Source organism: Leptospira kirschneri serovar Cynopteri str. 3522 CT (assembly GCF_000243695.2).
Lineage (GTDB): Bacteria > Spirochaetota > Leptospiria > Leptospirales > Leptospiraceae > Leptospira > Leptospira kirschneri.
Window position 1 is genome coordinate 210,001 of record NZ_AHMN02000008.1, and the last position, 115,343, is coordinate 325,343.

At 35.6% G+C, this 115,343-nt stretch carries 89 protein-coding genes and 3 pseudogenes (1 of these 92 running past the window's edge); 38 read left to right on the top strand and 54 right to left on the bottom strand.

Going from position 1 to position 115,343, the window contains the following annotated elements; all coding sequences use genetic code 11:
- The first annotated feature begins 99 nt into the window (after positions 1-99).
- The 3 genes from LEP1GSC049_RS214935 to LEP1GSC049_RS214925 all read left to right on the top strand — a co-directional run bounded on the left by LEP1GSC049_RS214935 (position 100) and on the right by LEP1GSC049_RS214925 (position 5,535).
- Entirely contained in the window at positions 100-1,860 is a 1,761-nt protein-coding gene (locus tag LEP1GSC049_RS214935; RefSeq protein ID WP_016560787.1) for an acyl-CoA dehydrogenase family protein, read from the top strand.
- A gap of 415 nt (positions 1,861-2,275) precedes the next feature.
- Entirely contained in the window at positions 2,276-2,575 is a 300-nt protein-coding gene (locus LEP1GSC049_RS214930; RefSeq protein WP_016560768.1) for a hypothetical protein, read from the top strand.
- 728 nt (positions 2,576-3,303) lie between these two features.
- Positions 3,304-5,535, top strand: a complete 2,232-nt coding sequence (locus LEP1GSC049_RS214925) for a TonB-dependent receptor (RefSeq protein ID WP_004751344.1) — start codon at positions 3,304-3,306, stop codon at positions 5,533-5,535.
- 228 nt (positions 5,536-5,763) lie between these two features.
- Here LEP1GSC049_RS214925 and LEP1GSC049_RS214920 read toward each other — a convergent pair whose 3' ends face one another.
- Positions 5,764-6,585 carry an oxidoreductase gene (locus LEP1GSC049_RS214920; RefSeq protein ID WP_004763500.1) on the bottom strand — a complete coding sequence of 274 codons (822 nt, stop codon included), beginning with the start codon at positions 6,583-6,585 and terminating at the stop codon, positions 5,764-5,766.
- A gap of 18 nt (positions 6,586-6,603) precedes the next feature.
- On the opposite strand from LEP1GSC049_RS214920, the gene LEP1GSC049_RS214915 reads away from it, so the two are divergent.
- Together LEP1GSC049_RS214915 and LEP1GSC049_RS214910 are read left to right on the top strand one after the other, a co-directional pair.
- The gene (locus LEP1GSC049_RS214915) at positions 6,604-7,887 is read left to right on the top strand and encodes an adenylate/guanylate cyclase domain-containing protein (RefSeq protein WP_004763457.1); all 1,284 of its coding nucleotides are present in this window, start codon (positions 6,604-6,606) and stop codon (positions 7,885-7,887) included.
- Between the two features lie 396 nt (positions 7,888-8,283).
- Positions 8,284-9,351, top strand: coding sequence for a hypothetical protein (locus LEP1GSC049_RS214910; protein ID WP_016560785.1), 1,068 nt, complete (start codon positions 8,284-8,286; stop codon positions 9,349-9,351).
- 16 nt (positions 9,352-9,367) lie between these two features.
- Here LEP1GSC049_RS214910 and LEP1GSC049_RS214905 read toward each other — a convergent pair whose 3' ends face one another.
- Positions 9,368-10,261 carry an IS982 family transposase gene (locus LEP1GSC049_RS214905; RefSeq protein WP_004752658.1) on the bottom strand — a complete coding sequence of 298 codons (894 nt, stop codon included), beginning with the start codon at positions 10,259-10,261 and terminating at the stop codon, positions 9,368-9,370.
- Between the two features lie 195 nt (positions 10,262-10,456).
- Here LEP1GSC049_RS214905 and LEP1GSC049_RS214900 point away from each other — a divergent pair, with 195 nt between their 5' ends.
- Genes LEP1GSC049_RS214900 through LEP1GSC049_RS214895 form a run of 3 tightly spaced genes read left to right on the top strand, consistent with a single transcriptional unit; the run spans position 10,457 to position 11,416 of the window.
- Positions 10,457-10,582 carry an ankyrin repeat domain-containing protein gene (locus LEP1GSC049_RS214900; RefSeq protein ID WP_004751340.1) on the top strand — a complete coding sequence of 42 codons (126 nt, stop codon included), beginning with the start codon at positions 10,457-10,459 and terminating at the stop codon, positions 10,580-10,582.
- A 19-nt stretch (positions 10,583-10,601) separates the two neighbouring features.
- On the top strand, positions 10,602-10,784 hold the full coding sequence (locus tag LEP1GSC049_RS2000000229270) for a hypothetical protein (protein WP_420890167.1): 183 nt from the start codon (positions 10,602-10,604) through the stop codon (positions 10,782-10,784).
- An 8-nt stretch (positions 10,785-10,792) separates the two neighbouring features.
- Positions 10,793-11,416 carry an ankyrin repeat domain-containing protein gene (locus LEP1GSC049_RS214895; RefSeq protein ID WP_025186048.1) on the top strand — a complete coding sequence of 208 codons (624 nt, stop codon included), beginning with the start codon at positions 10,793-10,795 and terminating at the stop codon, positions 11,414-11,416.
- 685 nt (positions 11,417-12,101) lie between these two features.
- On the opposite strand, the gene LEP1GSC049_RS0206015 is transcribed toward LEP1GSC049_RS214895, so the two are convergent.
- The 3 genes from LEP1GSC049_RS0206015 to LEP1GSC049_RS214885 all read right to left on the bottom strand — a co-directional run bounded on the left by LEP1GSC049_RS0206015 (position 12,102) and on the right by LEP1GSC049_RS214885 (position 15,329).
- Positions 12,102-12,452 (bottom strand): hypothetical protein, encoded by a 351-nt coding sequence (locus LEP1GSC049_RS0206015; protein WP_025186049.1) that lies wholly within the window; start codon positions 12,450-12,452, stop codon positions 12,102-12,104.
- Between the two features lie 74 nt (positions 12,453-12,526).
- Entirely contained in the window at positions 12,527-12,871 is a 345-nt protein-coding gene (locus tag LEP1GSC049_RS214890; protein WP_004751336.1) for an Mpo1-like protein, read from the bottom strand.
- Between the two features lie 907 nt (positions 12,872-13,778).
- Positions 13,779-15,329, bottom strand: a complete 1,551-nt coding sequence (locus tag LEP1GSC049_RS214885) for a cryptochrome/DNA photolyase family protein (RefSeq protein WP_016560767.1) — start codon at positions 15,327-15,329, stop codon at positions 13,779-13,781.
- Positions 15,330-15,984: 655 nt separating this feature from the next.
- On the opposite strand from LEP1GSC049_RS214885, the gene LEP1GSC049_RS214880 reads away from it, so the two are divergent.
- The 8 genes from LEP1GSC049_RS214880 (at position 15,985) to LEP1GSC049_RS214845 (ending at position 27,215) form a co-directional block, all read left to right on the top strand.
- Positions 15,985-16,611, top strand: coding sequence for a YiiX family permuted papain-like enzyme (locus LEP1GSC049_RS214880; RefSeq protein WP_004751320.1), 627 nt, complete (start codon positions 15,985-15,987; stop codon positions 16,609-16,611).
- A gap of 1,634 nt (positions 16,612-18,245) precedes the next feature.
- Positions 18,246-18,536, top strand: coding sequence for a co-chaperone GroES (groES, locus tag LEP1GSC049_RS214875; RefSeq protein ID WP_000146552.1), 291 nt, complete (start codon positions 18,246-18,248; stop codon positions 18,534-18,536).
- 14 nt (positions 18,537-18,550) lie between these two features.
- Entirely contained in the window at positions 18,551-20,191 is a 1,641-nt protein-coding gene (gene groL / locus LEP1GSC049_RS214870; protein ID WP_004751305.1) for a chaperonin GroEL, read from the top strand.
- 102 nt (positions 20,192-20,293) lie between these two features.
- Positions 20,294-20,971: an SIMPL domain-containing protein gene (locus tag LEP1GSC049_RS214865; protein WP_016560806.1), complete on the top strand. Its 678-nt coding sequence runs from the start codon at positions 20,294-20,296 to the stop codon at positions 20,969-20,971.
- A gap of 1,270 nt (positions 20,972-22,241) precedes the next feature.
- The gene (locus LEP1GSC049_RS214860; RefSeq protein WP_004767973.1) at positions 22,242-23,474 is read left to right on the top strand and encodes an ATP-grasp domain-containing protein; all 1,233 of its coding nucleotides are present in this window, start codon (positions 22,242-22,244) and stop codon (positions 23,472-23,474) included.
- Positions 23,461-24,099, top strand: coding sequence for a class I SAM-dependent methyltransferase (locus LEP1GSC049_RS214855; RefSeq protein WP_004751308.1), 639 nt, complete (start codon positions 23,461-23,463; stop codon positions 24,097-24,099). Before LEP1GSC049_RS214860 ends, LEP1GSC049_RS214855 begins: the two co-directional genes overlap by 14 nt.
- Complete coding sequence (locus tag LEP1GSC049_RS214850; RefSeq protein WP_004751353.1) at positions 24,075-24,962, top strand: class I SAM-dependent methyltransferase; 888 nt, start codon at positions 24,075-24,077, stop codon at positions 24,960-24,962. The genes LEP1GSC049_RS214855 and LEP1GSC049_RS214850 overlap by 25 nt, the downstream gene beginning before the upstream one ends.
- Positions 24,963-24,965: 3 nt before the next feature.
- Positions 24,966-27,215, top strand: coding sequence for a YhjD/YihY/BrkB family envelope integrity protein (locus LEP1GSC049_RS214845; RefSeq protein WP_004751312.1), 2,250 nt, complete (start codon positions 24,966-24,968; stop codon positions 27,213-27,215).
- Between the two features lie 252 nt (positions 27,216-27,467).
- Here LEP1GSC049_RS214845 and LEP1GSC049_RS214840 read toward each other — a convergent pair whose 3' ends face one another.
- The 7 genes from LEP1GSC049_RS214840 to LEP1GSC049_RS214810 form a co-directional block, all read right to left on the bottom strand.
- Positions 27,468-27,941, bottom strand: a complete 474-nt coding sequence (locus LEP1GSC049_RS214840) for a rod-binding protein (protein ID WP_004767625.1) — start codon at positions 27,939-27,941, stop codon at positions 27,468-27,470.
- Positions 27,938-29,038: a flagellar basal body P-ring protein FlgI gene (locus LEP1GSC049_RS214835; protein ID WP_004751333.1), complete on the bottom strand. Its 1,101-nt coding sequence runs from the start codon at positions 29,036-29,038 to the stop codon at positions 27,938-27,940. Before LEP1GSC049_RS214835 ends, LEP1GSC049_RS214840 begins: the two co-directional genes overlap by 4 nt.
- A complete protein-coding gene (locus tag LEP1GSC049_RS214830) occupies positions 29,035-30,000 on the bottom strand; it encodes a flagellar basal body L-ring protein FlgH (protein ID WP_004759061.1) in 966 nt (321 codons plus the stop codon). The genes LEP1GSC049_RS214835 and LEP1GSC049_RS214830 overlap by 4 nt, the downstream gene beginning before the upstream one ends.
- Entirely contained in the window at positions 29,997-30,887 is an 891-nt protein-coding gene (flgA, locus tag LEP1GSC049_RS214825) for a flagellar basal body P-ring formation chaperone FlgA (RefSeq protein ID WP_016560794.1), read from the bottom strand. Before flgA ends, LEP1GSC049_RS214830 begins: the two co-directional genes overlap by 4 nt.
- An 18-nt stretch (positions 30,888-30,905) precedes the next feature.
- Positions 30,906-31,700 (bottom strand): flagellar basal-body rod protein FlgG, encoded by a 795-nt coding sequence (gene flgG / locus LEP1GSC049_RS214820; RefSeq protein WP_001257272.1) that lies wholly within the window; start codon positions 31,698-31,700, stop codon positions 30,906-30,908.
- A 1,182-nt stretch (positions 31,701-32,882) separates the two neighbouring features.
- Positions 32,883-34,034, bottom strand: a complete 1,152-nt coding sequence (locus tag LEP1GSC049_RS214815) for a DNA methyltransferase (RefSeq protein WP_004759089.1) — start codon at positions 34,032-34,034, stop codon at positions 32,883-32,885.
- Between the two features lie 274 nt (positions 34,035-34,308).
- A complete protein-coding gene (locus LEP1GSC049_RS214810) occupies positions 34,309-34,581 on the bottom strand; it encodes an LIC_11321 family protein (protein ID WP_004750763.1) in 273 nt (90 codons plus the stop codon).
- 936 nt (positions 34,582-35,517) lie between these two features.
- On the opposite strand from LEP1GSC049_RS214810, the gene LEP1GSC049_RS214805 reads away from it, so the two are divergent.
- Positions 35,518-36,534, top strand: a complete 1,017-nt coding sequence (locus LEP1GSC049_RS214805; RefSeq protein WP_004750348.1) for an LA_0442/LA_0875 N-terminal domain-containing protein — start codon at positions 35,518-35,520, stop codon at positions 36,532-36,534.
- 311 nt (positions 36,535-36,845) lie between these two features.
- Positions 36,846-38,027: a M20 family metallopeptidase gene (locus tag LEP1GSC049_RS214800; RefSeq protein ID WP_016560776.1), complete on the top strand. Its 1,182-nt coding sequence runs from the start codon at positions 36,846-36,848 to the stop codon at positions 38,025-38,027.
- Between the two features lie 632 nt (positions 38,028-38,659).
- Here the strand turns inward: LEP1GSC049_RS214800 and LEP1GSC049_RS214795 are convergent.
- The 6 genes and pseudogenes from LEP1GSC049_RS214795 to LEP1GSC049_RS214775 all read right to left on the bottom strand — a co-directional run bounded on the left by LEP1GSC049_RS214795 (position 38,660) and on the right by LEP1GSC049_RS214775 (position 47,293).
- On the bottom strand, positions 38,660-40,867 hold the full coding sequence (locus LEP1GSC049_RS214795; RefSeq protein WP_016560783.1) for a SpoIIE family protein phosphatase: 2,208 nt from the start codon (positions 40,865-40,867) through the stop codon (positions 38,660-38,662).
- Between the two features lie 614 nt (positions 40,868-41,481).
- Positions 41,482-41,994 carry a DUF1564 family protein gene (locus LEP1GSC049_RS214790; protein WP_016560781.1) on the bottom strand — a complete coding sequence of 171 codons (513 nt, stop codon included), beginning with the start codon at positions 41,992-41,994 and terminating at the stop codon, positions 41,482-41,484.
- A 223-nt stretch (positions 41,995-42,217) separates the two neighbouring features.
- A pseudogene (locus LEP1GSC049_RS02000000224675) lies at positions 42,218-42,786 on the bottom strand (DUF1564 family protein).
- Between the two features lie 1,056 nt (positions 42,787-43,842).
- A complete protein-coding gene (locus tag LEP1GSC049_RS214785) occupies positions 43,843-45,132 on the bottom strand; it encodes an aminopeptidase P family protein (protein WP_004750492.1) in 1,290 nt (429 codons plus the stop codon).
- The gene (locus LEP1GSC049_RS214780) at positions 45,129-46,160 is read right to left on the bottom strand and encodes a glycosyltransferase family 9 protein (RefSeq protein ID WP_025175836.1); all 1,032 of its coding nucleotides are present in this window, start codon (positions 46,158-46,160) and stop codon (positions 45,129-45,131) included. Before LEP1GSC049_RS214780 ends, LEP1GSC049_RS214785 begins: the two co-directional genes overlap by 4 nt.
- A gap of 14 nt (positions 46,161-46,174) precedes the next feature.
- Positions 46,175-47,293, bottom strand: a complete 1,119-nt coding sequence (locus LEP1GSC049_RS214775) for a thiolase family protein (RefSeq protein WP_004760776.1) — start codon at positions 47,291-47,293, stop codon at positions 46,175-46,177.
- Positions 47,294-47,438: 145 nt separating this feature from the next.
- Here LEP1GSC049_RS214775 and bfr point away from each other — a divergent pair, with 145 nt between their 5' ends.
- The 4 genes from bfr (at position 47,439) to LEP1GSC049_RS0206060 (ending at position 51,372) form a co-directional block, all read left to right on the top strand.
- Positions 47,439-47,906: a bacterioferritin gene (bfr, locus tag LEP1GSC049_RS214770; RefSeq protein WP_004750685.1), complete on the top strand. Its 468-nt coding sequence runs from the start codon at positions 47,439-47,441 to the stop codon at positions 47,904-47,906.
- Positions 47,903-49,153, top strand: a complete 1,251-nt coding sequence (locus tag LEP1GSC049_RS214765; RefSeq protein WP_016560790.1) for a THUMP domain-containing class I SAM-dependent RNA methyltransferase — start codon at positions 47,903-47,905, stop codon at positions 49,151-49,153. The genes bfr and LEP1GSC049_RS214765 overlap by 4 nt, the downstream gene beginning before the upstream one ends.
- Before the next feature lie 15 nt (positions 49,154-49,168).
- Positions 49,169-50,284, top strand: coding sequence for an acetylglutamate kinase (locus LEP1GSC049_RS214760; protein WP_004750385.1), 1,116 nt, complete (start codon positions 49,169-49,171; stop codon positions 50,282-50,284).
- 743 nt (positions 50,285-51,027) lie between these two features.
- Positions 51,028-51,372, top strand: coding sequence for a DCC1-like thiol-disulfide oxidoreductase family protein (locus LEP1GSC049_RS0206060; protein WP_025175835.1), 345 nt, complete (start codon positions 51,028-51,030; stop codon positions 51,370-51,372).
- Here the strand turns inward: LEP1GSC049_RS0206060 and LEP1GSC049_RS214755 are convergent.
- The 3 genes from LEP1GSC049_RS214755 to LEP1GSC049_RS214745 are packed head-to-tail and all read right to left on the bottom strand — an operon-like array spanning position 51,349 to position 54,416.
- Entirely contained in the window at positions 51,349-52,044 is a 696-nt protein-coding gene (locus LEP1GSC049_RS214755) for an iron-containing redox enzyme family protein (RefSeq protein WP_004750721.1), read from the bottom strand. The genes LEP1GSC049_RS0206060 and LEP1GSC049_RS214755 overlap by 24 nt on opposite strands.
- 12 nt (positions 52,045-52,056) lie before the next feature.
- On the bottom strand, positions 52,057-53,172 hold the full coding sequence (locus LEP1GSC049_RS214750; RefSeq protein WP_016560804.1) for a D-alanine--D-alanine ligase family protein: 1,116 nt from the start codon (positions 53,170-53,172) through the stop codon (positions 52,057-52,059).
- A 5-nt stretch (positions 53,173-53,177) separates the two neighbouring features.
- On the bottom strand, positions 53,178-54,416 hold the full coding sequence (locus LEP1GSC049_RS214745; RefSeq protein WP_004750573.1) for a KamA family radical SAM protein: 1,239 nt from the start codon (positions 54,414-54,416) through the stop codon (positions 53,178-53,180).
- A gap of 81 nt (positions 54,417-54,497) precedes the next feature.
- Here LEP1GSC049_RS214745 and LEP1GSC049_RS214740 point away from each other — a divergent pair, with 81 nt between their 5' ends.
- The 3 genes from LEP1GSC049_RS214740 (at position 54,498) to LEP1GSC049_RS214730 (ending at position 57,372) form a co-directional block, all read left to right on the top strand.
- Entirely contained in the window at positions 54,498-55,172 is a 675-nt protein-coding gene (locus LEP1GSC049_RS214740; RefSeq protein WP_016748822.1) for an HAD family hydrolase, read from the top strand.
- A gap of 44 nt (positions 55,173-55,216) precedes the next feature.
- On the top strand, positions 55,217-56,026 hold the full coding sequence (locus tag LEP1GSC049_RS214735; RefSeq protein ID WP_004750467.1) for a GerMN domain-containing protein: 810 nt from the start codon (positions 55,217-55,219) through the stop codon (positions 56,024-56,026).
- Positions 56,027-56,142: 116 nt separating this feature from the next.
- Entirely contained in the window at positions 56,143-57,372 is a 1,230-nt protein-coding gene (locus tag LEP1GSC049_RS214730) for a GGDEF domain-containing protein (RefSeq protein ID WP_004759070.1), read from the top strand.
- On the opposite strand, the gene LEP1GSC049_RS214725 is transcribed toward LEP1GSC049_RS214730, so the two are convergent.
- The 5 genes from LEP1GSC049_RS214725 to LEP1GSC049_RS214710 form a co-directional block, all read right to left on the bottom strand.
- Positions 57,356-57,724 carry an LIC11299 family lipoprotein gene (locus LEP1GSC049_RS214725; protein ID WP_004778412.1) on the bottom strand — a complete coding sequence of 123 codons (369 nt, stop codon included), beginning with the start codon at positions 57,722-57,724 and terminating at the stop codon, positions 57,356-57,358. The two genes, LEP1GSC049_RS214730 and LEP1GSC049_RS214725, sit on opposite strands and share 17 nt — an antisense overlap.
- Positions 57,725-57,870: 146 nt before the next feature.
- Positions 57,871-58,974, bottom strand: a complete 1,104-nt coding sequence (gene mqnC, locus LEP1GSC049_RS214720) for a cyclic dehypoxanthinyl futalosine synthase (protein WP_016560779.1) — start codon at positions 58,972-58,974, stop codon at positions 57,871-57,873.
- Positions 58,975-59,653: 679 nt separating this feature from the next.
- On the bottom strand, positions 59,654-60,193 hold the full coding sequence (locus tag LEP1GSC049_RS2000000228505; RefSeq protein ID WP_330219388.1) for a class I SAM-dependent methyltransferase: 540 nt from the start codon (positions 60,191-60,193) through the stop codon (positions 59,654-59,656).
- A 154-nt stretch (positions 60,194-60,347) separates the two neighbouring features.
- Positions 60,348-61,403 (bottom strand): bifunctional glycosyltransferase family 2/GtrA family protein, encoded by a 1,056-nt coding sequence (locus LEP1GSC049_RS214715; protein WP_004759086.1) that lies wholly within the window; start codon positions 61,401-61,403, stop codon positions 60,348-60,350.
- Between the two features lie 228 nt (positions 61,404-61,631).
- Positions 61,632-63,575, bottom strand: coding sequence for a hypothetical protein (locus LEP1GSC049_RS214710; RefSeq protein WP_016560764.1), 1,944 nt, complete (start codon positions 63,573-63,575; stop codon positions 61,632-61,634).
- A gap of 505 nt (positions 63,576-64,080) precedes the next feature.
- On the opposite strand from LEP1GSC049_RS214710, the gene LEP1GSC049_RS214705 reads away from it, so the two are divergent.
- Complete coding sequence (locus LEP1GSC049_RS214705) at positions 64,081-66,171, top strand: heterodisulfide reductase-related iron-sulfur binding cluster (protein ID WP_004759049.1); 2,091 nt, start codon at positions 64,081-64,083, stop codon at positions 66,169-66,171.
- A 417-nt stretch (positions 66,172-66,588) separates the two neighbouring features.
- Here the strand turns inward: LEP1GSC049_RS214705 and LEP1GSC049_RS07215 are convergent.
- From LEP1GSC049_RS07215 to LEP1GSC049_RS2000000229070, 8 genes and pseudogenes are all read right to left on the bottom strand, one after another.
- Positions 66,589-66,910: pseudogene (locus LEP1GSC049_RS07215) on the bottom strand (hypothetical protein).
- Between the two features lie 380 nt (positions 66,911-67,290).
- Positions 67,291-68,412: a sensor histidine kinase gene (locus tag LEP1GSC049_RS214700; RefSeq protein ID WP_004759037.1), complete on the bottom strand. Its 1,122-nt coding sequence runs from the start codon at positions 68,410-68,412 to the stop codon at positions 67,291-67,293.
- A 406-nt stretch (positions 68,413-68,818) separates the two neighbouring features.
- Positions 68,819-69,928: a sensor histidine kinase gene (locus LEP1GSC049_RS214695; protein ID WP_004750595.1), complete on the bottom strand. Its 1,110-nt coding sequence runs from the start codon at positions 69,926-69,928 to the stop codon at positions 68,819-68,821.
- A gap of 518 nt (positions 69,929-70,446) precedes the next feature.
- The gene (locus LEP1GSC049_RS214690) at positions 70,447-71,592 is read right to left on the bottom strand and encodes a DUF445 family protein (RefSeq protein ID WP_004759108.1); all 1,146 of its coding nucleotides are present in this window, start codon (positions 71,590-71,592) and stop codon (positions 70,447-70,449) included.
- Positions 71,589-73,880 carry a hypothetical protein gene (locus LEP1GSC049_RS214685; RefSeq protein ID WP_016560820.1) on the bottom strand — a complete coding sequence of 764 codons (2,292 nt, stop codon included), beginning with the start codon at positions 73,878-73,880 and terminating at the stop codon, positions 71,589-71,591. Before LEP1GSC049_RS214685 ends, LEP1GSC049_RS214690 begins: the two co-directional genes overlap by 4 nt.
- 80 nt (positions 73,881-73,960) lie before the next feature.
- A complete protein-coding gene (locus tag LEP1GSC049_RS2000000228955; protein WP_004750287.1) occupies positions 73,961-74,095 on the bottom strand; it encodes a hypothetical protein in 135 nt (44 codons plus the stop codon).
- A gap of 746 nt (positions 74,096-74,841) precedes the next feature.
- A complete protein-coding gene (locus tag LEP1GSC049_RS214680; protein ID WP_004750642.1) occupies positions 74,842-75,264 on the bottom strand; it encodes an LA_2478/LA_2722/LA_4182 family protein in 423 nt (140 codons plus the stop codon).
- A gap of 261 nt (positions 75,265-75,525) precedes the next feature.
- Entirely contained in the window at positions 75,526-75,696 is a 171-nt protein-coding gene (locus tag LEP1GSC049_RS2000000229070; RefSeq protein ID WP_016560799.1) for a hypothetical protein, read from the bottom strand.
- A 557-nt stretch (positions 75,697-76,253) separates the two neighbouring features.
- Here LEP1GSC049_RS2000000229070 and LEP1GSC049_RS214675 point away from each other — a divergent pair.
- Complete coding sequence (locus LEP1GSC049_RS214675) at positions 76,254-76,523, top strand: hypothetical protein (protein WP_016560797.1); 270 nt, start codon at positions 76,254-76,256, stop codon at positions 76,521-76,523.
- A gap of 434 nt (positions 76,524-76,957) precedes the next feature.
- Here LEP1GSC049_RS214675 and LEP1GSC049_RS214670 read toward each other — a convergent pair whose 3' ends face one another.
- On the bottom strand, positions 76,958-77,869 hold the full coding sequence (locus LEP1GSC049_RS214670) for an NAD(P)H-dependent flavin oxidoreductase (protein WP_004759009.1): 912 nt from the start codon (positions 77,867-77,869) through the stop codon (positions 76,958-76,960).
- Between the two features lie 83 nt (positions 77,870-77,952).
- On the opposite strand from LEP1GSC049_RS214670, the gene LEP1GSC049_RS214665 reads away from it, so the two are divergent.
- Positions 77,953-78,255 (top strand): putative quinol monooxygenase, encoded by a 303-nt coding sequence (locus tag LEP1GSC049_RS214665; protein ID WP_004750382.1) that lies wholly within the window; start codon positions 77,953-77,955, stop codon positions 78,253-78,255.
- Positions 78,256-78,906: 651 nt separating this feature from the next.
- The gene (locus LEP1GSC049_RS214660) at positions 78,907-79,326 is read left to right on the top strand and encodes an Rrf2 family transcriptional regulator (RefSeq protein ID WP_004759063.1); all 420 of its coding nucleotides are present in this window, start codon (positions 78,907-78,909) and stop codon (positions 79,324-79,326) included.
- 742 nt (positions 79,327-80,068) lie between these two features.
- Here the strand turns inward: LEP1GSC049_RS214660 and LEP1GSC049_RS2000000226335 are convergent.
- From LEP1GSC049_RS2000000226335 to LEP1GSC049_RS214625, 8 genes and pseudogenes are all read right to left on the bottom strand, one after another.
- Positions 80,069-80,228, bottom strand: a pseudogene (locus LEP1GSC049_RS2000000226335) (IS5/IS1182 family transposase); the annotation flags it as partial.
- Positions 80,229-80,460: 232 nt separating this feature from the next.
- Complete coding sequence (locus tag LEP1GSC049_RS214655; RefSeq protein ID WP_004750411.1) at positions 80,461-80,958, bottom strand: DUF1493 family protein; 498 nt, start codon at positions 80,956-80,958, stop codon at positions 80,461-80,463.
- 155 nt (positions 80,959-81,113) lie between these two features.
- Positions 81,114-81,491 carry an iron chaperone gene (locus LEP1GSC049_RS214650; protein ID WP_004759092.1) on the bottom strand — a complete coding sequence of 126 codons (378 nt, stop codon included), beginning with the start codon at positions 81,489-81,491 and terminating at the stop codon, positions 81,114-81,116.
- A gap of 1,157 nt (positions 81,492-82,648) precedes the next feature.
- Positions 82,649-84,292 (bottom strand): peptide chain release factor 3, encoded by a 1,644-nt coding sequence (locus tag LEP1GSC049_RS214645; RefSeq protein ID WP_004763509.1) that lies wholly within the window; start codon positions 84,290-84,292, stop codon positions 82,649-82,651.
- A 342-nt stretch (positions 84,293-84,634) separates the two neighbouring features.
- Entirely contained in the window at positions 84,635-85,135 is a 501-nt protein-coding gene (locus LEP1GSC049_RS214640; protein WP_004777049.1) for an acyl-CoA carboxylase biotin carboxyl carrier protein subunit, read from the bottom strand.
- The gene (locus LEP1GSC049_RS214635; RefSeq protein ID WP_004760908.1) at positions 85,132-86,595 is read right to left on the bottom strand and encodes an acetyl-CoA carboxylase biotin carboxylase subunit; all 1,464 of its coding nucleotides are present in this window, start codon (positions 86,593-86,595) and stop codon (positions 85,132-85,134) included. Before LEP1GSC049_RS214635 ends, LEP1GSC049_RS214640 begins: the two co-directional genes overlap by 4 nt.
- A complete protein-coding gene (locus tag LEP1GSC049_RS214630; protein ID WP_016748829.1) occupies positions 86,592-87,389 on the bottom strand; it encodes a lysophospholipid acyltransferase family protein in 798 nt (265 codons plus the stop codon). Before LEP1GSC049_RS214630 ends, LEP1GSC049_RS214635 begins: the two co-directional genes overlap by 4 nt.
- Before the next feature lie 596 nt (positions 87,390-87,985).
- A complete protein-coding gene (locus LEP1GSC049_RS214625; protein ID WP_004750376.1) occupies positions 87,986-89,095 on the bottom strand; it encodes an LIC11274 family protein in 1,110 nt (369 codons plus the stop codon).
- A 143-nt stretch (positions 89,096-89,238) separates the two neighbouring features.
- On the opposite strand from LEP1GSC049_RS214625, the gene LEP1GSC049_RS214620 reads away from it, so the two are divergent.
- The 6 genes from LEP1GSC049_RS214620 (at position 89,239) to LEP1GSC049_RS214595 (ending at position 96,666) form a co-directional block, all read left to right on the top strand.
- Positions 89,239-90,120, top strand: a complete 882-nt coding sequence (locus LEP1GSC049_RS214620) for a DUF2225 domain-containing protein (RefSeq protein WP_004750300.1) — start codon at positions 89,239-89,241, stop codon at positions 90,118-90,120.
- Entirely contained in the window at positions 90,117-90,914 is a 798-nt protein-coding gene (truA, locus tag LEP1GSC049_RS214615) for a tRNA pseudouridine(38-40) synthase TruA (RefSeq protein WP_078131647.1), read from the top strand. Before LEP1GSC049_RS214620 ends, truA begins: the two co-directional genes overlap by 4 nt.
- Positions 90,915-90,916: 2 nt before the next feature.
- Positions 90,917-91,735, top strand: a complete 819-nt coding sequence (locus tag LEP1GSC049_RS214610) for a hypothetical protein (RefSeq protein WP_004750377.1) — start codon at positions 90,917-90,919, stop codon at positions 91,733-91,735.
- Positions 91,732-93,021: an LIC11270 family surface protein gene (locus LEP1GSC049_RS214605; RefSeq protein ID WP_004763443.1), complete on the top strand. Its 1,290-nt coding sequence runs from the start codon at positions 91,732-91,734 to the stop codon at positions 93,019-93,021. Before LEP1GSC049_RS214610 ends, LEP1GSC049_RS214605 begins: the two co-directional genes overlap by 4 nt.
- Before the next feature lie 782 nt (positions 93,022-93,803).
- Entirely contained in the window at positions 93,804-95,633 is a 1,830-nt protein-coding gene (locus tag LEP1GSC049_RS214600) for an alginate export family protein (RefSeq protein WP_004750369.1), read from the top strand.
- A gap of 73 nt (positions 95,634-95,706) precedes the next feature.
- Positions 95,707-96,666 (top strand): sulfate ABC transporter substrate-binding protein, encoded by a 960-nt coding sequence (locus LEP1GSC049_RS214595; RefSeq protein ID WP_244266180.1) that lies wholly within the window; start codon positions 95,707-95,709, stop codon positions 96,664-96,666.
- An 880-nt stretch (positions 96,667-97,546) separates the two neighbouring features.
- Here LEP1GSC049_RS214595 and LEP1GSC049_RS214590 read toward each other — a convergent pair.
- A complete protein-coding gene (locus tag LEP1GSC049_RS214590; protein ID WP_004750638.1) occupies positions 97,547-97,954 on the bottom strand; it encodes a 6-carboxytetrahydropterin synthase in 408 nt (135 codons plus the stop codon).
- Between the two features lie 128 nt (positions 97,955-98,082).
- On the opposite strand from LEP1GSC049_RS214590, the gene LEP1GSC049_RS214585 reads away from it, so the two are divergent.
- The gene (locus tag LEP1GSC049_RS214585) at positions 98,083-98,310 is read left to right on the top strand and encodes a DUF1858 domain-containing protein (protein WP_000141324.1); all 228 of its coding nucleotides are present in this window, start codon (positions 98,083-98,085) and stop codon (positions 98,308-98,310) included.
- Positions 98,311-99,008: 698 nt separating this feature from the next.
- On the opposite strand, the gene LEP1GSC049_RS214580 is transcribed toward LEP1GSC049_RS214585, so the two are convergent.
- The 6 genes from LEP1GSC049_RS214580 to LEP1GSC049_RS214555 all read right to left on the bottom strand — a co-directional run bounded on the left by LEP1GSC049_RS214580 (position 99,009) and on the right by LEP1GSC049_RS214555 (position 106,461).
- Positions 99,009-99,782 carry a hypothetical protein gene (locus tag LEP1GSC049_RS214580; protein WP_004763430.1) on the bottom strand — a complete coding sequence of 258 codons (774 nt, stop codon included), beginning with the start codon at positions 99,780-99,782 and terminating at the stop codon, positions 99,009-99,011.
- Between the two features lie 540 nt (positions 99,783-100,322).
- The gene (rodA, locus tag LEP1GSC049_RS214575; RefSeq protein WP_000801434.1) at positions 100,323-101,828 is read right to left on the bottom strand and encodes a rod shape-determining protein RodA; all 1,506 of its coding nucleotides are present in this window, start codon (positions 101,826-101,828) and stop codon (positions 100,323-100,325) included.
- Positions 101,815-103,758, bottom strand: a complete 1,944-nt coding sequence (gene mrdA / locus LEP1GSC049_RS214570) for a penicillin-binding protein 2 (RefSeq protein ID WP_004750619.1) — start codon at positions 103,756-103,758, stop codon at positions 101,815-101,817. The genes rodA and mrdA overlap by 14 nt, the downstream gene beginning before the upstream one ends.
- 1 nt (position 103,759) lies before the next feature.
- A complete protein-coding gene (mreD, locus tag LEP1GSC049_RS214565) occupies positions 103,760-104,272 on the bottom strand; it encodes a rod shape-determining protein MreD (RefSeq protein WP_004750466.1) in 513 nt (170 codons plus the stop codon).
- The gene (mreC, locus tag LEP1GSC049_RS214560; RefSeq protein ID WP_032828102.1) at positions 104,269-105,366 is read right to left on the bottom strand and encodes a rod shape-determining protein MreC; all 1,098 of its coding nucleotides are present in this window, start codon (positions 105,364-105,366) and stop codon (positions 104,269-104,271) included. The genes mreD and mreC overlap by 4 nt, the downstream gene beginning before the upstream one ends.
- Positions 105,367-105,438: 72 nt before the next feature.
- A complete protein-coding gene (locus LEP1GSC049_RS214555) occupies positions 105,439-106,461 on the bottom strand; it encodes a rod shape-determining protein (protein ID WP_000575569.1) in 1,023 nt (340 codons plus the stop codon).
- A 190-nt stretch (positions 106,462-106,651) separates the two neighbouring features.
- On the opposite strand from LEP1GSC049_RS214555, the gene LEP1GSC049_RS214550 reads away from it, so the two are divergent.
- Positions 106,652-108,220, top strand: coding sequence for a Ppx/GppA phosphatase family protein (locus tag LEP1GSC049_RS214550; RefSeq protein ID WP_004759083.1), 1,569 nt, complete (start codon positions 106,652-106,654; stop codon positions 108,218-108,220).
- A gap of 293 nt (positions 108,221-108,513) precedes the next feature.
- Here the strand turns inward: LEP1GSC049_RS214550 and LEP1GSC049_RS07055 are convergent, their stop codons facing one another.
- Positions 108,514-109,038, bottom strand: a complete 525-nt coding sequence (locus LEP1GSC049_RS07055; protein WP_004750281.1) for a type VI secretion system tube protein Hcp — start codon at positions 109,036-109,038, stop codon at positions 108,514-108,516.
- Between the two features lie 720 nt (positions 109,039-109,758).
- Between LEP1GSC049_RS07055 and LEP1GSC049_RS214545 the strand changes: the two genes are divergently transcribed.
- Positions 109,759-110,466, top strand: a complete 708-nt coding sequence (locus LEP1GSC049_RS214545) for a DNA alkylation repair protein (RefSeq protein ID WP_004759047.1) — start codon at positions 109,759-109,761, stop codon at positions 110,464-110,466.
- Positions 110,467-110,685: 219 nt separating this feature from the next.
- On the opposite strand, the gene LEP1GSC049_RS214540 is transcribed toward LEP1GSC049_RS214545, so the two are convergent.
- The 3 genes from LEP1GSC049_RS214540 to LEP1GSC049_RS214530 all read right to left on the bottom strand — a co-directional run.
- Positions 110,686-111,819: a hypothetical protein gene (locus LEP1GSC049_RS214540; RefSeq protein WP_016560818.1), complete on the bottom strand. Its 1,134-nt coding sequence runs from the start codon at positions 111,817-111,819 to the stop codon at positions 110,686-110,688.
- Between the two features lie 185 nt (positions 111,820-112,004).
- Complete coding sequence (locus LEP1GSC049_RS214535) at positions 112,005-113,429, bottom strand: MBOAT family O-acyltransferase (RefSeq protein ID WP_016560793.1); 1,425 nt, start codon at positions 113,427-113,429, stop codon at positions 112,005-112,007.
- An 11-nt stretch (positions 113,430-113,440) separates the two neighbouring features.
- A protein-coding gene (locus LEP1GSC049_RS214530) for a GAF domain-containing protein (RefSeq protein WP_016560780.1) crosses the window boundary here: on the bottom strand, positions 113,441-115,343 show its 3' portion. Its footprint extends 245 nt past the window's final position; only the last 1,903 of its 2,148 coding nucleotides appear in the window; its start codon lies beyond the right edge, outside the window; its stop codon occupies positions 113,441-113,443.

The window sequence follows — 115,343 nt, forward strand, 5'->3', positions numbered from 1 at the left end:
AAATTAGAATTACGAATTGAACTCGTCTCAGAAGAATTTTAATCTTATAACCCATAGAAAAAATTCAGAAACGATAAAATATTCAAAAAGAGATTTAAAATGATCGAAAATAATTATTTTTTAGAAAACCAAGATTTACAGGAAAACTTTCAATTTATCATAGATTGGAAAGAGATCATAAACGGTTTTGAAGACGATTTTACAGATCATAAAATCTTTCAAAAAAACGGAGACGAATCCTTATCGATGGCTCCCGGTTCTTATGATGAAGCATTAGAATATTATAAATCTATTTTAGAGTCCGGCGGCGAAATAGCCGGTAGACAAATCGCGTCTATCGCAAAAGATATGGACGTAGAAGGTTTGAAATACTCTTCCGGAAAAGTTACTTTCCCAGAAGCCATGATCAAAGGGATAGAACAGGTAAAAAACTCAGGAATTCTTCCCTATAGTATAGGAAGGAAACACGGCGGACTCGGAGTTCCAGCAACCATTCAATGTATGATGTTGGAATTATTTTCAAGAGCCGATGGTTCTTTTGCGATCTCTCTCGGATGTCTCAACTTAGCAGAAACCATAGAACGTTTTGGTTCCAAGGAAATGATAGATGAATACGTTCCTAAAATGGCAAACGGAGAAATTTTTGGAGCCATGGCTTTGACAGAACCGAACTACGGATCGGATCTTCCGAATCTACAGACTAAAGCCATCAAAGATGAAAATGGAATCTGGAAACTCACCGGAACCAAACGTTTTATCACACATGGATGCGGATTTGCTAATATTCCTGCCGTAATTTTAACTCTCGCAAGAACCGGAACTCCTACGAGCGGAGCCCGTGGTCTTTCTTTTTTCTTAGTAAAAAGTTCTGACGTTTTTATTGCCGGAATCGAAAAAAAAATGGGACTTCACTGTTCTCCTACTTGTGAAGTGGTCTATGAAAACACTCCCGGAATCTTAATTGGTGAAGAAGGATATGGTTTAGTCCGTTATTCTATGGCAATGATGAATGGTGCTAGACTTTCGATCGCCGCACAGGCGATGGGAATTGCAACCGCCGCTTATATGGAAGCTAAAAAATATGCTTCCGAAAGAGAACAATTCGGAAAGACGATTCAAAATATTCCTGCGGTTCGTAAAATGTTATCTTTTATGGACAGAGAAATTGCTGGAATGAGAGCGATTTTACTGGAAGCTTCTCGTTCTATCGATCTCTATCACTGGAAATCAGAAAGGATGAAAGAACAAAAAATTGAAGAAAGAGTAATTAAAAAGGACGAAACAATCCGTAAATGGGAAAAACTAGCTAATCTCTTTACTCCATTATCAAAATATTATATTACAGAAATTGCAAATAAAATAGCTTACGACGCCCTTCAGATCCACGGAGGAGCTGGTTTTACTTACGACTACGACATTTCTAGAATTTACAGAGACGTTCGAATCACAAATATCTACGAAGGAACAACCCAACTTCAAGTTGTTGCGGCAATTGGAGGAATTGTATCTGGCATGTCTTCCAAAGGTCATTTACGTCAGTATTTTGAAGAAGAATTTTCTAAAATCGGCGGCGGTTCTACTTTGTTAAACGAAAACAAGGATTCTTTAGAAAAAATAGTAGAATCTTATTCTTCGATCGAAAACTCATCCTTGAGAGACGAAGTCGCTTTCGAAGTGGTTCAATCCACTGCGAGAGTTTTGATAGGTTTACTTTTGGAAAAAGGGGTTTCCAAACTCAACAACGAAACAAAGAAAAAAAGAGAAATTCTCTCCAGAGATTATAATCTCGAATCCAAAGCCATCCTACTTTCTAATCGGATTATAGTCGAGGACCGTCAAACACAACTAACGTTTGTATAACTTACTAAACTTAACTTGATAGAACTTTGATAAACTATTTCTCTATAAAAAATTCAGTTTGAATCTACTGAAAGGAAAACTTATAGTTTGAAACCTAAAGTAGTAATTCAAATCTACAAAAGTAGGCTCGTCTTATCTAAAAAAGATCGTGGTTTTCAAAATAGACCCGTTCTGAAATGGCCGGGATCATATTGAATCTTCCACAACTAAAATAGAAGACAGTTGTGTTCGCTTTATTTCCAGTCTAGATTTTAGTAGAACAGAATCGTTTGCAAATTCCGAATTTTTCGTTGCTTTAGATTATCACCCAGAGACTAAAATTCCCAAAAACCAGTTCTATGACGATCTTGACGAAGTTTCATTTAACTTTTCAAAATTAACTAGATTCAAATTTGATATCTTCGAATTTGAAAAAATGAGTTCGGATCAAGTAAATTTATTTTTTAATGGAACAAATTTGGGCATTCCGAAAAGACAATCTTTTCAAATAGCCAGCCTAAGTCCAAATTCACCGGTTAGAATCAAAATCAATTGGAAAAGCGATTTTTCCTTTTCTCGGGGAAAAAAAAGACAATTTTACGAACTAGATTATATCGTTGAATTTAAAGGTATATTTGAAACTTTTTTGAGAGAAAGTCCCAAAACAGAAACCTTTCTCAAATATATTCAAATATCGAAATGTAAAGAAATAGATCTTAGAAAAATCCTCAACTAATACGTGTTTGATGCCAAAAATTAGTTTTTTTAAGTATCAATTATTATAACTGCTTTAATGTTTTAGTTTCTAAAGACTAAAACGAAATTTTTTGAATTCATTTTTATTTCATAACCTACTTGATAACTATATAATAAAGTATTTAATATTTTACATAGAATCAGCGCGTTTTGTGATAAAATTAACGGTACTCAATTTTACAGAGATCAGTAAGATTAACTTTTACGAAATAATACTTTATTTCATATTTCTTAGGAAGCATAAAGTCTGCTTCAGACGTTTATAATACGCAATAACAAAATTAAGATCCCACTTCTAAGTGTCGCATAAATCCGTTTTTTTTATGTCGTTGTTTATTTTTACTATAATCATCATACTTTAGTAATCCAAATACTTTCTCAATTGAAGGACTGGTTAAAGATACATAAAAAAACTTGCATATATTACTACGTTTTACTAGTATGGCACACTGTATTCGGAGGAATACTGGTGCAAATCCAGTGCTGGCCCGCAACCGTAATGTTGAATTCTTTTAATCGTATTAGAATTCTCTAAGTCGGATACTCCTCTTTAAAAACACTCTCGTGGATGTGGTGTGTTTTCGTCTTCTATTCATTTCTTTTGAATCGTTTCATTAGAATATTTTGTTGAATGAATCAACTTGAGTGGTTGCGGTTTATATTGGGTCATCTTCCGGTTAACGTTCTTTTTTTAGAGGTTACCGTATTATGGAAAAAATCAAACCATTCATTGTTTTTAACTACTTAAAAAGCAATATCATTTTTTACTTATTTTTAAGCTTTTTATCTTTAATAGTTTTTCTTTCTCCAGTCCGAATTTTTTCTCAGGAACAATCCGAAAAAGAATCACCTGAAACTAAAGATTTAAAAACGGAAGAATCGACGAGAGATGATAAACGGTCCGAAGGTATATTCGTAAAGGGTTATACTGATAAAGGACTTACTGGAATGAAACAAAACGTACGTCTAAAAGACATTCCGGCGACCGTAAACATCATAGACAATAAAGAGCTAAAAGCCCGCGCTGCGGATCAATGGCTTTCTGCTATCTCTTATGTTCCCGGTATATTTGTAATTCAAAACTACGGAGGATTTAACACTCTTACGATTAGAGGATTAGATTCTCGTAATACTCTTTTACTTAAAGACGGCGCAAGAGACGACACTTTTCTCATTCAGAATAGTTCTCCTATGAGTAACCTAACAAACGTTGAAAGAATTGAAATCCTGAAAGGACCGAATTCAGTTTTATATGGACAAGGAGCTATGGCGGGTGTGATCCATATCATCACTAAAAAACCTCGAAAAAAAGCTGAGTATGAACTTTCATTTACAAAAGGAAGTTTTGATACTAAAAGAGCTTACATAGGCGCCACCGGGCCCATCGGAACCGAATCTTTAAGATACAGAATAGACGCGGCCACTTCCCAGTATCAAGGTTTTAGAAAAAATTCTTACAACTTAAATAACATATCCACTTCTTTTGAATGGGATATTTCCATGAAACACACTCTATCCATTCTTTCCGGAAAAACCTTCGATTTTACAAAACCAGACGCGGGTCTTCCAAAATCAAAAAATCCTAATATAGATTTGGTTTTGCCCGGAATACGTTTAAACAATAATTACAATACAAAGGAGGACTATCTTAAAAACGAAAGTGGTAATTTTAAAATTCAACTAGACAGTAAGTTTTCCAATAAACTTTCGATGAAATCTTTTATTTCCTATTTACCTCAGACTTATTATTATTTTTCAGCGGAAGATTTAACTATTTCTTCCACGGATGAAAATACGATCGAAAGAGATCACTTTCATTTTGAAACGAAAAGATCTCCCTTACAAGGTACGATTGAATTACAATGTATTTTTCAGACCGGGTTTAAACATAAACTTCTATCCGGTTATGAATATCACCGTATGGTGAGCAGACATAGACAGAGATATTTTCCAGTAGGCAGCACAAATGTAAACGTTCTATATCCCCAAATAGATTCGGTTCAATCCTTGCCAGTGAATTTTAGAGATAGAAAAATTTTATATCAACAAATGCATTCTTTGTATTTTCAAGACCTAATGGAACTTTCAAAAATTATAAAGTTCGTTTTAGGAGGAAGATATGATAGTTGGGTAAGAGAAAACGTAACAGAAAAACTATCCGATTGGAACGATCAATACGTTTCTAAACCAGAAGACAGAATCATCAATCGATTTGACGCCAAAGTGTTCACTTACAGATTAGGACTGGTCTATCAACCTCTTCAGTATTATACCGCTTACCTAGGTTATTCTACTGCGTTTATTCCTGTTACGTTCATCAATATAAAAGGCGATCAACTTAAACCAGAAATGGGGGAACAAATAGAACTAGGCCAAAGGATCGAATTTGTAAAAGGAAAGATTCAATTGACAAGTGCCCTTTTTGCCTCAAAAAAATATGACGTTGCAGTTAGAATCAATTCTAAACCCGCTTTGTATGATCAAGCGGGAGAACTTAGAACCAACGGTTACGAATTCGATATAGATCTTCGTTTAACCAAAAGATGGAGTCTAAAATCAGGATATGCGCATACAATTGCAGAATGGGAATCTTTTCGTTTTATAAACTCAAAAGGGAATGAAATCGATTACAAAGGAAATAGACCGATCAACGTTCCCAGAGACACCGCCAACCTTTGGACTACTTATACTTTTGCTTCCGGTCTTGGGTTTGGTTTAGGTGGACGTTATATAGATTCGATCGCCGGTGATAACGCAAATTCTTTTTCGCTTCCACCCTATGGACTATATGACGTGTCCCTATATTATAGATATAACCATTTTTATTTCCAGATCAATTGTAACAACATATCCAATAAGAAATATTTTATATCCTCCATCCCAAACCCAACTCCAGGCCCGCCTAGACAATTTCTATTTACCGCAAGTGCTAAATTTTAAAACAAAATCTAACATATTATATCCATTAATAAGTATAAAATAAGAATATTCTAATTTATATATACTTTCAATACTTCAAAATAAAATCTGGATTTTCAAAGTTCCTACATTTTAAAAAATGTGAATTCGATGTAAGAAAATCCCTATAAAAAAATCATTGGCGATCGTAGAACAACGATTTTACGAAAAAATTTTATTTTAAGATTGTTATTTTTAGATTTTATAAAACTAACCAAAGTCAGCGATTCGATCTGATTCCAAAATTCTAATCCCTTTGGGTTCTTTTTCTGCGATCTGGATCATTGCCTTTGCAACCGTTCTTCCATGAATCGATCTATATTTTCGAATTCCTCCCCAAAGAAAGGGATTTACAATCTTTGCAACAAGATGACCAACAACTTCGCCAGGACGCACCTCTTCTCTTTCTCCTTCGAGCAAGGAAGGTCTAAAAATTCCTAAAAAAGAAAAACCGATCTTTTCCAAATCCTTTTCCATTTCTCCTTTGACTCGATTGTAAAATACGAAAGATTTAGGATCAGCTCCTAAGGCGCTGACTATTAGAAAGGATCTAGCTCCTTTTTCTTTTGTAAGTTTTGCGAGTTTTAAAACGTATTCGTGATCTACTTTTCTAAAATTTTCCTGGCTTCCCGCTTTGGAAATTGTAGTTCCCAAACAGCAAAAAACGTCTGTGATTTCTTTGGGAAGAGAGGATGTAACTAATGATTCGTAGTCGGAAATAATTGCTTCGGCCCCCGTAGTATTTCCAGGTTTTCGAACAAGAGCATAAACTTTTTGGTAGTAAGAGGACTTGGATAATTCTTCCAAAAGATATTTTCCGATCAATCCGCTTGCACCCGCGACCAAAGCGATTTTTTGAGACATGTATCGATTTCTCCTAAAAAGATTGAGAAAAGAATGTTTCTCTTCTTTTTTTATGAAAGAATTTTTTTCAAAATCGATCCTTCTTTCCGGAAAGAATTGATTTCGAATCCGTAAATTTCTACCTTGAACTTTGTGAATCCTTTCCAATCGATCCAAAAAATGTTTCATACTCTAGACAGAAAATCTATGCCGGATTCCGTTTTAGATGTTCTCCAAAAAGAAGAAAGAAGCGGAATTATGATCACCAATTATTTTCGTTATCTGATTGCACTTTTCTTTTTGGTTCAAATAGCGGTCAACGTAGAAAATGGGAACAGTAAATTCAATTTCATCGCGTTTTCGATTTATCTTTTTTTAACTCTTTCGCATACGATCGTTATTCGAGTTTGCCCAATTTCCATCGTAAACGTTTTCAATTATTTTACTTTGTTTGCGGAATATATTCTGATTTTAGGAGTTTTACTTTTTTATACTTTTACGGTAAAGAACGTGGATTTAGGATTTGCTCTTAAAAATACGATCAATCTTTTCTTTCTTTTTCCGATTATCTATTCTCTTTTACAATTTAAGATTCGTTTCGTTTTTATTGGGCTCTTTCTTTTTTATGCGATTTATTTTTCGATTCTTTGGATCGCAATTTCCACCAATCAACTTACTTATACTAAGGACTGGGGATATTATATCAACGGGCCGGGGGTTTTGATCGAAGACATCGTTGCAGGTAAACCGGGTATGTATTTTTGTTTTGCTATGATGATTTCCATGGGAATCTTTCGAACCATTTCTATGGTAAGAAGGATTGGAATTGCGGAAGGTCAAAAAACGGAACTCTCTAGATATTTTTCCCCCAAGATCGTAAACGAAATGGTGGAAAATCCCGGAACCCTTCAAAATGGAAATCGCCAAATCGTGAGTATTCTTTTTTTAGATATTCGTAATTTTACCGCAATGTCAGAGAATATGGATCCTAAAGAACTGAGCGCCTTTTTATCAGAATTTCGTAAAATTATGATGGAATGTGTTTTTGAACATAACGGTACATTAGATAAATATATTGGAGACGCTGTAATGGCTACGTTCGGAACCCCTCATCCTTCTCCTTCCGCCGAAGTGGACGCAAGAAATGCGGTAGGTTGTGGAGTCATCATGCAAAAGAGGCTTTCCGAATGGAATCTACTGAGAAAATCGGAAGGTAAAACTTCTATCTCAATCGGTATCGGTATTCATACGGGGGAAGTTTTTGCTGGAAATATAGGCAACGATCTTCATAGAGAATATTCAGTAATTGGTGATGCAGTTAATACGGCTTCTAGAATCGAATCTATTTGTAAGGTTTTGAAAAAATCATTTTTGATTTCTAAAGAAACAATGGAGTTGTTAGGCGGTAAATACACGCTCAATCGAATGCCTAGAGTCAAAGTCAAAGGCAAACAAGAACCATTAGAACTTTATGAAGTTGTATGGGGATGAGTTGCGACCCATAGAGAGCAACTCATTGAGTTAATAAACAAATAAAATTAAAACTAACCAGAAATTTTAGTATAAACTAAAAATGCAGCCAAGTTGCGACCCCATAACCTTACACCCCTTAGGTGCATATGAATATTCTGGTGATTGCTTGTAATTTGGAAAATTTTCCCAATCAAAATATAATTTGGTTAGTGTACTGATCATTCATAGCGTATAATCATCTAAAAGTACAATGATCTTTAAGGAGGTTTGCATGCTCCAAATACTTATGAAATCGCGATTAATGCAGCCTACGGGTAAAGCGAGGAATGATGGTTAGAAAAGCTGTTCGTCAAGTTACTCTAAGGCTCGAATCTATCCTGGAAGGGCAATCAGGTTTCGTTGGATAATACAGGCATGAGGCATTGCTTAATTCGCAGCAGCAACTTTTTCCAGATTGAAGTCTCTGGCAAAAATCTGAAACTCATTTCAGGCGTAATTGGTACGGATGGAAATGCGGTATTCCAAACTTACTTCAGCGAAGCTAAGTGCATGGAAGTTGCCCAGAAGATAATTAAAGAAAAAGTCAACACAGGATATGTTGAGACATCGGAGCTTCTTGTAAAATCTCCGAAAGAAATAATTTTGGGATTTGCAGCCGAGCACAATGTGATTCTATCGGATGAGGATTCCTTTGGAAAAGTCGCCGCGGAGGCACTGGAGCAATTTGGGCCTCACCATTATCATTGCAACACCGACAAAATCCTGAAATTAAAAGGTTTTGTTGGAATGGAAAAATATTCTCAATTAGTATTCCGACTGATTTCACATGGGGTGGAAAGCATATTCAAGCGAAAAAGTATTCCGACTGACAACGATCGGGCCATATCTTCAGCCGCGGTTGTACTCGCTTTTCTACCACGTCCGAAAACCCATATTAGCGAATTGCTTCTCACATGGTATCTTAAAATCCGCGATCAAAGAAAGCGCCTTTGGGAAGCTAAGGGCAATATTGCTCTCGCTCTTGCGGCTCAAGACTACGCGGCAGCGGCGCCCGTTTTAGCTGAGAATTCCAATTTTAATCCAGAGAGTTCTGTGATATGGCATCGTAACTATTATGCCCTATGCATTTTGAGAAAAGATCCTTCTGATCCCATTGCGCATTTGGAAGCCGCCATCCAGTCCGGTATTAAATTCACGTGGGGGCACGCTTATCTGGCAGCCATTTTAGCTGATCTCGAGGCATTCTCAGCCCTGCCAGTTTTGCACCTATGTTGCAATGCTTGTAAAAGATCAGACATTAAAGACGCCTTGCTCGAATCCGTACGCAGACTTGAAACCCGGCACCCAAGCTCAAAAAAAGATGAAAGAATGGTGTGGTTACTTGGGACTGTGATAACTAAAGATATCCAGGCGGGTACCGGAACAGACAATGTTTTTTTCGGAAACTTCAGATCAGAGAGATATGCGGAGGATGAGTACTAATTAACGTGAGTTCGGCCTAAGGAGAAAGTAGAAGTTGTAAATTGTCTTTGGATTTCAAATTCAAAGAAGGTTTTTTTGGAAAAAATGAAAATGCGACTAACCCGCTTAATAGATTAACGGCCCAATTGAAAAAACTACGATGCCTAGTATGTTGAATCTGACAGATATTTTTAAGTTCATCATTAACGGATTCAATGATAGCTCTTTTCCTTAAAAGGATTTTATCAACTAAGGGCATTAATTTATTTTTCATATTCTTTTTAAGTTTTGTAATGAGTTGAATTCCCTTTTCATAAAGACTTTCAAACAGAGATTGACTGATGTAACCTCTATCTCCGAAAAGTTTACCGTAAATATTTTTAACAAGTGGAAAGATCACTTTCAAATTCCTGTCGTCCACATTTCCAGGAGTGACCATAAATGATAATAATTCACCTTGATCATTTATGATTAAATGCAATTTAAAGCCGTAAAACCAGCCTGTGCTTGATTTCCCTCGCTGCGCAATGTCTTTAAATACCTTATGAGAATGGATTCTTCTGTTGTCGCATACTTTGAGAATCGTGGAATCAATGAACGATATTCCGGAACACTTTTCTAAACAAGAATTTGACAGAAACGAAGCGATGACGGTTAACGCGTTAGGCATCAGCTCGACAAAACGATTGTAACTTACAGCTTTTGGAAATTCGGATTTCAGATTCTTTTTTATTTCTATCAAATAATAATTTTTAAATTCTCTATAATGAGAAAGATGGAAATAAACTACGATTGTTGCTACTTCACTCAGGCTGAGTTGAAATTTACGGTTCCTTTTTCGAACCACCGGACTCAATATTTTCCCGTTCCAGTTTATTTTTTGTTGTGTACAATAATCGTCTATTGCGCAAAATATCTCTGTCAGATCCATATTGTACCTTTTCTTGTCGGAAATTTGGTTCAATATGCGATCTGGCGCTTTTCAGTACAAGATTTTTACTCTTTTTTCCTTCTTACGCCGAACTCACGTTATTTAAGGTTTGAGGAGAATCGATGAAAGAAAATACTAAACTGTTCGAAGCAATTCGTGCACGTGATGTCGCGGCGCTAAAGACGTTGCTCGGCGATGGTTGTTGATCCACCGAGCCTCGAAGATGGAGGTAATAATAATACTGCACTTTCCTTGGCTGCCTATTTTAGGCAGCCTAAAATGATCGAATATCTGCTCAAGAAAGGAGCCAGGGTAAACTGATCGGACCAAGGATGGTAGCATAACGCTTCATGATGCGGTATGGCAGTACGAAAGAAAGTCAGTTGAAATCTTGCTGGCTGCAGGTGCAGATGTCAATGCGGCGGATGAAAGTGATTGGACACCGATCTGGCTCGCCTCAAAGTTTGAGCCTTTTATGGCATTAATTCAACACGGAGCTACTGTGAATAGCCGTATGAAGTAGGCAAGAGCTTGCTGAGAAAGACGGTCGAGATTACCGCGACGCTTAATCAAGCCGATGGCATAAAAATGTTAGATAAGTTGGTAGAGCTAGGGCTCAAAGTTGAAGATGAAAAACCCGATGAGCGCGGAAAGACGCTCCTAATGGCGGCAGTTGAGCTCTCCCTGGGAGCCTATCAAAACAAAAACCTGATCGCGCATTGGCTGCTCGGGAAGGGCGCAGATGTGTCGTCGGCCTATGAATATGGAATGACCGTCTTGCATTATGCGTGCCACCACGGCGATTTGGATATGATTCAAACCTGCTTGCTGCAGGGAGCGATCCAGATGTCAAAGTCACACGCAAAAGACAGAAAGAAAATCATCGATGCATTGAGAAAGGTCAGCAAAGAAGAAGTCAAATCCCCGATGAACCTGTGGGTTGATGGCAGCGGTGTTCGGCTCGAGGGCAGTAACAGGAAAGCTATCCTGGAGCACATGCTGGAAATCACGGTAGACCTCCATGTTAACGTGTTCTCGGATCCGGGGTATGATGATCCTGACCATAACCAACCCCACAAGTATTTGGATCTCAATATTAAATCTGTGGGAATTACGACAAATCCTCGAGTTTCCACCCCACAACGCGACCCTTAGGAAAGCGTTGTGCTTTAGTTTTCAACGCGATTCATAGAGAGCGTTGTACTTTAGTTTTCCCTATTTTTGGTGGCAACTCAATGAATTGCTTCCCATGGGTCGCAATTCATGTGGAGAAGTTCGGAAAATTTTTCTCTATCAGAAAAACATACTTTTTGCAAGTAAAAAACCTCATTCTTGTCGGAACACTTGAAAAATGTGAGTTTTGGAGCCTTCTGATTCTAAAATCCTATTTAACTTGTGGGTAAGGTTATGATAGGGAGCAACTCATTGAGTTAATAAACAAATAAAATTAAAACTAACCAGAAATTTTAGTATAAACTAAAAATGCAGCCAAGTTGCGGCTCAAGCGAAGCGGCAACTTACAAGCGTTAGATTGTAAATATGCTCTTGTTTTGTTTAATGATTTAAAGTCCAAAGTAAACATTCGCAATCCTCATCATATTGAAAAGCGTTCACAATTTCCTCTCCGTTATATACAATTTTGCCCACAGAAGACTCAATCCGGATCTCTGAATAACGATAGATAAGACTTCCGGAATAATTATCATTCCCACTCCAGCCTATGAAATAAGCATATTTAGGACTCAGTTCTAAAAAAACTTCTCCAAGACCTTCCTTAGAGTTGTTGAAAAATTAATTCTTGATCTGTTTGTATTGGATTGAATTGACAATTGAAGCAATTTTACGAATCTTCACTATGGAATTTTTCAACAACTCTATTATATTGAATGTTCTCCAATTGTATTTTTTCTTCAAACTTCGATCGATTCGAATACGCAATCGATTCCGATCTGACTCGAAACCAATTTCGGAAATCAATCGAAGGAAGATTTAGATTTTCAGAATGATGTCCTGTAATCCAAGATTGAAAATGATTTTGTGAAACTGGGATCTGTAATTTAAGAATTAGGGTTACTGTTTTATTTTTTTGATTTAAGATCCCAATAGACCAAATTCTGCTACAGGAATTGATCGTAAAAAAAAGGAATGGTAATAACACTAATAAAAACGAAAACTTTTTTCGATCTAACACGTAGAAACCCGCACAAAATCAGTTTTTTTTCAGCAAAAGGAAACCTATACTCTATATTTTATAAAATTAGAATATTATTTTTTTCTAATTTTTTCAAGTTCCTTTCCAATCTGCCCGGTAAGAATATAAAAATACATCACCCAATCTCCCATAAAAGATTTCAGCGGATAAGTAAAAGTAGCCGGACGGTTTTTCTCTACAAAAAAATGACCAATCCAAGCAAAAAAGTAACCGGAAAACAAAGCCGCAAAAATATAGAACGGATTGAGATTGATGATCGCGGTCAAAATCCATCCAATCGCAAACGAAGTTCCTATAAAATGAAGCGTGCGGTTAACTGGATGAGAATGTTCGCCTAAATAAAAAGGCCAAAATTCTTTAAAAGTAGTATATGTTTTAGGAGCGGTTTCGGTTGTCATAATCGTTCATCCTCTTTTTTATACGATTTTAACGACTCCGCTTTTAAAAATCAAGCATTTGAACGAATGATCAGAACCAAATCCTATCTTCTAAACAATCACTCGAGATCCATAAAATCGGAATCAAAAATCTTATCCATAAAAAACAACGTTTCAGAATGACTCACTTTATTTCAGAAAAAATAGATAGAAGCGAGACATTTTAGTTTGAAAGAAAGTTCTGCTTGAGTTCCCGTGTTTCAATTGCTTTTGCATTGGAACTCGCGTTAACCGATACTTTGGGATAAATATTTAGGTGATTGATTTGATAGAGATCAGCAAAAGCCATCTCAAAAATATCTTAGGATTCGGTATTTTAAACAAAGATAAAGTATTTTTGAAGTAGATTCCAACAACTATATAAAAAGTACCTAATATTTTGCACTACAACAAGGTTTTGTAATAAAAAATTACGGTGCTCAATTTTATAGAGATCAGTAAAATCAAATTTTAATCTTTTTGCAACCATCACAAAAATGAAAATACATATTATAAACCCAAAATACTCTATGTATTTTAAATTTTCAGTTTCTAAAAAAGAAATTCAATCATTTTCACTTTTATCTTTTCAATTACAAAATATATTCATAAAATGCAATCTTTAAATTGAATTCAACTGGAACAATCAATTATAATAAACTACACAATGAATTTATAAAATAAAGAGTTTAAACAAATGGAATAATTCGTAAACCTACTCAAATGGCACCAAAATTACGGGGATTTTTTCTAAAGATATAAAAGTCTTTACGAAATTGCTCCAAACCTAGAATTGTCAGATTTTTTAAAAGTATCTCATATTCTAAATTTTGAAACAAGCACAACATAGATCCTTTTCATTGGTCCGGATAGTAAAATTCAAAATATCTTATGTAGGAAAAAGTAACTGAGAATCGAGTGTATCATTTCTTTCTTCCAAAGATTGAACGTAATCTAAATACGTTTGAAGTTTGAATTTTTTCTTTGTCGAATCGGAAGACATAGTTCGAATGTTCCCAAAAACATTTCTTTCCGGAAACCAAGGACGATCAAACAAACCGAAACACCATAAAATTCCGTTATACGAATTTGGGTCTCTTCCATCGTATGCGTATTTATTATTAAATTCTTCTAAAATTTCAAAAGCAGTTTGATAGTCAGGAGACCACTCGATTACTTTTTTTCCCCAGAGCATTCTTAAATAATTTTGCATACAACCAGATAAAACCAATTCCTTTTGCGCGGAGTTCCAAATAACGTCATGCGTCTTTGAATTTTCCAATTGTTCTTTTGTATAAATATATGGACGAACGTCGTTTTTATGAAAATCTAAATTTTTCTGAATCCAATCCGGAAGAATGGAAAGGTCCTTTCTAAAAGAAGGTTTTTTCCAAAACATCAAAAAACCAACGTCCCTCCACGTTATGAGTTCATCTAAAAAAGAATTCACGTTCGGATCCGGATGAAAGTAACCTTCTTTTCTATTTTTATTTTCGGGAATGATAACTCCAGGGGTCCAAGGCCCATCTAAGTTCCAATTTAAAACCTCACTTACAATCTCTTCTTGAGAAATATGCCCGAAATGTAGATATGGAGATAAAAAAGAAGAATAAGATTCTTCCGGAGGTTTAGGATTACTTCTAAGTTCTGCATAACCGAACAAACCATGTTTTAAAAATTTTCGTAGAAGTCTTATCCCCTCTTCTCTACCTCCTTTTTTTCCAGGGGCTGGAAGAATATTCTGAAAATTAAAATTACAATTCTTGCATATTTCTGGAATTTGATCCACACCGCCTTCAAACCAAACAATTTTTTTTAAGGGAGAATTTGGATTTTTTTCGAGCCAAGAATTTTCTTTTTCTCGAAACGGTTTATGTGGCTTGTGAAAAGATCGAAACTTCCAAACCTCTGGAAATAATTTGTGGACTCTAGGCCGAAGGATTCTTGCCGCCGAAGCAAACTCTCCATAAAGAGTAAGTGGAATGATCGAATTGGAATCCACTACAAGAAATTTACATCTGATTTTTTTAGAAACTTGTTCCAATAATTCCGGAACGATATACGCAGGATAATCATCGGTGACCACCAACGCAGCCTCGGAGCTAATTTTTTCGAACACTTCTTCGATCGGATTTCCGTGAGTTTCTACAAATGCCCGATATGTAAGACCTAATCTTTGTGCCTCTTTTACGTTATACGACATTCCTTCTAAAATAAACTTGTGCAACCTAGGAGAACTCCAAGGATAATTCATCTTGAGAGGTTCATAGATCAACAGTTCTTTTTTATATTTTTGGGAAAGATGAATCGAATAATCCAGAGAATGATTCCAAGTAAGTCTTCTGGCCATAGACATCCAATAAAGGATATAAGGTTTTTTTTCTAAAATCGGATTTTGACCGAGCTCCCGCACACGAACTAGATTTTCTTTTTGAAACATGTTTTCCTTTTTAAAACGGACTTGATGGAGAGCAGATCTAAACGCCAAGTATTTAATAAAGTACGGTAGTTCCCAGAGAAATCGCCGTATTATATTTTACAGTTTTATAACATTCTTTTGTTATTCCAGTTTCTGGAATTCCCACATTTTTGTAAAACTAAAACATCTCTCTTATTGAACCTCAATAAAGATTGCTCGACAGATTTTGGAACAAATCCTGATAATGTAAAACCAGTTTATATACGTTGAGCGAAATTGAAGTTTTATAAATTTTATCTTTACAGTTTTTTCTTCTTTATAGAGTTAATGAGTTTTTCGAATATGATTCATATCCGATGAATTATTTTCGTTTATTAGGCAGAGGCAGTTTTTTAGTTTTATGGCAATAGCTGTGGCTCTCGATTTCAAAAGTATTTAGCCGGTAAAATAACTTCGGAAAATGTTATATATACTATTCGGATGCATAAAAATGGTACTAAAATTTAACGTGTAATTTTTTTAAAAATATAGATGTCCTCGCGAAATTGCGCCAGACCTTGACTTTTTGAAAGTATTTCATATTCTAAGTTTTGAAATAAGTACAGCATAGTATTCTTTTAATGTATTCAGTAATATCATTAAACGTAATTGATCAATTTTTTTTAAAGGTTAACTCATGTATAAAAAGTTAGGAATTTTTTTAATGTTTCTCGGTTCTTGGTGGACTATTCTGAAAGCAGAAGATTTAGATAATTTTAATATATCCGAAGGAGATATTATATTTCATGAATCGAATTCCGAACAAAGTAAAGCGATTCGATTAGCAACTCTATCACCTTATACCCACGCGGGCATTATTTTCAAATATGGAAACGAATATAAAGTTCTAGAAGCCGTAGAACCGGTAAAACTTACTCCCCTTTCCGCTTTTATTAAACGGGGAAAAAAGAATCATTATGTTATCAAACGCCTAAAAAATCGAGATAATATTCTCTCACAAAGTAAATTGGCTGAAATGAAAAGATACGGCGAGTCTTTTTTAGGAAAACATTACGACATATACTTTGGGTGGTCTGATGACCGCATTTATTGTACTGAGTTAATTTGGAAACTATATAATAAAGTGACTGGTAAAAGATTAGGCGAGTTAAAGACTTTAAAAGATTTTAATTTATCTTCTATGCAAGTACAATCACTAATGAAAAAGAGATATGGAAATAAGATTCCTTATTCAGAGCCCGTAATTTCTCCGGTTGACATGTTTGAATCTACAGAATTAGAAACAATTCTTAGTGCGAACTAAATTTCTTAACTAGGATTTTTCCGCAGTTTTTTACATCATAAGTTGTTCGGAGCTCGATGATATGATAGAACGTTATGCGAAATATATTCAAGAAGTGTTATAAATGCGTTTCATTATAATTTTGTTTGTCTCCGTATTTTTATTACCACAATTGTATTTCTACTTTAATGCAACTGCACTCTTAGTAGATCTACGTCGTTACGTATTTTTTTGTCGGAAAATCATTGCTTTAAATTCTCCTTATACGATTGTTCAACAACTAAGTTTGAGGCCCTCGGCCAGTCCTTTTCTTTGGAACTATTCCGACGAAAAACATTGACTCCTTCCATTCGGAGTTTTTTTTATTTTATCCATTCTTTGGAATTTACGAAATGAAATTTGCTCCAAGAGATTGTTTAGTATTTCGTGTATCCCATTTTAATTTGTTGGGGAAATTCTCCGGGCCTGTTTATCACTCCTCAAATTGTAGTGAGAAATCAGATTTCACTTCGTATTAGGGTTTAACGTCGGAGGTCTTTTTAAAACTTCTGCTTAAATAGATTTCACATTTCTAAAAATCGGGGTAATCACCAATCTCGTTTGTGTTCAATTTTTTGATCCGCTATCGAGAGAAAAAACTCTAAAAGCGTTTTTGTTTAAATAAAACGATTCTTAAAATGTGTGAGTTCCCACAAATTACGTCCCTTATAGACGGTCGTAACTACGAACATTCATTACTCAAGCACACCTCTTTAAAAAACGTAAATTGAATATAAGAAAATTAAAAAGAACTTATTTTACAGTGTAAGTTCCCACACTTTTGTATTAACCTTATTTTACCCAAAATCTGATTCAAAATGCAGTTTGTTTTCTTAATCTACTTTGGGTCGGAACTCCGCCATTTTTGGAAATTACTACTCGAGCGTATAAAAATAATACTCAAAATGAATGGGCGAATTCTACCAAAGATGCTGAAGTTCTCAAAAATCGAGTCGGCCCGGAATTGTTTAACTTTTTGCGGGAGATCCTACATTCTCAGTTTTTAAATAAATGCGAATTCAACATAACGCGAAAGGGATCGATGCGAGGAAACTTTCGCAAAACGCTCTTTCAAACTCAATGTCTTCTTCTATGGGTGCTCGAAATAACTCAAACCGTCTCACTCTCCATGGATCGTTCGACGAATCGTGTTTTGAAACTAAAACGATTGTTGTATTATGTTTCCTGTATTCAATTTGTTGACCAGAGCTAAAGAGCCGTGTCCGGCTTGCCTGTGACAAGCAAGATTCGCCCAGATCTTCTTACGTAGAACTCACGTTAAATAGAATTTATGAAATCGGAACATAAAAATTCTTCTAAAAGTATGAGTTCCTACATTTTTAAAATTATACGTAAAATCGGTGTTTGTGGTAGTTCCCACATTTAAAATTACTCTAGAAAACCCAGGTCCACGACAGGTTAGCTACTGATTCTTAAAATCGAGTAGCATAAATTTTTATTAAACTGATTTTAGACAGGCCTGATTCCTCTCCATCCATTTAGCACTCTCATAGTGAAAGTGCTTGACGCTTTCCAAGCGGTTTTTTTTAATGAAAAACTATATAAGCACTCTCATGAATATAGTGCTAATCTTATAAATTTTAAGGAGTCAGTCTATGGCATCGATTAAACCTCTGGGTGACAGAGTCCTCGTAGAACCAAGACAGGAAGCCGAGGAAAAGATCGGTAGCATTTTCGTTCCTGATACGGCAAAAGAAAAACCACAAGAAGGGAAAGTTGTCGAAATCGGTAGCGGCAAATATGAAGACGGGAAACTCATCCCTCTCGAAGTAAAAGTAGGCGATACAGTCCTTTACGGAAAGTATTCCGGAACTGAAATCAAATCAGAAGGCAAAGAATATCTAATCATCCGTGAAAGTGATATTCTGGCCGTAGTTAAAAAATAATCAGGAGTTAGATCATGGCGAAAGATATTGAATATAACGAAACGGCAAGACGTAAGCTCCTCGAAGGAGTGAACAAACTCGCAAACGCAGTCAAAGTTACTCTAGGGCCTAAGGGTCGTAATGTAGTAATCGATAAAAAATTCGGAGCACCGACCATTACTAAGGACGGCGTTACCGTTGCAAAAGAAATCGAGCTAGAAGATCCATTAGAAAATATGGGAGCTCAAATGGTAAAAGAAGTTTCCACTAAGACGAATGACGTCGCTGGAGACGGAACTACAACCGCAACCATTCTCGCCCAATCCATCATCAACGAAGGTCTGAAAAACGTAACCGCCGGTGCAAACCCTATGTCTCTCAAAAGAGGAATCGACAAAGCGGTTACTGCTGCTGTGGAAAGTATCCAAAAAAGAGCAGTTAAAATCGAAAACAAAAAAGACATTGCAAACGTAGCGAGTATTTCGGCTAACAACGATAATACGATTGGAAACCTAATTGCAGACGCAATGGACAAAGTTGGAAAAGACGGAGTGATCACCGTAGAAGAAGCAAAATCTATCGAAACCACCCTTGACGTTGTAGAAGGAATGCAGTTCGACAGAGGTTATATTTCTCCTTACATGGTAACTGACGCAGAGTCTATGGTTGCAACTCTAAATGATCCTTTCATTCTGATCTACGACAAGAAGATCTCTTCCATGAAGGATCTAATCCATATCTTAGAAAAAGTAGCTCAAGCCGGAAAACCTCTCGTGATCATCTCCGAAGAAGTAGAAGGAGAAGCACTCGCAACTATCGTTGTCAACACACTTAGAAAAACCATCTCTTGTGTTGCGGTGAAAGCCCCAGGTTTCGGAGATAGAAGAAAAGCGATGCTTGAAGACATTGCGATTCTAACCGGTGGACAAGTGATTTCCGAAGACTTAGGAATGAAACTAGAAAACACCACTCTTCAAATGTTGGGCCGTGCAAATAAAGTGACCGTTGATAAAGAAAATACTACGATCATCGAAGGCAAAGGCCAGACAAAAGAAATCCAAGGAAGAATCGGTCAGATCAAAAAACAAATCGAAGACACAACTTCCGAATATGATAGAGAAAAACTACAAGAAAGACTCGCTAAACTTGCGGGTGGTGTTGCCGTGATCCACGTAGGTGCAGCTACCGAAGTAGAAATGAAAGAGAAAAAAGCACGCGTAGAAGACGCTCTTTCTGCAACTCGCGCGGCTGTAGAAGAAGGGATCGTTCCAGGTGGTGGACTCACTCTTTTGAAAGCACAAGAAGCAGTAGGTTCTCTCAAACTGGATGGAGACGAAGCTACAGGAGCAAAAATCATTTTTAGAGCTTTGGAAGAACCGATTCGTATGATTACTTCAAACGCTGGTTTAGAAGGTTCCGTAATTGTGGAACACGCAAAGGCTAAAAAAGGAAACGAAGGATTTAACGCACTCACTATGGTTTGGGAAGATATGATCCAAGCCGGAGTTGTTGACCCTGCGAAAGTAGTTCGTTCCGCACTTCAAAATGCGGCTTCTATCGGTTCTATGATTTTAACCACAGAAGTTACGATCACAGATAAGCCAGATAAAGACGCTCCAAACCCGATGGCGGGAATGGGCGGAGGCGGTATGGGAGGAATGGGCGGAATGATGTAATTCATCCGAACTTTCTTTTCCAATCGCAAAAGGCGGCGGAGGTTTCCTCTTCCGCCTTTTTTTGTAGGCAACAAATCAAACTTAAAAAATCATTCACAAACTATGATCCGTCAAATTCTTATATTTTTATTGATTTTACTTACCACTTCGGGAATTTACTCCGAAAACAAACAACAAACGATCACCGTTTCCGGAAACGGCTCTGCGATCGTAGAAACCGACTACGTTCAAATCAATTTCTCCGTTGAAGTGGAAAATCCAGACCCTAAAGTTGCCCAAGAAAAAAATCTGGAAAGAGTGTCTAACGTTATAGAGGCTCTTTCTAAAAGATTCAAAATTTCTAATAAAGATATTTACAGCACTGATTACACTCTTCAGAGAGAATATCTACAAGAAGGAAAACAAAGACCTTATCTTGCATCTTCTGGAATTCTACTGAAACTCAGAGATCTCAAACTCTATAAGGATTTACTGTTGGAAATTCAAAAGTCAGGAGTCAATGCAGTCGGTGGAATTGAATTTAAGGCGGATTCCACTAAAAAACAAGAAAAAGAAGCCTTAACCTCCGCCTACGAAGACGCAAAAAACAAGGCTATAGTCCTGGCAAAATCAATCGGAAAAACAAACGTATCTGCAATCAAAATAGTAGAATCCGATTCTATACTTCAACCTCAAGAAGTTTACTTTATAACAGGAAAAGCAAACTCAAAACAATCTCCTATTTCAATCGGTGAAAGAACGATCCAGGCAAGAATCAGCGTTGAATTTGAAATTCAGTAAAATATTTTAATATTTTAACGTGAGTTCGACGTAATAAACCCATGATTCTGAAAAAAGTTGAAATCTAAATTTTATAGATCGATTCTTTAAATGTGGGAACTACTGCAAAACTTAGGTTTGTCTGTAAAATAATGTGGGAACTCTCACAAATCACGATTTTACGAACAAATTTTAAAGTTGTAGGAACTCATACTTTAGAAAAGTCTTTCTTACTCCCTTGCTCAGGTTAAAATGGGATTTAAATTTTGATGATGGTCGTAAAACAGCGTTTTTGTGCAAAAATCGGATGGACGATGATTCTTTTTGTATCCCAGTACGTAGTAGTTCCCACAATTCTCAAAGTTTAACTGGTATTTGTGAGAGTTCCCACAGATTCAATCGCATTACAAATTCTTAAATATTTATTTTTTTTATGGAAAAATCAGGTTTTTATAAAACGAATCTATTACGTCCTGCTTACATTAATTGAATAGAGTTGTTGAAAAATTAATTCTTGATCTGTTTGTATTGGATTGAATGGACAATTGAAGCAATTTTACGAATTTTCACTATGGAATTTTTCAACAACTCTAATGTTCTTTCCGTTTGATTTTCAAGTTCCGCGACAAATTACTTTTCTTTTATGAGTAAAAATAAAATTGAACAAAGTAAAAAATCCACAAAGAATTCGAATCCATCATTGGAAAGGTATCATATTCGAAAAAGACAAAATCTCCGATTGCTGAAATCATGAAACTTGTGTTAGGTGGAAGGTTGATTCTACACAAATGTTTTAAAGGAGAACCCTACTATCTACTATAAGCACATAAACAAACAAAGATACAAATCCGCTTGTTTTGAAATCTTAAACTCCGAAGGAATCTCGGGCGCAAACGATGGTTTTTTACTATTCGGACGCATGAAAATAGTACCAAGCTATTAACGGTCGAATTTACAAAAAAAATAGCAGTACTTAAAAAATACGCAAATTCGGGATTTACGGCATTTTAGAGCAGGGCCAAAATATTCAAATTTTTGAAACAATCTAACCAAAGTATTCTATTTAGTCGTCTGAGTATGAAACTACAGAGAAACGCTGAGGCAGGAAGACTATTTAAAAAAAGGTAACGATAAACACATTTATTTTTTCACATCCAGTTCGTATTCCTTACGAACGTGTTGACCCTATCCATATTTTTAAGTTATCTTTTGAGATCATTCTAATGATCTCTATTATATCCATCTTAAAAATCCTTTGACTTTCTTGCGTATCAACAAAAATCTACGGAAGATGAAAGATTACTTCCTTTCGATCGGCGCAGGACCCAATCAAATTCCTTTGATTTCGGCGGCGAATAGACTGGGTTACTCGGTAATTGCAGTGGATCAAAACGATCGTGCCCCCGGACTCAACATCTCCTCACTCAGAATCATGGAATCCGTTACCGAATATCGTAAAATTCTAAAAACGGTTTCCGAAATTCCCCTTCAAGGTAATATACTCGGAATAGGTACTCGTTCTTTTGGAAAAGCGACTTACACGGCTTCTTACATTGCGAACAAATTAAAGTTACGTTATGCAAGTCTTGAATGTGTGGAAATTTGCTCCAATAAAAATAAACTCAAAGAAGTCGCAAACAAAGTCGGAATTTTAACACCTCAAAACTACGATACAAACTCCAAACATCAATTCCCTTTTGTATATAAACCTTCCCGCGGAAACGGTAAAGAAGGAATTCGTACCTTTTACGATTTAAAAGAATGGGAAAACTTTCTCCAATCTAAAAAAAAGAATCCTAAACTGCCCAAAAAGAAAACAAAGACACATAACGTAATTCCAGAAGAATGGATCTCCGAAGAATTTATCCCTGGTTTTGAAATTACGGTCTGTGGACTTATTCAAAACAAAGAATTTTTTCCCGCATGTATTTCCTATAAGGACGTGACTAGTTACGCACCTTATTTAGAAATCGCTCATACTCTTCCATTTTTACATTCCGAATTGATTGGAGAAATTCTACTCAATTGTAGGGCTTTAATCGCAGCCACTAAAATGAACGATTGTCCTTTTGTTGCAGAATTCAGAATCAATCCACAAGGAGAAATCTATCTGATCGAGGCCGTTCCGGAAGTAGGAGGAGAATTTTTAGCGGACAATTTAATTCCGAATTATTTTGGTTCTTCTTATTTCGAGAATTTAGTAAAACTTCTTGTAGGAGAAAAAATTAAACCTTTCCCGAACTATTTTAAAATTCCCAATCAATACGCTGGAATTTTTTTCTCAGCTCCTCCAGAAGGAAAATCTAAACTAGTTGAACATTCCGAATTTCACACAAACGGAAAGGAAAAACTGATCTTCGATCTTAAGTTAAAACAACCGGAAGACATTTTAAAAACAAACGAAGGAAACGGAGTTCGTGTTAGAAGTATAGGAATCTTAGGCCCAGAAGAAAATCATCAAACCTTGACTCAATGGAAGGAGTCAGTTCTACAAAGACTGGAAGGTAAATTTGAATCCGTCTGAATCTTCTTCCCGTTCCGCCTGGAATTTTCATTATACTAGAACCAAGTCCAGACTCGGTTATCCCGACGAAAATCTGGTCAGAATGCTTTCCAAAATCGATTCCGATAAACAAGAAGAAAAAAAAGCCTTAGATTTCGGAACCGGTTCCGGTAGACATTGTGTTTTGTTAAACGAATTCGGTTATCAAGTTTACGCCACAGATTACACCGAAAATTCCATCAAAACGGTTCAAGAAACGTTTCCTTTCGTAAAAACATCGTTAGGTGGTGATCCCCCCTTCCCCTTTGAAGAAAACTTTTTCGATGTAATCGTAAGTTGGGGAGTTCTACACTATAATTCTGCCCAATCGGCTAAAAATATTCTCAAAGAAAAAATGAGAATTCTCAAGAAAGGAGGTTATCTCGCTGGTTCTGTTAGAGCGGTAGGAGACACCCATCTTCAAGCACGGGAAACCGTAGTCGGTACCGCGGATCTTAAAGGTGCCTATACTCGTTTTTATACATTAGAAGAATTGAAAGAAGATTTAAAAGGTTTCTCCCACTTAGACTTCGGTTATACAGAAAGAACCCCTCTGGGAAAATTGGAAGAAAGGATCTGTCATTGGATTTTTCTGGCAAAACTATAAACGAAACCTGTCCCTGTTGTCAAAAAAAAGACTGGAAATTTCTCTACAATTCAACATTTAAAAATTACAATATTCCAATTTACTTATGCTTAAGTTGTGGTCTACAAACTCAATATCCTAGACCGGAACCTTCCCAACTATACACGGAGGAATATTATTCCGGTAACGCTAATTTTTCGTACCGTGACGAAAGACAAACCGAAAAATTTGATCGATACGTTTGGAAAGCCAGAATTAAAAACATTCAAAAATTCAAATCAAATGGAGAATTTTTAGACGTAGGTTGTTCTTTTGGAGGTTTTTTAAACTGCGCCCAAGAAGCCGGTTTTCAAGTAACAGGAGTGGAAATCTCTTCTTATTCCGCGGAAGTCGCTAAGTCCAGAGGATTAAAGGTATATACGGGAGAATTTTTAGACGTTGATCTTCCTGAAAATTTTTTTGACGTGATTACTTTGGTAGAAGTGATAGAACACCTTTCTGATCCGGAACAAATTTTTGAAAAGTTAAATAGAATTCTCAAACCAGGAGGATTGTTACTAATACAAACTGCAAACTTTGAAGGTTGGCAAGCAATCGATGCAGGTGCAAACTATCACTACTACCTTCCTGGACATTTTTATTATTATTCGCAATCCAATCTGAAAAAAATTCTTGATCGTTTCGGTTTTAAAGATCCCATCACTTATCTCGGAGTGGATTTTTCTCTCTTCGCAAAATTACTTAAGTCCAGAGGAAGTTTCAAATCTTGGAATGAATATTGGAAATGGATTCGAATCAGTGTTTATCACTGGAAAAGCAAACTCAAAAAACAAAACAGACCTTTGACTTCATCTATGGTTCTGTACAGCTTCAAGGCGGACTGAACAATGTTACATTTTTTTAAACCAGGTTGGTTAACCGACTCAGATAAGATCCCCGAAAAAGGTTTTTTAAGAACCTTCGTAATATTCATCCGGATCATATTGGGTTCCGCATATCGTTTCATCAAAGACGACTGTCTTATGCAGGCTTCCGGAATTTCCTATACTACGATCGTATCTTTAATTCCTATGCTTACGGTTGCGTTATCTTTGATTACAATCACTTCCGGTTTAGAAAATAGAAAAGAAGAAATTTTCGATACTATAAACACATTCATTTTACAAAGTAACATCAGCATAGACATCAACCCATATCTGGAAACAATAGGAGACCTAATCGATACCGCATCCCAAATTGGAGCGATCGGATTTATAACTTTAGTATTTTCGGCAACCGCGGTTCTACGTTCTCTCGAAAATGCATTTAACGGAATTTGGAAAATTCATTCTAATAGATCCCTATTTCAAAAATTAATTTTTTACTTTTTTGTATTAGCCATAGGCCCTCTTCTTTTTGTGATCGTAGAAGGAATCGCAAAAAGAACCATCGATTTTTTCAGACCTTCTCACTATTTTTCCATGGAAAAAGATTCATCCGGAAAAATTTGGGTGAGTGGAGAAAACGGAACCTTATTTCGAATAGACTCAAATCTCAAAAAGGAATATTCGATCCGAGAAGAAGAAATCGATTTTGAAAACATGAAATGTCTGGATGCGTTAGGCGGAAGACTTGACTTCTGCAAAAAACCGGACATAGGGACTTCCAATTTCGTTCGAATTAAAATCCAAGAGGAAATGATCTACGCTCTTTCCGCAAAAGGATTACTTTTAATCAAATCTTTAGAATCTCCCGTTTGGAGACTGGCTTCCTTCGAGGGTGTCGAACTAAAAGACATAGAGGTAATCAATTCAAATAATATTTTTATTATATTCAAAAATGGAGAAGTTCTTCATTACATTCCAGAAGGAATTTCCTTCAAACCGATCTTCAAAGACAGACTGAAGATGAACGCTTCTAAAATTTATTTTCCGGACGAATTAAACGGTTATATCGCCGACGAATCCGGAACGGTTTGGACTAGCAACGACGGAGGTTTTAATTTTTATCCGAATCGACTGACTCATTTAGCGTTTCATGATATTCATAAAACTACAAACGGAGAGTTCTTTTTAGCCGGAGAAAGAGGGGCTTTGTATCGTTCTACGGACGGAGGAAACACCTGGATACAGCTAAGCCATAAACGGTACAACTTTATACGAATCTGGTCTTTTAGCGGAACTGATATTACGGAATTATTTCTAATGGATAGTTTAGGAAATATACTGATTTCAACGGATTTAGGTGAACACTGGAATCCGTTTTATACTCCTATGAACGGTAAGTTATGGGCCAATCTTCTTTTAGAAAGAAAAGAAAACGGACAAATCAAAATACTCAACATAGGCGAATACCGCACGATCAGCGTTACAGAATCCAAGGACCAGAAGTTTGTAACGACCCTAATCACAGGGGGAGACAGTGTATTTACGATTTATTCTTTTTTAAGAATTTTATTTCCTCTTTCCGGAATTTGGCTCTTTTTTCTAAGCCTTTATTCCTTGATTCCGAACACGAAGGTTCCTTTAAAAGCTTCCTCTGTGGGTGCTGCTGTCACTGGGATTATATTTCTAGTTTTTATTTGGGGATTTCAAGTTTATATTTTATCTTTTAGTGAAACTACGATGATTATCTACAAAGCGTTAGCCGCTATTCCAATTTTTCTTTTAGGAGTATATTCACTTTCTCTAATTGTTTTGTTCGGAGCCGAAATCACCGCTTGTCTTCAGTTTAGAGAAAGATATATCGCCCCTTTTCACTCTCTGGACGAAATGAATACTTCGCCTAGCAACGAATTCAGAAAATTAATTTTAACTTTAAAATCAGCTTATAAAATCCAAAAAGAAAAAAAAGTTCCCTCTTCCTGTGTTGAACTTTCTTCCGTTTCTGGTTTAAAAGAAGAGGAAATTCCAGTCCTTACTAAAAAACTCTGTGAGTTGGAATTGTTGTCCGAAACTAAAAAAAATGAATTCGTTCCGATCGCTTCTCCCGTAGATCTAAGCATCGCGGACGTCTATCGTAAAGTCCCTGAACCTCTTTTAACCGGAGATCAAAATCTAAAATTATTTCCGACAAACATCGTTTCTAAAATCGAAAAAACGGAAGAAAAACTACAAAACGATCTGGACGCTATTAAGTTCAGCGATCTAATCAGCTAACAAGAATAAGTTGTTTTTTAGGGGCTCAAAAATTTTCAGACACAAGAAGAAATTAAAAACTTCGTTTTACCGATTTTTTATTTAAAGTTTTATCATTTTGGATATAACATTCAGATGAATGGTAGTATCGTTATATAAATTATAATGTATAGACAAATTGAAACTTCCTAACAACGATATTTCCACATTTTTTATCGATGTGTAAATTTTGACATCCCAAAAGCAGAAGGATTCTAAAATTGAAATCGATTTTTAAACCTTTTGATCAATTTTTTGATAGGGAGGAAGATTAGAAGATAAAGACTGATAAATCTGTTCCGCAAGTCCCAAAGAAGAATTAGAAGATAGATTTTTAGAATATTCGTCATAGAGCATATCTTCAAAAATTTCTTCCGCGTATCCTCCGTCTATCAAACCGGATTTGTTCACCGTTTTTTTCATCTCGTTTAACATCATTTTTACGAATATGGATTCGAATTCAACAGAAGCTGAATATAGTTTTTTGCGATACGGATCTGCCGCAATCTCTTCCTGAATGTTATGTGGAAGTTTGATTTCGGAAGAACTCACTTTTCCAGTAAGTTTTTCGTTAAACTCTTCTCGTAAAACCTCCGGAAAAGCAGACTTGTTCTTATGTTGTTTTTCCAAATTTAGAAGACTTTTTACTTCTGGCTTTTCGATTAGATTTAGTTTATTTGAATAATCTTTTATAGAATCAATCATCATTGTATCTCCAATTCCGCGTGCAGCGCTCCTGATTTTTTTAGGGCTTCTAAAATAGCGATGATGTCTTTTGTAGAAGCGCCTACTTTGTTTAAGGCTTCCACCACGTCACCCACGCTTGTAGATTCCTCGATTAAAAAAGAACTTTTAGTGGGTTCTTGTTCTTTTCCGAGCCAATTACGTCTTCTATTTTTATCCGTTACAGAAAGATTCAAACCAGAACGAGAAACCGCAACTTCTTCGATCGTAATATTACCTCCCATCACGATCACTCCGGTTCTTTCGTTAATAACTACTTTAGGTTTTACTTGTGTTTCCACGGTCAAATTTTCGATGTCGCTTAACAAAGTTAGGAACGCATCCGATTTATTTTCGAAACTTTTTCCGAGAACGATATTAATTTCGGAAGGAGAAATAGGAACTACAGACTCAGGTCCAATTCCGTGTTTTCCCGGAAGAATAGAACGGATTTTTGAGACGATCGCGTTTAATGTAGTAAAGTCTTGATTTTCAAGTTGTATCTGAACTCTTTCGGAAGCGTAAAAATTCTGATCTAACTCCTGTTCGACGATCGCCCCACCGTGAACTACCCCTACCGTTTTTTTATTTCCTCTGGAACTAATTCCACGCTCCTGTTCTTGTCTGCCTCCGAATGAAATCACTCCAGAAGCAACCGCATAAGTTTTATCTCCAGCGGTTTTTAAAGGAGATTGTAAAAGAACTCCACCTTCCAAAGACTTAGCGTCTCCGATAGACGAAACTACAACGTTTAACTTATCTCCTTTCCTAGAATAAGTTGGTATCGTAGCCGTAATTAAAACAGAAGCGATGTTTCTAGTCTGGTCCGGTTTAAGATTGGCTTCTACTCCCAAATTCTTTAAATAATTTTTCATACTTTCAGACGTAAAAGGAGTTTTACTATCTCCCGTTCCGGGAAGACCTACCACAATACCGTAACCGGTAATTTGATTTTCCCGAACCCCTTCAATTCTTGCAATATCCTTCAACCTAAACTCGGCGGAGTTTAAGGAAAAAACAGTCCCTAAAAAAATAAAACCGCTCGAAAAGAACATGCAAAAAATAGAATATTTAGATTTCATTGTGATTCTCCCAAAAGTCTGTTCAGTTGGTTCAGAATCAGTTTTTGTTTTTCTTCTTCCGAAAGTTCCGCCTTAGTGGTAACGGAACCGTCTGGATTGGTAATCGTTTTGATAGAAATTGGCGGACTTACTTGCTGAGGTTTGATCTTACCATTAAAATTTAACTGAAGATTTGCGATTTTATCGGAATCGATAGATAAATCCTTCTCCACAAATTCGGGAGAAACGGTTCCGGATAAAAGAAGACTGTTTTCTTCTCCATTGATCACGTTTACTTTTTGTCCTTGAACGGTCAAAAGTCCCGTGTTCGGATCGATCGCAGTCACTAAAACCGTCAGATTTCCCTTTATCTTTCCGATAGATTTGATCTTTCCCTTATTTTTACGGGTGATCGTACGATCGTTGTTATACGAAGGCATATCCGGAATGATCTTTTTATCAGGCATCGCTTTTAAAGTCAGAGTTTCATCCGCATTGGATTCTAGTTCAAATTCTGCTTGAAGTCCGTTTCTGATTTTAACGTAAAGAGTAGAACCCACTTTCATACTCTGACGCACAGAATACGGATTTTTATCCGTCCAAAGCGAAGATTCCTGGGCGTTTAAAGAAAAGTTATTCCCTAAAAAAAACAAACAGGAAAAAAAAGTCGCAAAATACGTCATAGAAATTTTTATATCTACAATATTAAGTTTTTCTAAATAGTATTTCAGATTAACATCTACGTAAATCAAAGAACTTTTTTGAAATTTAGAAATCAAGTTCGTTAAACTACAATTTGTTGAACAATCTTTTAAAGAAATCCCCAGTTTTTGGCGTAGGCTTTTTAAAATTGATAAAAAGAACACAATGTATTTTCTGTCAGTCAGTCGTTCTATAAACTTTAAATTAAGAAAAAAACTACTTAATATATTCGTGTCTAAAATTCCAGAAGTCGGAGCTACGTTTCTTTTATAGATTTTCATTCCGTGATCACCGTATTCTTATCTACTACTTTCGCTTTCATTTGGTTTTCTCTGGAATGAGTCGTAACCTGAACTTCTTCTCCAATATTTCCGGAACTAAGAGCTTTTACTTTTGTTTTGAGGGCTAGACTTCCTTTATGATAGATCATCAGAATTTCTCCTCCTCTTTGAACGTCTTGAATTTTACGAACGTGTTTTTTACGAAAGATTTCACCTTCATTCATATTTTTTAAAAGAGTGGAACCCAAAAGTTCGTTTCCGGGAGAATCTAAAATTTCTTCCGAAGTAAATATTTCCTCTTCTTGAAAATCTTCCTTCGTAATTTTGATCCCTTGGTTTAAAGAACGTTTAGACTTTAAAACCGTCACCATCTGTTCCACTTGAAAACGAATTCTCAAAGTATGCACTTTCTGATTTTGAAAAAAAATTTCTAAGGAAGCCATAATCTGCCCCGGATGCAAACGGGAAGGAAGATTGGCCCATCTAAGATCCACTCCTTCCAAAGGGACCTTTGTATCTCCGGATATAAACGTTAGACGAAATTCTTCATTTGGATGTTTTTTTTTGATCTCTTCCGAAAGAGATTCTGCGATTTCGCCAGGTTCCAGAGAATGATTCAAAGGAAGTACTAGAGTTTTTTTTCCAGTAACGATCGGATTCAAATCCTCGTAAACTTTTAGGACGTCTTTAGAATCTACGAATACCGGACGTTTTAGATTGTTCAAAAGAATTCTATCTTCTAAACCTTCCGGGACACGTGCAACAGAAGAAAGGCGGACTACCTCTCCTTCTATAATCGTTTTTCCTTTTAGATAAATACCTGATGTTCTCCCCCAAAGAGGAAAAAAGGTAATAATTATAAAAAGGAAAATTCGAAAAAGATTCATTAGAAATTTATAAAACTCTTATCTCTTAAGAGAAATTGCCGTGGATAACATGTTATCCGAAGTTTGAATCGCTTTGGAATTGGACTCGTAGGCTCTTTGTGCTACGATCATAGCCACCATCTCTTCTACGATCTTTACGTTACTCATTTCTAAAAACCCCTGTAGAACGTTTCCAAATCCTTCCATTCCAGGAGTTCCGGGAATTTCAGGACCGGAAGCTACGGTTTCTTGAAATAAGTTCTTTCCAATTGCTTGTAACCCGGCGGGGTTTACAAAACGATACAATTCCACCTGTCCGATTACGATAGGACGAATGTCGGCTCCTACCTTTACGGTGACTTCTCCCTGTTCCGAAATCATAAGTGTGTTTAGGATCGCACCTTCAGGAAGAATCAGAGGTGGTTCTAAAAGATATCCGTTAGACGTCACAACTTGCTGATTCGAATCTATCTTAAAAGATCCGTCTCTCGTAAAAGCGAAACTTCCATCCGGCATCTGGATTTTGAAAAACCCCATTTCTCCGGTAATCGCCATATCCAATTTGTTACCAGTCGCTTGAAAAGAACCAATTTCAAAAAGTTTTTGAGAAGCGGCTGCTCTTACACCGTGACCTACGTTCACTCCCGTTGGAATCTCACTTACGGAAGTAGCTGGAGTTCCGGCCAAAACCTGATGTTGATAAACTAAATCTTCAAAATCGGCTCGATTCTTTTTGAATCCGGTCGTATTTACGTTTGCTAGATTATTTGAAATTGTATCGATATGAAACTGCTGGGCGATCATCCCAGTAGCAGCCGTCCAAAGTGAGCGCATCATTTTTAGGTAACCCTCTTCCTTTTTAAAGTTCGGCCGATTTTGAAATTTGATGAAGAGCAAACCTTTTGTTTTTAAAGAAAAAGAGACAGAATTTACAAAAAGTACAAGTCGTTTCAAGTGCAAAAATAAGACGTAAACGAATCCTAGTTTAGAGTGAGTTCGAATTTTCTAAAAGTATGAGTTCCCACATTTTTAGAATTATCGTAAAATCAGTGTTTGTTTTAGTTTTTCGAACGATCCTAAAGATTGAGTTTCATAAAAATATGGAAACTCATACAGAAATTATAATAATAAAACGTGAATTCTTCGTAAGACAATTGGGGCGAATCCGGCTTGCCACAGACAGCCGACCGGGTTCTTTAGCTCTCGTCAATAAATTGCATGCAGGAAACATAATACAACAATCGTCTTTAGATTCAATTTAGAACGCGATCTGTCGAACGATCCATGGGGAGTGAGACGCTGAGTTTGAGAGAGCCATAACCAACCCCACAAGTTGAAGAAGATTTTAGAATCACACAACGCTCTCTACGAATCGCGTTTGAAACTCAGCAAAACGCTCTCCTAAGGGTCGCGTTTTAGGATAAAAAACGCACATTATTCAAGTGTTCCGACAAGAATGAGTCTTTTTACTTGCAAAAAGCATGTTTTTCTGATAAAGAAAAGTCTCCCAAGCCTTTCCACCTCCCACCTGAATTGCGACCCATGGAAAGCAATTCATTGAGTTACCACCCAAAATCTAGGGTGGGGTGTACGTTTTACAGAGGATTTGTCGTAATTCCGACAGATCTATATTGAAATCTAAATACTTGTGGTAAGGTTATGATAGAGAGCGTTCTACTTTAGTTTCCCCGCATCGATCCCTTTCGCGTTATACCAAACTCACGTTAATAAAAGAATACTACTGATCTCTATAAAATTGAGTACCGTTAATTCTATCATAAAACGCTGATTCTATGTAAAATATTAGGTACTTTATTATATAGTTATGAGTAAAAACTATAAATCGCTCAATAGAACAGTTTTTGTGGAAACTACCACTTCTTGTCGGGGATTCTAAGGTTTTATTGATCTCTATAAAATTGAGCACACTTAAATGTCTATCATAAAGTATGACTTTACGCAAATAATCGATTATAAATTAAAAATATAGTATATAATAAAATTAAAATGTTTAAATCATATAAAATTTCGAAATACAACACAACGATTGGAGTTCGTACCTTTTTCGTTATTTAGAACGTTCCAACAATTGGAAAGTTTTGTAAACTTTTGATCGTTTATAAAAGTTGTTTCCCATTCCAAACCGGAACCAGATGCAGCCTGAATCACGTATTCGTCTAAATTAAACACGGTCTGACCTTTTTTAATATCCCCTACTTCCATCACACAAACACCATCCGGTTTTAGAACTCTGGAAAGTTCTTTCAAAGTATCGCGGATAAAATCGGTCCAAGCGCTTAAGGTCGAAAATATACTCGGCTTTTTATGATCCGGAAGTTTAATATCTAAAAACCAGTAACGGAGCCAGTTATCTTCTTCATAGTTCACCTTATCCAAAAAAGGCGGAGAAGTAATCACTATATCTACAGTTCCATCCTGCAAGGATTCCAAAAACAAAGAAGAATGGTTTGTATAAAGATTTCTGCTCGAAAATTCATGATAAAACGGAGGAAGAGGAGTTTTTAAATCTCGTTTCATCTTCTGAAGAATTCTAGATTTAATTTCCTTATATTCAGGTTTGATTCCCTTTTTTTGATTATTTCTACGTTGAGCCTCAGGAGGAATCGAAATCTGAGGAAAACTATAGACTGAAAAAAAACCGTCGCTATGACCGTGAAGCCTAGAAAGAGCAGTAACTCCTATGTATTGAATTTCGGGAGAACGATCCGCCAAAAGGATTCGTTTTAGATTTTTAATTTCGGTTAACGTGTCTTTATGATAAAACGAAAGTAGATCCTTGTCTTCTTTTTCTTCTTTAGTTTTCTTTTTTAAATCCAAACGATTTAATATTTTTTCCATATTTTCTAAAGAAGGGATCGTTTGTCTAGATTTGGCGAGAAACAAAGACATCGGACTAATATCGTTGTGAATCGCGGTATGCCCGTCTAAGTTCGCTTGAATCGAAGTAGTTCCTCTACCGCCAAACGGATCCAAAACAATACCCTTATGTTTAGAAAGATACTTATCTAAAAAAAACGCTGGAAGTTCCGGCTTAAAAGAAGCCCTATAACTAACACTGTAATGAATGGAATGAGATTGTCTCTGACGAGAAGTCCAGAATTCTCCAATCTGAATTTTTCTTTCTTTTCTTTTGAGCGCGGTAGACATCCGAAAAACCTCGTATGAAAAGATTTTCGGCCTTCACTCGAATTTTCCTCTGAAGAAAAAAGAACCTCTTACTAATTACTTAAAGCTATAGAATCGAGTATGATCGTCGAGATATACAAGTTCGTTCTTTTTTCTAAAGCGACATAGATTTTCTATGTTCAATTTGTAGAATGTATTGGAATAAACTCATAATACCTTTGATGAGTTTTTGTAGTAAGAAAAAATTTTCTGAAAATATTAGATCTTTACGATCTTATGGAATTACGATTTCAAATCATTCCGGAAAAGATTCAAAACAAAGGGTTCTTTCTTTTAGAAAAGAATGAAACTGTCTATGAGAAGCACAATCTTCTTCGGTGCTAATAAAGTAGTCGTACCCGCCGCCGGTCATTTTAATTCTACAACATCCTTGAACAGTTGATTTAGAAGAAGCAGCCGAATTTTTATCCGGTTCCTTTTTTTCCGTTTCCTTGGCAAATACAGTACCGCAAAAAATAAATATGACCCATAACGTCATCCATCTTTTAAAATCGAATTCTATTTTCATTGTAAAATCACCATAAAATTAAACGGCAATGATTTCAAATCTTCTTTTTTAACGTGAGCAGGGCATAAGAAAACCGGGCGAATCCAGCTCTTTAGCGAGCGGGACCGCGCTTTCAGTCCCATTCAATAAATTGCATGAAGGAAACGTAATGCAATATTTCGTCTTTAGATTCAATATAGAACGCGATCCATAGTGAGCGTTCTACTGAGTTTCAAACGCGATCCATAGTGAGCGTTCTACTGAGTTTCAAACGCGATCCATAGTGAGCGTTCTACTGAGTTTCAAACGCGATCCATAGTGAGCGTTCTACTGAGTTTCAAACGCGATCCATAGTGAGCGTTCTACTGAGTTTCAAACGCGATCCATAGTGAGCGTTCTACTGAGTTTCAAACGCGATCCATAGTGAGCGTTCTACTGAGTTTCAAACGCGATCCATAGTGAGCGTTCTACTGAGTTTCAAACGCGATCCATAGAGAGCGTTCTATTGAGTTCAGAAAGTGAGACGCTTTAGTTTGAGGAAAGCGTTTTGCTAAAGTTCCTCGCATCGATTCTTTTCGTGTTAATTTACGTTTTTTAAAACTTGATTTCACTAATAATAGTATCTTATTCCGAAACGAACTGCTTTTTTAAGGAAGATATTGTATTTTAACTTTTTCCAATAACGTATAGTATCCTTTTCATACGTCTTTTTATTCAGAACTATAAAATAAAGACCGAGTATTTTAAGCTGAAACAGTACTTTGCATCAAAAATTTAAGACACTCAATTTTATAAGGATCTCTGTAGAGAAAATTTTAACGCTCTATTCATTATAAGCTCTCGTTCAGTTTCAAAAAGCTCTCTAAATAAATCTTAAAAATTAGGAAATAAATTGCAATTCTGAATCTTCTATGAATACTGAAATATTCATTTTAATTTTTTAGGAACGTTATCTTGATGAAATCTTTCACACACTCTCTACAAAACGTTATTCAATACAAAGTTTCACTTTTAGTTCTATTTCTTCTTTTGCCCCGTTTAATTTTTGGAGAAACGATTCTTTTTAAATCTGGAGAAAGAGCTTATGGAACCGTAATCGATCAAGATCCGGAAACGGTTACAATCATTCGCGACGGAAAGAGAATTAAATTAGGAAAATTTAAAATTCTTAAAATCATTTTCAAAGAAATCAAAGACGAACAAGAAATCGCCAAAATTATAGAAATCGAAAAAAAGAAACTGAATAAAGAGGGTAAAAAAAGCGATAAAGAAGAACAACTAGACACGATCTACCTCGAACAGATGATTAAAGAGAATAGTTACAAAATCGTTCAGAAACGTTTAGCGTTACTGGAAAAATATCTAGAAGAGAGAGACGGTGACTGGGAAAGTTATATTACCGCAAAAAGAAATCCTTGGGAACCGGTTTGGAAATCAGCGATTCTTCCTGGTTGGGGTCACAACACGATGAGACAAAACGGCTGGGGTGTTAGCTATTCCACTTTGTTCTTTGTTTCCTTATTTTCTTACTTTGGACTGGATGCCGCCGAAAAAGATAGGGCAAAAGCATACGATAAGAAGATAGAAAAAATCATAGGACAACAATTTACTACAGACCTACTTTTAGGTTCGAACACTTCTACGGTAATTTCTCCCGAACTCAATCTGGTTTTTGAATTTAATACTTTACGAAATTTGAATTCTCTCAACTCGATTCGTTCCGACGAAGGAGACTACAAAAAAGCAAAACATACCGCGGCTGGAGTTGCTATTGGAATCTATCTGATTCAATTGACACACTCATACTTTACCGGAAAAACCTGGGCACAAAATAACATAATTCAAACTCCTACAGGAGAAAATGTTTCAGAAGGTTTTGGAGTGAGAGGTAATCCTCTGGTTTCCAAAGAAATTACTGGTGGTGTAAAAAGTATAGACGTAGGTGGACAAATGCTCTATACAATTTTTTTCTAATATTCACTACTCTAACATATAAAAGAATACTATAAACTTTTTCTAAAAAGTTAGAATATGGGATTTCGCTCATCAATCGAAATAACGTAATTCATGAGAAATTCTTAAAATCTCAAAGTCACAGATATAAAAAAAATTTATACCAAAAGTTCATTCTAGGTTTTTACTAATCCCTATTAAATTGAGTAATGTAAATTTTTAATGCAAAACACTGTTTTAGCCCAAAATACCGGGATTTTATTTTATAGCTCCGAGTAAAAAAATCTAAAATTCTTTTCGAAAACAGTTCCTAAAGGTAGAATGGTTTTTGTATGAAACACACACTAACTTCCAATAGAACGGCTGAACTCATCCAATACAGAAGACAAATTCACAAACACCCGGAACTTAGATATGAAGAAAATCAAACCTCTAGTTACGTAATCAATCATCTCAAAAAATTAGGTCTTTCTTTCCAAGATAAGATCGCAAAAACGGGAGTGGTATCCTTGATCGATTCTGGTAGACCTGGAAAAACTCTTCTTGTACGTGCAGACATGGACGCGCTTCCCATATTCGAAGAATCTAATCAAGAATACAAATCGGTTCACGAAGGTGTGATGCACGCCTGCGGTCACGATGCTCATACTTCCATTCTTATGGGACTGGCAACAGAAATCAAAGAGAACATCCAATCCATTCTCCCTAAAGGAAAAGTATTATTAGTATTTCAACCGGCTGAAGAAGGTGGACAGGGTGCCGACAAAATGATCGAAGAAGGTATATTAGAAAAATATAACGTAGATGCCGCTTTAGCCCTACACGTATGGAATCATATTCCAATCGGAAAAATAGGAGTTGTAGACGGCCCTATAATGGCAGCTGTTGACGAATTTACGATTACAATCTCAGGTATCAGCGGCCACGGGGCTATGCCTCAACACACAGTGGACCCGATTGTAGTAGGCGCTCAAATCATCAACTCGTTACAAACCATCGTTTCTAGAAATACCGATCCTTTAGATTCCTGCGTAGTAACCGTGGGGAGTTTTCATTCTGGAAACGCATTTAACGTAATTCCGGAAACCGCAGAATTAAAAGGTACAGTTAGAACTTATTCTAAAAAGATGTTTGAAGAAGTTCCGGAAAAATTAGAAAGAGTGGTTAAAGGAATAGCATCTGCGTTAGGTGCCACTGTATCTATTCGTTACGAAAGAACGAATCAACCCACAATTAACGATCCTAAAATGGCAAACATAGTACGCAAAGCTTCTTTAAATATTCTAGGCGAAGGAAGTTTAACAGAGGAAAATACGAAGTCCATGGGAGGAGAAGATTTCTCCGCGTTTCTGATGAAAGTTCCAGGTTGTTACTTTTTTGTAGGTTCTAGAAACGAAGAAAAGGGATTCGTATATCCACATCATAGTTCTAAATTTGACATAGACGAAGACTCTCTTTCAATCGGTCTTACCGTTCTTAAAGAGGCAATTAAAATTTATCTAGAAGAAAATTGATTTCTCAAAATGATCAAATTCATCAAACGTGTATTTATAGTAAAAATCATTTCAAACTTTTTATTTTCAAAAATTCTTACGATCTCACACAACTACTAGGACGCATGAAAATAATACTATTCTAAATCTATTTCAAAACTTAAAATATAGTATCACACAAAAGAGGTATTTACTCAAACTTTCTTATATCAAACTCGACATATTAAAATTATTGAAAGTTAGAGTTTAGTTTCTTTATTACTCAGAACTATAGTTCCCTATCAAATTGAGTATCTTAATGTTCATCCCAAAGTACCACTTCAGATAAGTTCGATAGATCCGATGCGAAAGAGATTGAATCGTAGTAGAACTGAATAGAGCGCTCTTTCAAGCTAGCTCTGCTTCTTAAACTCAATAAAACGCTTTCCTGAATGCAAATCCTTAGAGGTATTCGCTTTAGTTTTCTGGGTCGCTCTGCAGGTCTCCGTTTTATAATAAATTGTAATTCAAGACTAAATATAGCATTACGTTTCTTTTATACGATTTATTGACTGGAGCTAAAAAGCGCGGTTCGGTTCGCCTCGTTTTTTTCTCTGGATTGAGATATAAACGATTAGATTGGTTATTTTATTATGCAGTTATGAGTAATAAACTTATTCATTTGTTTTATTATCTTCTGGATTATAAGTAACTTTTAACAAAGAGAGATCGTCTAAGATCACGCCGAATTTTAGAATTTCCTCATATATCTTTCTAAGATCGGCATTCCCCTCTTCCACCCTTTTAAGAAACTGATTCTGGTCCTCGTTGATGACCCGATTTTCTTCCTTTCCGATCAAAAGATCGTCCCTTCCGTCCGATCCGATCATAATCGTATCACCTGGAAGCATTTGAAAATTTTTGATCACAAGATGTTCTTCGTTTTCCGGAATTCCTATTTTTCTAAGAGTCAATTCTTCTTCAATATAAGAAGCGACACCGTTCCGATACAGAACCGTCCAAGGATGTTCCGCATTGATATAATAAAGAAGTCCCGTGTTTTCCTCTACCAATCCCAAAACGATGGAGATATACATAGAACCATCAAAGGATTCAAAAATTTTTTGAAGTTCTAAAAATGCTTCTTCCAGCCATTTTTCAGGTTTTTTGTTTTGATGTAACGAAATTGAAGATCGAGTAAGAATCGTATTAAACACGGTTCCCAATACAAGTGCTCCTCCGGCTCCTTGAATCGATTTCCCCATCGCATCCCCGTTCACAAATACGACGTATTTTTTTTCACAAAGTTCCACGTTACCCGAAATCAGAATATCTCCTCCAATTTCATAGGTTTTATTTTTAAACTCGAAAGATTTTTTTTGTTTTGTATAAAATTCTGTTTTGATCACTTCGCTCGTATTTTTATTTGAGGAAAGCGGATTGATCAAAAGAGAAGTAAGAAAATAATCCGCATCCTGTTGAATTTTCAATCGATTGACTTGTTCTAAAGAAACTCTTAATTCTTCAGTTCTTTGTTCTACTTTTTTCTCTAGGTCCAGATTAAGCTCCTCTACCTCCTCATTTAATCGAACAAACTTATTGGCAAGAATCGTAGCAATACTTAAAATAAAAAACAGAAAAGAATAACCTACGATCCTCGGAAAAACGAATACGTTTCTTGCACCCAAAGTATCCAAAAGAGCAGCAAATACCGTAATCAAAACCCCAATTAAAATTAAAAAAGCGTCCCTATCTTTTGCGATCACACGACGAATCAAATGATCCAATGTGATTCCTAGATAAAGAATCCAACCATATTGAACTAAATTCTTATTTATAAAATTATAATGTTCTACATTATTGGAAACAAAGTAAAAAAGTGCAAAACATACATACAAACCATCCAACACCTTTAGAATAATCGTTTTTGGATATTTAAAATACAAACGAATAAGGTTTGCAAAAAGTGGAACCAGGACAGCGAGCACCATATATTCCAATTTTTTCATATAAATGAATTCGATTCCTAAATCATACTTGATCTGATTTCTTAAAAATTGATATAAAACGAGTAAAATCGTAAACAAGCCGTAGTATAAATTTTCACGGTCGGTTCTACGACGCAAATAAAGAAAAAGAAAATATATACCAGCGGTTGTATAAACCATTAATAATAGAATTTTAATATACTCAGTTTCCAACAGTTCTTTCTGAATTAACAGAGAATCTCCAATTGCAGTTTTATCCTGTTCAATTCCTATCTCTTTCTGAAAATATTTTTTGACTTCAATCACGAGTATATTTGTCTCGCCGTTACGTATCAAACCGTTTGGAATTTGATAAATTCGGATTTTATCATATGCTTGAGGTAAAGTGGAATTCATATCTCCGGTTTCACCGATCAAGGTTCCGTTTAAATACGTTTTATCTTTATCCGTCAGAGTCCCTAGACGAACGGCAAGCCCTGAACTTTTCCAATTTTTTGGAGCGATAAACTTTTTAACTATAAATGCGGTTTGTATGGATTCCTCCGGAAGTATATACACACCTGGAACTTCATAAGTTTCCAACTGAATATTAGAATTCTTTTGACCGTTCAAATACGAGTCAGAAAAGGAAACCGGATCCATTTTTTGTAGAGTAATTTCCCAACCATGTTCTTTCGTGGAATCCAGACTGACAATTTCGTCTAATGACTGTATTTTTTGGACAGACTCGGAAGAAATAGGAAATATAACCAAAAAATAAAATAGAAATATTGAAAAATATAGAAGTTGTTTCGATAAATCACAAAAAATCATTCTATAAAAATTAGAGAACATTTTTGTAAAAAGCGAAATTTCGCTAAAATTTTTCAAGAACCATAACTTATCATCTTTCATTTTTACAAATCTCAAAAAGGAATATTGATTTTTTTAAATCTAATTTTTTGTGATCCTTGAATCAAAATAAAAAAACAATTCTTCAACCCTAAAAAACAATATAACTCACGCTTTTCCCGGTTTCGACAAGAGTTTTTTTAGAGTTTAATACGGTCGTTTAATAAAAAGAAAACTTTCCGATAAATGTTATTTACCACTCGGACGCATAAAAAATAATACCTCGTTGAGTTTTGTTTAACCTGAAATTGGGCGTAAGAAAATCAGGGCGAATCCGGCTTGCCATTGGAGCCGGACCGGACTCTCCCCTCTGGTCAATAAATTGTATGAAAGAAACTTAATACGATATTTCATCTTAAGTTGCAATTTAAAACGCGATCTGTCGAACGACTCATGGAGAGTGAGACGGCTTTAGTTAGAGAGAGCGTTTTGCTTTAGTTTCCTCGCATCGATCCCTTTCGCACTACCTCGAATTCGTGTTTGTTTAAAAAACTGAGAATGTAGTACCCTCCCGCAAAAAGCAAACAATTCCCAGCCAAGCTCAATTTTTGAGAACTTTGCATTTTTGGTAAAATCGCCCATCCATTTTGAGTAATTTCTCAGTTTTAAATGTTCATTTAGTTTCTAGTTTTTTGAATTAAGGTCGGATCTCCGATATATTCTTTAAATTCATCTAAAATTAGATTTTCCGCATATCTAGATTCCGGATAAAGATCTGTCTCCAATAATAGTGTTACAAACATTTTGCACATCGAAACTCCGTGTAGAAAGGCGAGTCTTTTAAGTTCTATCCAATCATTCTCAAATGGCCGAAAAGAATATCTCTGCAATTCGAGCTTTTGTTTTTGGTAACTGATTTTGTTCCTTAAAGTTTGTTTTGGAACCAATATTAGGAATGGTCTTTGATGAATACATTGATTTAAAAATAATCTCAAAGAACCTGCTCTTTGGATTCTTTTATTCAAATAAGAAACCAACTCCTTAGGAATATTGACATCCGACGGTGACCCCAATTTTTTTAGATTTTTTGGAAAATCTCGGAGTTTCTGCTCGGTTCGATCTTTTCCAAAACGGTTTGGCTTTAATAATTTTAAATGTCTGAATGGTTGTTTTGATTTTTTAATTTTCATACCGTTATCAGTTCCGATAATGGAACCGTCGGCTCTGTTTTTTGAAATTTTTTTCCTTTATCCTTATTTTTTTTGAATTGTTCATTTTTATATTACAAACAAATATTATAATTTTTTGAAAATTGAATATTTAAATTGCTGAATTTTCTGTAGTTTATGTCTTATTTCGGGTCGGAAGACCGCCATAAAATCAAATTACGGTAGAATTGAAAGAGTTAACATTTTAAGCAGATGATTTTCGTTCGAACCCATGAAAAGTGTTAAACCCGGTGACGATGGAAAAAAATAGAGTATTCCTCTTGGAAGAAATCAATTGGATAAGTAAAATTTCTGAATTTTGGAATTTTCGATTTTTAAAATCATTCCAAAAGGATTTTGAAGAACCTTTATTTTCATCAAAAGTAAGAAGCATTACGAAAAAATTACAAATGGAAACACCGTAGTAACGAGCAGCAAGTCTTAATTCCGCCCAATCCGCAGCGTTAGGTCGAAAAGAAAAACGAACCAGTTCAAGTTCGGTTTCTTGATATAAGGTCTTTTCTTTTTGAGAATGAGCAAAAAGAGAATGTAATCGATGGCGGTTTTCTTTAAAAGGAAATGTAACATACATTTTAAAGATTTAAACTGTGAAATTCGTTTTGTTAAATGTGGAATTTTTACTCTTGGGATCCAAAGATCGGATGGAGAATTTCTTTTCGAAATCGATTTTTTATCAGTAATCAATTTAGAATTTTTTTGTTCATTACTGAGATTACGAATGTGTCGAGAAGAAGTTTGATCTTTTTTTACCATACTTCTTACAGTTCTTGATTCATTGCAATCGTTCGTATTTTTCAGAGTTTTATGAAAAAATAATTCATAATTTTAAAAATTTTTTAATCAGCCGGAGTTCCTACCATTTAAACACATAATCATTTTACTAATCTTTATAAAGTTGAGTATCTTAAGCTTTTAACACAAAATACTACTTCAAACAAAATTTTAATATTCCGTCATATAATTCTAAATAATCTGAGTTCGGTATAACGCGAAAGGGATCGATGTGAGGAAACTAAAGCAGAACGCTTTCCTAAACTCAACACATCGCTCTCTACCATAACCAACCACACAAGTATTTGGATCTCAATATAAATCTATCGAAATTACGACAAATCCTCTGTAAAACTTACACCTGCAAGTGAGTTAGAGAGAGCGTTTTTTGAGTTTTCCCTAATTTTGGGTGGCAACTCAATGAATTGCTTCCCATGGGGCGCAATTCAGGAGGAAAGGCTTGAGGGGCTTTTCTCTATCAGAAAAACATACTTTTTGCAAGTAAAAAATCTCATTCTTGTCGGAACACTTGAAAAATGTGCGTTTTGGATCCCTAAAACGCGATCCGTAGAGAGCGTTTTGCTGAGTTCTTTAACGCGACCCGGAAAACTAAAGCGAATGCCTTTCTAAGGATCGGCATTCAGGAAAGCGTTTTGCCGAGTTTGAGAGAGCCGTTCAGCTTTAGTTCAACTTTGATTCTAAAATCCTATTCAACTTGTAGGGTTGGTTATCACTCCCTATGAGTCGCTCTACAGGTCACGTTTTATATTTAAACTAAAGACGATTGTTGTATAATGTTTCCCTTATGCAACTTATTAACTCTGGTTCGGCTGCCTGTGGTAAGCCAGATTCGTTCCGGTTTTCTTACAGCAAACTCACATTAAGTAATAACAAAACGCAGCAGTTCCCACAAAATTAAATCTCTTGTCATTGGTTTATAATTTTGGAACGTACTTCCGTCCTTAAAAATTGTAAGAGTTCCCACATTTTCAAGTTTTTGAACAAACTCTAAAAAAGATTCATCTTAAAGTTCAAAATTCAGTATTTAAGAGATTCTATTTCATCAATTTCTTTGGGAATCGAAGACGTAAGATTCACTGGGTTTTGACCTTGAACCAAAATGTCGTCCTCTATCCGAATCCCTATTCCTCTAAATTTCTCTGGGATAGTAAAATCAGTAGGATCAAAATAAAGACCTGGTTCGATAGTAATCACCTGACCGTCTTGCAAAGACCAAGAAGTTCCGTCTTTATAATACGAACCTACATCGTGCACGTCCATACCTAAATAATGACTGGTTCTATGCATATAATATTTCTTGAATGTATTTTGCTCTAAAATGGAATCCATAGAACCTTCTAAAAGGCCTAAATCTTTCAAACCTTCTACAAGAGTTTTAACTGCCTGATTGTGAATCGAAACAAATTCCACTCCTTCCTTCGTATTGGAAACAGCTTCTTTCTGCGCTTTTAAAACCACTTCGTAGACCGCCTTTTGCTCGGGAGAAAATTTTTTCCCCGCCGGAAAGTTACGAGTTACGTCTGCAGTATAATATCCTTTTTCAGCTCCGCTGTCCACCAACACAAGATCCCCCGGATTCAACTGACAGTTGTTAGACGTATAATGAAGAATGGTTGCGTTTTTTCCACTCGCTACGATATGTCCGTAACCGCCCCCCCAAGCCCCGTGTTTTAAATATTCGGATTCCAAAATCGCTTCGAGTTCGTATTCATACATTCCGGGTTTAGATTCTCTCATCAATCTTTCGTGACCTAAGGCGGTGATTCTTGCAGATTCTCTGAGAGCTTCAATTTCCACGGTAGATTTAAACATTCTCATCCAGTGTAAAAAATCCGGAGTTTCAATCCTTTTAGGACCGAATTTACCTTCTCTGGATCTTTGATTGAGAGAATAAATCCACTCGATGAGTTTAGAATCGCGAGCCAAATTCTTTCCAAAAAAATGAAACAAAGTATGTTGATTGAGTAAAATTTCATCCAACTTCAATTCCCATTCATTTGTATCAAAGGATTCGTCCAAACCCAACAACTCCTTCGCCTTTTCTTTTCCGATTCTAATTCCGGTCCAGATTTCTTTTTCTTTGTCCTTTGGAAGTACAAAAATCGATTTATAAGAATTTTTTAATATTAAAATTCCATCCGATTCTTCAATACCGGTTAGATAATAATAATCAGAGTCCTGACGAAATTTATATTCTACGTCACGATTTCTGATTAAATGAGAAGCCGCAAAGACGATCAAAACCTCTCCGTCTTTTAATCTTTTTTGAACTTTTTCGATTCGTTCCGAGTGAATATATGAAGTCATTTTACATTTCCTTTTTCTAATTGGACCGCCACTTCAAACATTTTGTTGGTGTCCTGATCCTTCATACAACGAAAATGTCCTTCGGGACAAATTCTCCCGCCGTGAATCCCACAAGGTCTACAAGCAAGTCCGTGAATTTCAGAGATAAAAGAAAAATCAGCAAGTGGGGTATAACCGAAATCCGGAACCGTAGCTCCAAAAACCGCCAAAGTAGGAATGTTAAACGCAGAGGCAAAATGAATCGGAGAAGAATCATTACTAATAACTAAAGTTGCTTTAGAAACTAAAAACGAAAGTTCTGGTAAATTTGTTTTTCCCGCAAAGTTAATCGCGTAGCCGGAACCTACTTCTTCACAAAGATCTAAGTCCGTTTTCGATCCAATTAGAACCACCTTCTTACCGGTTTCCTTAAAGATACGTTCCCCTAAAACTCTAAATTTAGAAGCAGGCATCCGCTTGGTTTCCCAGACGGAACTAGGCGCAAGTAAAACGTAATTTCCAGATTCAAGTCCGTTCTCTTTCATCAATTCACGAATTCTAAAAACAGATTCTTCTTTCCAATAAAGTTCAGGACGCTTTGGAATATTAGAATATTCTTCTTTACTGTATAATAAGGAAAATAGTTTTTCCACCTCGTGCATTCCCAAAATAGGTCTTGGAATTTTTTTAGTCAGCAAAAAAGAAAAGCCTGCTGTTTCGTATCCGATTTTTTCTTTAGCACCACTTGCAAATCCGATCAAGGTGGAACGAAAAGAAAAATGAGGCAGAATACAAAGTGTATAATTTTCTTTTCTAAGACTGAATAAAAAGGAAATAAATTTCAAAATGGATTTTTTGAATTCCTTCTTATCCAAAGGAATCAGTCGATCTATATAAGGATTTGCCTCAAGCACACTTTCGGTCCCTTTATTAACCACAACCGTAAGATGTGAGTTCGGATATTTCCTTTTGACTTCTCTAAAGAAAGAAGTAGTTAAAATTAAATCTCCTAAAAAAGCGGTCTGAATCAAAAGTATTTTTTCGGTCACGTCCAATTCCATTTTTAAACTTTAGAAAGAATCGTAGCAAAATTATTCACACCTAAACCTCCGATGGAAAGAGCTAAACCGTTTTGAAAACGTTCCTCTTTAAACATCCAGTTTTGTAATTCAGCAATTTGTGCCAGTCCAGAAACTCCCACCGGATGGCCCCTGGTTTTCAAACCTCCCGATGCGTTGATGGGAAGTTGTCCTTCCGGATGGGTTTTTCCCTCTTTCACATAACGTAACGCAGAACCTCTCGGAAAAAGTTTCGCGTCCTCCGCACCTATCAACTCAAAAGGTGTAAAAGCGTCGTGCAACTCCGCAATTTGAATCTGTTCCGGCCTTAAATCCGCCTCTTTGTATGCATTTTGAAACGCGGTTACGCTAGAACTAAAACTTAAATCTCCCGGCGGATTGGAGAGATTTCCGATTCCGTGCCCAATTCCACGTATTTCTAAAGATCGAGAAGATTCTATCTTTTCGGAACTGAGTAGAACAGCACAACTTCCGTCAGAAAGAGGGGAAATATCGTAAAGACAAAGTGGACTTGTAAACATAGGAGAATTAAAATATTCTACTTCTGTAATATTCTTTTTGATATGAGCTTTTTCGTTTTTAAGCCCATTATCGTGCAATTTTTTAGAAAGTGTATAAAGGTCCTTACGATCATATCCGTATTGTTGCAGATAACGTGTAGCAATCATTCCTCCTCCTTGAGCCATGGACATCGCAAAACCTTTTTGGCGTTCAGATAAAACACTCCCTAAAAGAAGATTATTCTCCTCTCTCTCAAGACGACTCATCACTTCGGTAGCAATTACAATTCCTCTTTGAAACGCCCCAGAACGAAGTAAATAAACAGCTGTATGAAGAGCACTCGCACCAGAGGAAGAAGCAGTTTCCGTGCGGATCGTAAATAAATTTTTCAAACCAAGACTTTCTTTGATCCTAGCAGAAACAAACACCTCTCCCGTATAACGTTCCGGAGCCATCGCCGCAAAAATAAGAAACTGAGGTTCAAACTCAGAGTTTCTTTCCAAAAGTTGAATTGCAGTTTGATAAGAAAGAGAATGATAATCAAGTTCAGTTTTTCCAAAACGACTAAGTTCGGAATCAATGATAAAAGCGGATGAATACATCGGGTCTATGTTTTTAAAAATTGTGAGATTGAAAATCAAAAAAAATTAAATAACACAAGTAAGATGACTTTTCATTCATGTTTATAAACTATCCTTGCAAAATTAAGAATGATTTTTATACTGAATGATCACAAGGAGAAACAAAATGAAAGGTAACAAAGAAGTACTCGAAATTTTAGGCGAAGTGCTTTCTGCAGAGTTAACTGCAATCAATCAGTATTTCATTCACGCTAAGATGAATAAGAACTGGGGTTTTAAAAAACTTGCAGACTTTATGAAACGCGAATCTATAGACGAAATGAAACACGCTGATGAAGTGATCGATCGTATTCTTTATTTAGATGGAGTACCCGATCTTCAAAGATATATGAAGATAAACGTAGGAAATAATATAGAAGAAATTTTGAAAGTAGATTTAGATTTGGAATACGCGGCAGTAGAAAGATTCAATCGTGGAATTGCCATCGCGGTTAAGAACAACGATAACGGTACAAGAGAGTTATTCGAAAAAATTTTGATCTCTGAAGAAGAACATATCGATTGGATAGAATCTCAACAAGAAATCATTCGTCAAATCGGCGTTGAAAACTATCTTGCACAACAAATAGAGTGACAAATTTTAAAAAACCAATCCCTAAAAAATCCCTCCGATTAAAATCAAAAAGATCTGATAGAAAAAATTTTCCGAACGATCCAAGACAAAAACAAAATCCTTTAAAATCGGAATGGGATTTTTCAAAACCGGATTCTTTCGAATATCACGCTTCTTGTCCGGATGGTCTTTCTGGACTGTTGCGAGAAGAAGTATTAGAAGCCGGTTTAAAGATCATTTCCGAAAACAGAGGTGGAATTTTTTTTCAAGGTCCCGCAAGGTCCTTAAAAGAATTTATTCTTTCTACTGGAGTCGCGTCCGGAATCAGCATTTCGTTAAAATATTGGAGAGTGGAAAACCCAGAAGATCTTTATGATCAAGCGCTTCAATTTCCTTTTGAGAAAATTCTAACTTCAGAACATTCTTTGAGAATCGATTCTACTACTAAAGATTCCTTAAAGGATTCACGTTATGCGACATACAAACTGAAAGACGCGATTTTCGACCGTTTTCGTTCCAAGGGAAAAGAACCTCCAAAAATTTCTAGAGACGAACCCGATTTTTTATTCTATCTACGTTCTCATTCCGAACACGCAAAACTTTCTTTAGGTTTAAACACTAGGCCTCTACAACAAAGAGGACACGGTAGAATCGGAGGGGAAGCGCCCATTCGGGAGATTCTTGCCTCTGCTTTGATTCGTTATTCCGGATGGAACACTAAATCATCGTTATACGATCCATTCTGCGGTTCTGGAACCGTAGTAGTAGAGGCTGCGCTCAAACTTCTATACGGAAGTCATACCAATTATAGAAGTTTGGCTTCTTCTCTTCCGTTTCAAAAACTTTTCGGACAGCCTAACTTTAAGGAGAATTTAAATCTTTCTTCGGAGATAAAAATATTTGCTTCCGATTTAGATCCAAAGGCTCTGGGGTTGGCCAAGTTAAACGCAAAAAATGCCGGAGTGGATCATTTGATCCATTTCTTCGAATCGGATGCAAAGATTTATGAAAACGAAATAAAAATTTCCGAAGGTTTTATAGTGACCAATCCTCCTTATGGAGTTCGTTTAGGAACAAAAGAGGAAGCTAAAGAAACCTACTTGGCTTGGGGTAAAAAACTAAAAGATCATTTTTCGGGAAATGTTCTTGCGATCGTTTGCGGAGATACTTCTCTTTTAGGTTTTCTAAAATTAAAAAAGAACAAAGAACAATCTCTAACGATTGGAAAGTTAAAAGGAAAATTAGTTGCCTACACTTTAGGTAGATAATCCAATCGATTCGGAATGAATCATCAAGAAATTCTACTAAAACTTTTAGAAGTCACTGAGAATACTCAAGATTCATTTCAATTTTTAAAACGATTCCGTTCTATCGAACCCGAAAAATTTGCCGTGATCTATGCGGATTCCGCTACTCTGATGGAATCCGCAGAAGCCCTTCTTTATAACCTCAAACTACTTCATAAGTTGGATTTATTTCCAGTTGTAGTTTTAGATAAGGACGGAATTTCTTATACCAATCTATTTTATAGAAATCAAAACAAAGATGATACTCCTTCAATTTTACCAGGAAAATTATTCCGACATCCTCAAGATTTAGCGGGGGCGGTTCATTCCGCTCTGGATGAAGAGAAACTTCCTGTTTTTATCGCGGAGGAAAAAGGCCAGGTTCTTTTTGATTTTTTAACTGAACTTTGTTCTATTCTTCGTACTAAAAAATTGGTTCATCTTTATTCCAGAGGTGGAGTTTATCTAAAAGGAAATAAAATTTCCATTTTCGACGTTGATTCCTCCGTAAAACCGGATCCAGAAGATGAATCCATTTTATCTGTTTGTTTAGAACTTTATAAAAATGTAAAGGATAAGGATTTTGAAATCGCAATCACTTCTGCATCTTCACTTCTTAAGGAATTATTTACGATCAAAGGAAGCGGAACCCTTTTAAGAAGAAAAAATCGTATCGATTTTATTGAGGATCCTCTTACCGTTTCAAGTGAGAAGTTAAATCTTCTGATCGAAAAGGCATTTCAAAAATCTCTTAAAAAAGATTTTTGGAATCAGAAGTTTGCCGGAATTCTTTTAGAATCTGAATTTAAAGGATGTGCCTTAATAAAAAAAACTTCTTTTGGAACGTTTCTTTCTAAGTTTGCAGTAGATGAAATCGCGAGAGGAGAAGGGGTTGGAAGAGATATCTGGGACGAACTAATTTTTAGATTTCCAGTTTTATTTTGGAGAGCAAGAAAAGAAAATACGATTTCAAAATGGTATATGAAGGTATGTGATGGTATGCAAAAAGAAGGGATTTGGATTTACTTCTGGATTGGAGTTCAAGAAATCCACGTTCCTAATATTTGTTCTTTTCTTAAAAACCTCCCGGAAGATATGTCGAACATCCCGTAAAACTCAGCGAATGTCTTCTAAGGATTGGCATTCAAGAAGCAAGACAATCCTCCATAAAAGACTTGTGACCCATCTACACTACACTTTGAGCGATTTAAGATTTACGAGGATTTCATTCATTAGAAAATTATACTTTTTGCAAGTAATAAATATCTATTTTATCGGAACATTCGAAAAAATCTATGTTTTGGATCTTTCTCATTTCAAAACCTTTTTTTATTAAAATCTGCAGTAGTTCCTACATTTTTATAAAACTCAAACGTCTTGTTTTTATTAGATCTCAAAAATTCATCTTATCATTTTCATACGTTTTCATAGTAAAGCTCAAAATCCGTAAAAGGCTTCGATTTAACAGTGAATTTCTGAGAACTCACACAAATCCTTCCTTTTTTTGAAAAATGTGGGAACTACTACTTTTCAAAAAATTTTTTGTTATTCATTACGCCGACAAACGATCTAAAAAATTTCAATCAAAACATATCCTGAACCAATCCGTAAAAAGAATTCTCTAAACTCATTTCGAATGTGGTTGAAGAAAAATTTTGTATCCAAAAAATTCACCCAACGCTTCAGATTGTGGGAACTCTTACAAATTATTTTTCATTCGAAGATATGAAATCTTCATGATAAAAAAATTATCTGCTGTTAAATTTCAAAATAAATTGGCCGGAGTTCCGACCCCAAAGTTTACAAAACTAAAAAAGTTGGATTTTTTAGATAAGATTCAAAAAAATGAATCTATTATGCAAACATTAGTTTTTTTATACGACGGCGAGTGCTCGTTTTGCACAAACTTAGCCACAAAATTGCAAAACCTAAATCTAAATCCTAAAATTAGATTTAGATCTTTCCGAGATTTTACGGAAAAAGAACTCACAGAAATCCATCCCACCTTAAATATTCGTGTAGCAGAAGGAAACGTTCAAATGATCGCAAACGGAAGAAGATATCCAGGATTTTTTGCGGTTCGAAAGCTCAGTCATTCTCTAAAAGGCTACCGCTGGATTTCTCCTCTTCTTTATCTTCCTTTGGTTCCTATTTTCGGAATGATTGGAATGATCTTTTTAAAGTCTTTGAAAAGCCGTTAGACCTTCGTAAAACACAAGTCTAGCGTCCAAGGCAAGTTGATTTCCTTTCATCACTCTATTTCGTTTTTCTTCCGTATCAGCCACAGTTTCGATCAAACGAAATAATTTCTCCGAATGAGACTCGTCGGCGTTTAAATTTACTTGAAAGAATTTACCTTCCGGCAAAATAGTTTTTTTCTTCAAATCCAAATAAGACTTAAACATTCTAGAATATTCTAATTTAAGCAAATACTCATTTGCGGGACCAAGAGCACCCAATGCGGAATAAAAATCCGAAGTAGTGATCTTCTGCATCAGATTCAAATAAGAAGTTGTTTCCGGAAGTACATGTTTTTCATGAACAACCTCTCCCATATCCGAAAGAAATTTTTTCAAAATAAAAACGTGAGAATCCTCAACGTTTCCCTCTCCCAATTCTTCCCAGATATTGGAGACGAGTACGATCTTAGCTTCCACAGAATCACAGATTGAGGCCGTATTTAAAAACCAATTTACAAAATCCACACTTACAAAATATTCCTGACGAAGCCATAGAAGTAGATCCTCCCTTTCCATTTTACGTTCTTTCTCTTCTAACCAAAGATTAAAAGTAAGAACCGGGTGATTTCGGACAGAATCTTCTAAAGTTTTTCTAAAGTTTGTAGAAGTTGAAGTAGTATTTACTAATTGCATAAATTCATAATTTTATTTTAGATTCCGAGTTTTATTTTTAGAATATGAAAATCGATCGGTCTCAAAATCCGAACGTGCAATTTCTAGAATCTCTTGAAACAATTTTTTTTCGTCCCCAAAACTCTGACGATAACAAATCGGAAACGTGGAATAAAACGGAGACAACCCCGGAGTCAGGTTCATTTCTAAAAAAAAAGGATTTCCTAAGGAATCCAATTTCCAGTCAAGTCTGGCAGGCCCGGAAGTTCCAAGAGATTCACAAAACGACACGCTCTGTTGTTGAATTACAACTTCCAAGTCTTCAGGACAATCAAATATGAGAGTCTCAGGCATCATACTTTTAGATTTCGTTTTTTCTCCGTATACATTTTCCACTTTTAAATCTTCTCTTAATACCAATCTTCCGGCAGAACTCGCCCTATAACCAAAAACTGCGGAACCCATTATGGAAATCGTATATTCATTTCCCATTAAGTATTCTTCCAAAAGATACGGGAAAAAAAAATCCGGAGCTTCGGACAATAAAGTATTCAATTCTTCAAAACTATAAATGATATTTTTTTCCCCGATTCCAAGACTAGAACCTTCTCCCGCAGGTTTTACAAAGGCGGGAAAAGAAAAATTTTTCAGATTCACTCCGTTTTCTTTTGAAAAAGAAAGTTCTTTTTTAATTTCAGAATTATATTCCAATCTTTGCAGTTCTTCAAGTGCAACATTCTTAGAACGAATCCAAAATCCGGACGTAACAGGAACACCTATCGATTGCGCAAAAATTCGAGTTAAATTTTTATCCAAGGAGACGTTTTGAGAATACGAGTCCGAACCAGTATGAGGAAAACCGAATAATTCGGCTACGGCAGGAATCAAAGCTTCTCTATTTCTAGAACAAAACCCTTCCATTAAATGAAAAATTACGGGGCGTTTGGAAAAGTCCAAATCGCAATAAAATTTTAATTTTTCCAGAAGTTCATTCGGAGTCACTACCAATTCAATACTTTCTCCGACTTCGTTTAACAATTCTAAGATTGCGTCCACTGACTTTCTGGACTCCCATTCTTGTTTATAAATTTCCGGAAAATTTCCCTCAAACTCGTGCAGATCCGCATAGACTAGAACGGTAGGAGCCATTTAATTTATTTGGTTCCGAAAGAATTCGAAAAAATTCTTTCCCAGGTTTCTGGGGAAACTTCCGGATAATATCCTTCCATCTTAGAATCGATTGGTTCCGGACTGAAATGATAGGTTCCGCGTAACGCAGATTTGAAAACGTGCATCCTTTCCGGTTTGTAAAAACCCAAATACCAATTCGGAGTCAATGTAATCTTTCCCCCTCCTCCGGGAAGATCGTTTACAAACTGTGGAATCCCCATCCCGCCAATTTTACCTCTCATAAATTCTATAATTTCGATTCCTTTGGCAAGGGGAGTTCTAAAACCTCTAGAACCAGGAATCAACTCAGGATCATACATATAATAGGCCCGCACTCGTAACTCCAATAGTTTTTTATGAAGTTCTAACATACTTTCTCCGGAATCGTTAATTCCCTTTAGAAGAACACATTGATTACCTACGTTTACACCCGCTTTCAAAAGTTTTAAGATCGCTTCTTTTGCTTCGGGAGTACATTCTTTCGAATGATTAAACTGAGTATTACAAAAAATGGAAAGTCGGTCGGTATTATGCGATTCTATTATATTACAAAGATCAAATGTAATTCTAAACGGAAGAGTGACCGGATTGCGGGTTCCTAGTCTACAAATCTTAACGTGTTCTATTTTTTCCAACCGTTCCAAAATCCAATCGATTTTAGAATCGCTTAGATTCAAAGGATCTCCTCCGGATAACACGACGTCGGTGATTTGTGGACGAGATTCAATATATTCAAAACAAATTTCCAAATCTTCAGTAAACATTCTTTCTTTGGAATCGGAAACCTTACGCCCTCTCATACAATGTCTACAATATACAGAACATTCGTGATTGGTAAAAAGAAGAACTCGATCCGGATACATATGGGTTAAACCTTTCACGGGAGACAACCGCTCTTCGTGTAAGGGATCCGGAGATTCTTCCGGAGAAAAAATACATTCGTCTTCTCTGGGAAGAATCATCCTTCGGATCGGACAATTTGGATCTTCCGGGTCCGTAAGAGAAATGTAATATGGAGTCGCGGAAACGTTTAAACGAATTGTATTTTCAATTCCGATTTTCTCGCTCTCTGTTAAATCGAAGTAACGCCCCAACTCAAAACCTTTTACTCTATTTTGAAGTTGCGCCTTGTAATCGGTCCAATCAAAGGACGAAAACAACTGAGAACGATTTACAAAACTTTCTCCTTTGGATTTTTGTACAAAAGAACGGGAAGTTTTCATTCGGTTGTTCCTATTTTCTTCGAGTCTGGGGAAAATCAAGCAAAGGTTGCCAAAAGGATTCGTTTTCTAAAACTGTCCTTGATGACTGTTTTTTCAGTAGAATCTCTCCAAGCTCTTGCGTTTGATGTAGACGGTACTCTCTTTTCGTCCGAAGGAATCATTCTTGAAGTCTATCGAGATTCAATTCTAAATTTTTCCAAAATCTCCGGAATCCAAATCGAACTTCCCTCTCGGGATCGAATTATGACGGAAATCGGCAAACCGGTTAAAACCATATTCTTCAATCTTCTTCCACAACTGAATGAAGAACAAAGAGACAGCATCTCCGATAGTGTACTTCGTTTTCTTTGTGAGAGAATTAAAAAAGGAGAGGGAGAATTTTATTCCAACGTTCCGGAAACGATAGAAACTCTCGCTCAAAAAGGTTATCGTATTTTAGCCGCCTCAAACGGAAGAAAACCTTATATCCAAACCATACTTGAAGTTTCTGGAATTCTTCCTAAATTCGATCCTATCTTAGTTTTAGACAATGAACGAATCCGAACCAAAGCGGGAATTTTAGAAGAGTATATGAAACTCTATCATCTTAAACCGAGTCAAATTCTAATGATTGGAGACAGACTTTCCGATCATGAAGCCGCCAGACAAAACGGTTGTCCTTTTGCGTTTTGTTCCTATGGACATGCTCCGGAAGGAGAAATTCCGGACTTCGATTTAAAACTTAAAAACCTTTCGGATTTGAACGAAGTACTCTGATTTTTTGCCTGCATAGAATCCGTTTTTTTTCCGAAAATGAAAGTGTGCCGGATTCCGAAAAAAGAAAAAATATCATCTTCATTCTCACCGGAATTATTTTTACGTTAGTGCTCTTGGATAAAAGCACAGGCTCCGGATTTTCTATTTCCAACGAAGGATTTAATTTTAATAATATAGGAAAATTGACCCCGAAAACCCACTCATCTTCAAAAGAAAATTTCAATCACAAAGAAATCATGGATCAAGCGGAAGAAGAAATTCTAGAAGAACTTCTCCGAAATGGAGATATACAAACCTCTGTAGATTTATCCAATTCCATCGAAGAAGATTTAAACGAAGAAGTTCCAGTTTTAGAACCTCCCACATTTTCTGTGAATTCCACAATTGAACCCGATTTCCCAATTCCTTCGGAAAAAGGAGAATTATCTCTTTTTTTTCTGAAGTTTTATGGTAAAGGTAGTAAAAGTCATTCCAGACTTGTGAAGGTGCTTAGACTTTCTAAAGGTGGAGATCGGGTGAAATTGATTTTAAATTCTTTAATCGCCGGACCGGTTTCTCAGGAAAAAGAAAAAGGAATCCTGAATTCCATTCCACAAAGTTTGCGTTACGACGATAATTATAGAATTGAGAGAGGAATTCTCAAACTTTCCCTAAGTAGCGATCTCGAAAAAGAAGCCGGTCCCGAAATTCTAAAAGATAGAATCGACCAACTTACTTATAGCCTTATGGAAAATCTGCCCATCCAAGGAGTTCAGCTTAAAATCAATGGCAAATTTGTACGTTCTTTAGGCGGAGAAGGATTGCCATTACCCTCTCTTCTGACAAAAAACCCTAGAAAGATAGTCGTTTTTTAATCGTCAAAAAACGAGTAACAACAAACAAACCTGACAGGATTGTAAATCCTGATTGTTTATACAAAACCATTTTTTAAAATAAGGAAGTTAGATCGTCCGATCTCTTGTAAAAACAGATGAGACTTTCTTCGGGAAATAATCAAAAAATAAAACTACTCGCTAGGAGAGTTTTTTTCAATCCGTTTCCGGATGATTATTTGAGAATTTATCAACCAGATGTTCGTAGAGCCACGGTTATCTATTTCTTTTTTTGTATCGGAATCAGCTTTCTTTCCTTCCTGGTTCCGGACGGAGCTTCTTTATTTGGAAAAGAAAACCAAATTCTAGTATATTCCCGTTTAACCGTCTTACTTTTATCTGCGTTCTTCGCATTTCTGCTTATAAAATGGAGGCCTTTTTTTAGAAGAAGAATCGAGAGATATAGCATTTTGTCCTCAGGAATGATCGTGTTCTCTATTCTCCCTTATGTTTTTTTAGATCCCGGAAGAATGGGACTCTATTTTCATTTTTATACAACTTTAGTTGTAAGTGGAAATATCCTTCTTTGGCTCACAGGAACAACCGTAGTCATTTTCAATGCACTCTTTTATTTTTCTCTGGTTTTATGCACATCTCTGACCGGAAACAAAAACATACTTCAACACGACTTTGCAAACGTACTCATCTATCTTTTTACTGGAATCTTTGGAAACCTTCTGATCAATTTTTGGAGGGTGATGGATCATAGAGCCAAAAAGAAACTTCAGAAAGCTGTCAGTAAACTCAGAGATAAAAACATTCAGATCGAAAAAATTTCCAAGGTGGACGAACTCACCAGTCTCTACAATCGAAGGTATTTGATCGAACAATTTGAATTATTTCTTAAAAGAGCACAACGTTATCGTTTTTCCCTCGCGATGATCATCTTAGATATGGATTATCTTAAAGAAATTAACGATTCTTATGGACATTTAGCTGGAGATTTATCTCTTCGTACAATTTCAGACGTGATGAAACAAAGAGTCAGAGCGACCGACATCTGTTCTCGGATCGGTGGGGATGAATTTTGTATTCTTTTAGATGCGATCAAAAAAGAAGATCTGGTTCAACTCTGCGAAAACTTAAGAATGGAAGTCGCCGAAAAAGAACTATCCTATCGAACCAAAAAAGGAAGTCCGGTCAAAATTACAGTTTCCATCGGTGCCTGTATCTTTGGTCCGGGAGAAGAATTCAGTTTTGACGACATCTATCATTCCATTGATTCAGCTCTTTATGAATCTAAAAAAAAGGGAAGAAACAGAGTTTCTTTTATAGAACCGATCCGTTACTTTCCCAGAGAATATCCTGGAACTACTGCTGCTTCTTAGGCGCCGGAAGTTCGTAGTGATAGGTAATTTCACAATAAGCCCCTTCGTCTATATACTTCGTGTCCACGGTTTCCATAAAAAATAATCTGTTTTTTTGTTCCGGTTCGAGTTCTTCTAATTTGCGCGCCGCGATAGATTTTGCGGCGGTGCAGGAAGTATTCTTCATTTTGAATGTATCGTTTTCTTCGACAGAAGTTGAAGAAGCTCCGCCGATCGCGATCAATTTATATTTGTGAGCGCCTAACACCTCTACGGTGACTCCCGTATCTACGTGAATATGTTCTTTGACCTGTTTTGTACAAGCTCCGAACGCTAGCAAAAATACAAGAATACAATTTAAAATTCTTATCATCTTTCCTTCCTTTATAAGTGTTTTCGAAATATTTACATATCGATTTTTTAGCAAAAATACCGCTCAATCCAAGTTTATCTCTGACAAGAAAGATTTAAACTTTCGATTTGATGCGCAAAAATGAATCCCATTTATAGATTTCAATTTTAAACAAGATCTACAATCAGCTCGTTTTCGTATCGATCATAGTTATAAAGAAGATCTCTTCGTTTAGGGACAAATCCACCTTCTTTCAAAAATTTCACCGCTTCTTTTTCGGTCTTCAGTCCGTAAGAACGCAAAACGTTTTCTTCTATGACCACAGAAGATATATCATCCGCGCCGCTTGTGAGAGCCAATTGCCCTACTCCTTTTCCTAAAACCATCACCGAAGTTTCAATGTGTAAAATGTTATCCAAAAAAATCCTACAAATTCCGAGAACCTTTAGATATTCCTGAGTTGGAACCGCACGAACTTTGAATCGTTTAGTCTGTGGTTGAAAGGTCCAAGGAATAAAAGATAAAAATCCTCCGGTTCTATCCTGTAGATTTCGCACAACGTTTAAATGTTCGATCACTTCTTCTTGAATTTCTTCCGAACCAAATACTATATTTGCACTTCCCGGAAGTCCAACTTCATGACAGGTTTCCATCGCGCGAACCCATTCCTCTGTGGTCGCTTTTTTAGGCGATATGATATTTCTCATTCTGTCCGTTAGAATTTCCGCTCCTGCTCCTGGAACAGAATCCAATCCAGTTTGTTTTAAAATCTGAAGTACTTCTTTCAAAGGAAGCCCGGTAATTTTTTCTAAGTTGATAATTTCTACCGGAGAAAAGGCACGAATATGCATGTATGGATATTTCTTTTTTACTGCAGAAATTACATCCAGATAATAATCGAAAGACAGATCTGGATAAACTCCTCCTTGTAAAAACATCTGATCAGCACCTTCGCCGACCGCATAGTCCATCTTCTCTAAAATTTCTTCTACGGATAACGCATAACCTTTACCGTTTCCGATCTCATCCATAAAAGAACAAAAACTACATTCTACATTGCAATAATTTGTATAATTCACAACCCGAAACATCGTATAACTAGCGTATTGATGAGATAGAATTTTTTCTCGGAGCGAACGAGCAGTCGCCATAATCTTAAGATGATCCCCTTCTCGATATAAAGCCAAGGCCTCTTCGGGAGAAATCCGATTCCCATCCAATGCTTTTTCCAAAATACGATCTGTAGGTTGAGATGAAAAAATAGAAGTCACATTTACTCCTTAGATCCGTCCACCTAAATGTATTTAAAAAAGGTTCTAATGATTTCAATAATCGAACCCTTTTTCTAAAACTTTGAAAGAAGCAGACTTTAAATGACCACACTTCAATCTTTGGACCAATTCCGAATTTTGCACCTTCTTTTTAGATTTTCATTTTAGTTCTTAACTCCTAGGAATAAAACTCTTGAATGAAGAAATTTCTAGAATCTATCTCAAAAATAATTTATCTTTGCTTAAAATGCCTAATTCTAAGATATTTTTAAGTGGCTTTCCAATTGCAAAAGAGAATTTGTCTCAATTTTCAATCGATCCAATTTTCTAGCAGTAAGTAAGGTAAGAAATTCGCTTTATAAGAATCTGATTTTTCCATAAAAAATAGATGTTTAAAAATTTGTAATGCGACTTAATCTGTGGGAACTCTCACAAGTCGTGAATTCAAAGTAAAAAATTTAAAAATTAATAGCTCCACAATGACAGTTACTACTTCGTATTAAATTTTTTGGTATTTAAAACCTAAAACATAAGTAGTCTTACAATTTTTATTATCTGTTAGACTCCGGTTGAAGATAGTTCTCACATTTTTATGAAAACACTCATTTTATTAAAATCATCTAATACAAATCTAGTTGGCTTAGTAAAATTTAATTCATATTTAATTTCTAAAAAATTTTCAAACTTTTGTAATTACGATCATCCCTTGGGTCAATACAATGGGCCAAATGATACTATATTCACGAATATTATAGTTTGAAGAAGGTACTAAAGATCTAATTTCTGATTCTTGAATAGGACGTTCATCATGGAAAATCCACATACCTAAACACTCAGCAAAAAAACGAGTCATTCGATACAAAAATGTAGGAGTTGGAAAAGTTACGATCAATACGCCTGGAGTTTTAACAAATTGTAAATGATTCAAAAAAGCCTTACGAGTATTTTCTACATTAAAATGTTCGATTAAACCAACGCTAAAAACAATGTCAAAGTTTCCTTGATACTGCGGATTGAGAATATCACCCTGAATCAGTTCGGACGAAAACTCTTTTAAATTCGAAACTCGTTCACGAAATTTTTGCAAACCCAGTTCATTGTTATCAAAAATCGAATAGACGTTTGGTAAAACTTGATCACAAATTGTTTCGTAAAAACATGAATTCGCACCTCCAATTTCAAGAATCGACGGATGATTCACATATTTGTATTTATGCATCGTATTGACTAAACGACTTGCCGTTATCTTTCGAGTGATGTTAGCCGTTTTATAAGGTTTTTTGTAATATGCATCCCAATCCGTTTTCTTAGATTGTAACAGCCCAGTTGGGTATTCTTCAGTTCCTTTAGAAAATATCATTTAAAAACCTCATCTACCGTTCTTCTTCGCTGCTACCACCAAACACAAATTCACGTTGGATCGCAAAACTAAATAGAAAAAATACTGTATCTATAAAAGCTTTAGCTGCAATTATATTCCATCCATAAAGAGAATGTAAATAACGGATTGCAGTAAAAGCCAATAGTCCTAATCCCGAAACCAAAAATGCATACTTAACAAATTCAATTACAACTCCTCCAGGATCTCTAAAAACAAATCGTTTGTTTACAAAAAAATTAAAGGTTCCTGCAATCGTTCTAGAAAAAATGATACTTGTCAAAAGATTGGAAACCGAAAGATAAACCACTGTAAATACACAGAAATCAATGGCAGAAGTTAACACTGAGGAAAATGCAAATCTAAAAAAAAGGAAATAAATTCTAGCAGAATCAATTAGGGGGTTAAAATGAGATGATTTATTATTTTCTAGATAAAGTGTTTCAATTGACTCCTCAAAAATTCTAAGACGGTGTTCCTTAGTAGAGATCAACATATTCATTTCATATTCATATCTTTCACCAGACAAACGTAAACACGTAGAAAGAAATTTTGTAGGAATACCACGTAACCCAGTTTGTGTATCTGTAAGACGACGACCGATTAAGAATGCAAAGACGATACTAGTAATTTTATTACCAAGAAGACTGCGAAATGGAACATCTTTGTCAAATTTACGCGAACCAAGTATTAGCTGATCAGGATATTTTAAAAGACTTTGCACCACTTTAATAACATCCGATACTTTATGCTGTCCATCCGCATCCGCTGTGACAACTCCAAACATTTGAGGAAACGTAAGCATACAATAATTAATCGCATTCTTTAATGCACGACCTTTACCTAGATTCGTAGCATGATGTAAAAGATGACATTGTTTAAATTTTGTTAGTTTCTTAAAAATAGATGCACAAGATTCTCTGCTTCCATCATTAATCACTATTATATTTACAATACCCTGTTGAATCAGTTCATCAACCAATTGCACTAATCGTTCATCAGGGTTATAAGCAGGTATTATAATTGGTATAGAGAATGATTTTTTGCGCATAAAATTGCTGATTTAGCACTCCATAAGAGACAGAAACTGTTCTGTAGAATATTGTCAATTCATATTGACAATATTCTATTTAAGGTATGTTAAATCGTATCATTTATAAAAATTTATTTTAAAATTCCAAAAAAGAAAAACCAAAGATAAATGTTTCAATCTATTGTTTCCAATTTAACATAATAGCAAAGTAAGAAATTCTACGAATACAAACAAATGTAATATCGGTTAATCGAATTGATTAACCGATTTAGAATTTGAAGTTAAATCAACTGTCTCCAAATTAATTTTACCATTTTCTTTTTTAACTATTCGAAACAGCTTATTACTTTTTAAATTTAAAGTAGGTTTGAAAATGGAGGCATATCTAGACCAAAAGTATTCATCCACAGAAGCTAATAATAGAAAATCATAATTCACTAATATATTTTCACTCCAAGTTTTTGGATGTATATCACTAGTCCAAACATCACCTTCATAATATGGAAGACCAAGTGACCACCCTGAACTAGCCACACTCGTAGAATTTCGGGGTGATAATTCATACGAAACGATCCAAGGTTCAAAGCCAGTTGTATTCTGCCAAATTACATAAACCTTTTCACCTCTTTTCAGATTTGGAATCGTATTGGAAAGAATTTCCTTAATTTCCATTCGTACAGGTAACGGTTTAGGTTTAGTAAATGCGAATAAGGCAGCTTTTATAGGAGTTAAAAACAAAATGAAAATAACTAAAAGACCCTGGACAATTTTAGGTGAATTTTTTTCTTTCTGTTCACCGGTGCTAAGCATAAATCCCCAGGTTACTATAGTCCATGCAAGAAGAAAAATTCCCATATAACGCGTAAAAGACGCAACTCTAGTTCCTTCATAAGAACCAAAAGAATATAAATACATTAGCAGAAGGCCAAATGAATATATAGCATAACCTGAAAACATGGTTAAAAAACCTACAATTGCAATACGTCTCTCCTGTCGCCTGGTTTCTATTACAATGGCTGCAATACCAAAAACCATTAAAAAAAGTAAAGATTTAAGAGGAGTTAGCTTTAAAACAAATCTTCTAGAAAATATTTGAAGTACATTTTCAGGATTTATCTGATAAGTCTGGAATGCTTTCTTAAAGGTAGAAATCGTTTCTTTATCTCGATCTGTTGCTTCTGTTGAAGAAAAACTTTTTTTTATCTGAAAAATCGAAAACGAAGTTTCAAATACCTGAGAAAAACCAGACTTTTTTACGTGCCAACCCCATATCCGAGCTGAAATTATAGGTGTAGCAAGAATTAGGATTACAAGAAAACCGAATATAAGTTTTTGCTTAAGTGGCTTACTAACTGAAAAAATATTCTTCTCTTTAAAAATCTGATCAAATATAAAAATTATCGCGATAAAAACTCCTAACATCAAACCGACTGCTTTTATAATTGGTAAAATGAATAAAGTTGGAAGTAGCCTTACAATTGTTATCGGTGCCGAAGTATTAGACCGAGTACAAGATATAACGGAAGCTCCACAAAGAAATCCAAGTACATGATCTACATAAAGACTTTGTAAACTATAACCAAATATAAAAACCGCAAGAAAAACAACATTCAAAGTCAAAATGATTCGAATCCATTGGCGCCAAGTTAATCCTTCTAAAATAGCCACTGCACCTGCTAAAACCAATAAAGATTGTGCCCAATATGTATTTCCTTCGGACCAACCTATACTTTTGGTTATCCAATATTGAAACAATGCAGTTCCAGGTGGATAACTCTTAAACATAAGTGGACTGTTTGCTTTGGTAAAAGAATTTAAATGAAACATTTCCTTAGCCGAAAAACCCCAATGTGTAAACTCATCCCACCCTTCAAACAGCGCTCCAGATAACTTAATGTAAAAAAAACATGCTAAAAGGAAAAAAATCACCGGCCCCGGCTCTAAAAGACTCGTTAATAGTTGAATCAAATTTTTACGCGCAGCACATAAACTTATAAACCCTAAACATATCCCAAGACCTATAAAACACCATAAAGTCGGTTGCAAAAGATCCAAAAAACCGGAAGCAAAAAGTACAATTATACCCGTTGATATAATAAACAAAGGCATACTTGCTGTGGACCATTTACTATAACGAATTAGAAAAATTAAATAACCGTAGAAACTTAGTATGAGAAAAATAAACCCCATTTTATAACTCCAGAACAAGATACTTTGAATTTTAAAGAATGTGAATTTAGCATTATAAAATCTGAGTAAATAAAAAACTCAAACAATGATTCCCTAAATCCAATACTCTTATTTTTTCAGAATTTCCGCTACAATCGCTTTACGCGTTTTAAATTTGTTACTTATGTTGAATAACTGAGAAAAAGAAACCTTGGATCCCAAACAACAAAAATTCACAGAAAATAGTATTTCTAACTTAAAAACAATGATTCGTTTCAACTCTATAAAATCAATTTTATGGTTTTAATTCCAACTATAGAATAAGAATCGATCGTTTCTTTTTGCGGTTAAACCATCTTCTACAAATAAAACTAATCGACTATTTTTAACGAGACTGAAACTCAACAATACCATAGAATCATAACAGACCAGAACCCCATATCTTTGAAAATTCCTCGACAGGTAGGTTCTCAATTCCTACGCTGTAATTCATTCATCAATCCAAAAGAAAGGGTACTTGATCCATATGGCAATTTCACAAATCGCCTTTCATCTCATTTTCACAGTTTTATTCGTAATTGCGAATGTAGTTTTTATTCGTGCGATTTTATATCGTCTCCGATTGATTTTCAGCGCCAGAAAAGCGGCCGGAACCGAAAACTTTTTGGAAAATCCGAACTGGTTTTTTCGAATCAACAGTTTTATTCAAAATGTGATTCTTCAAAAAAAGAATTTTAAAGAACCTCTTCGAGGAATCATGCACGCGTTTATCTTTTACGGTTTTGTAGTTTATACAATTCACACAACGAGTCAGATGATCGCGGGTCTTATCGGGTATGGGATGGATGATCCTTATAAATTTTCTTTAGTCGGTTTTTTATTCGGAGAAAGTGCAGGACATACTTACGAGTCTATCGTTCAAGTCGTTTCAATTTTAGTATTGATCGGTTTAGGTTTTTTTGCTTGGAGAAGATGGATTCAAAAAGCAAAAGGATTGGACGTCCATTCTCCGGCATCTGCGATCGTGATCGGAATGATTTCGATTCTGATGATTTCTACCCTTTTAGGAGAAGGTGCCAAGTCTGTAGGAGCAGTTTATGACAGTCCAACGGAAAACGCCTCTTTCTTAGCTGCCGGAATCGGTTCCATTTGGAGATCGATGAATATAGAATATTCTACGGCAGACGTAGTTTTTCAAATCATGTGGTGGATTCACATCCTTTCCGTGTTCTCTTTTATGCTCTATGTTCCTACCTCGAAACACGCGCACTTAATCTTTGCTCCTTTTAACTACTTTCTTCAATCGGACACTCCTAAAGGTGCGCTTTCCAAACTCAATTTAGAAGATGAGAATGTAGTCTGGGGAGTAAATCGTGTAGAAGATTTTCCTTGGCCCAATCTTTTAGACGGAATGTCTTGTATCGAATGCGGTCGTTGCCAAGTTCAATGTCCCGCCAATAGAACCGGAAAAGTTTTAAATCCAAAAGCAATCATCGCTGATCTAAAACACGCTCTTTTAGATAAGATGCCTGAAGTTGCCAAAATCAGAGCAGAAGAAACGGACGCCTCAGTTGCAGCCGAAAAAGTAGCCGCCTTAGATACTACCGTAATCAATTCGTATGAAGGTCTTTCCGAAGAAGCTCTTTGGGGTTGTACTACTTGTTATGCTTGTGTAGAAGCTTGTCCTGTTGGAAATAACCAAGTCAATGCGATCATGGAAATGAGAAGACATTTGGTTCTTGCGGAATCCAAATTCCCTGCGGAACTTCAAAATGCATTTGTAAATATGGAAAACAATTCTAATCCTTGGGGTGTGGGCGCGCATACAAGGGCGGATTGGGCGGAAGGTCTAGGTGTTAAAACCATGGCTGAAGACTCCAACGTAGACGTTCTCTATTGGGTAGGATGTGCAGGTGCTTTTGACGATAGAAATAAAAACATTGCTAAGTCTTTTGTAAAAATTCTACAAAAAGCGGATGTTAAGTTTGGTATTCTTGGAACTGAAGAAAATTGTTCCGGTGATTCTGCAAGAAGAGGTGGTAACGAATATCTCTACCAAACCCTGGCACAGGCAAACGTGGATACGATGAACGGATACAATGTCAAAAAAGTAGTAACCGCTTGTCCTCATTGTTACAACACAATTAAAAATGAATATCCTCAATTTGGAGGTAACTTTGAGGTAGTTCATCACTCAGAGTTTATCAATCAACTTGTCAAAGAGAAAAAACTAGACGTTAAAACCGCTGAGGATGCTTCTTCCGGCAAATATACTTATCACGATTCTTGCTACATAGGTCGTTACAATGATAACTACGAAAATCCTAGAGACGTAGTTAAAAAAGTTTCCGGTGGCAAACTGGCGGAACCATCTGATCATCACACAAAGGGACTTTGTTGTGGTGCAGGTGGGGCTCAGATGTGGATGGAGGAGCAAAACAACGACAGAGTAAACATAAAAAGAACTAAACAACTTCTAGATACGGGAGCAACTACAATTGCAACCGCTTGTCCTTTCTGTGTAACTATGATTACAGACGGGGTCAAACACGAAGGGAAAATAGAAGAAGTAAAAGTAAAAGACATTGCAGAGTTAGTTGCAGATAATTTACAGTAGTAAATTTTAAATTAGAATTTACTAAAATACCTTGCCAAAACTTTTTTGGCGGTTCAAAAAAATCTGATTAAAAAGCCGGTTTTCCATAGCCGGCTTTTTTTATTTTTTAATGTTCTCATATTTAATTTTAACTAACGTGAGCAGGACGTAAGAGATTCGTTTTATAAAAACCTGATTTTTCCATAAAAAATAAAATGAGGAGCTCCCCAACTCGAGTCACAAAAAATGAATGTTTAAAGATCTGTAATGCGACTTAATCTACGGAACTACCACAAATTTATATTTTAACGTGAGTTCGTAAAGAAATCCATGATTCATTTTTCTGAAAAAAAAAATTGGAATCTGAACCTGCAGATTTTTTTTCTAAAACGTGGGAACTACTACTTTTAGAAAATTCTTTCTTATATTCTACTCACGTTAATCCAACTTAAGAACTGGAGTTTTTAGAATTCGATTCAAAAAGCCTATAATCAAACTTACTATTATAAGAGGAATTAAATGTGAATATATTTCGGAATCACTACGAACGCTATATGATTTAATAATTCCGTGAGTAGGATAGAACTGAGCATTTTTGAAAATCCAATTTCTACTAAAGTTGTTATAAATCCACAAGAAAACCAAAACAATATCCCTTGAACCAAAGTCCACGCAGAAGCAGTTGGATCCGCACTAAAAACCAGTAAACCTTCTAAAATCGCACAATAGCTCCAATCAAAAACGCATTTCTCAAACGAATATTTCATTCCTTCATAAAATAACTTTCTATAAAATTTATATCTGTTTTAGAATTTGAAATATATACAGAAGGTAAAATAAAATTTATTTTTAAAATTATATTCAATTAATATTGAATATAATTTTAACGTCAGAAGCCTACAAAACCACTGCCAAAATTCGTCATATATCTATTTTAAATTTTATCAAAAGAATATTTTTTTAAACGGTTTTCAACTAATTATAAAAATTGAATACACTACAGAACTATTGAAAAATAAACTCTCCATCTTGTTTCTGTTTCACGAAATGGTCAATTAAAGCAGTTTTGTTAATCACTACTACGGAATTTTCAACAACTCTAATATCTATTTTATTAGTTCGGTATAAAAAAGAACCACATCAAAATTCTAAAACGGCGACTAAACCACTGTCATTGAAAATTTTAAATTTTGCCCTGATTTGTTTGGAAAGTATGTGAACCAAAGTAAAACCAGTCGTTTTAGACTTTTGTAAATCAATTGGAGCGGATATTCCCACTCCGTTATCTTTAAGAGTTAATTTATAATTTTCCCCATTTTTAGAAAAATGAATTTCTATATTAGGGTCTTTAGATTCTTTAAACGCGTGTGTAAGCGAGTTATTTAAAAGTTCGTTAAAAATCATTGCACAAGGAATTGCCGTTTCAATTGGCAGATCGATTTTTTCCGCATAATTTAAAATGATTATGTTTGAAATATTATGTTTGTTTTTAAGATTCTCTATGATTCTTTCAATTACATTAGAAAATTCTATACTATGATAGTTATCGGATTTATACATATAGTTATGTACTTCTGACATTGCAAGAATCCGATTCTGAAATTCAAATAATACCTTTTGTGAATCCGACTTATCGTTTCTATGAAGATCCGCAAGTCCACTCAGTACTTGAAGATTATTCCTGACCCTATGATGGATTTCTTTGATCAATTCGTCTTTTTCTTTAATGTAAGAATTCAAAAGATTTACTGTCAAAAGCGCAATACTCGTAAAAAAGAAAAAACCCAAAACAGAATCTACGACAAAACTTATTTTTAACCCTCCCCTTTGAGAAAGTATATTTAAAAAATAAAATATTAATAAAAACGAATAAATGGAAATATAGATAGTAGTTCTAATAGTCGTAAAAAGCAGAAATATAATGACAAGAATCGGAAAACTATACAATGCATTCCCTTCCGGGTCGCCGAAAAGCAATCCTAAAGTAACTCCTACGACCACCGTAAACAAAGTAAGAATTAAAGCCTTTTTATATTGTCCGTACCAAACCAGCAACATCGATAAAAACGAAAAGGATATGAGCATTACAAAACTAGGAAGATAAGTTACTTCATTGAAAAAAAAACAAAATGTAATTCCTGGAAGAACAAAGGTTACAACGTTAAAAACAAATAAATATAAAGCCCTTATTCTTAAAATAAAAGGTTCTTGTGAGTAAATACGTTGAAATCTTTTTAAAATCATATTTTTCAAAAGAATCATAAATTTCGCCATTCAAAGAACAAATGCGATTGTAAACCCTATTGCATCGAATTTCAAGTGAAGGAACTACTTAAAAAAATATCATCACAATAATTCTCTTACGGTTTTGTTTCAAATGATACGAATCATTCGACTGTAATTTTAAAAAAAAATCGAAAATTAATTTCAAGATTGATAGAGTATCTTATAAATCGATTTATTTGTTTCTATTGAAATCGTGAAAAGATTACTTTACCAAATTATTGTCCAAAATTCTGCGTTAAACAGTGGATTTATTCTTAAGATCTAGGCCCACCTTACAACATTTATACAGAAACCATTTTTCAAGATTCGCTAAAACCAAATATATTGTAGCTTCCAAAAAAGAAATATCCGTAAGATTTTTGGGAAAATCTATAAACATCAATTAAAATTCTAAAACGGCGACCAAACCATGATCGTTAAAAATTTCAAAATTTGCATGAATCTGCCTAGAAAGTATCTGAATTAAAGTAAAACCTATTGTGTTCGAATTTTTCCAACTCGTCGGAATTGTCATTCCTGTCCCGTTGTCTTTGACTGCTAATTTATAGAGGGAAACGTTTTTAGAAAAATGAATTTCTATATTAGGATCTTTAGATTCTTTAAACGCATGAGTCAGTGAGTTATTTAGAAGTTCGTTAAAAATCATTGCACAAGGAATTGCCGTTTCAATTGGCAAATTTATTTTTTCGGAATAATTTAGAATGGTTATCTTAGAATCTTTATGTTTGTTTTTAAGATTCTCTATAATTTTTTCAATTACATTAGAAAATTCTATACTATGATAGTTATCGGATTTATACAAATAGTTATGCACTTCTGACATTGCAAGAATCCGATTCTGAAATTCAAATAACACCCTTTGTAAATCGGCCCCGTCTTTATTGTGAAGAATGGCAAGACCACTTAACACTTGAAGATTATTTCTAACCCTATGATGAATTTCTTTGATTAGTTCGTCTTTCTCTTTAATATAAGAATTTAAAAGGTTTACAGTTAAAAAAGAAAGGAGCGTAAAAAGAATAAAACCTATAATAGAATCTACTGCAAAAACGCTGTTTAACTTATCCATCGAATTGAGTCTGTAAAAAAACAATAGAATCAATATAAACGAAAATAAAGAAATATAAAGAGTAGTTCTAATATCAGTGAATAACAAAAACAAAATCACTAAAATAGAAAGACTCGATAAAGCGTTTCCGACAGGATTCCCAAAAAGTAAGGCCCATGCAAGCCCTGTAGCCACGGAAAATAAGGTTAGAAATAAAGCTTTTTTAAATTGTCCTATCCAAAGCAAAAATATCGATAAAAAAGAAGCAATTATAAAAAGTATAAAACTAGGTCGGTAAGTAGGTTCTTTCTCATTGAAAAAAAATGTAAACGATAAACTCGCAAACATAAAAACAACTACATTAAAAAGAAGTAAATAGAGAGCCCTTACCCTTAAGATAAAAGATTCTTGCGCATAAATACGTTTGAATTTTTCAAAAACCATACTCTCTAAAAAAGATCCTTTCTAAATTACTCTATTAAAAAATTCATTTATAATTTTAAGATAGTAAATCCTATTAAACAGCATTTTAAATTCGACAAAACTTTTTGTATTTTTGTTTCAAAATCAGATCCTCTGAAATATTAAAATCCTGAAACTTTGCATTTGGACTTTGTTAACCGTTTAAGTCGACTCAACAATAAATAGAGAAAAAATTTACGTCTTATTTAACGCTCAATAGATTAAATTAAGCTAATAATTTACGTTTCAGGAGATAAGAGAAATACTTCTAATTTTGATATTCTACTCAAGAAAAATTATCAATCAGAAACACTTTTTAACTTTTTGAATATTTTCCAAACTCTTTCAAAATCACTTTGTTCAAAGTAAAAAAATAAGATACTACACTCTTCCTATTTACTTAGTCCAAAGCCTATAAATCCACTCTCTTGTAACACTCCACCTAACTTTAATGCGTAACTTTTCTAAAATGATAAATATAAAAATCAGAATTTCAACTCTTAAAAAAAGAATCTTATAAGTCCAGTGATACATCCCAAAAAAAATCCTAATATACTTCCGTTAATCCGGATCGTTTCTAAAACGTTTCTAGTTTTCCATTCTAAATTTTTTCTAAGATCCTTGGGCTCCAGACTTTGAAGCCTAACCGTAATTTGTCTTCCGATATAACCCGAAACGTTTTCGTCTATACGTTTTTCTACAAACTCCAGTACGGAACGAAGAGGCGCGTATTCCTGTAAGGTTTTCACTTCTCCGATTTCCTTAAGATGAGTTTGAATGAGCGCTGACAAAAGTCGGCTAGACTGGTCTTTTAAAAATCCCATCAAAGATCGAACTGCCTTTTCTCTTTGATCCAAATGTAATTCGTTCCAAGAGGATATGTAAGTTTCCGAAGAAGCAGCCATAAGACTGACCAATTTTTCGATCGTTTTTTCGTCCTTGGATTCTATCTCCAAACCTTGTTTTACGTGATTTCCGTATTCCTTTAATTTTTTTGGAAAGTCTACGACTAGGTTCAATACTACCTGAGCTACTAAATTCATTTTTCCTAATATTTCTTGAAGCAGAGATTTAAACTCTTCCGTATCTGCAACTTTTATCATGGACTCTCCGATCAAAAGTTTAATCGTATCCATAATTTCTTTTTGCCGATTTAACTCTTTTAATAATGCGACGTCGGTTCCGGAAAATTGATAGCGAACCAAGTATTGAACGATTTCTTCCTCCACTTTGGAGAAAAGTCCGTTTAATATCTCTTTTGTTTTTTCCTCATTTCCGAAAGTTTCCAGTAAAACTTCGTGAACTTCGTTTCGAGTATAAGGATCTTCTAATACCATTCTAATTCTGGAGCGGATCACTTCGTGATGTAGAAGATCGTTAGCCACCCAATTTCCGATTTCGACTGAAAGTTTGGAACCGTCCTCTTCAATCGCTTTATAAGTTTTCCATACGGCAAACCAATCACAAAATCCTCCGATCAAACCTCCTTCCAAAGCGGAAAGTATAATTTTTACAATCGGAGTTTCTGGATTTCCTAAAAACAGAATAAAAAGTATCGCCGCAGAAAATCCTATCAAAATAGAATTAGAAAGAGTTTGTCTTTTTCTAAAAGGAGTTTTTCGTAAATCTTTTGTAAAGAACGTCAATTAGATATTTTCCTGCGTGTTAAAAATGTGGCTCCAAAAAAAGCAAGAGGAAGCAAAAGTTGAACAAAGGTAATTAAATATGTTCGAATATCATAAAATATGAATTCATTTTTTCTTTCTTTAGAACAAAAATAAAATTGATCTTCCAAGGTTCGATAGACTTTTTCTCCTGATACAAGTTTCCAAAGAGGGAAAAAGCCAGAACGAACGAGTGTAGGAAAACATGCCTCCGATTGTTTTTCTTTCGGAATTTCCCATTTGATTTCGGAATCGCTCCAAGTAACCGGCCAAATTTCTGTAGGCAAATCAACTAACTCCGTTTTAGTCCGAGTTTTATTTTGAAAATTTTCCTTCTCTTTGATCTTTTCTTTAAAACAAGAAGATACTTCGCAAAAGTCCGAAAACGAATTTTCATCCGATTTAAATTCTTCTTTGGAAACAGGAATCAAAGTGAGATTTTGTTCGAACTTTAAATCCAAGGCGGATTTTAATTTAAACTTTTGAAATGAAAAATCTTCTTTTAAAATCGCAATCGGTTTTTTAGGAAGTAGCTCCATAAAAGATCGAGAAGAATTCAATTTCCATAAAATCCACTTTCCTTTTTGATCGATCTTAGAAAAAAATTTCGGAGACACAATCGCCAATTGATTCAAAGAATCCGAACCGAGCAATACGTAGGAAACCCCTCTTTCGGAAAGTAATTTAAAAAATAATTCTGAAAGTTTTTCTTTTTCAGGAGCAGGATTTATTTGTTTCTCTTCTTTGTTTAAAAAAGGTTTTGTTCCCTGTTCCGGAAATAACCTAAAGATTTCTTCAACCGAAGAAGGAAACGATTTCTCAAAACGATTTCTCAAAACGATATTTCGTCTAACGGATTGACGAATCAGTACAGAAGCCCAACGGGAATCTTTTTCTTCTAATATTTCTTCGGATGCAATCAATGCCCCATAAGAAGTTTTTTCAAAAACATGGGTCCACTCTTTTTTCTGTTCCCAGATCGCAGAAGGATTTTCTGTAAAAGTTTCGATCCCAGTAGCCGGACCCGGGATCGTTACGATAAATCGATACAATCCCAATATGAATAAAACCAAACCGCCCCATAATTTCCATTTTCCGGGCGGAAGATTTTTTAAAAAGAATCTGGCGGTTACAAGAGAAGAAAGAGTCAGAAAAACCAAAGATACGTTCAAGGCCGTATGCCACTTTGCATGTAGCCAAGGAAAAATCATAGATAAAGAAGAATCTGTAGCCATCCAATAAAAAAATAGGGCTCCAAATATTAGAAATCTGGAAATCGGAGGTAATAGTTTTCTGATAAACAACAATCGGATTCCGATTACAAATAAAATCGGAAACAATAGATGAATCCAATATTGATCCATCAAAATCTGTTTGATTAGGTCTAAAACCTTCTCTGGTCTTGCAACTGAATTTGAAAATTCTTCTCCTAAAAGAGATAAAAGTCCGTTGATTGGAAAAGAAACGGGAGGATTTTGCTGAAACGAAACATACGCAAAATAATTCCATAATATAGGAAAGGCAAAAAAAAGAGGAAATAAAAAAATCAATAAGATCTCAAGATTTTCAAATTCGTCTTTGTAAAAAAGAAAATAAATTCCCAACGCTATTAAATAGAACAAAGAAGTTTCGTAGTGTGTATAAAATACGAGAGTTCCAGTGATCAGATTCTTAAAGAAGGAAGAAACTTTTCCGGTATAACGAAATTTCTCCAGATAATAAATTGCAAGTAACGCGATCGCAAGTCCTACCGAAAACGAAATTGAGTTTTGAAAAACTCCTACAATTCCCGCACCTACAACACGATCTCCCGGATATAAAAAATAAAACATAAGCCCGGTCATAGTAAGTAAGGTATTTCCTGGACTGAGGTTCGTTTCCGTAAGAAATAAAAATCCTAATTTTAAAAACGCATATGAAAATAAAAACAGTCCGAGCAAAATTCCTAAATTAAAAGAAACTTCCAAGGGAAGAAAAAATAAAATAAACGTGTGAAGAAAAGAAACCAAAAAAAAGAAAAAGGGAGCTTGGAAGTAAAACGTGGGACTACCACCTTGTAAGGAACGATCGTATCCAGAAGAAAGAAAATTCTTAAATAAAATCTGATAATCCTGAGCAATTAGATATTGATTTTGTAAGGATACGGAATCGGGTATTTGATCCGAAAATAAAAATCGAAATTGTACGGATAAAAATAAAAAGACTAAAAAAAATACAAGAGGTTTTCTTGCCGCGTGAGGAATTTTCCATTTCCTCTGTATGATTTGCATGGGATGATTCTTACGAAACCCGATTTCCTGACAAGCAAAACGGGTGTTCTCGATCCCCTTTCAATTCTGCTCAAGAGAAATTATTCTTCTCTTACATTCTCCTGAACGTATTTTTCAAAGTCGTCCTCGGACATAGTATCCGAATAAAGAGGATAAAAAGCGTCTATCAATTCTTCCATTGTTTGGAATTTCGCTCCGTCCATTTTGTAAGACATACCGGACTCCTTTGGGACTTCAGATTTTTAGCATCAATCAAAATATGATCTTTTGAATACACATCAGTTTGTATAAGTCTTAAACTTAAAATCCATTTTCATTTTTGAAATTAGTCGTGCTTGTCCCTTTTAAAATTAGTTTATACTTCATCCAAAAACATTCTCTGTTTCTATATTCTCAATCGATTTTGGTTGATTTTTGAAATTTTTGGATAAGCTAAAGTTGAAACATTCGACGAATCGAATCGTTTCTTTTTACAATTTTTTTTAGTATTTATTTCCTTTACAAGATCTCAAAAATAATAGAATTCATTTTATTTTCGTAAAAAAAAACGATTTTGAAATCGATCTTCTTTGAAAAATTCCGGTTTAGTTTTTATTTCCCAGTTATTGAGTTTTTTCAAGACCAAAGTTTTTTAAAAATTTCTCGTATTCACTTTTTTCAAAAATATAATTTTTTTATAAACATAACAATAGAATTGTTGAAAGTTCAAAATTGACAAAACTGCTTCAATCGATCGTTTCCATGTGATAGAAACAGATGAAGAATTTATTTTTCAACAACTCTAATATTTAAAACGATAAAAATCTATAAGAGTTTTATTTTAAATTTATGATCTTTCAACTAACATAGATTACTTATATAAACCTGGATTATAGAAAATTTTCATTTAATGTTGAATTAGACACTTGATCCTATAATTCTAAGTTGTAGAAACAGGTACAATTTCTTAAGATAAAAATTTTTATTTTGTTAAAGAAGGAATGGAAATCGTTTCTAAAAACGTATTGTATTCCGCACATTCCGGAATTTGATATGTTACGATAGAACCACAATCCGCACGTTTCACACTTTTAATACAAAGTTCTGCTTCTAATTTCAGATTATCGCTGAGCTTTTTTAAAACGATCGGCTCGGACTTATCGTAGTCGTAATTAAAATCGCTGTAACACTGAACGTTGTCTGGATACGTGAGAGCCGCTTCTTTTCTGAGTTTTCCTTCTAAAGAAGCAAGATAAGGTTCTTTACAACGATTCATTTGAGTGCAATACGCCTCTGCGACCCTTTTATAAGTTTCTTCGGATGGAGGAGAATTTTTTTTTCCGCACTGAATCGCAAGAAATCCTACGAGTATAAATCCGAATATTCGCTTTAAAATGTCGCACATATAGAAAAGAGTAGATACGGAACACTCTTTGGCAAGTTTTTTCCTAACTTTGATTTAGAATTGAAACCTATATTTAAAATCTAAAAAAACTTAATTTTCGAATTCGTTTTAAATCGAAATTCCAAAAAGTTTCGCTCTATTTTCCAGAAAAATCTTTCTTTTGATCTTTCCAGAAAGAGAAGTATTGAATAGAAAATGACTAAGCGAGTATGGTATAATCTGATCCAAAATGAATTCTATCTGAATAACGTTCTAAAATTTCTAAATAACAATCCGTATTTTCCCCTGTAGCCAAAAGTCCACAAAAACCATCGTGGTATCCATACTAAGTTCTGGATAAATTTCAAGTAATTCCGCGCCCATTACCTTCAATTTCGGATAACGTTCTATAAAAGATCTAATATTTGTATAAGGTCCCCGGAAGAGGTGCATCGCCAGAATGAATGACAATAGGAATTTCTTTTTTTTCGAGATAATAAAAAGTCTCCGAAAGATCAGGTCTAGTCAAATCCAACCGGCCAGTATAGTTTAAAACCACGAATCTTCTACGGCCCTTTTTGTATAATCCAAACAATCTTCTTACGGAAAAAAAGTTCCGAACAAGATCGCTCCTTTTGTTTTCGTATGAGTTTTATATACCCATCGATTTAGACCTTTCCAAAGAAAGGAGAAGTTTCATTAGAATTTTATTACTGATCTCTATAAAATTGAGTACCGTTAATTCTATCACAAAACACTGATTCCATGCAAAATATTAGGTACTTTATTATATAGTTATGAGTAGAAGACAATTAAATGATGGCAACAGGGTAACATTCGATCAGTTTACTTACTTTAAAATTCGAGTCAATCGATTGTCTCTTTTTTACTTGACCAATCGATTTCAAAAGTTTCAATGAGCGAAATTTTTCAGAATAGTTTTTTAATATTTTGAATCTTAACTTTATTTAATCTTAAAAGTTTTTTGGAAACAGGACAGGAACAAATTTATGTATCTAATATTATCAACAGTTAAAATCGGTGCCGTTTTATTTTGGATCGTTTTTAGCGCTCTTCTATTTGGTTTCATTTCGGTAGAATCTCATCTTAGTTTTCTAATCAAAGCAGTGGGTTACGGAACCTTGGCTGTACATCTTTTAGAAATTGTATATTTCTGGTTTCTCTTACGGAAGAAATCAAACAATATATTTTTAGATTGTATTCAAATTCTAATATTCGGAGTTTTTCATATGATTTCCCTCAGAAACAAACGCGCTTAAATGATACTTTTGAAAAGTTTTCCTTCTCTAAACTTCTGATTCTTTTTTAGAGTTATTGAAAAAATCTATATCTACGATTCACAAAACGGTCTGATCGATTTGTTTTAAAGCCATACCATCTATCGTCTTTACTATTCAGACGCATAAAAATAATACGATTCTTAAGCCTATTTCAAAACTTAAAATGTAGGATCTCACACAAAAAAGCTAACGATTTCAAATTAGATATAATTTTTTGAGAATTTCTGAATCGTTGTAAAATCACCCATTCATTTTCTAATACTATTTTCATACGTCCGAATAGTAAATCTCCAACCAAATGTAGTAGTTCCACAAAACAGTCGTATTGAATGATTTATAGTTTTTTCTTGAAAGGCGGATTTGTCTTAAAATCGAGCGTTCTGGAATCAGTAAAATAGAACAATTCCAGAAAATTAACGAGGTAAACGATTTAGAATATCATAATATTCTTTTGCCATATCTAAAACAACTTCTCTAGCGGGAATCAATCCTTGAATCTGAGCAACACCGTGTCCGGCAGACCATATATCTTTCCATCGTTTGTATTCCTGATCCAAGTTTTGAGATTGTCCACTATGAGAAAGATCCCCCGCCTTTTCCACAGACTTCTTGAGCCAGTTAGCAGGAATTCCAGATATTTTTTCGGTATACACGATCTCTTCGGGACCAGATTCTATGAGCATTTTCTTATATTCTTCGGACGCCTGTGCTTCCGGAGTTGCAATTAGCCTGGTTCCTACGTAAACCGCATCCGCGTCTAACGAAAAAGCGGCCAACATCTGTGCTCCGCTAGAAATCGCCCCTGCCGCGATGATAGGTAAACCAGTTTCTTTCTTAAGATACGGATAAAGACTAAAAGGGGAAATATTTCCTGCGTGTCCGCCGGCGCCTTGTGCAACCGCAATCAAAGCGTCCGCTCCAGCCTTTGCAACTATATTCGCATGTTTTAAAGTTGTAACGTCACAAAACACCTTAGCGCCTACACTTTTGGCTTCGTTGACAACAGTACGAGGACTACCTAAACTAGTGATCAACAGTTCTACCTTAGCGTCCAATACTACTTGTAACTGCTTGGACCAATTTGGATTATGAGATTTATGAAGTATCAGATTGACTCCGATTGGTTTTTTGGTTTTAGAACGGATTTCCTGAAGACCGTCTTTGAGTTGCTCTATAGATCTATAATTGAGAGAAGGAAAACAACCAATTCCACCTGCTTCGGATACCGCCACAACCAAATCAGGATAAGAAACTAAAAACATAGGAGCTCCTATGATAGGTAAATCGATTCCGAGCATTTCTGTAATTCGAGTATTCAATTTCATTTTAAGGATTCTTCTGATTTCCATACGTTAACGCAAGTAGGATTTTTCTTCCCAACGATTCCATATTCAAAAATTCTGTTCCTATGATCGTGGTTGTATCCTCCTATAAAGTTTTAGAAGAAAAGATAGAAGAATTCAAAAAAATCAGTCAAGAAATGGCGAAAGAATCTATAGAATCCGAAGAAGGGGTTCTAAGATTGGACATACTTCAAGGCGACGGGGATCCAGGCAGATTTCTATTTATGGAAATATATAAAAATGAAACCGCGAGAAAACAACATTTAGAATCACCACAATTCATTTCCTGGAGAAGAGCGGTCCCAGAATGGTTCAGTCAAGGTAGTACTTCCATTTCATACATTCCAGTACATATCGACCTTAAATAAAGGCGCTGATTTAGAGTGAGCCTGCTTTCGACATCGACATACATGCGTTATTTTTAATCCTATATCCAAAACTGAATTTATAAAAACACTTCGTTGAGTTTATAATCTCTATAAAACGAATTTTCCATTGAACAAAAGTTGTTACTCATAACTATATAATAAAATACCTAATATTTTTACATAGAATCAGCGTTTTGTGATAGAATTAACGGTATTCAATTTTATAGAGATCAGTAAGATTTAGAAATTTGATTTTTAAGATGTTGATTTCAGATTCCATAGAAGCATTTTTTCTTTTTTAAAATAAAAGTATATTTAAATATTTTAAATTTATTAAATACTTTTGAAGTAAAAATATCCAAGCAAACAACTTCTTTTAATCAATATTTTGTGTCAAAACGTGATTTTACTACTAAAATTCACGTTACTCGATTTTATATTATAGAGATGAATAGTAGGATGAAAATTAATCCAGAGATTTTTAATTTTAAACTCATCATTCTCAATTCAGAATTGATCTCTAAATAAACCAATTTCATTCCAAAAAAAATCCAAACCAAAAATCCTTAAAAACATCTTTAACTGGAGCAATAGCTTTGACTTGACACGAACACTCGTTTTCTATATTCTGTAACTGGATGTCTTACAGATATGACAAGTCGATTTACCGTTGCAATCCACATACTTTCCCTACTCTCTTTAGGAGAAGGTAAAACTAAAACTTCCGAAGAGCTTGCGGAAAGTGTGAACACAAATCCAGTTGTGATCCGCAAAATTCTATCACTTTTAAAAAATCAAGGAATCGTACGAAATCAAATGGGACCAAACGGCGGTTACATTCTTGCAAAAACTCCGGCGTCCATCAATCTGAAAGAAATCTATGAAGCGATCGACGAAAAGATCTTTCAGATGCATTCTAAATCTCCAAATAAGAAATGTATCTGTGGTCACGCGATCCAACCGATCCTTTCTAAAGTGTATGAAAAAGCACAAAAAGTTTTAGAAGAAGAATTAGGCTCCACGGATCTAGAATCAATTACAAAAGAAATTCTTAATTTTTCCAAAAAATAAAAATAGAAGTCATAAACTTTTATTTCTTTAGAACGGATTCAGTAGGTTGTTAAAAAATTCCATAATGAAGATTAACAAACCCATTTCAATAAAACAGAAGCAGATAAAAAATTTATTAGAGTGGTTGAAAAATTCCATAGTGAAGATTCGTAAAATTGCTTCAATTGTCCATTTCAATCCAATACAAACAGATCAAGAATTAATTTTTTAACAACTCTATTTTTAACAAATCGAATATAAAAACGGATTGGACTACGTTCGAGACAAATCATTTAAAAGATATATGATAATATTATATTATTCTAAATTAAATTTTATTTAGAAACCGAGTGGTTGAACTCATAAAGATACTTCGAAAAACATTTTGATTTGTTAAAAAAGGACATTTTTATGGGAGCCCTTACTTAAATTCAGACCGAGTCTTTGAAATTTTAAGACGTCCGCATAGGACGAAGATCTACAATCTTTTCCATCTGATTGATAGCATCCACCGTCATACCATAACCTTACCCACAAGTTGAATAGGATTTTAGAATAAGAAGGCTCAAAAACGCACATTTTTCAAGTGTTCCGACAAGAATGAGTCTTTTTACTTGCAAAAAGCATGTTTTTCTGATAGAGAAAAGTCTTCCGAATTTCTCCACCTCCGCCCCCACCCAAAAATAAGGGCGGGAACTCAGTTTTACAGAGGATTTGTCGTAATTCCCACAAGATTTAATATTGAAATCTAAATACTTGTGGGTAAGGTTATGCCGTCATACGGATTGCCATGCAAGGCTTGAACTCCAACAATCCAATTAGACTTACTGGTAATAACTAAACTCATACCTCTTATGAGATTTATCTTTAGAAATACATTCTTCCACTTCCGGAGCATGGACGTTGTAGATTTTATTTTTGCTATTTTTACTTTGTGTTAACGCGAGTTCGGTATAAGAAATCTGTTTTCTAAAATTTCGTTTTATCGTGAAAAATGGATGTGGGAACTCTTACAAAACCTTAAAATTGCCGTAAATACTAAAATGTGGGAACTACCACTTTTAGAAAATTCTTTCTCATTTTCTAATATCGAGCTCACGTTTGTGTTAAGATTCGTTCGGCGATTTCCAAAAGGATTTAAGTCCTTCATTAGAATCAGTATCTTTTTTTAAATCGGTTCCAATATTGAATCTGCCAATTTTGAATCTCTTTTTCGATCGGAATTGAATACGAAATCAACGTATTATCCCACTTTCCATAATAGACGGCCAGAATCAGATTTTCTATTTGAAAGTCTTTTTGATTATTTTCGAAAAAGCGAAAGTGAGAAAAATTGAAGTTTATCAAAACCCTCGAAATTGTTTTCATTAAATTAAAAATCAAACGAACTAAAAAAATAAAAAATCCTACAATAGAAAATCCTTCTCCGCCAAAATATTCTTTAAAATTCAAAGAAGACCAATCGACTTGAAAATATCGGTTTATATCCTGTAACAAATCATCCACATCGTCTCCGGATATTCCGAGATCATTGACAATACAAGTTTTCAGTGAAAGTTTATCTAAATCTTTTCCAGTATGCCTAACGATACATATAAAAATCTTTTTAGATATGCGTAAAATATCAATTTTTTCTTGATTACTTAAATTCATAAACAAACTTTCGTCCATTCTAAAATCACGTTTATAGTTCTCCTACCTATATAGTAAAGCTCTTAGTTCTTTGCACTAAAAATTTATGGTATTCAATTTCATAAGAAATATATAATACACAACCTTCAGCGTTTGCAAAAGATTTTATAACAAATTCAAGACTTACTTTTTTTAGTTTGTGTATTTTCTTTTATGCGGTATTTAACAATTTTTGCAATTAATCTTAAAGGAAGAGGTTGATCCATTGGAAATTGAACCGTTCCTTTAGAGGTTTTATATTCATTCAATTCCGATTGAAACTTCTTAATTCCACTCGAAGTAGGATAAAATCCAATATGTTTTTTATAAGCTGCAAAATAAACTAAGTTACCATTTAAAGCAAAGACCGGCATTTGATAACTAATTTTCTCTTCAGCGTTAGGCGCCGCTTTCCTAATTGTGGAACGTAGTTTCCTTAATTTGTCTTGTACATCTTCCGGAAAGAGATTTATGTATTCATCTATATTCTTAAAGTTTAATTTTTTTGATTTCATAATCAGGGTCCATAAAACGAATTATTCGTAAATAGAAAGACCGGTTCAATCTATTTTTAAATCGGAAATTTGTTAAGACAAATCTTTATTGAAACTATGTAATAGAGTTGTTAAAAAACCTCATAGTGGAAATTAGCGAAACCATTTCAATACAACGGAAACAGACGGAGAGTTTATTTTTCAATAAATCAAATTCAGAATCGTAGCCAACGCAGACTATACCTACAAGAGTTCTTTACGTTAAAATCAATTCTTTCTAAAATTGTGGGAACTACTGCAAATCAAGATTTTATAAATAAGTTTGGAAATGTGAGAACTCATACTTTTTTAGAATTCATCCGCAAAATATACTCACACATTTCCAAAAAAGCCTTTTCTAATACTCTTGTTCCAAATTCAGGCCACCCAACAAAATGCAGTGTTCCCACATTGTAGAGACATAACGTGCAAATCCGAATGATCCCTCAGTTTAATGGATAAAACGATGAGAAACCCTCTAAATGAATTTTTTTATTTTATGATAATCACCAAACAACGATTTTATGCAGAAATTCGACTTTTAGATTATTATCTTGAGTTTTACAAAGATTTCCATAGAATTTAATCTTTCTACTTTTATGAAAAATCTTTCTTTACTTGACTGGATTTTATTTAATTAGAATCTTTTTAGAAATTCTAAAAAAATAGGCGAAGAAACCTGTAAGAGTTACTTCGCCTCAAAGACATCTGGTGCAAATACAATTTTTATGACTCCGAAAAGATTCGGATTCTTACTTCATTAATTTTTTTTTACTTCAGATTTCACATTGAAATCTTGAAAAAAATATCACAGGTTTTGTATAGATAACGCAAATTCGTCGTAAATAAATCCTACGATTTATTTTTTTGAAAAAAGTTACAATCTGAACTTTACAGATCGATTCCTCAAATGTGGGAACTACTACAATTTGAAAAATAGAAGCTTATAATAATTAAACCTGTCGTATTCTTCAAATGTGGGAACTACTACAAAACTTAGGTTTGTTCGTAAAATGATGTAGGAACCTATTGCAAACCACGATTTTACGAACAAATTCTAAAATTGTAGGAACTACTTTTAGAAAATATTCTTAAGCAGAACTCACACTTTTTTAAGATTCCAGAATATTCCTTATTGCTTAAGGACCTGGCGGATAATCCAACAGCGTAATTTCTGGATTCTTTTTTTGAAAATATCCCTTGTCCCATTCGGTATCAAAAAGAAGAGCCGCCCTTCCGCCTCGATCTGTCACAAGATTTGCAGAAGAAGGAACCTTCCCCAAATCCTCCTGACCGATCCAACAGGAAATCACATAAGGTAAAATCGTGATCGTAGAAGGGGCGTTGTATTCATCTAAAAGTCTTCTTCTAAAAACTTCAAACTGAAGTTGTCCCATCGCGCCTATGATAGGCAAACCTCCCCCGATCGTCTGAGAAGAAAACAAATGCAAAATTCCTTCCTCCGCTAATTGATCAATACCTTTCCGAAAACTTTTCATACTTGAAGTGTCAGAAGAAGAAATCGTAGCAAAAAGCTCAGGTGCAAATACCGGAAGAGATTTTAAATCCGGAACTTTAGAAGAAGCTACAATATCTCCGATCGCATACGTTCCAGGATTTACAAGACCGATAATATCTCCTGGATAAGCTTCGTCTACGGTGTTTCTATCTTGGCCAAAAAACGCAAAAGAAGATGAAAGTTTCACAGATTTTCCAAGCCTTCCGTGAAGCACGTTAAGCCCTCTTTCAAATTTACCAGACGTTACGCGTAAAAATGCAATTCGATCTCTATGTTGCCGATTCATATTTGCTTGGACCTTAAAGATAAATCCGCTGAAAGGTGTCCGAATCGGATCTAATCTAGATCCGTCTTTTAAAGGAAAGAACAAAGGCGGAGGAGCGATCTTGATAAACTCGTCTAAAAATAATTGAATCCCGAAATTGTTCACGGCAGAACCGAAAAAAACGGGAGTGATTTTAGAATCTAAAAAATCTTCCTGACTGAATTCTGAGATTCCACCTTCTACGAGTTCTAATTCTTCTCGAAAAGTTTTGATCACCCAGTCTTCAAATCTTGAATCCAGTTCGGGATCATTTACTCCCGAGGTTTGAAAAGAAGACTTCTGACTTCCTCCTGGAGTTTTATCGTATGTTAGAATTTTCTTATCCTTACGGGAATAAACTCCACTAAAATCCACTCCAGTTCCGATCGGCCATACCATCGGCACGGCAGAAATTCCTAGGACCTTTTCGATTTCATCTAAAAGAGAAAAAAGATTTTTAGTTGGCCTATCCATTTTATTGATGAAGGTTACGATTGGAATTCCACGATCTCTACAAACCTTGAACAACTTAATCGTTTGAGGTTCGACTCCTTTACCTGCGTCTAACACCATCACTGCAGTATCCGCTGCGATTAATGTGCGATACGTATCTTCTGAAAAATCTTCGTGACCGGGAGTATCCAATAAATTAAGAACGTGCCCAGAATATTCAAACTGAAGCGCTGCAGAAGTGATAGAAATTCCTTTTTCTTTTTCCATCTCCATCCAATCGGAAGTGGCAGCTTTTCGATTTTTTCGGGCTTTTACCGCTCCGGCGAGTTGAATCGCACCTCCATACAAAAGAAGTTTTTCTGTAAGAGTGGTCTTTCCCGCATCAGGGTGAGCAATGATCGCGAAGGTTCTTCTTCTACGAGTTTCTTCTTCGATGGATCGATTTAATTTTTGTTCCACTGTATCGCTCACTATTTCTCCGCCCTTCCTTCCAGGTTTTTTTTGCAAAACCGACTGTCATCCACTAAACCGAATAGACATTGATCCCTACCAAATCAAGTATCATAAATTTCTATTGCAAAGTACTGAGACTTTATTCTATAGCTCCGAATAATAGAAAATTTGATCTAGTTATCTTGAGTTCGTCGTAAGAAAATTAGAAAGAATTTTTTATAAGTGTGAGTTCCTACATTTTTCAAAGTTGATCCCTAAGATTCAGATCTGTAGGAACTCTTACAAATCTTAAGTTATTAAGAGATTTTTAAACTATCAAACTTATGTAATAGTTCCCACAAATCTGGAAAAAATTAGGTCGGAACTCCGTTTAAAAAAAAATTACGATGATGAACGTCAGCCCAGATTCAATTTTAAAATCACATCGTCTTGAGAAACCATGTTACCTTCTTTGACTAAAACTTCCTCTACGATTCCATCTCCGGGAGAAAGCAAATTATTTTCCATTTTCATCGCTTCCACAATCGCAAGCACGGAACCTTTTTTAACCGTAGTTCCAACAGAAACCCCAATTCGAATCACCTTACCAGGCATAGGACTTTTGATCAGGCCGCCACTTCCTTCCTCCAAATGAATCTCTCGATTAGAAAGAAGTATCTTCGTATTCCAGCCTTTATGATGAATGAAAATTTGATTTCCTTTTCGAAGTATTCTCCAATGGTTTCCAGGTCCGGAAAAAAGCCCATTTCCTTCACTCTGAAAATTTCTAGAAATTCGGAAATCGTGTACAATTCCGCCTAACGTAATTGATACGGAAACGTCTCCGGGAGAACCGGAACGAACCCGAACCGGAATTTCCTCCTCCCTATGTCTAAATCGAAAGTTTTCTTCGATCACCAAAAACCTCCCGAACCAATCGCTTCCCAAATTCCTTGGGATTTTTTCTTTTCAGAAAGTGCAGCTGCCGCAAAGGAAAACGCATCTGCTTGAACTTCCTTTTCAGGAGTAAATAAAATCGTTTGTTCTTCCAAAAAATGAGTATGAGTATTCCCTTTTTTAAATTCTTCATGAGAAAGAATTCCAGATAAATAAAACGTATTGGTTACAGGTCCGAAAATCACTGTCGAATCTATGGATTCCTTAAGACGTGTGATAGATTCTTCTCTAGTTTTTCCCCAAACAATCATCTTTGCGATCATAGGATCATAATAAACTGTGATCTCAGAACCAGTTTCTACCCCGGTATCCACACGTAAAAATTCACGATCCGGAAATTCAATATATTCTAATATACCCGTGGAAGGTAAAAAATTATTTTCAGGATCTTCTGCATAAATACGAGCTTCGATCGCATGTCCGTTTTGAATGATCGTTTTTCCTTTTGTGAGTTCGGAAAGTTTTTTGCCTTCCGCCACTCGGATCTGCCATTCTACAAGATCTTGTCCGGTAATATATTCCGTTACAGGATGTTCCACTTGAAGCCTTGTATTCATCTCTAGAAAATAAAACTTACCATCCCTTCCTAAAATAAATTCTACAGTTCCTGCTCCCACGTAACCGATAGACTGAGCCGCCTGGACCGCCACTTTACAAATTTCATCCCTAAGAGAATTTGGCAAATTTGGAGCAGGAGATTCTTCGATCACTTTTTGATGTCTTCTTTGGATCGAACATTCTCGTTCAAAGAGATGCATAACGTTTCCGTATTTATCTCCGAAAACTTGTACTTCGATATGCCTAGGAGTCTCTACGTATTTTTCCAAAAAAACGGTTCCGTCCCCAAAGGCTTTCTGCGCTTCCCTTTGTGCGGATTCAAGCGAAGAAAGGAATTCTTCCGGTTTATAAACCCGTTTCATCCCCTTTCCCCCTCCTCCCGCGGTCGCTTTAATCATCAAAGGATAGCCAATTTTTTCAGCTTCCTTTTGAAGTATTTTAGGATCTTGATCTTGTCCATTGTAACCTGGAACAACCGGAACTCCAGACGCTTCCATTTTAATCCTGGAATTGATCTTATCCCCCATAAGTTCCATCGATTCCGCATTAGGGCCTAAAAACAGTATATTCTCTTTTTCTAATGCTTTTGCAAATTCACTTTTTTCCGATAAAAATCCATAACCAGGGTGGACCGCATCCGCCTTTGTCTTTTTGATTGTTTCAAGAATATTAGAAATACTTAAATAAGAAGAGGAAGGACTAGATTCTCCTACATATACCGATTCGTCCGCAAATTTTACGTGCGGAGAATCCCTATCCGCATCCGAATAGATCGCAACGGTTTTGATTCCTAGTTTTTTACAAGTACGGATCACTCGAACCGCAATTTCTCCACGGTTCGCAATCAGTAATTTAGAAATCAAGATACGAGCACCGATTCTTTTTGAACTTCGGATGAAAGCATAGAATCAAGAGCTTTCTTTTCTCGATCCATAGTTTCGAAAATAAAATCTTTAAACTCTTCCCAAGAAGAATACTGCGTAGGATCGTAAATTCCCGCCTGCTTATAAGCTACGACAAATCCTTTTTCCAGTGTTTGATACCCGGTCAGTCCGGATTTCAACACGATCACCACTGGAATTTTATTTTCCCATGCAAGTTTGATCATTCCTTTTTGTAAGGGTTGAATTTCTTCCCGATAAGAGTTATGACCTTCCGGATATACTATAAAAGAAGTGGTATCCAAACCTTTCAGTACGTTTCTAACAGAAACCGCAATTGTTGCCGCCTTTGTAGTTTCAAAGACCTGTGAACCCATCGCCCTCATCCACCAATACGCGATCAGAGTTTTTTTAATCACTTGGTTGGCAAGGTAGGGTTTATTGATCACAAGACAATCGTAGGGAAAGTCTAACTCGTTCACATGATTTGAAAAAATCATGTGGCCTTTTGATGGAATCTGAAATTCTCCGATTTTGAAAAATCGGGTTTTAGTCATCCAAATAATAGAATCCGCCCAAACCGCAGATCCTTTTAAAAAAGAGGCGTTTTTTCTTTTCTGATTTCCTATGAGCGCGAAAAACAATCCAGCGATCAAACTTGGAAATGCGAAACTAAATACTAAAACGATTGTTATTAAATATGTTTTGAGTACAATTTTACGGTAGGATTTCGGAAAACGGCCCAAACGGCTTTCCATAAATTTCAACGGGTTCATCGAGGCTATCTTCCAAAAGAATCTTTTTTAGAAAAGCTAGTTTTAAGGAGAAAAAGTTTGGAATGCGGAACTCCCACTTTAGAATTCCACTGTAAAAACCCAAAGTGTAGGAACTATTACAAATTTAATTATACTTAACGTGAGTTCGGTATAAAGGAATCCATGGTTCATTTTTCTAAAAAAAGTTGTGATCTCGATTCCTAAAATGTGGGAACTCTCGCAAATCATAATTTTACGAACCAATTTTAAAATTGTAGGAACTCATACTTTTAAAAAATTCTTTCTCGTTTTCTTACGTCGAAGTTCACGTTATACTTAACGTAAATTCGTCGTAGGAATTAATTTTTATAAAACCGAATTTTTTCCTAAAATGCGGGAACTCCTACTTTAGAATCCCACTGTAAAAACCCAAAGTGTAGGAACTATTACACTTAGATTTATCAGTGAAAATTAGGAACTACTACAAAGAGCAAATACTACAGATAAAATTTAAAGTGTGGGAGCTCTTACACTTGAGAAAAATTTTTCTAAAACGCGACCCAAATTTTCGTTTTAGAACTGGCGCCCTGCATATAAACCCGAGCGCCGTCGAAACGTTATTTATTAGGAACCTTATCTCCGATCAACTGTTTGCGTTTTTCCTGATCCCATTTTAAGAAAATTCGATTTTTGACTTCGTCGTCATAAATTTTTTCTAAAATGTCCACAGCGTCCCTACGGTATTCTTCCGGAATTCTACGATCAAATACAGGACTCATTCTATGATCATATTCTAATGTTGGATTTTGACTGAAATCGTAATTGACTCCGTTGAGAGAAACCGGTTCGGAAGGTCCGGCTTTTCCTTCATCGTCTTTGATCGCCTCGGTTTTTGCGTCGCTTTTAAATAGATAATAATTATCGTATGGATATTTCAACTTAAAGATATTGATCGCATTTGCCCTTGCATCTCTACAAAGTTGAATCGCAGCGATGTAGTGCTCGATTCTATGTTTTCTATGGCTTGGTTGAAGTTTCTGGTGTTTCTCTAAATGTTTTTCGATTTTAAGAGCATTGTTACGGGTTTCTTTGGCGAGTCCCAAAAATTTATAACCCATTTCCATATTTTTCTCAATCGCGTATTTATTCGTTACGTAATGAAAATCTCTAGGATTGTACATTCTTCTAGTAAGAGGAGCTTCTCGATTCGCAGTCATATCTCTTACTATAAAAGAATTTTTACTCCACTCAATTGCAATATCTACTAAGTTTCTATCTTCCGGATTGTTAGGATTTTTCTTTTCAATCGCAGATTTTAAAATTTCTTCCGTTCTTTCTACATAGAACTGAGAAAGTTCTTCCAATAACATTTCTGTTCCAAGTTGAGCTTCTAAAAATCTACGATATGCGTTTACATGATTGTTTTCAAAAAAATATTGAAGTCCTTCTTGATAGAGTCTTTTGAGTTCCTTATATTTTTTAACTCTATCTCCGTCTTGTTCCGGAGTTCCCCCCGTTTGCTGATTATTTGTAGCCGTTGCACCTGTATTCTGTTGATTCTGTCCGCCAGGAACTTCTCCTTTGTAATTTCGAACAATCGGTTCGATCGCTCTTAAGTATAGAAGTAATTCCACCCTTTTTTTATAGGCCTTACTAGAAACCGCTTCTCCAAATACAGAAACGGGAAGAATGGAAATCAGAATGGATATAAGAATCAGTCTTTTCATCGGTTAACCTTTTCCAGAGCTTTCCGGTTTTTAAGCCGGAAGCAACAAAGAAATTAGTGCTTTTCTTCCTACTCTATCGGTTAGAATGGTGTTCGAATTGACAGCCCGTTCCCGTTTTTTTCGGGTTTTTCATATATAAGACTATGACAGCCAGCGCTCTCGCACAAGGAAAAAAGATCTCATTTCGTGCAAAGGAAGATACGGTTTGTCCGATCTGTAACGAAGTTCATCAAAAAGAAAATATGTTCCAAGGTGGTGGCCGTCTAATCGCCGGGAAACTAACCATAGAACTGAGAAGACTCTACGAAAAGAATAAAAAATTCGGTCGTGTCAGTCCGAACGACTATGTAATCAGTGTTTGTCCTCGTTGTCTTTATTCCTCTTTTTCCAAAGACTGGTCCACGTTAGACGCAGAAGAAATCGAAAAAGTCCGTTCTCAATTTGATACGAGACGTTCCAACCTCGAAAAAATTCTAGGTCCTTTAGATTTTTATCAGGATCGCAATTTAGTTTTAGGCGCCGCCTCTTATCTTCTCGCCATTGAATGTTACCAAAATCGAAAAGCTACTGTAGCACCTACTCCTAAAAAAGCAGTTTGTTCAGTTCGAGGAGCTTGGTATTTTGAAGATCTAAACAACGACTTCCCTAATATGGGATTTGACAAGGTTCGAGATCTTCTCTATCAAAAAGCAGCGGGTTGGTACACTGAAACCATGGAAATCATGCAAAGTGGATCAGAACCAGTAGATCAGGCTTCTTATATTTTAGGTCCGGATACGGATAAAAACTGGGCTTTTGACGGAGTCATTTATCTTTCCGCTTATCTCACAATGAAATTTAGGGATGAACTCGCATCCGATCCAGCAGCTAAACTCAATCTTTTAGTAAGAGCCAAAAGAACCCTTTCCAGACTGTACGGTTCCGGAAAAGGTTCCAAGTCTAAACCTTCGGTTATCATAGACATGGCAAAAGAGTTATACGATGAATATAGTAAACTCATCGAGGAAATGGGAGGCGAAAAATAAACTACGCCCTCCTCGTCGAATACGACGGACTTTGTTTCCACGGATTTCAAACTCAAAAAGGCCTTTCCAGTATTCAGGAGAATTTAGAAAAGGCAGCTGAAATTCTTCTCAAGGAAGAAATTCATATTTCCGGTGCAGGTAGAACAGACACAGGGGTTCACGCACGAGGAATGATCGTAAATTTTAAAACACAAACAGTCATACAAAATTTTAGTAAATTTCTTCTAAGTTTAAATGCAATCACGGACTCTGGACTTTCCGTACTCAACATGATAGAAGTGGATGAAAGTTTTGATTCACGTTTTTCTTGCAGTTCTAGAGAATACGAGTATTGGATTCTCAACACAAAATACCCAAGACCTACTTGGAAAAATAGAACCTTTTGGTATCAACATAGGATTGACGTTCCGAGATTAGAAGCCGAACTTGAGTTATTAAAAGGGGAACACGATTTTCGTAGTTTAGCCAAAGTTGCATCTCTCAAAGGTCGTTCTACGGTTCGAACGATTTTAGACGCAAAACTGGAACGAAGCTTAGAATTAGAAGGTCTTCTAAAAGTAAAAATCCGAGCTAACGGTTTTCTTCATAATATGATTCGGATTCTTACAGGTACACTTCTGGAAATCTCCAACGGTAAACGAAAAGACACAAACGTTTTGGAAATTCTTTCCTCTAAAGACAGAACGATCGCAGGAATCACACTTCCTCCTTACGGGCTTTATTTTATTAGAGCCTATTACGATTCTTACCCAAAAATCGATTTTATGTATTCTCATTTGGATTTTCTAAAATAGTCATGTTCTTTCGGTTTCGAATTTTCTTAAAACCTACGATACTGATTTGGTTTGTAATTCTTCCGGGAACCTTATTCGCTTCTCCTCAAAAACCAGGAACCTTCGAACTGTTAGGTGGGTATCAACCCAACTGGAATCGATTTTTCACTGAGTTTCTTCCGAAACGTACAGCACAAACCGGCAGTTTACCTTCCAGCGGTGTCATTTCCAGAGAGGATGAAGACGTAGAAAATCCAGAGGAAACAGACGAAGATAAACAAGAAGGATACCAAGACAATCGAAAAACGGAAGTTGGAGTTTGGGTAGGAGCTTCCAATCCGTTACCCGGAACTGAAACTCAGAAATATCTGGACACTACGTTAGGCGGCGGTTTCTTTTTTAGAATTCCCTGGCCTTGGATCTTTTATCTCGAGATGGGAGCTTTTTACGCAAACTATCTTTCGGCAACAGAAAGGGCTTTGACTACAATTCCGGTCTATCTTGCATTGGGTTATAAAATTCCGCTCGACCTTCCGATTTCGTTTATCCTTCGCGCAGGAGGTGGAGAAGCGTTTGTAGTAGCAAGACCTTCCAACACATCTCGTTGGGATCCAATGATGATCGTAGGATTAGAAACTAGTTTTGTAGCCGGAAAAAAAATTCGAATCGGAATTCGAATTGATTACAATAAAATTTATGAGTCTCGTATGGACGCCCCAAGAGAAACAAAATATCCTTATACAAGTCCTTATGAAGATTCCAGATTGAGTAACCCCAATTATTACAGAGTAGTAGATACTGAATTTTTTCAGTTCGGTTTGATGGTGAGTGTATTTTTATGAAACGATCTTATTTACGGTTTTTCTTAATACTTTCGTGTTTTCTAATGTTCTTTTGTAAAGTAGGCGATTGGCATGGGAAACATTCTAAAAATCCAGTAATCAGTACCTTATTCAATCAAAGAATGTTACTGCTTGTAAAAGGAACCTACGCCACTGATAATCCAATCGGATTCGAGGCCTATTCGGGTGGAACCGGTCAACTTTATCAAGATACAAGTGGTGAAGGTGCTGATCCTGCTTTTGGTTTAGATGGAGTACCCTTAGCTCAGAATCTTCCGATTTTTATAGATATAGGAGAAATCCGTTTATCTACTAAATATCAAGAAGGAGCTTTTGATCTGAGTTTAGTCAAAAACGTAAAAGATACAAAAAGTCTTTGGGATGAAATTGCACCCAATCGACAAGTATTTTGTACAATTCCTTATACCACAAATTCAAACTCCTGTCGTTTAAACGACGGTGAATTCAAAGCGATTCAATTTTTTAACGGAGAAGGAGTTGCTTATCCATCCAACGATCCCACATCCGCAACGGACTGGGGAGCATTTGGAAACGGGCCAGTTCAATTTTACTATACTGGTTTGTACTTAAGATCTTTGGTAACCGCTTGGGCCACCGAGCCAGGACTTACTTTTTCCAACCTCACTTTGTTTGATAATTATAGGGTGCCCGGAATTAATATCGTCCCTAGATTGAGTTATAAACCAGGAGCTGATGCTACTACAAAATCTGTTTTCCCCCCTCTTGTGTTTCCAGTACTCTACAAAGCGGAAAAAGGGGATCAGGATATGCTTATATATCCTGGTTTTGATCCTTATATTTTGGAAGTAAGGATCAATTTAAAAGAGAACCTAATGATTCATTCCTATGTTTCCAGTATAGGAGGAGTAAGAACGTTAGTTGGTATTAGTGACTGGAAACCGGATAGTGACCATAAAGGAGAATCAGATATGGGAGGAGGACTTCTGGTTCGTTCGAGGATCATACGTCCTGAAAAAGCCTCCAGCTTGACAGTGTTAGGTGGAACGACGTCTACGACCCATTATTATTCCGTTTATCGTCTTTCTGAATCTGAAATTGATACAAAACTGCCTCTTATGGCATCTCCCGTCCAAGGTGTTTCTACTAAAATGAAATACATTCATCCAGGAGATTATAGACTTCGTTGTGTGGGAGATCTTGCCAAAGTAGACGGTTATCCTGAAACCGTAGTGAGAGAAACCGTATTCACGGTTCCAGAAAATGCACCTCGTTCCGAAGTTCAAGTCAATCTAACTTGCCCATAGTTTTAAGAAAAGTTTGACATCTTAAAAAAATCTTTGAACTCAAGTAAACTCGAACGTTTTGACGAGTATGATAAAAATTTTTTACCCAGACCAATTTCTTACGCAGAGTTCTACGAAAACACATAAAAACAATTCGAATCTTGTTCAAAAATTTGAAATAAAATAGCCTTCCCTCAACAAAGTCATAAATTTCAAAATAGACTCAATTTTTTATATGTTCGCAAGAACCATTTCGACACCGTTGTTATGTTTCTTTGACCAGTAAATCTAGTACTTTTTTCTCACTCATGAATGCCTGTAGTTATTTTTTCTAAAATTTTAAGCTAACGTGAGTTTGACGTAAGAAAATAAGAAAGAATTTTCTAAAAGAATTCTGGTTTCGATTCCTAAAATGTGGGAACTACCTTAAATCATGATTTTACAAACCAAATCTAAAATTGTAGGAACTCATACTTTCAAAAAATTCTTTCTCAGCCAAACTCACCTAAAAACTAAATTTCTTTTTACAAAAAGTAAAATGTGGTTTTAGAACATGACACAAATCGTCTCATTTACCAAAATTAAAACATATTTAACTTATAAATAAAGATTTCTCTTTTCAAATTGAGAATTCTATTATATTCAAATAAAACAGAAATTCTTATTATATTGAGCAATCCTTTTCTAAATATAATAGCTTTTGTTTTATATAAAAGATAAAAAATCCAATATAACGAATTTAATATTGACTTAGAAAATAAAAACCTATTGTTTGGTAAAAAATTTCAAGGAGGGTAAGTAAAATGAAAAAAAATATAATTTTTAAAATATCAACCGGAGCTCTTTTACTCTGCTGCATAATTCCATTAAATTTATTCTCCCAAAGTTCCAAAAAAGAGAAAACAAACGGGCCAGTTCTTAATTTGGACCCTCCTTCCGACGTTAAGTATGAAGAACAACCAAACGACGGAAAAGGGATTCCTGAAATTCAAGAAGAGCTTGCTAAAGAAGAACCTTATAAAAGTCCCTACAAAGGAAAACTCCCAGGAGAATTTATGAAGTCCATGCTTCTTTCTCCAGAACACCAAGAAGCGGTAAGAAGGACGGACAAACTTTGGTTTGGAGATATTTTTAGAGCTGGTTTCCAAGTTCGCCCTCGTTTTGATTACAGTCATAACGCGGATTTCGATAAACGAACTCAAGATGATAGAAATTACGCGACTCAAAATTCTCAGGTTTTTTTCGTCATCGACCCCAACCCATACGTCGCCGCTAAGGTTACGATTCAAGACGTTCGAGTTTTTGGAGGTGAACAATCTCGTAAAGACGGACAACTCGGTTATTTAGGTCTTTCTAACTCTGCCGGAATAGAATTGAGTTCCGCTCCAACCGCAAACAATTCCATAAGTATTAAGAACAATACAGATTTACGAGAAGGTTTTGTACAATTGAAAAACTTTGCGGATGGTTTTGAAATTTTTATCGGAAGACAGATTTTCGGTTTTGGCGACAACAGATACGTTGGTGGAAGAAACGACGGTCAAACCGGCAACTCCTTCGATGGAGCTCGAGTAAAATACAACTCTAAATATTTCAACTCAGAAGCGTTTACTTCCATAATTGCAGAAGACTCAAATGCAGGAGCAGGAAACAACACAGCAAACGGCGTCAAACGTGGAACGGTCAATGATACCTACCTTTCCGGTTTATACAATACCGTTAAACTGGAAGACTTTAACCTAGATCTTTATTACTTCAACGTAGATAGAAAATGGGAACAAGGTCCAAACCCAGTCACAAGTCAAGATAGAACCAGACAAAGAGACGATTTAAACACCGTAGGATTTCGCTTAACAAATAGAACGGATAACAACCGTTTGCCGAAGACCAAGGCTTGGGATTGGACCCTGGAAGCCTCTTGGCAGTACGGCTACAATGGTCAAAGAGTCAACGCCGGTTGGGACACTCTCAAACAAACCGTAGACGGAAACCCCAACTCTAAAAGACTTTATACGGAAAGAGTAGAATACGATTCTAAATTTTTCATCGCTCAAACCGGTTATACTTTTTTTGATCGGTTCCGAGTAGGAATTCAATATTCGATCGCTTCCGGTGACCCTAATAGAACGGATAATAAAGTGGCTACTTATGATGCTTCCTTCGCGACTAGATCGGGAGGTTTTCCTTACTTTGATTCTGGAAATGGTCTCGCAAACGCGACCTTTTGGTCGAACACAAGAACCAAATCTATTCATCTAATGTATAATTCTCGAAATTACGGTAGATTTATATTCGTAGTTTATGATATTCAAAAGACTTCAGTAAACGACGCGTGGTATTCTTCCGGTGGCGCCGCAAATACAGGGCTTACTACGGAAAATTCTACAGGCGCAGCGTTCGGAGGATATAAGTTGGGAGAAAAAGGAGGCAAACGTCTTTTTTACGAATTCGATTTGATCTATCAATTTTACCTCAAGGACTACGTATCTATCTGGACCGGAGGTTCCTACCTTCTCGCAGGAGACGCAGTTCGAAACGCAAGAGTGAATCCTTGGGCTCCGAACATAAACGACAGATATACATTGGACAATAGGGCCTATAGTTTTTTTCTGTTCGTTCAATTTGCAATGTAATTCATAAAATTGGAATTAGGAAATCAGTATGAAAACAAATTTTTTTAAAACTACCACCATCGTGCTTCTTGCAATGATCTCAAACCTAGGGCTCTTTGCAAAAGATGTAACTCTACTTAACGTATCTTATGATCCAACGAGAGAATTATACGCAGAGTATAACAAACTTTTTGCAAGTTATTGGAAATCTAAAACTGGAGACGAGGTAAGAGTCAATCAATCACACGGCGGAAGTGGTAAACAAGCAAGATCTGTGATCGACGGTTTAGAAGCGGATATTGTTACTCTTGCACTCGCATACGATATAGACATCATCGCGTCCAAAGGTTTGATTTCCAGGGATTGGCTGAAAAGTCTTCCAAACAATAGTACTCCTTATACATCTACAATCGTGTTCGTAGTTAGAAAAGGTAATCCTAAAAATATAAAAGATTGGGACGATATAGTTAAATCCAAGGTAAGTGTAATTACTCCAAATCCTAAAACGAGTGGAGGAGCCAGATGGAACTATCTCGCCGCTTGGGCCTTTGCGCAAAAAAAATTCAACAACGATACAAATAAGGTCCAGGACTTTATAAAAACATTATATAAAAATGTTCCGGTTTTAGATTCAGGGGCCAGAGGTTCTAGTAATACTTTTGCACAAAACGGAATCGGAGACGTGTTGATCGCTTGGGAAAACGAATCCTTTCTCATTTTAGAAGAATTTGGCAAGGACAAATACGAAGTAGTCATTCCATCCTTGAGTATTCTCGCCGAACCTCCCGTAGCAATCGTGGAAAAAAATGCGGATAAACACGGAAATTTAGAAACTGCAAAAGCCTATCTCAAATCCCTCTATTCTGAGGCGGCGCAGGAAATTATTGCCAAACACGGTTACCGTCCTAGAAACCAAATCATACTTAAAAAATACGAGGCTAAATTTCCTAAACTGGATCTAATCACAGTAGACGGACATTTCAGCGGTTGGCAAAAGGCGCATAAAGATCATTTTGCAGATGGAGCTTCCTTCGATCAGCTCTATGTTAAATGAAATCAATAAATTCTTTCTAAATGGAAAAATAAAACCATATCTTTTTTCTATTACTCAATGTTATATAATAGATTAAGTAAATTTCTTTTAGAAAAGCAAATCTGAGCATAAACATTAAGTATACGCTATATAGATATCAATAAAAATTTAAAAATAATTTACTCAGCCTTAAAGACAACATGAGTAAATTATTTTTTTCTAAAATAGAAAATTTCTTTTTTTATTATTTTTATTTCATAAAAAACATTTCCACACACCATAAAACTTAAAAATTGATTATCGTAAATTTTTACTACAAAACATTAGACGCTCTTACAAAAATCCATCTCAAAAATATATCTTAGAATAATCGAAATCGGTATTTTAAGTAAAGATAAAGTATTTTTGAAATAGATTCTAGATGGTTTAACTTTTAAGTAGTACCCTAAATTTTTCAGACAAATTTTCGTTTAGGCAGAATTTTAAACATTCTATTTTAACGTGAGCTCGACCATGATTCATTGTTTTGAAAAAAGTTAGGATCTGAATTTGCAGATTAATTTCTAAAATGTGGAAACTACCACAATTTATAAAATAAAAGTTTATAACTGTCGTATTCAAGTGTAGGAACTATTACGAATCACGATTTTACGAATAAATTCCAAAATTCTAGAAACTCATACTTTTAGAAAATTTTATATTCAAGTTATGTAAAATTTAAAAACAGCCGTTTACTTTTACAAAAAACTTTCTATAACAGATACATATCTAACTTTAAAAATACAATCAAGAAGTCTCCAATTTTTAAAATATAAGAAAACACTAAAGCGATGATTTTTACAACTTCGTTGAAAGCAAAAGGCTTACATTGCACAATGCCTTTTTGCAACATCGCTTTTTACTAAAGCGATGTTGGCTCAAAAAAGGCGAGATTCTCGGGACCTTCATGAATGACGATTCGATCCACTCTTCCCCCGACGGTATGCACACTTTCCTTGAGATAATGATAAAACCATCTTGCAATGTTTTCTGACGTAGGATTGACCTTTTTAAATTCTTCTAAGTCGTTAATTAGAATATGATCCAACTTACCTACAAGTTCTTTGAGTTTTAGTTTGGAAGTGAGAAAGTCAAAACTGATCCCGTCGTCTCCAATGTTTTTTTTTCCAGAAAGATAAATTTCTACCTTCCAAGAATGTCCATGAATCGGTTCATCCGATCCGTCTGGAAAATATTTGTAGAGATAATGTGAGGATTCAAAACGTTCCTCAATTCGAATATAAAATCTTCCTGATTCTTCAAAAAACATAGATCTTGACTTTCTTTCCCACGTCTATATACTGGAATTCCGAGTTAATTTTGTTTCAGAGGAAAAATATTTCTCACAATTTGCAGAAATAAAATATCCAATAAAGTTTTAATGATAGGAGATATTCAATGACAGAAGTGGTCAAGCCAAGATTTTATAAGGAAATGACTGTGGGCGAAGCGATGGCGGTTCATCCAGAAGCAGGACTTGTTTTTTCAAGCTATCATTTAGGTGGTTGTTCCCACTGCTCCATCAACGAACTTGAAACCATAGAACAAGTTTGTATGGGTTACGGCGTGGAAGTAGACGTACTTGTCGAAAGTCTTAACAATCTTCTCGAAGATTCGGAAGACTAAAAAAATATCCCGGAGAAAAATCGTTTCTCCGGGTTCTTTTTCACCTTATCTAAACCCATCCTTCTTTTTTCAATCCATTCAACTAACTACTATACTCACCTCTATACAATTGAGCATTTTGTTATATAGTTCTGAGCAATTCCTACTTACATAAAACAATAACACTTTATGATAACCATTTAAATATTCGATTTGATGAAATCAGTAACATCTAAACACAAAAATCTTTTTTCTAAATTAACGCGAGTTCGACGTAAGAAAATTGGGGCAAATCCGGCTTGCCATAAGCAGCTCTTTTGCTCCGGTTAAGTTATTGTGAAATTCCAAACCAGATTCAATTTTTATAAAATATCAATAACTTGATCCTGCAGAGCGACCTGTCGAACGACCTAAAACGCGACCCTGCAGAGCGACCCTTAGGGAGTGATGCATTGAGTTTCAGGAAAGCGTTGTGCTTTAGTTCATTCATCGATCCTTTCGCGTTACGCCCTGCTCACGTTAAAATAGAATAAAACTTGGAGGTTCTACCACATTTTGGTTTTGGTAAAAAACAGATTTAGAAACTATAAGAAATCCAAACATAAACGTATCAGATACGAATACGATTAGAGTTGTTGAAAATTTCATATCTAATATTAGTAAAACAGAATTATTCATTTATATAAATTGACTTTAAAAATATATAATATTTTAAGATTTCAAACTGGAATATAGTAATAACGAATTCCTGCTTTTCTAAAATAACTCCGAATTCGTTTGTCCATCTCGGAACTTTCCATAGGTTTTAAACCTTTTAAAAAGGTTCCCTCGTTAATCTGTAATATTTCGCCTAATGTATCAAATCGATAAAATTCAAGTCCAGATTCCCTTTTGAGAACCAATAAGTTCATAGTCAAAAAATTTTCATTCCTATACTCTTCTTCGGAAGGTCCGTAAACGAATGAACTTGGAAATATTCTATAAACCGAACCCTTATACTCCACGGTATTTTTTCTTCGATCCAAATCCTTGAGTACGGTATAAGAAGACCAATCGGTTACAAAATAAATCGTTCCACAGCGAAACGTTATATAATGTTTTCCTTTTTTACTTGTAGCCACTGAAATCATATCTCCGGGAGAATAGTGTTTTTGCGCAATCCTATCGAGTCGATTTCGAAGTGATTCATCCAAAAATTCCACAGAGTCATTTCGTTTCATCTTTCCGAGTTGATGATAAATTCTATCAAACTCTTGTTTTTCGTACCCTTTACTTTTTACGAACGTCTCTAGTTGTTTTTTCAGGTTTTTAAGTCGGATTTGAAAATAAGGCGAATCATTTTTTCCAGCAAGTTCGAACATCTCTTCCCAAAGACTTTCCAATTCCCTTATTTCATCCTTTTGGTCGAAGGTTTTTTTTTCCACTTCCTCCAATATAACTTCAAACTTACGTTTTAGATCGAAAAAAAATCTGGAATCTTTTACGGGGTCCATAGAAGTATTTTTATTATCGGTTCTTTTTTAAAATTTTTAGAGGAACTATTCCTATTTTACATCCTAAACGCATATCCCCTGAATAGAATGTGTGGTAGATTTTGGATCGAAGTAAGTAACTTTAATCTCTATAAAATTAATTAACATTAATTTTTATCACAAAACACTGTTTCAGTGCAAAATATTGGTATTTTATTATATAACCCTGAGTAAGTTCTATCAAGTGATGATTCTGAAATCTTAAAACTATATTTTTAGCCCTTCGATACAAAACCAGTTTTTAATAGTTCTTTATCAACTTGGGAACACTACTTGCCAATACACCAAACACATGTTAAACTAACATGCGAGGAAACTAAAGCAGAACGCTTTCCTGTATGCAATTTATTGACTAGAGCTAAAGAGCCCGGTCCGGCTTGGTTTTCTTACGCCCTGCTCACGTTAAATTAACAAACTTAGAAAAATTTACACGAATATTAAATATAATGTATCGGTAATAAACTCATTTTTTTAATGCGGATCGAAGACACCCAGAATCTTTTAATTTGCGTGTTTTCTACTTTTGATCGAAAGTATAATTCCAACCGCGGTCATAGACATAACCAAATGGGATCCTCCGTAACTCATAAAAGACAAAGGAATTCCAGTTACTGGCATCAATCCTATCACGATTCCTATATTGATTGCCATATGATAAAAAAGTAATGCTACGATCCCAGACGCTAGTAAGGATCCAAACCGATCCTTACTTTCATAACTGATCTGGAGCCCTCGAAGTGGTATCGAAAATAAAAAGAATAATAAAAATACAGATCCTAAAAATCCGGTTTGTTCCGCCCAGGACGCAAAGATAAAATCCGTGCTGGATTCTGGTACGTGTGGAATTCTTCCTTCTGTCATTTCCGCGTTCATTAACCCTTTTCCGAAAAATCTTCCAGATCCAACCGCAGGTTTAGAAGCTCTTAAATGATAACCCGCACCTTGTTTAAATTCCTCCGGATTTAAGAACGCAGTTAATCGAATGACTTGGTTTTCTCTAAACGGAACCGTTTTCATCACTACAACTGCAGAAATCAGACTGATTCCCAAAATTCCAAGTGGTATATAATATTGTCTTAATGTTTTACTTCCTCTTGCGATTCGAATTCCTACCATCACTATACTCGCAATCAAAAACAAAGCTCCAAAGGTTAAAAGTAATTTTTGATTGGAAAAAATCTTAAAGAAAAATCCTCCTTCCACTTCCACTACCTGATCCACTACTTCTTGCAACGCGTTCAGAGTTTTAGGTGTTAGGTTAGCCGCTTTTACGTCCTTTCCGTCAAGAGCGAGCCATATCTTTCCGCCAAGTCGATTGACCACGGACAAAAGATCGGTCTTTCCGGTTCTTTGTAAAAAATCAGAGATGTCGTTGATCAAAGTTAGTTTAGAATATTCTACAAACATCGGAACCATGAGCGTAATTCCTCCAAACGCAAGCAAGGATCCTATATGCAATATATCTGCTCCTCCTAAAAAGAGCATCGTAAACAAGATCGGTAAAAAAGATACGGCTGTTCCAAAATCTGGCTGTAACAATATAAATATCATTGGAACGATTACGATGATAAACGGAATCGATAAGACCACTAGATTCCTCATATCCTTTTCTTTTAAAACCATGAACTGCCCCAAGAGAATTACAGTGGATAACTTCGCAAACTCAGAAGCCTGAATTCCCACGGGTCCTAGTTTGATCCAAGAGCGCGCGCCCCTTCCTGAAGGTAGATAACCTATTCCGGGAATTAAGGTAATCATCAATAGAAAAACCGTAAACACGTAGATCACGAGAGCATAAGCACCTAACAACTGATAGTTGACTCTAGATACGAAATACATGATCGCAAGCCCAATGATAAAATAAAATAACTGACGATACCATTTTCCGGGTCCGTCTTCAAAATTCACTTCCTGACTGTACAAAGTAGTTACGCTACAAAGTACAACGATTACTACCGAAATCACTAAAAAGTAATCTATCTTTTCTATGGATTTATCTGGCTTCAAGAACTCCCTCCTGTCCTATTTTAGGTTGAGGATTTACTTCTTGCGTTTTTTTGAATGTTCCAGGTGGAAAAGCTGCATGAAACATTTCCCTTGCCACGGGTGCGGCTCCGGCGGCTCCTCCTATCCCGTATTCCACAAAAACAACAACTAACACTTGTTCGCTGGCGGGAGCGTTTGCAGGAGCGTATCCTACGAACCATGCGTGATTGGAACCGGAAGCCCCTCTTCTTCTAGTCTGAGCGGTTCCGGTTTTTCCTGCTATTTCTGGTAAAAACGGCTTGTTCAATACGTGTGCAGCCGTTCCACTTTTTACCACAAGTTTTAATCCTTCTTTAATCGCTTCTGCAGAAGATTGATTGATCGGTATGTCCCTTAAAATTTGAGGTGCGGTTCTATTGATAATAGAATTATCTACCGGATCTCGAATTTCACTTACCACATACGGTTGATAGATCTGTCCTCGGTTGAGCAATCCCATATAAAAAAGAGCCATTCCTATCGGAGTGGTGGAAATAAATCCTTGTCCGATAGAAAGATTGATCGTATCTCCATCAAACCACTTCGTCCCATAAGTTCTTTTTTTCCATGCAGAAGAAGGTACAAAACCGGCGATTTCATCCGGAAGATCCACCTTGGATTTGTTTTCCAATCCAAAAAGTCTGGAATAGTTTAAAATTGCGTCCGATCCTAGTTTGTATCCTAAGTTGTAAAAATATACGGAACAGGATTTTTGTAAAGCATGCGCAAGGTCATTCGTTCCATGTCCTCCCTTTTCCCAACATAAAAATACCTGATCTGGAACTCCTGCAAACGTTGATTTCAATACAAAACTTCCGTTACAAGAGAACGTAGTCTCCGGAGTATATCCTATCTTGTGTTGACTTTCCAACGCGGCAAGAGCGACTAACGTTTTATAGGTGGAAGCGGGTGGAAACTTAGATTTAATCGCTAGATTTAAAAATCCTCCGTTGTCCTTAACTCTTTTAAAATGTGCAGTTCGATCCGCCCTGTTTTTTCCGGAGAGTATGTTCGGATCATAACTCGGATTGGAAACCATCGCCAAAATTTCTCCAGTGGCAACCTTGATGGCGATCGCGGTTCCTCTACTTCCTTTTAGAGCTTTATAAGCAGCGATTTGTATATCCTTGTCTATCGTTAGAACCAGATTGTTTCCAGGAGAAGAATGTTCCACTACACGTTCCTCTTCTATATTTCCTTCGGAACTTCTTTTTTGGATTCTAAACCCGTCTACCCCTCTGAGTTCCGAATCGTATTCTAATTCCAGTCCGTCCTTTCCCAAATACTGATACGATTTAATTTTTCCAGAAACCAGATCGTCCCTAGTAGGTTTTCCGATATAACCGGTCACGTGTGCAAGAGCCGGACCCATTTTGTAGACTCTTCTTGGAGATGGAAGTAAGACGATGTATTTAGATATATTATCAAATACTGATATTCTTTCCTGTTGTGCGGTGCTGATTCCTTCTAAAAGTACGATCGGTTTTTTAGCCTTTAAATTTCTGGAAAAACGGGGTTCGATCAATTCGTCTTGGTAATAAGAAATCGGTATCGAAAGAGTTCTTGCAAATTCTTGAATGAACGCTTTCACGGAAGCGGGATCATACTTAAACAAAGAAGTATTTAATACTACGTCCAAAGAAGAGTAGTTTGATACAAGCGCCATAGAAGTTTCTGGCGTGAGAAAATTTCGATCAAACATTTGGCCCCTAGCCGCGGGCATAATTTCGCTTTTTCGAACGAACTTTTCCGCCTTAAGGGCGTTATCCGTTCCGTTTAAAATCTGTAGATTGAATAACTGAAATATAAACGCGGCAAGAGCAAATACCACAAGTCCGGAAAAGGTATAAAGACGAAGTCTAAAATTTTTTTCAAGTCGGTATTCCGACGCAGACTGGGCTCCGCCTAACAATTTATGCGTCCCCCATATGATCCAATTGATAGATCCAAGTCAGAGCGTAAAAAAAAGCAGGTGCAATGAGCGCGTTAAACAAAGAAGTGAAAAATAAGGAATAACTCATATTCTCATGAAAGAATAAGGAAAACAGATAATACGTGGCCAGTCTGGTGATAAACGTAATCAATAAAGAATAGATCGTAATCGATAGATAATTTTCGTGATAAGCGGAACGCGCAAATTTTCCGACCAGATAACCAATCAGACAGAAGGTCAAAGAATGAAGCCCGATCTTATACGTGACTACATTCCCTGCGGAAATTTCTCCTCCTAGTCCCGAATCGGTCAAAAGACCTCCGAAAAATCCAATCCAGAGCCCATAGAGTGGTCCCCTTCTTAGCGCAAAAAAAAGTACAAGTAAAATCATAAAGTCCGGTTTGATCGCCGAACCAATTTCAAATAAATTCGAGCCGTTTAAAAAATGAGCGATTAAGATTCCGATCGCGATTACGAGTTTTTCTAAGATCATTGCAAATCTTCCTCGTTCGGAGTAGACGGTTGGTTTTTAGTTTCGTTTGTCTGCGTCTGATTCGCGTTAGGTGTTTTAGTTTGATTCTCTTTTAGACGATCCTCTCCCGGAAAATTCAATTCTCCAAAATAAGGATTTTCGATCGTGATATTTTGTCCTTCCGGCCAAGTTTCCAGCCATTTCTCAGGAAGTTTGAGAAGGATCGTAACACTCTCTAACATTTCAAATCGTACAAAAGGTTTTAAATAAGCACTTTTGAAACTTCCGTTTCGAGGCCCTTCTTCCGTGATAATTCCGACAGGAATCCCTGAAGGAAATACCCCACCTCCTCCGGATGTATAAACCGGTTTCCCAATTTTACTTAAAGACTCCGTATATTGAATCATCTCACTCGGTCCCATCGGATATTCTCCAAACACTCTAGGATCAATGATGATTCCGCTATCTATATAATTTAAAAGCGTTTCGGTTCCTCTTCCTGAATTTCCGGATAAATTAGCCCATAGATTTGTATCCGGCATCGATATTCCCATGTTGAAATTGGAATTGATGAGCGGTTGGACCACCGCAGAACCTCCGGTCACTGCAATTACTTTTCCTACAAGCGCTTCTATAATCGCTCCCTTTTGATCTACCGCTCTTGCGGTCACAGGCATATAAGGTTTGATTCCGGAATCGGAACCCTTGTCTATGATAATCGTTCTATAAATAGAATTGAGACGAACAGATAATACTTCCGCCTTGAGACTAGAATATTTTTGTCTGCTATGGAACTTGAGTTCTTTTCTAAGTGCGTCGTTTTCCCGATTCGCCTTTTCCAAATCCTGTGGAAGCAACTTATAGTCTTCCATAACGGCAACACAAGAATCCCTTTCTTTACGTATGGTTTCAAAAGATTCCAACTTATTATAAGCACCTTTGAAAAATCCACCGAAAGAATCGATAGAGCCGGATACCACGTCTCCTACTCTTTGAAAACTGGCGATCCCTCGAACAATTACATTACTTCGAAAGGTTAAAGATAAAATGGAAAATAAAATACAAAAAAGGAGAGAAAGAGTCTCTTTACTTCGACTGAGTTGAAACCATAACATCGATTCTTCCTTTTCTCTCGAATCCGTTCCGAACAAACTCGTTCGAAACGTTAGCGAATTTCAACCGATTTCTTAACGTATACCGGGTTTGATATACTTCAACTCGTCCAGATATTTTCCGGTTCCGAGTACCACACAGGTAAGAGGATTTTCCGCACGAAAGACCGGGACTCCAGTTTCTTTGGAAAGATACATTTCCAATCCTCTTAAAAGACATCCACCACCAGTTAAAACAATTCCTCTTTCTACTATATCCGATGCAAGTTCAGGAGGTGTTCTTTCTAAAACTCTTTTGATTCCATCTAAAATTTCGTCTGTAGGTTCTTTGAGTGCTTTACGAATTTCGTTCGATTCCAGTTCTAAGGTTCTAGGAAGTCCTGAAATCGCGTCCCGTCCACGAACTTCCATCGTTTCTGCCTTTTTTTCCGGAAATGCGTTTCCTATGGTGAGTTTTATATCTTCCGCGGTTCTTTCTCCCACCACTAAGTTATATTGATTTCGGAGATATTTGATGATTGCTTCGTCAAATTCGTCCCCTCCGGTCCGAATGGATTCCGCAATCACCATTCCACCTAACGAAATGACTGCGATTTCGGTCGTACCACCGCCTATGTCTACGATCATATTTCCTGCAGGTTCGTTGATCGGTATGTTGGCGCCGATCGCCGCAGCAAGAGCTTCTTCGATCAAGAAAATTTCTCTCGCACCTGCTTGTTCTGCTGATTCACGCACAGCGCGTCTTTCTACTTCTGTAATTCCGGACGGAACTCCGATCACAATTCTAGGTTTTACGAATGTAGTGCGGTTATGCACCTTTGCGATAAAATAACGAATCATTTTTTCGACGGTTTCAAAATCTGCAATCACACCGTCTTTCATCGGACGGATGGCGACGATTTCTCCTGGAGTACGTCCTAACATCCGTTTTGCTTCTTGCCCTACAGCAAGAACTTTACCAGTGGCAGCGTGGACCGCAACAACGGAGGGCTCGGATAAAACGATCCCTTGTCCTTTAACATGCACCAGTGTATTTGCCGTTCCTAAATCGATTCCCATATCGTTAGAAAACAGGGCATAGAGATTATCAAAGATCATTTCAGGTACCTTTCAACCGCGAAGGTTTTTGTCTTTATTATCTGCTCAGAGTTGAAAATTCTTCAGAATTTTCTTCGTCGGACAGGTTTCAATAATTTCAACGCTTTGGTTCCCGGCAACCTCAAAACAAAAAATTCAGAAAACAAATTAAGCTGGATTCGATTTTAGTAGCAAAGCATTCTGTTCAACCATGGTTGAAGAAAAACCTCTCGCCGCCATCGACCTTGGCACAAATTCATTTCACATGATCATCGTTCGAGTTCGAACAAATGGAACTTTCGAAGCCATCGCTAGAGAAAAAGAATCAGTTCGCTTAGGTAATAGGTTGCAAGAAAACGGTCCGATCGATCCGGAATCGTTTCGTAGAGGAATCGATTGTCTAAAAAGATTTAAAATCTTAGCAGAAAATGCAGGAGCAGAGATCAGAGCCGTTGCCACAAGTGCACTGAGAGAAGCTTCCAATCAAGAAGACTTTTTAGAAACCGCGTATCAAGAAGCGGGTATATCCATCGACGTAGTAAGTGGTTATGAAGAAGCTCGTCTAATCTATTTTGGAATTCTTCAGGGAATTCCAGTTTTTGATCGAAAAATCATGATGATCGATATAGGAGGTGGAAGTACTGAGATCTTAGTAGGTCATAGAGGAAATATTTTATTCTCTAAAAGTTTTAAACTGGGAGCCATTCGACTTTCAGAAAAATTTTTTAAAGAAGAAACTCTTTCTAACTCGGATGTTCGTAAATGTAGACTTTACATCGAAGAAATGCTTCTTCCTTTTCGAAAGATTCTCAGAGATTTAAAACCGGATTTAGTAGTAGGTTCCTCAGGAACGATACAATCGATTGCAGGTATGATTTTAGCTTCCAGAGGAGAAACAGAAGAAATCTCTTTAAACAATTTTTCATTTACTTCTTCCGAATTTAAAAAAATCCGCAATTTGATTTTAGAAGCGGACACTTCTAAAAAAAGATCCAAGATCCCTGGTTTAGATAGTAAACGAGCAGACATCATCGTTGGGGGAACTTTGATTTTAGAAGAGATTTTTGATCTTGCAAACGTTCCCGCTTTGACCGTTTCCGAATTCGCTCTTCGAGAAGGGATCGTATATGATACAATTCGCAAGTGGGAACACTTCGAAAACACGGAACATTCCAAACACCTTGACGACATCCGTCAAACAGCAGTTCATAATTTTATGAAATCTTTTTCTAGGGACGAGGAATTTTCAAAACACGTCGCTGAATTAAGTCTTCAGATCTTTGATCAATTAAAAAGTCTGCATAAACTGGGTCAGGAGCAAAGAGAACTTTTAGAAGCCGCATCTCTTTTACACGAAATCGGTCAATCTATTTCTCATTCCGCCTATCATAAACATAGTTATTATATGATCCGAAATTCGGAAATGCTTCTGGGTTTTACTTTTTTAGAAATTGAAATCATCGCCTTGACCGCTCGTTATCATAGAAAGAATACTCCTAAAGTTAAACACAGAGAATTCAACAAACTTGCGGAAAAAAATCAAAACTTAGTATGCCAACTTTCAGCGATCCTAAGAATCAGTTCTGCTTTGAATCGAAACCGAGGCGGACTAGTTTCTTCGGTTATTTGTAAAATCGAAAAAAATCAGATCCGTTTTATTTTAGAATCCGACAAGGGCTACGATCCTTCTTTGGAAATTTGGGCAGCGGAAGAACAAAAGATCGCTTTTGAAGAAACCTTCGGCTATTCGGCAGAATTTATATCGGGGAATTCAAGATAAAAGTTGTTCTTCTTTTCTACTATAAATTGTGATCGACCGTTTTTTTTCACATTCAATCAAAAAGATTTTCAGCACAACTTTATTCGTTCAAAATAAATTCACTTTGAAATAGAATTAGTACAAATCGTACTGTAGAATATTCTAATTTTCTTAATCCTTTTTTATTTAGAAAATGTATTAAAAATGAACTTGTTGAAAAAAAAGTCCATCATTCACAGATCAAATTAGTAGTTTTGTCTATAGCGCGTTTTACGCTTGTGAAAACAAGCGTAAGCGAGTTTAAGTATCGGTTCCTAATTTTTAGGAACTTTACCTGTAAATGTTTTTGTTTCCAATTTTCCGTTAGAAGAAGGGGCGGTAACGGAATATCGAATAGAATCGAAAATGAAGGTTATATTTTCAATAGGTCGGTCCCCTCCTCCACTTACGTTGACACTAGTGACCACTACATTGATTAGTTGAACTTCTAGAGCTTTGTAAGTAGATGGACCGTTTTTACTTTTTTGATAGTAGGTTAAGGTTATTTCCGGAATCGTTTCTCCGCGTGTGCATTTTTCCAACAAATATGCGGAATGTAAATCCACGAATCTTGAAATCGTATAATCCTGATAAACCGGCCGATAAGTAGGCCCCTCCGCCATAAGAGGCATAGATACCCCATGGTTATAATTAAGAACCTCAAATTGTATTTTATCTCCTTCCTTTGGAGTGGAAGAATCCGTAATTCTCAAAATGAGTTTATTGACGAGGTCAATTTCTTCCGCATTCAAAGGAAAGATCAATAAGAACGTAACTAAAAAACAAACAATTCTTAACATTTTAATTCTCCATAAAAATAGATTCATAAGTTCATGTAGGATTTCCTAGAACGTTTTCACAAATATACGTTTAACAATCCAATGGAAACCGAAGTCATTTTTTTATTCGATTTTTTTTGCAATCAAAAGATATATTTTATTTTTGTCGGTAAAAATTTGATTCCTGAAATGAACTTTATATCGTTTTATTTAGATTTTGTCCTAAAACCTAAACACCGATCCATAGAGAGGTGTTTGCTTTAGTTACTTCGAGCGACTATAGAAGCGAGACTCTTTAGTTTTACAAAAATGTGGGAACTCATACAAAAATCATAATAACAAAAGAATGTTAAGAAACTATAAATCATTTCAATACAACGGTTTTTGTGGGAACTACCACTTTTTATTGAGAATTCAAAAACGATTAATTCTAAAATTTTGGGACAGGCCCTTTATTATCTACGAAAATCATTTTTTAGACAACGTGTTGAAATCAAATTTGTATGCATCGAAAAACGTAGGAGTTCCCACAAAATAAAGAATATTTGTTCCGACAAACTAACTTGATTTTAAAAATATCTTTCAAAAAGAAAGTGCAAATGAAATTCTGGTCGATCCAAGAACCAATTTTTCGTTCCTACATTCAAAAATGAAATACAAACATTTCCAACATAACATTATCAGAAAGCCTCCATCCTTTGAAGGTGAATTAAAAATATTCAAAAAATAGGATATACTAATATGACTATAGAACAAATCATGAAAGATTTAGAAAAAATGGGAACACCATCTGTCAAAAAAATATTCATTAATCACGGAGCAAAAGAGCCACTCTTCGGAGTTAAGATAGCTGATCTCAAAAAAATCCAGAAAAAAATCAAAAAGAACAATGAGATTTCATTAGAACTTTATAAAACTCTAAACGCAGACGCTATGTATCTCGCAGGACTAATCGCAGACGAAAAAAAAATTCAGAAAAAAGACCTGCAGTTTTGGGTAAAAAACTCCACTTCTCCTATGATCAGCGAATATACAATCGCTTGGATCGCGGCGGAAAGTAAACACGGTTTAGAACTTGCAAGAGAATGGATCGAATCGGAAAAAGAAAGTATCTCTTCTTCCGGATGGAACACTTTCTCCAGTTTGTTATCGATCCTTCCAAACGATCAAATTGATTCTAAAGAAATTTCCAAACTACTTAAAAGAGTAGAATCTAAAATTCATAAATCTCAAAACCGAGTAAAGTATTGTATGAACGGATTTGTAATCGCAGTCGGAGGTTTTTATCCTCCTCTTTTTAAAGAAGCTTTAGAAGTTGCCAAAAAAATCGGAAAAGTAGAAGTGATGATGGGTGAAACTGCCTGCAAAGTTCCGAGTGCTCCAGAAACTATTTTAAAGATAGAGAAAATGGGGAAAATAGGAAATAAAAAAAAGACGGCTCGCTGTTAAGTCCAAATTTAGAATCACATAGAATGATGAAAATCCTTCTGATGTAAATTGGAAAGAATGGAACTTGAACTTCCTTCGAAAAAAAGTAAAAGGGAATTATAAATTTTTATAATTTTGCAAGAACCACTATTCAGATATACATAATAAAATACTAATATTTTGTACGAAAACAGTATGATCAACATAAACTGTATTCAGTTTTATAGAGATCGTTAACCATCAATTAAGATTAAAAATTTTTTCCGCTAACTTTGGGACGAACTTCTTCATTCCACAAGTATTCAAGTGAGTATAATCACCAAAATCACTCTGCTCAAACAAAGAACGTTCAACCTTCCAATAGGAAATTTTTTCTTTCATAAGAATCGATTCCCAAAGAGACATCAGAATAAGCGTCGAAATTTCCTTTTCAAAATCGGGGCGAAACGGAATAGAAATGGCCAAAATCGGAATATTTTGAGACTTCAGATAAGAAAATAATTCTTCCCAAGCGTTTAAAGAAGAGACTCTTGTTTTATGTAAAGCAGCTTCTGCGTTTGGAGGAAGAGGAATCGGATTTTCATTTGGAACACATACACCGTCGTAGGGCAACTCTTTTCCCCAATCCAAGTATCCTTTATTTTTTGAATATTCTATTTCTATAAATTTATTTTTATTTAAATTAAATCTCCATTTTTCAATTGGATTTCCGGAGAGAAGGCTATCAATTTTTTTTTCAGAATAACTAAATTCGTCTCCTTCTCCTATAATCTTCAGTGTTGTAGAAACGGACGCATTCAAACGCAAAAAAGGAAATATCCTTCCTAAAAGATAATAAAGTCCCGAAGAAACATTCTTCAGATAAAAATTTCTAAAAATCTTTTTTATAAAAATCTCAGAATGAAAAGAATCATAGTTCAATTCTAGACTTCTGTGAGCACTCGCCACGTCCATATCCGCAACCGAAAAAACGGAACCGTTTACGATCACTAAATAAGGTTTGGTTTTTATCTTTCGTTCATATTCTTTCCACCGTAACAACATTCCTTCCGGTTGTTCGGATGGTCTGGGCAAAAACCAAATGGGACGACCGATTTTTATTTCTAATTCTTGCGGATGAATCCCGGAAAGTATCTGACTATCTCCTAGAAATACAATTGGCGCTTCCCGGTTTAAATCGGATTTAGTATATAAAAAAGAATTTAAATGAGATAATCGATCGTATAAAAAAGAATTTTTTTCCTGAAGAAATAGTAGATATGGAAATAAGATAAATTGAAAGATTATGATCAGTAGAAAACAAATGATCCATCCAAAAATTTTATTTCTTACAAAATTCAAATAAAAACCAGATATAACATTTATTTTTTTCAAAGTAAAACCTTTAAATCTTACGTTACTAAAAATATTATTTTTTTATAATATAATCGTTTAAAATTTCATATCTAACATTAACAAAACGAAATTATTCGTTCATTTTAACGGATAAAAATAAAAGAAAATTAACTTTTCAACAACTCGACAAGGTCATATTTTTTTTAAAAAATTTTGGAATCATCTTAAAACTGAAAATAAAAGAATTCCTTTTTTTCAAAAATTCCAAAAAGACAAAATAAAACACCAATCCCAAAAGAAAACAAAATCCAACTAGATTGTTTTACAACTATTTTCTCTAAAAATAAATCGGTCCCTCCCCAAACGATCATCCAAAATTCCACACAAAACAAAGGAAATAAAAGAAAAAACAATTTAGCTGCAAACACGGAATTCCAGTAAAATCCTCCAAATGTATTTTCCACCAAACCCCAAAGTTCACCCGGAGAATGCACCTGAAATAAAAGCAACCCAAAGGCAAACATCCAAAACGTCAAAAAAATTCCGATTAGTTTTATAGAATATTTTAAAATTTTAATATTATTATCAACTAAATCTAAAAAGTATTTTCGAATCAGATTATAGAATACAACTTGCAGACCACAATAAAATCCCCATATCAAATATCCGTATGTGGCTCCGTGCCAAAGCCCTCCTAAAATCCAGACGATCATCAAATTTACGTTTTGACGAAACAAAGAAATTCTATTTCCACCTAACGGAATATAAAGATAGTCCCTTAACCAAGTAGAAAGAGAAATATGCCATCGTTTCCAAAACTCGGAAGGATTGGACGAGATAAAAGGAAAATTGAAGTTCAACGAAAGCCTAAAACCTAACATCTTTGCAAGCCCGCGCGCGCCATCCGTGTATCCACTAAAATCAGCGTAAACCTGAAACGCAAAAGAGAAGGCGATCCAAAATGTCATACCGGAAGGAAGAGACATTCCAGGTTCCATCACCTTATTTGTAAAAAACAAAAGATGATCTCCTATAAACACCTTTTTGAATATTCCCCAAAAAAATAGAATTGCTCCGGAAACAAAACCGTTTTGATCTACTACTCGTTCCTTTTCAATCTGAGGCAATAAGGAATCCGGTCTTTCAATAGGTCCGGCTAACAACAACGGAAAGAATAAATCATAAACTCCAAAACGAATAAAATTGGAACAAGGAATTATTTTTTTGGATCGAATATCCGATAGATAACTGATATTGTGAAACGTATAAAAGGAAATTCCTATCGGTAATAAAATTTCTGGAACGGGAAGAATTGAAGATGGAAACAAAACTCCTAAAGAATCATTCCAAATACTTAAGAAAAATAGAATATACTTAAAAAAGATTAGAATTCCAAGATTCAAAACAATTAAAAAAACAAAGATCCGTTTTCCACGAATTTCAGCAGACGTTTTACCAAGCCAAATTCCCCCTGCAAAATTCAAGGAAATACAAAAGAGCAAAAGTAAAACCATCTCCGGTTTCCAATAACCGTAAAAAAACAAACCTCCACAAAATAAAAGACGGTTCTGCCCCTTCAAACCGAGGCGAAAATAGATCAGACAAAAACCTATAAAAAAAAGGAGAAAATTCAGAGAATTGAATAACATTCTCTATCGATCTAAGACTCTTCGAGTAATTCTAAAATTCTTTCTTTTTCTTTTGTATCCGCAGGATAACAAAGAGTATGTTGCACAACGGAGGTCTGAAAATCCTTGGACCTACGATCCACTTCAACAAGACGATTTTTAATTTTACGAATGAGAACTTGTGTTTCTTCCCGATCCTTTCCATCCACAATCATCGCGTATTTTCCCTGTCCGATCCGATAATGAAAATCCACTTCAGATAAATTATCTTGGATGGCCTTTCTAAGTTCCTCACTGTAATTTACAAAAAATCCGGAACCTTTTAATTTCACCATTCTAGATACATTCTGAATTTTGAATATAGTTAGACTAAAACAATTTCCTAGTCTGGTCGATTTCAAAATCATCTCTTCTATTTTTTCCTCAACCGGACTGAACGGATCTTTAAATACCGAATCCCTTTCTTGAACGAGCAATAAATTAGAAAAAACGGGCGCAAGAACTTCTGAAATTCCGACGGCAGTTTCTCGATCGGAATCAGTCCAAGGAACTTCAGTTTCATGAACGATCCACATTCCAACAAGCCAATGTAGATTGATCAAAGGGATCACTATAAAATCAGTCATAAGTCCAAGTTCGTCATTGGATAATTTCTGTACAAGCTCGGGATGTTTTCTAAAATTTTCGATTCTAAACACACCTGGAATGTTAGAGACAATTCCTACGATCGAACTTTCCAAAGGGAGTCTAAAACTTCCTACGTGTTCCGGAGTGAGTAAATTGGAAGCGAATACTCGGAATTCGTTTTTGTTTTCCAAAATCATAAACGTAGCGCGACGAACTTTTAATTCTTCTCGAAACGCAGAAAATAATTTATCATAGGCTTCGTCCATACTACGGACGGAAGAAAAATCCCTAGCAAGCGAAATGATCAACTCGTTGGAGCGAACCGTTTCTTTTAGATTTTGATTTTCCTGATGAAGTAGTTCAGTATCGTAAATTCTTTTATATACGGAACCGGCGATTTCCCCGATGATCTTTAAAAATTCAAGATCTTCGATCGTATAATCTTCTCCGCTGATCGTTTTACCTAAAAGAATGATTCCAAAAAATTCTTCAGTGGTTCTAATCGGAACTAGAAGTTCAGCTTCCGATTGTTGGATAATCTCTCGTTCCTTAGCAGGAAGAGCCAGTTTTAAAAGTTCCTTGGCATAAAGAACCGATCCTGCGTTATGCACCGCGTGATAGATTTCCTCTTCCGAAGAAATAGTCCATTCTTGATTGAAGTTCTCACCTTGGTAATCTTCCAAACGAAAAAAATCTTGATTTCCATTCTTAGAAGAAAAAATCCCAATCGATTCGGAACCTATTTGTCCCATAATAGAAAACAACAGATTTTCAAAAAAGTTCGCAAAGTCTGTAGAGATTCCTATCTCCTTACTAATTTCAAAAACGGAAATATAATTCTCCAATTTTTTTCGAGAAGCAATCTGAAGATCTATAGGAGAAGTAGCAAAATTAGAATCGTCGTCAAATAAAAATCCGTTCTTTTCGGAATCGGAAACGTTCGGATCTTTTTTAGGAAGAGTTCGACGTGCCTCCTGTTCTGCTTCTTTAACCCAATCGTCGAAAGGAGCCTCTTCCAAGGATGTCATATCGTCATTAGACGATATATCGTCTAACGTTTCTTTTTTATCCTGGTCTTGTATCGAAAGTTGATCGGAATCTAAGACTCTTGGATCTGTAGACTCCGGGTCCGTTGTTTCATCTTCAAAAAGGTCATCTATAGTAATATCATTTTCGTCTTGCGATAATTCCTGTGAATCAATTTCGTCAAAGTCTGAATCTTTTTCGATAGAGTTTTCGGAAATAGAAGTATCAAACTCTTCTTGTTCGTTTGTATCCAAGGAAATTTCGTATAACTCAGGAATAGAA

What these genes read in the sequence shown, in the direction of transcription:
- LEP1GSC049_RS214545 (WP_004759047.1), top strand. Translation starts at nt 109,759, where the DNA reads ATGACTATAGAACAAATCATGAAAGATTTAGAAAAAATGGGAACACCA.
- LEP1GSC049_RS214550 (WP_004759083.1), top strand. Translation starts at nt 106,652, where the DNA reads ATGGTTGAAGAAAAACCTCTCGCCGCCATCGACCTTGGCACAAATTCA.
- LEP1GSC049_RS214630 (WP_016748829.1), bottom strand. Translation starts at nt 87,389, where the DNA reads ATGAACCCGTTGAAATTTATGGAAAGCCGTTTGGGCCGTTTTCCGAAA.
- LEP1GSC049_RS214695 (WP_004750595.1), bottom strand. Translation starts at nt 69,928, where the DNA reads ATGGTTTTTGAAAAATTCAAACGTATTTATGCGCAAGAATCTTTTATC.
- LEP1GSC049_RS214835 (WP_004751333.1), bottom strand. Translation starts at nt 29,038, where the DNA reads ATGAAATCTAAATATTCTATTTTTTGCATGTTCTTTTCGAGCGGTTTT.
- LEP1GSC049_RS214795 (WP_016560783.1), bottom strand. Translation starts at nt 40,867, where the DNA reads ATGAAAGATGATAAGTTATGGTTCTTGAAAAATTTTAGCGAAATTTCG.
- LEP1GSC049_RS2000000228505 (WP_330219388.1), bottom strand. Translation starts at nt 60,193, where the DNA reads ATGCATAAATACAAATATGTGAATCATCCGTCGATTCTTGAAATTGGA.
- LEP1GSC049_RS214705 (WP_004759049.1), top strand. Translation starts at nt 64,081, where the DNA reads ATGGCAATTTCACAAATCGCCTTTCATCTCATTTTCACAGTTTTATTC.
- LEP1GSC049_RS214675 (WP_016560797.1), top strand. Translation starts at nt 76,254, where the DNA reads ATGTATCTAATATTATCAACAGTTAAAATCGGTGCCGTTTTATTTTGG.
- LEP1GSC049_RS2000000228955 (WP_004750287.1), bottom strand. Translation starts at nt 74,095, where the DNA reads ATGTCTTACAAAATGGACGGAGCGAAATTCCAAACAATGGAAGAATTG.
- LEP1GSC049_RS214590 (WP_004750638.1), bottom strand. Translation starts at nt 97,954, where the DNA reads ATGTTTTTTGAAGAATCAGGAAGATTTTATATTCGAATTGAGGAACGT.
- bfr (WP_004750685.1), top strand. Translation starts at nt 47,439, where the DNA reads ATGAAAGGTAACAAAGAAGTACTCGAAATTTTAGGCGAAGTGCTTTCT.
- LEP1GSC049_RS214595 (WP_244266180.1), top strand. Translation starts at nt 95,707, where the DNA reads ATGATCTCAAACCTAGGGCTCTTTGCAAAAGATGTAACTCTACTTAAC.
- LEP1GSC049_RS07055 (WP_004750281.1), bottom strand. Translation starts at nt 109,038, where the DNA reads ATGTTAAGAATTGTTTGTTTTTTAGTTACGTTCTTATTGATCTTTCCT.
- LEP1GSC049_RS214865 (WP_016560806.1), top strand. Translation starts at nt 20,294, where the DNA reads ATGATCCGTCAAATTCTTATATTTTTATTGATTTTACTTACCACTTCG.
- LEP1GSC049_RS214715 (WP_004759086.1), bottom strand. Translation starts at nt 61,403, where the DNA reads ATGCGCAAAAAATCATTCTCTATACCAATTATAATACCTGCTTATAAC.
- LEP1GSC049_RS214730 (WP_004759070.1), top strand. Translation starts at nt 56,143, where the DNA reads ATGAGACTTTCTTCGGGAAATAATCAAAAAATAAAACTACTCGCTAGG.
- LEP1GSC049_RS214745 (WP_004750573.1), bottom strand. Translation starts at nt 54,416, where the DNA reads ATGAAAACTTCCCGTTCTTTTGTACAAAAATCCAAAGGAGAAAGTTTT.
- LEP1GSC049_RS214680 (WP_004750642.1), bottom strand. Translation starts at nt 75,264, where the DNA reads ATGTGCGACATTTTAAAGCGAATATTCGGATTTATACTCGTAGGATTT.
- LEP1GSC049_RS214610 (WP_004750377.1), top strand. Translation starts at nt 90,917, where the DNA reads ATGTTCTTTCGGTTTCGAATTTTCTTAAAACCTACGATACTGATTTGG.
- LEP1GSC049_RS214920 (WP_004763500.1), bottom strand. Translation starts at nt 6,585, where the DNA reads ATGAAACATTTTTTGGATCGATTGGAAAGGATTCACAAAGTTCAAGGT.
- LEP1GSC049_RS214845 (WP_004751312.1), top strand. Translation starts at nt 24,966, where the DNA reads ATGTTACATTTTTTTAAACCAGGTTGGTTAACCGACTCAGATAAGATC.
- LEP1GSC049_RS214915 (WP_004763457.1), top strand. Translation starts at nt 6,604, where the DNA reads ATGCCGGATTCCGTTTTAGATGTTCTCCAAAAAGAAGAAAGAAGCGGA.
- LEP1GSC049_RS214650 (WP_004759092.1), bottom strand. Translation starts at nt 81,491, where the DNA reads ATGAAATCAAAAAAATTAAACTTTAAGAATATAGATGAATACATAAAT.
- LEP1GSC049_RS214810 (WP_004750763.1), bottom strand. Translation starts at nt 34,581, where the DNA reads ATGAAAATAGAATTCGATTTTAAAAGATGGATGACGTTATGGGTCATA.
- LEP1GSC049_RS214555 (WP_000575569.1), bottom strand. Translation starts at nt 106,461, where the DNA reads ATGATCTTTGATAATCTCTATGCCCTGTTTTCTAACGATATGGGAATC.
- flgA (WP_016560794.1), bottom strand. Translation starts at nt 30,887, where the DNA reads ATGAATCTTTTTCGAATTTTCCTTTTTATAATTATTACCTTTTTTCCT.
- LEP1GSC049_RS214885 (WP_016560767.1), bottom strand. Translation starts at nt 15,329, where the DNA reads ATGTTTCAAAAAGAAAATCTAGTTCGTGTGCGGGAGCTCGGTCAAAAT.
- LEP1GSC049_RS214700 (WP_004759037.1), bottom strand. Translation starts at nt 68,412, where the DNA reads ATGATTCTTTTGAAAAATATGATTTTAAAAAGATTTCAACGTATTTAC.
- LEP1GSC049_RS214685 (WP_016560820.1), bottom strand. Translation starts at nt 73,880, where the DNA reads ATGCAAATCATACAGAGGAAATGGAAAATTCCTCACGCGGCAAGAAAA.
- LEP1GSC049_RS214805 (WP_004750348.1), top strand. Translation starts at nt 35,518, where the DNA reads ATGAAATCTTTCACACACTCTCTACAAAACGTTATTCAATACAAAGTT.
- LEP1GSC049_RS2000000229070 (WP_016560799.1), bottom strand. Translation starts at nt 75,696, where the DNA reads ATGCACCTCTTCCGGGGACCTTATACAAATATTAGATCTTTTATAGAA.
- LEP1GSC049_RS0206060 (WP_025175835.1), top strand. Translation starts at nt 51,028, where the DNA reads ATGCAAACATTAGTTTTTTTATACGACGGCGAGTGCTCGTTTTGCACA.
- LEP1GSC049_RS214625 (WP_004750376.1), bottom strand. Translation starts at nt 89,095, where the DNA reads ATGAAAAGACTGATTCTTATATCCATTCTGATTTCCATTCTTCCCGTT.
- LEP1GSC049_RS214725 (WP_004778412.1), bottom strand. Translation starts at nt 57,724, where the DNA reads ATGATAAGAATTTTAAATTGTATTCTTGTATTTTTGCTAGCGTTCGGA.
- mreC (WP_032828102.1), bottom strand. Translation starts at nt 105,366, where the DNA reads ATGTTATGGTTTCAACTCAGTCGAAGTAAAGAGACTCTTTCTCTCCTT.
- LEP1GSC049_RS214790 (WP_016560781.1), bottom strand. Translation starts at nt 41,994, where the DNA reads ATGAAAATTAAAAAATCAAAACAACCATTCAGACATTTAAAATTATTA.
- LEP1GSC049_RS214935 (WP_016560787.1), top strand. Translation starts at nt 100, where the DNA reads ATGATCGAAAATAATTATTTTTTAGAAAACCAAGATTTACAGGAAAAC.
- LEP1GSC049_RS214815 (WP_004759089.1), bottom strand. Translation starts at nt 34,034, where the DNA reads ATGTCTACCGCGCTCAAAAGAAAAGAAAGAAAAATTCAGATTGGAGAA.
- LEP1GSC049_RS214755 (WP_004750721.1), bottom strand. Translation starts at nt 52,044, where the DNA reads ATGCAATTAGTAAATACTACTTCAACTTCTACAAACTTTAGAAAAACT.
- LEP1GSC049_RS214840 (WP_004767625.1), bottom strand. Translation starts at nt 27,941, where the DNA reads ATGATGATTGATTCTATAAAAGATTATTCAAATAAACTAAATCTAATC.
- LEP1GSC049_RS214760 (WP_004750385.1), top strand. Translation starts at nt 49,169, where the DNA reads ATGAATCATCAAGAAATTCTACTAAAACTTTTAGAAGTCACTGAGAAT.
- LEP1GSC049_RS214535 (WP_016560793.1), bottom strand. Translation starts at nt 113,429, where the DNA reads ATGTTATTCAATTCTCTGAATTTTCTCCTTTTTTTTATAGGTTTTTGT.
- groL (WP_004751305.1), top strand. Translation starts at nt 18,551, where the DNA reads ATGGCGAAAGATATTGAATATAACGAAACGGCAAGACGTAAGCTCCTC.
- LEP1GSC049_RS214670 (WP_004759009.1), bottom strand. Translation starts at nt 77,869, where the DNA reads ATGAAATTGAATACTCGAATTACAGAAATGCTCGGAATCGATTTACCT.
- LEP1GSC049_RS214580 (WP_004763430.1), bottom strand. Translation starts at nt 99,782, where the DNA reads ATGGACCCCGTAAAAGATTCCAGATTTTTTTTCGATCTAAAACGTAAG.
- LEP1GSC049_RS214660 (WP_004759063.1), top strand. Translation starts at nt 78,907, where the DNA reads ATGACAAGTCGATTTACCGTTGCAATCCACATACTTTCCCTACTCTCT.
- LEP1GSC049_RS214910 (WP_016560785.1), top strand. Translation starts at nt 8,284, where the DNA reads ATGAGGCATTGCTTAATTCGCAGCAGCAACTTTTTCCAGATTGAAGTC.
- groES (WP_000146552.1), top strand. Translation starts at nt 18,246, where the DNA reads ATGGCATCGATTAAACCTCTGGGTGACAGAGTCCTCGTAGAACCAAGA.
- LEP1GSC049_RS214665 (WP_004750382.1), top strand. Translation starts at nt 77,953, where the DNA reads ATGATCGTGGTTGTATCCTCCTATAAAGTTTTAGAAGAAAAGATAGAA.
- LEP1GSC049_RS214930 (WP_016560768.1), top strand. Translation starts at nt 2,276, where the DNA reads ATGAGTTCGGATCAAGTAAATTTATTTTTTAATGGAACAAATTTGGGC.
- LEP1GSC049_RS214600 (WP_004750369.1), top strand. Translation starts at nt 93,804, where the DNA reads ATGAAAAAAAATATAATTTTTAAAATATCAACCGGAGCTCTTTTACTC.
- LEP1GSC049_RS214710 (WP_016560764.1), bottom strand. Translation starts at nt 63,575, where the DNA reads ATGGGGTTTATTTTTCTCATACTAAGTTTCTACGGTTATTTAATTTTT.
- LEP1GSC049_RS214925 (WP_004751344.1), top strand. Translation starts at nt 3,304, where the DNA reads ATGGAAAAAATCAAACCATTCATTGTTTTTAACTACTTAAAAAGCAAT.
- flgG (WP_001257272.1), bottom strand. Translation starts at nt 31,700, where the DNA reads ATGCGCTCACTTTGGACGGCTGCTACTGGGATGATCGCCCAGCAGTTT.
- LEP1GSC049_RS214880 (WP_004751320.1), top strand. Translation starts at nt 15,985, where the DNA reads ATGTATAAAAAGTTAGGAATTTTTTTAATGTTTCTCGGTTCTTGGTGG.
- LEP1GSC049_RS214585 (WP_000141324.1), top strand. Translation starts at nt 98,083, where the DNA reads ATGACAGAAGTGGTCAAGCCAAGATTTTATAAGGAAATGACTGTGGGC.
- LEP1GSC049_RS214860 (WP_004767973.1), top strand. Translation starts at nt 22,242, where the DNA reads ATGAAAGATTACTTCCTTTCGATCGGCGCAGGACCCAATCAAATTCCT.
- LEP1GSC049_RS214900 (WP_004751340.1), top strand. Translation starts at nt 10,457, where the DNA reads ATGGTTGTTGATCCACCGAGCCTCGAAGATGGAGGTAATAATAATACT.
- LEP1GSC049_RS214655 (WP_004750411.1), bottom strand. Translation starts at nt 80,958, where the DNA reads ATGAATTTAAGTAATCAAGAAAAAATTGATATTTTACGCATATCTAAA.
- mreD (WP_004750466.1), bottom strand. Translation starts at nt 104,272, where the DNA reads ATGATCTTAGAAAAACTCGTAATCGCGATCGGAATCTTAATCGCTCAT.
- LEP1GSC049_RS214750 (WP_016560804.1), bottom strand. Translation starts at nt 53,172, where the DNA reads ATGGCTCCTACCGTTCTAGTCTATGCGGATCTGCACGAGTTTGAGGGA.
- LEP1GSC049_RS214620 (WP_004750300.1), top strand. Translation starts at nt 89,239, where the DNA reads ATGACAGCCAGCGCTCTCGCACAAGGAAAAAAGATCTCATTTCGTGCA.
- LEP1GSC049_RS214785 (WP_004750492.1), bottom strand. Translation starts at nt 45,132, where the DNA reads ATGACTTCATATATTCACTCGGAACGAATCGAAAAAGTTCAAAAAAGA.
- LEP1GSC049_RS214800 (WP_016560776.1), top strand. Translation starts at nt 36,846, where the DNA reads ATGAAACACACACTAACTTCCAATAGAACGGCTGAACTCATCCAATAC.
- LEP1GSC049_RS214830 (WP_004759061.1), bottom strand. Translation starts at nt 30,000, where the DNA reads ATGAAAATCTATAAAAGAAACGTAGCTCCGACTTCTGGAATTTTAGAC.
- LEP1GSC049_RS214775 (WP_004760776.1), bottom strand. Translation starts at nt 47,293, where the DNA reads ATGTATTCATCCGCTTTTATCATTGATTCCGAACTTAGTCGTTTTGGA.
- LEP1GSC049_RS214890 (WP_004751336.1), bottom strand. Translation starts at nt 12,871, where the DNA reads ATGACAACCGAAACCGCTCCTAAAACATATACTACTTTTAAAGAATTT.
- LEP1GSC049_RS214605 (WP_004763443.1), top strand. Translation starts at nt 91,732, where the DNA reads ATGAAACGATCTTATTTACGGTTTTTCTTAATACTTTCGTGTTTTCTA.
- LEP1GSC049_RS214905 (WP_004752658.1), bottom strand. Translation starts at nt 10,261, where the DNA reads ATGGATCTGACAGAGATATTTTGCGCAATAGACGATTATTGTACACAA.
- LEP1GSC049_RS214740 (WP_016748822.1), top strand. Translation starts at nt 54,498, where the DNA reads ATGACTGTTTTTTCAGTAGAATCTCTCCAAGCTCTTGCGTTTGATGTA.